The sequence below is a fragment of the Xylanibacter ruminicola Ga6B6 genome (assembly GCF_000687715.1).
Lineage (GTDB): Bacteria > Bacteroidota > Bacteroidia > Bacteroidales > Bacteroidaceae > Prevotella > Prevotella ruminicola_B.
Window position 1 is genome coordinate 1 of sequence record NZ_JHXD01000001.1, and the last position, 115,343, is coordinate 115,343.

92 protein-coding genes, 1 pseudogene and 2 riboswitches (1 of these 95 running past the window's edge) are annotated in these 115,343 nt (G+C 46.4%); of the genes and pseudogenes, 25 read left to right on the forward strand and 68 right to left on the reverse strand.

The genetic code is table 11. From position 1 onward, the window contains the following. The 6 genes from T500_RS0100005 to T500_RS0100030 form a co-directional block, all read right to left on the reverse strand. The coding region (locus T500_RS0100005) for a helix-turn-helix domain-containing protein (protein ID WP_028906399.1) at nt 1-235 on the reverse strand (235 nt) is incomplete at its 3' end. Between the two features lie 43 nt (nt 236-278). Continuing rightward, nucleotides 279-1,742 (reverse strand): PD-(D/E)XK nuclease family protein, encoded by a 1,464-nt coding sequence (locus tag T500_RS0100010; protein WP_155267371.1) that lies wholly within the window; start codon nt 1,740-1,742, stop codon nt 279-281. Continuing rightward, a complete protein-coding gene (locus T500_RS0100015; RefSeq protein ID WP_196243438.1) occupies nt 1,739-3,391 on the reverse strand; it encodes a transporter substrate-binding domain-containing protein in 1,653 nt (550 codons plus the stop codon). Before T500_RS0100015 ends, T500_RS0100010 begins: the two co-directional genes overlap by 4 nt. Before the next feature lie 35 nt (nt 3,392-3,426). Continuing rightward, nucleotides 3,427-3,582, reverse strand: a complete 156-nt coding sequence (gene rd, locus T500_RS0100020; RefSeq protein ID WP_028906402.1) for a rubredoxin — start codon at nt 3,580-3,582, stop codon at nt 3,427-3,429. Nucleotides 3,583-3,596: 14 nt separating this feature from the next. Further along, on the reverse strand, nt 3,597-4,649 hold the full coding sequence (locus T500_RS0100025; protein ID WP_013063497.1) for a glycosyltransferase family 9 protein: 1,053 nt from the start codon (nt 4,647-4,649) through the stop codon (nt 3,597-3,599). 12 nt (nt 4,650-4,661) lie between these two features. After that, nucleotides 4,662-5,267: a DUF4254 domain-containing protein gene (locus tag T500_RS0100030; RefSeq protein ID WP_013063500.1), complete on the reverse strand. Its 606-nt coding sequence runs from the start codon at nt 5,265-5,267 to the stop codon at nt 4,662-4,664. A gap of 281 nt (nt 5,268-5,548) precedes the next feature. On the opposite strand from T500_RS0100030, the gene T500_RS0100035 reads away from it, so the two are divergent. The 3 genes from T500_RS0100035 (at nt 5,549) to rnc (ending at nt 8,133) form a co-directional block, all read left to right on the forward strand. Then, nucleotides 5,549-5,785: an acyl carrier protein gene (locus T500_RS0100035; RefSeq protein ID WP_013065488.1), complete on the forward strand. Its 237-nt coding sequence runs from the start codon at nt 5,549-5,551 to the stop codon at nt 5,783-5,785. 67 nt (nt 5,786-5,852) lie between these two features. Beyond that, a complete protein-coding gene (gene fabF, locus T500_RS0100040) occupies nt 5,853-7,115 on the forward strand; it encodes a beta-ketoacyl-ACP synthase II (protein WP_028906403.1) in 1,263 nt (420 codons plus the stop codon). Next, nucleotides 7,105-8,133: a ribonuclease III gene (gene rnc / locus T500_RS0100045; RefSeq protein WP_028906404.1), complete on the forward strand. Its 1,029-nt coding sequence runs from the start codon at nt 7,105-7,107 to the stop codon at nt 8,131-8,133. Before fabF ends, rnc begins: the two co-directional genes overlap by 11 nt. Before the next feature lie 30 nt (nt 8,134-8,163). Here the strand turns inward: rnc and T500_RS14770 are convergent, their stop codons facing one another. Next, nucleotides 8,164-9,486, reverse strand: coding sequence for a serpin family protein (locus T500_RS14770; protein WP_196243439.1), 1,323 nt, complete (start codon nt 9,484-9,486; stop codon nt 8,164-8,166). A 148-nt stretch (nt 9,487-9,634) separates the two neighbouring features. On the opposite strand from T500_RS14770, the gene T500_RS0100055 reads away from it, so the two are divergent. From T500_RS0100055 to T500_RS0100075, 5 genes are all read left to right on the forward strand, one after another. Beyond that, the gene (locus T500_RS0100055) at nt 9,635-10,183 is read left to right on the forward strand and encodes an RNA polymerase sigma factor (protein ID WP_036908068.1); all 549 of its coding nucleotides are present in this window, start codon (nt 9,635-9,637) and stop codon (nt 10,181-10,183) included. A 20-nt stretch (nt 10,184-10,203) separates the two neighbouring features. Further along, nucleotides 10,204-11,466 (forward strand): PorT family protein, encoded by a 1,263-nt coding sequence (locus T500_RS0100060; RefSeq protein WP_028906406.1) that lies wholly within the window; start codon nt 10,204-10,206, stop codon nt 11,464-11,466. 73 nt (nt 11,467-11,539) lie between these two features. After that, a complete protein-coding gene (locus T500_RS0100065) occupies nt 11,540-13,048 on the forward strand; it encodes a GH3 auxin-responsive promoter family protein (protein ID WP_028906407.1) in 1,509 nt (502 codons plus the stop codon). Next, nucleotides 13,045-14,997: an Ig-like domain-containing domain gene (locus T500_RS14775; RefSeq protein WP_036908072.1), complete on the forward strand. Its 1,953-nt coding sequence runs from the start codon at nt 13,045-13,047 to the stop codon at nt 14,995-14,997. The genes T500_RS0100065 and T500_RS14775 overlap by 4 nt, the downstream gene beginning before the upstream one ends. Further along, the gene (locus T500_RS0100075; RefSeq protein WP_028906408.1) at nt 14,994-15,803 is read left to right on the forward strand and encodes a DUF3108 domain-containing protein; all 810 of its coding nucleotides are present in this window, start codon (nt 14,994-14,996) and stop codon (nt 15,801-15,803) included. The genes T500_RS14775 and T500_RS0100075 overlap by 4 nt, the downstream gene beginning before the upstream one ends. 2 nt (nt 15,804-15,805) lie before the next feature. On the opposite strand, the gene T500_RS0100080 is transcribed toward T500_RS0100075, so the two are convergent. The 5 genes from T500_RS0100080 to T500_RS0100100 form a co-directional block, all read right to left on the reverse strand. After that, a complete protein-coding gene (locus T500_RS0100080) occupies nt 15,806-16,588 on the reverse strand; it encodes a uroporphyrinogen-III synthase (RefSeq protein WP_028906409.1) in 783 nt (260 codons plus the stop codon). Further along, nucleotides 16,582-17,811, reverse strand: coding sequence for an MFS transporter (locus T500_RS0100085; protein WP_028906410.1), 1,230 nt, complete (start codon nt 17,809-17,811; stop codon nt 16,582-16,584). The genes T500_RS0100080 and T500_RS0100085 overlap by 7 nt, the downstream gene beginning before the upstream one ends. A 15-nt stretch (nt 17,812-17,826) precedes the next feature. Continuing rightward, entirely contained in the window at nt 17,827-19,926 is a 2,100-nt protein-coding gene (locus T500_RS0100090) for a TonB-dependent receptor (RefSeq protein WP_028906411.1), read from the reverse strand. A gap of 22 nt (nt 19,927-19,948) precedes the next feature. Next, the gene (gene hemE, locus T500_RS0100095) at nt 19,949-20,974 is read right to left on the reverse strand and encodes a uroporphyrinogen decarboxylase (RefSeq protein ID WP_028906412.1); all 1,026 of its coding nucleotides are present in this window, start codon (nt 20,972-20,974) and stop codon (nt 19,949-19,951) included. Between the two features lie 107 nt (nt 20,975-21,081). Next, the gene (locus T500_RS0100100; RefSeq protein WP_028906413.1) at nt 21,082-22,419 is read right to left on the reverse strand and encodes a histidine-type phosphatase; all 1,338 of its coding nucleotides are present in this window, start codon (nt 22,417-22,419) and stop codon (nt 21,082-21,084) included. Between the two features lie 123 nt (nt 22,420-22,542). Here T500_RS0100100 and T500_RS0100105 point away from each other — a divergent pair, with 123 nt between their 5' ends. The 8 genes from T500_RS0100105 to T500_RS0100140 are packed head-to-tail and all read left to right on the forward strand — an operon-like array spanning nt 22,543 to nt 30,422. Next, nucleotides 22,543-23,418: a YicC/YloC family endoribonuclease gene (locus T500_RS0100105; RefSeq protein ID WP_028906414.1), complete on the forward strand. Its 876-nt coding sequence runs from the start codon at nt 22,543-22,545 to the stop codon at nt 23,416-23,418. 3 nt (nt 23,419-23,421) lie between these two features. Next, on the forward strand, nt 23,422-24,000 hold the full coding sequence (gene gmk, locus T500_RS0100110; protein ID WP_028906415.1) for a guanylate kinase: 579 nt from the start codon (nt 23,422-23,424) through the stop codon (nt 23,998-24,000). Continuing rightward, complete coding sequence (gene nadD / locus T500_RS0100115) at nt 23,997-24,545, forward strand: nicotinate (nicotinamide) nucleotide adenylyltransferase (RefSeq protein ID WP_028906416.1); 549 nt, start codon at nt 23,997-23,999, stop codon at nt 24,543-24,545. The genes gmk and nadD overlap by 4 nt, the downstream gene beginning before the upstream one ends. Then, nucleotides 24,538-26,376, forward strand: a complete 1,839-nt coding sequence (locus tag T500_RS0100120; protein ID WP_028906417.1) for a phosphoethanolamine transferase — start codon at nt 24,538-24,540, stop codon at nt 26,374-26,376. The genes nadD and T500_RS0100120 overlap by 8 nt, the downstream gene beginning before the upstream one ends. Further along, a complete protein-coding gene (locus tag T500_RS0100125; protein ID WP_036908074.1) occupies nt 26,373-27,461 on the forward strand; it encodes an acyltransferase family protein in 1,089 nt (362 codons plus the stop codon). The genes T500_RS0100120 and T500_RS0100125 overlap by 4 nt, the downstream gene beginning before the upstream one ends. Continuing rightward, nucleotides 27,458-28,441 carry an acyltransferase family protein gene (locus T500_RS0100130; RefSeq protein ID WP_028906419.1) on the forward strand — a complete coding sequence of 328 codons (984 nt, stop codon included), beginning with the start codon at nt 27,458-27,460 and terminating at the stop codon, nt 28,439-28,441. Before T500_RS0100125 ends, T500_RS0100130 begins: the two co-directional genes overlap by 4 nt. After that, complete coding sequence (locus T500_RS0100135; protein ID WP_028906420.1) at nt 28,438-29,022, forward strand: HAD family hydrolase; 585 nt, start codon at nt 28,438-28,440, stop codon at nt 29,020-29,022. Before T500_RS0100130 ends, T500_RS0100135 begins: the two co-directional genes overlap by 4 nt. Then, complete coding sequence (locus tag T500_RS0100140) at nt 29,019-30,422, forward strand: DUF6080 domain-containing protein (protein WP_028906421.1); 1,404 nt, start codon at nt 29,019-29,021, stop codon at nt 30,420-30,422. Before T500_RS0100135 ends, T500_RS0100140 begins: the two co-directional genes overlap by 4 nt. 21 nt (nt 30,423-30,443) lie before the next feature. Here the strand turns inward: T500_RS0100140 and T500_RS0100145 are convergent, their stop codons facing one another. From T500_RS0100145 to T500_RS0100190, 10 genes are all read right to left on the reverse strand, one after another. Next, complete coding sequence (locus tag T500_RS0100145; protein WP_028906422.1) at nt 30,444-31,469, reverse strand: hypothetical protein; 1,026 nt, start codon at nt 31,467-31,469, stop codon at nt 30,444-30,446. Continuing rightward, the gene (locus T500_RS0100150) at nt 31,466-32,272 is read right to left on the reverse strand and encodes a phosphorylcholine transferase LicD (RefSeq protein WP_028906423.1); all 807 of its coding nucleotides are present in this window, start codon (nt 32,270-32,272) and stop codon (nt 31,466-31,468) included. The genes T500_RS0100145 and T500_RS0100150 overlap by 4 nt, the downstream gene beginning before the upstream one ends. After that, nucleotides 32,269-33,321 (reverse strand): NAD-dependent epimerase/dehydratase family protein, encoded by a 1,053-nt coding sequence (locus T500_RS0100155; protein ID WP_028906424.1) that lies wholly within the window; start codon nt 33,319-33,321, stop codon nt 32,269-32,271. Before T500_RS0100155 ends, T500_RS0100150 begins: the two co-directional genes overlap by 4 nt. Further along, on the reverse strand, nt 33,309-34,031 hold the full coding sequence (locus T500_RS0100160) for a 2-C-methyl-D-erythritol 4-phosphate cytidylyltransferase (RefSeq protein WP_028906425.1): 723 nt from the start codon (nt 34,029-34,031) through the stop codon (nt 33,309-33,311). The genes T500_RS0100155 and T500_RS0100160 overlap by 13 nt, the downstream gene beginning before the upstream one ends. A gap of 3 nt (nt 34,032-34,034) precedes the next feature. Then, a complete protein-coding gene (locus T500_RS0100165; RefSeq protein ID WP_028906426.1) occupies nt 34,035-35,477 on the reverse strand; it encodes a lipopolysaccharide biosynthesis protein in 1,443 nt (480 codons plus the stop codon). Nucleotides 35,478-35,491: 14 nt separating this feature from the next. After that, a complete protein-coding gene (gene metG / locus T500_RS0100170; protein WP_028906427.1) occupies nt 35,492-37,558 on the reverse strand; it encodes a methionine--tRNA ligase in 2,067 nt (688 codons plus the stop codon). Nucleotides 37,559-37,660: 102 nt separating this feature from the next. Beyond that, nucleotides 37,661-38,545, reverse strand: a complete 885-nt coding sequence (locus tag T500_RS0100175) for a hypothetical protein (protein ID WP_028906428.1) — start codon at nt 38,543-38,545, stop codon at nt 37,661-37,663. A gap of 12 nt (nt 38,546-38,557) precedes the next feature. After that, nucleotides 38,558-39,004: a DUF6108 family protein gene (locus T500_RS14780; RefSeq protein ID WP_155267372.1), complete on the reverse strand. Its 447-nt coding sequence runs from the start codon at nt 39,002-39,004 to the stop codon at nt 38,558-38,560. 5 nt (nt 39,005-39,009) lie between these two features. Further along, nucleotides 39,010-39,687 (reverse strand): RNA polymerase sigma factor, encoded by a 678-nt coding sequence (locus T500_RS14785; RefSeq protein WP_051611791.1) that lies wholly within the window; start codon nt 39,685-39,687, stop codon nt 39,010-39,012. A gap of 74 nt (nt 39,688-39,761) precedes the next feature. Beyond that, nucleotides 39,762-40,292, reverse strand: coding sequence for an RNA methyltransferase (locus T500_RS0100190; RefSeq protein ID WP_028906429.1), 531 nt, complete (start codon nt 40,290-40,292; stop codon nt 39,762-39,764). Between the two features lie 411 nt (nt 40,293-40,703). On the opposite strand from T500_RS0100190, the gene nadA reads away from it, so the two are divergent. After that, nucleotides 40,704-41,651 carry a quinolinate synthase NadA gene (gene nadA, locus T500_RS0100195; RefSeq protein ID WP_028906430.1) on the forward strand — a complete coding sequence of 316 codons (948 nt, stop codon included), beginning with the start codon at nt 40,704-40,706 and terminating at the stop codon, nt 41,649-41,651. An 18-nt stretch (nt 41,652-41,669) separates the two neighbouring features. Here nadA and T500_RS0100200 read toward each other — a convergent pair whose 3' ends face one another. From T500_RS0100200 to T500_RS0100215, 4 genes are all read right to left on the reverse strand, one after another. Beyond that, nucleotides 41,670-43,574, reverse strand: a complete 1,905-nt coding sequence (locus tag T500_RS0100200) for a two-component regulator propeller domain-containing protein (RefSeq protein WP_028906431.1) — start codon at nt 43,572-43,574, stop codon at nt 41,670-41,672. Between the two features lie 3 nt (nt 43,575-43,577). Next, a complete protein-coding gene (locus tag T500_RS17380; protein WP_080694729.1) occupies nt 43,578-45,095 on the reverse strand; it encodes a non-canonical purine NTP diphosphatase in 1,518 nt (505 codons plus the stop codon). Continuing rightward, entirely contained in the window at nt 45,095-47,917 is a 2,823-nt protein-coding gene (gene leuS / locus T500_RS0100210) for a leucine--tRNA ligase (RefSeq protein ID WP_028906432.1), read from the reverse strand. The genes T500_RS17380 and leuS overlap by 1 nt, the downstream gene beginning before the upstream one ends. Before the next feature lie 100 nt (nt 47,918-48,017). After that, the gene (locus tag T500_RS0100215) at nt 48,018-48,998 is read right to left on the reverse strand and encodes a DUF3667 domain-containing protein (protein WP_028906433.1); all 981 of its coding nucleotides are present in this window, start codon (nt 48,996-48,998) and stop codon (nt 48,018-48,020) included. A 165-nt stretch (nt 48,999-49,163) separates the two neighbouring features. Between T500_RS0100215 and T500_RS0100220 the strand changes: the two genes are divergently transcribed. Next, complete coding sequence (locus T500_RS0100220) at nt 49,164-50,660, forward strand: L-fucose/L-arabinose isomerase family protein (RefSeq protein WP_028906434.1); 1,497 nt, start codon at nt 49,164-49,166, stop codon at nt 50,658-50,660. Between the two features lie 574 nt (nt 50,661-51,234). On the opposite strand, the gene T500_RS14795 is transcribed toward T500_RS0100220, so the two are convergent. The 6 genes from T500_RS14795 to T500_RS0100250 all read right to left on the reverse strand — a co-directional run bounded on the left by T500_RS14795 (nt 51,235) and on the right by T500_RS0100250 (nt 63,959). After that, nucleotides 51,235-52,599, reverse strand: coding sequence for a hypothetical protein (locus T500_RS14795; RefSeq protein WP_155267373.1), 1,365 nt, complete (start codon nt 52,597-52,599; stop codon nt 51,235-51,237). 24 nt (nt 52,600-52,623) lie between these two features. After that, complete coding sequence (locus tag T500_RS0100230) at nt 52,624-54,366, reverse strand: SusD/RagB family nutrient-binding outer membrane lipoprotein (RefSeq protein ID WP_028906435.1); 1,743 nt, start codon at nt 54,364-54,366, stop codon at nt 52,624-52,626. Nucleotides 54,367-54,381: 15 nt separating this feature from the next. Then, nucleotides 54,382-57,561, reverse strand: coding sequence for a SusC/RagA family TonB-linked outer membrane protein (locus T500_RS0100235; protein ID WP_196243440.1), 3,180 nt, complete (start codon nt 57,559-57,561; stop codon nt 54,382-54,384). 36 nt (nt 57,562-57,597) lie between these two features. Continuing rightward, nucleotides 57,598-58,731 (reverse strand): glycoside hydrolase family 5 protein, encoded by a 1,134-nt coding sequence (locus tag T500_RS0100240; RefSeq protein ID WP_196243447.1) that lies wholly within the window; start codon nt 58,729-58,731, stop codon nt 57,598-57,600. Nucleotides 58,732-58,912: 181 nt separating this feature from the next. Further along, the gene (locus tag T500_RS14800) at nt 58,913-61,612 is read right to left on the reverse strand and encodes a helix-turn-helix domain-containing protein (RefSeq protein WP_196243441.1); all 2,700 of its coding nucleotides are present in this window, start codon (nt 61,610-61,612) and stop codon (nt 58,913-58,915) included. A gap of 163 nt (nt 61,613-61,775) precedes the next feature. Beyond that, entirely contained in the window at nt 61,776-63,959 is a 2,184-nt protein-coding gene (locus T500_RS0100250) for an alpha-galactosidase (RefSeq protein WP_028906438.1), read from the reverse strand. 118 nt (nt 63,960-64,077) lie between these two features. Between T500_RS0100250 and T500_RS0100255 the strand changes: the two genes are divergently transcribed. The 3 genes and pseudogenes from T500_RS0100255 to T500_RS0100265 all read left to right on the forward strand — a co-directional run bounded on the left by T500_RS0100255 (nt 64,078) and on the right by T500_RS0100265 (nt 66,573). Next, nucleotides 64,078-64,653 carry a manganese efflux pump MntP family protein gene (locus tag T500_RS0100255; protein WP_028906439.1) on the forward strand — a complete coding sequence of 192 codons (576 nt, stop codon included), beginning with the start codon at nt 64,078-64,080 and terminating at the stop codon, nt 64,651-64,653. Between the two features lie 72 nt (nt 64,654-64,725). After that, nucleotides 64,726-65,517: pseudogene (locus T500_RS0100260) on the forward strand (ABC transporter ATP-binding protein); the annotation flags it as partial. 21 nt (nt 65,518-65,538) lie between these two features. Continuing rightward, nucleotides 65,539-66,573, forward strand: coding sequence for a pyridoxal phosphate-dependent aminotransferase (locus T500_RS0100265; protein WP_028906441.1), 1,035 nt, complete (start codon nt 65,539-65,541; stop codon nt 66,571-66,573). Here the strand turns inward: T500_RS0100265 and T500_RS0100270 are convergent. The 6 genes from T500_RS0100270 to T500_RS14810 form a co-directional block, all read right to left on the reverse strand. After that, a complete protein-coding gene (locus T500_RS0100270) occupies nt 66,563-67,687 on the reverse strand; it encodes an ABC transporter substrate-binding protein (protein ID WP_028906442.1) in 1,125 nt (374 codons plus the stop codon). The two genes, T500_RS0100265 and T500_RS0100270, sit on opposite strands and share 11 nt — an antisense overlap. After that, nucleotides 67,687-68,430, reverse strand: a complete 744-nt coding sequence (locus T500_RS14805; protein WP_028906443.1) for a DUF4465 domain-containing protein — start codon at nt 68,428-68,430, stop codon at nt 67,687-67,689. The genes T500_RS0100270 and T500_RS14805 overlap by 1 nt, the downstream gene beginning before the upstream one ends. Nucleotides 68,431-68,461: 31 nt before the next feature. Further along, nucleotides 68,462-69,580 (reverse strand): hypothetical protein, encoded by a 1,119-nt coding sequence (locus tag T500_RS0100280; protein ID WP_028906444.1) that lies wholly within the window; start codon nt 69,578-69,580, stop codon nt 68,462-68,464. Beyond that, nucleotides 69,577-70,743, reverse strand: coding sequence for a YncE family protein (locus T500_RS0100285; protein WP_028906445.1), 1,167 nt, complete (start codon nt 70,741-70,743; stop codon nt 69,577-69,579). The genes T500_RS0100280 and T500_RS0100285 overlap by 4 nt, the downstream gene beginning before the upstream one ends. Further along, entirely contained in the window at nt 70,740-72,752 is a 2,013-nt protein-coding gene (locus T500_RS0100290; protein ID WP_036908157.1) for a TonB-dependent receptor plug domain-containing protein, read from the reverse strand. Before T500_RS0100290 ends, T500_RS0100285 begins: the two co-directional genes overlap by 4 nt. 44 nt (nt 72,753-72,796) lie before the next feature. Beyond that, a riboswitch (cobalamin riboswitch) is annotated at nt 72,797-73,015 on the reverse strand. A 167-nt stretch (nt 73,016-73,182) separates the two neighbouring features. Continuing rightward, complete coding sequence (locus T500_RS14810; RefSeq protein WP_196243442.1) at nt 73,183-74,130, reverse strand: LD-carboxypeptidase; 948 nt, start codon at nt 74,128-74,130, stop codon at nt 73,183-73,185. Between the two features lie 112 nt (nt 74,131-74,242). On the opposite strand from T500_RS14810, the gene mutS reads away from it, so the two are divergent. Further along, nucleotides 74,243-76,867, forward strand: coding sequence for a DNA mismatch repair protein MutS (gene mutS / locus T500_RS0100300; RefSeq protein WP_028906447.1), 2,625 nt, complete (start codon nt 74,243-74,245; stop codon nt 76,865-76,867). A gap of 13 nt (nt 76,868-76,880) precedes the next feature. Here mutS and lgt read toward each other — a convergent pair whose 3' ends face one another. The 9 genes from lgt to T500_RS0100345 all read right to left on the reverse strand — a co-directional run bounded on the left by lgt (nt 76,881) and on the right by T500_RS0100345 (nt 86,419). Continuing rightward, nucleotides 76,881-77,714, reverse strand: a complete 834-nt coding sequence (gene lgt / locus T500_RS0100305; protein ID WP_028906448.1) for a prolipoprotein diacylglyceryl transferase — start codon at nt 77,712-77,714, stop codon at nt 76,881-76,883. Beyond that, entirely contained in the window at nt 77,711-78,811 is a 1,101-nt protein-coding gene (ychF, locus tag T500_RS0100310) for a redox-regulated ATPase YchF (RefSeq protein WP_013064510.1), read from the reverse strand. The genes lgt and ychF overlap by 4 nt, the downstream gene beginning before the upstream one ends. Before the next feature lie 73 nt (nt 78,812-78,884). Then, the gene (locus tag T500_RS0100315) at nt 78,885-80,291 is read right to left on the reverse strand and encodes an aldo/keto reductase (RefSeq protein WP_028906449.1); all 1,407 of its coding nucleotides are present in this window, start codon (nt 80,289-80,291) and stop codon (nt 78,885-78,887) included. 12 nt (nt 80,292-80,303) lie between these two features. Then, nucleotides 80,304-81,788: a 4Fe-4S binding protein gene (locus T500_RS0100320; protein WP_028906450.1), complete on the reverse strand. Its 1,485-nt coding sequence runs from the start codon at nt 81,786-81,788 to the stop codon at nt 80,304-80,306. A gap of 25 nt (nt 81,789-81,813) precedes the next feature. Beyond that, nucleotides 81,814-82,542 (reverse strand): twin-arginine translocase subunit TatC, encoded by a 729-nt coding sequence (gene tatC / locus T500_RS0100325; protein ID WP_230580806.1) that lies wholly within the window; start codon nt 82,540-82,542, stop codon nt 81,814-81,816. A gap of 10 nt (nt 82,543-82,552) precedes the next feature. Next, a complete protein-coding gene (locus T500_RS0100330; RefSeq protein ID WP_028906452.1) occupies nt 82,553-82,738 on the reverse strand; it encodes a twin-arginine translocase TatA/TatE family subunit in 186 nt (61 codons plus the stop codon). Nucleotides 82,739-82,820: 82 nt separating this feature from the next. Further along, nucleotides 82,821-83,705, reverse strand: a complete 885-nt coding sequence (locus T500_RS0100335; protein WP_028906453.1) for a ComEA family DNA-binding protein — start codon at nt 83,703-83,705, stop codon at nt 82,821-82,823. Next, nucleotides 83,702-85,054 carry a sodium-dependent transporter gene (locus tag T500_RS0100340; protein ID WP_028906454.1) on the reverse strand — a complete coding sequence of 451 codons (1,353 nt, stop codon included), beginning with the start codon at nt 85,052-85,054 and terminating at the stop codon, nt 83,702-83,704. The genes T500_RS0100335 and T500_RS0100340 overlap by 4 nt, the downstream gene beginning before the upstream one ends. Then, nucleotides 85,055-86,419: a sodium-dependent transporter gene (locus T500_RS0100345; RefSeq protein ID WP_028906455.1), complete on the reverse strand. Its 1,365-nt coding sequence runs from the start codon at nt 86,417-86,419 to the stop codon at nt 85,055-85,057. It lies immediately after the preceding gene. 130 nt (nt 86,420-86,549) lie between these two features. Between T500_RS0100345 and T500_RS0100350 the strand changes: the two genes are divergently transcribed. Continuing rightward, nucleotides 86,550-86,888 carry a VanZ family protein gene (locus T500_RS0100350; protein WP_230580807.1) on the forward strand — a complete coding sequence of 113 codons (339 nt, stop codon included), beginning with the start codon at nt 86,550-86,552 and terminating at the stop codon, nt 86,886-86,888. On the opposite strand, the gene T500_RS0100355 is transcribed toward T500_RS0100350, so the two are convergent. The 7 genes from T500_RS0100355 to T500_RS0100390 all read right to left on the reverse strand — a co-directional run bounded on the left by T500_RS0100355 (nt 86,860) and on the right by T500_RS0100390 (nt 95,520). Beyond that, nucleotides 86,860-87,348, reverse strand: coding sequence for a CYTH domain-containing protein (locus T500_RS0100355; protein ID WP_028906457.1), 489 nt, complete (start codon nt 87,346-87,348; stop codon nt 86,860-86,862). The genes T500_RS0100350 and T500_RS0100355 overlap by 29 nt on opposite strands. Continuing rightward, nucleotides 87,349-87,507, reverse strand: coding sequence for a hypothetical protein (locus T500_RS17110; RefSeq protein WP_013064297.1), 159 nt, complete (start codon nt 87,505-87,507; stop codon nt 87,349-87,351). Between the two features lie 28 nt (nt 87,508-87,535). Beyond that, on the reverse strand, nt 87,536-88,660 hold the full coding sequence (prfB, locus tag T500_RS0100365) for a peptide chain release factor 2 (protein ID WP_013063646.1): 1,125 nt from the start codon (nt 88,658-88,660) through the stop codon (nt 87,536-87,538). 5 nt (nt 88,661-88,665) lie between these two features. Continuing rightward, nucleotides 88,666-90,474: an AMP-dependent synthetase/ligase gene (locus T500_RS0100370; RefSeq protein ID WP_028906459.1), complete on the reverse strand. Its 1,809-nt coding sequence runs from the start codon at nt 90,472-90,474 to the stop codon at nt 88,666-88,668. Between the two features lie 79 nt (nt 90,475-90,553). Continuing rightward, nucleotides 90,554-91,138, reverse strand: a complete 585-nt coding sequence (gene pnuC, locus T500_RS0100375) for a nicotinamide riboside transporter PnuC (RefSeq protein WP_028906460.1) — start codon at nt 91,136-91,138, stop codon at nt 90,554-90,556. Beyond that, nucleotides 91,138-93,489 (reverse strand): TonB-dependent receptor, encoded by a 2,352-nt coding sequence (locus T500_RS0100380; RefSeq protein WP_028906461.1) that lies wholly within the window; start codon nt 93,487-93,489, stop codon nt 91,138-91,140. The genes pnuC and T500_RS0100380 overlap by 1 nt, the downstream gene beginning before the upstream one ends. Before the next feature lie 38 nt (nt 93,490-93,527). After that, nucleotides 93,528-93,623, reverse strand: a riboswitch (TPP riboswitch). A gap of 160 nt (nt 93,624-93,783) precedes the next feature. Next, on the reverse strand, nt 93,784-95,520 hold the full coding sequence (locus tag T500_RS0100390; protein ID WP_028906463.1) for a Na/Pi cotransporter family protein: 1,737 nt from the start codon (nt 95,518-95,520) through the stop codon (nt 93,784-93,786). A 124-nt stretch (nt 95,521-95,644) separates the two neighbouring features. Between T500_RS0100390 and T500_RS0100395 the strand changes: the two genes are divergently transcribed. Further along, nucleotides 95,645-97,306 (forward strand): nucleoside kinase, encoded by a 1,662-nt coding sequence (locus tag T500_RS0100395; RefSeq protein ID WP_028906464.1) that lies wholly within the window; start codon nt 95,645-95,647, stop codon nt 97,304-97,306. Here the strand turns inward: T500_RS0100395 and polA are convergent, their stop codons facing one another. Beyond that, nucleotides 97,307-100,072: a DNA polymerase I gene (polA, locus tag T500_RS0100400; protein WP_028906465.1), complete on the reverse strand. Its 2,766-nt coding sequence runs from the start codon at nt 100,070-100,072 to the stop codon at nt 97,307-97,309. It lies immediately after the preceding gene. Between the two features lie 87 nt (nt 100,073-100,159). Between polA and T500_RS0100405 the strand changes: the two genes are divergently transcribed. Beyond that, entirely contained in the window at nt 100,160-101,134 is a 975-nt protein-coding gene (locus T500_RS0100405; protein ID WP_028906466.1) for a polyprenyl synthetase family protein, read from the forward strand. A gap of 114 nt (nt 101,135-101,248) precedes the next feature. Here T500_RS0100405 and deoC read toward each other — a convergent pair whose 3' ends face one another. The 13 genes from deoC to T500_RS0100470 form a co-directional block, all read right to left on the reverse strand. Next, entirely contained in the window at nt 101,249-102,184 is a 936-nt protein-coding gene (gene deoC / locus T500_RS0100410; protein ID WP_028906467.1) for a deoxyribose-phosphate aldolase, read from the reverse strand. 29 nt (nt 102,185-102,213) lie between these two features. Beyond that, nucleotides 102,214-102,540 (reverse strand): nucleotide pyrophosphohydrolase, encoded by a 327-nt coding sequence (locus T500_RS0100415; RefSeq protein ID WP_028906468.1) that lies wholly within the window; start codon nt 102,538-102,540, stop codon nt 102,214-102,216. Continuing rightward, on the reverse strand, nt 102,537-102,785 hold the full coding sequence (locus tag T500_RS0100420; protein ID WP_028906469.1) for a DUF4181 domain-containing protein: 249 nt from the start codon (nt 102,783-102,785) through the stop codon (nt 102,537-102,539). Before T500_RS0100420 ends, T500_RS0100415 begins: the two co-directional genes overlap by 4 nt. A 3-nt stretch (nt 102,786-102,788) precedes the next feature. Continuing rightward, nucleotides 102,789-103,241: a D-aminoacyl-tRNA deacylase gene (dtd, locus tag T500_RS0100425; protein ID WP_028906470.1), complete on the reverse strand. Its 453-nt coding sequence runs from the start codon at nt 103,239-103,241 to the stop codon at nt 102,789-102,791. Nucleotides 103,242-103,567: 326 nt separating this feature from the next. After that, nucleotides 103,568-105,403: an excinuclease ABC subunit UvrC gene (gene uvrC / locus T500_RS0100430; RefSeq protein WP_028906471.1), complete on the reverse strand. Its 1,836-nt coding sequence runs from the start codon at nt 105,401-105,403 to the stop codon at nt 103,568-103,570. 105 nt (nt 105,404-105,508) lie between these two features. After that, a complete protein-coding gene (locus T500_RS0100435; protein WP_013063527.1) occupies nt 105,509-106,036 on the reverse strand; it encodes an adenine phosphoribosyltransferase in 528 nt (175 codons plus the stop codon). Between the two features lie 50 nt (nt 106,037-106,086). After that, nucleotides 106,087-108,000 (reverse strand): tRNA uridine-5-carboxymethylaminomethyl(34) synthesis enzyme MnmG, encoded by a 1,914-nt coding sequence (gene mnmG, locus T500_RS0100440; RefSeq protein WP_028906472.1) that lies wholly within the window; start codon nt 107,998-108,000, stop codon nt 106,087-106,089. A gap of 4 nt (nt 108,001-108,004) precedes the next feature. Beyond that, nucleotides 108,005-108,406, reverse strand: coding sequence for a rhodanese-like domain-containing protein (locus T500_RS0100445; protein ID WP_028906473.1), 402 nt, complete (start codon nt 108,404-108,406; stop codon nt 108,005-108,007). A 20-nt stretch (nt 108,407-108,426) separates the two neighbouring features. Further along, nucleotides 108,427-110,007, reverse strand: a complete 1,581-nt coding sequence (locus tag T500_RS0100450; protein WP_051611795.1) for a S41 family peptidase — start codon at nt 110,005-110,007, stop codon at nt 108,427-108,429. Next, the gene (locus T500_RS0100455; RefSeq protein WP_028906475.1) at nt 110,000-111,949 is read right to left on the reverse strand and encodes a DNA topoisomerase IV subunit B; all 1,950 of its coding nucleotides are present in this window, start codon (nt 111,947-111,949) and stop codon (nt 110,000-110,002) included. Before T500_RS0100455 ends, T500_RS0100450 begins: the two co-directional genes overlap by 8 nt. Continuing rightward, the gene (locus tag T500_RS0100460; protein ID WP_028906476.1) at nt 111,946-113,100 is read right to left on the reverse strand and encodes a hypothetical protein; all 1,155 of its coding nucleotides are present in this window, start codon (nt 113,098-113,100) and stop codon (nt 111,946-111,948) included. The genes T500_RS0100455 and T500_RS0100460 overlap by 4 nt, the downstream gene beginning before the upstream one ends. 70 nt (nt 113,101-113,170) lie before the next feature. Further along, complete coding sequence (locus T500_RS0100465; protein WP_028906477.1) at nt 113,171-114,331, reverse strand: class I SAM-dependent methyltransferase; 1,161 nt, start codon at nt 114,329-114,331, stop codon at nt 113,171-113,173. Between the two features lie 3 nt (nt 114,332-114,334). After that, nucleotides 114,335-115,343, reverse strand: partial view of a hypothetical protein gene (locus T500_RS0100470; protein ID WP_028906478.1) — the 3' portion only. Its footprint extends 143 nt past the window's final position; 1,009 of the gene's 1,152 nt are visible here — the last part of the coding sequence; its start codon lies off the right edge, out of view; it ends in the stop codon at nt 114,335-114,337.

Below are 115,343 nucleotides of genomic sequence, written 5' to 3' on the forward strand. Positions count from 1 at the left end.
CCTCAGGAGATTTCTCCTCTTTCTTTTTACGTGCCATATCTTCAAGCGGTTTGGTATCCGCCTGCAAAGATACAACATTTTTTGATTTTCTGTACCGGCTTACCCAACATCTTATCGTACTTGGTTCAACATTGTAGTACTTTCCCAACTCTTCATAACTGTTGGTACCATTCAAATAAGCAGAAATAATCTCCGCTTTCTTCTCTTCTGGAATCCTTGGATTTAAAATTCTCATAAGTCTAACACATTTATTAAGTTTCTAAATGTGTCAACCTATATCAGTATAAGACATACAGCAATCTGTGGCCTAAATCGTGCTGCTGACAAATGGTGACGATTTGCTGGATGAGCTGGTCCATCTTGGGTACTTGGGCTACATAGTAGGTGGGATAATCGGGACAGAGCACCACCAAGTTCATTGCCTTTACCTTAATGCCGTAATGGCGCTCTAACATATAACGATACAGATTCTGCTGAATGCAATAATGGTAGAACGAGGTATCGGGCAGACTGATGCCGTTATGGCTCATCTTGCCACGAAAACCCTCGACGATGGGTTGGCCTTGGGCGTTTACAACCTTCGACGAACGCTTCCAATCATAGATGGTAAACTCACCATCATCATCCTTACAGATCAAGTCGATGGTGCCGGCAATGTTCAAATCCTTATCGTAAACGGGCCACTCCTGGCGATAGGGCTCGATATCGTAGTCGCGGATAAAACGCAGAAAGTGCAGTTTTTCCTGCTCTACGCTCACCACTTCAGTGTCGTTACCAAACTGCAGCTGGCACTCGGTCTCGAAGAAACCGCGCTGAAAATAGTTCTCTGTCTGCAGATGTACAAAGGTACCCACCTCGCTGGCTGTACGACCAGCGCGCTCCCACTTATCCAAGCTCTCCTCTACGGGTATGCCTTTAAACCGCATCTGGTTTTCGGCCTGTGACAGAGCCTGGAATTCATCAAAGAAATAGGCAATGAGCGAACTGACAGGCAGCATACGCTTTATACCTTTATATATATATATATGTTCGCAGGGCTCGAAATCGATATCAGCATCCTGCTCGTAATGGCCTGCATCGCGAAAGGTGGCCATTTTTTCGCGCATATCATCGGTTTTGTCGAAGGGCTTAACCTGCTGCTTACAATCCAACTCGGCGGCATCGAGGGCATATCTATCGGTTATCCATTGCTTATCTTCGCCAACCACATTCTGCCAGTAGGCCATTTTTAACGCATCGTTACGACTCCAAGGCTCAACAGGTGTGGGCACCGATGCAAATTGGTGCTGCTGGATGGATGCACTATCAGCCATCATACAAGTAACCAACTCTACCAAATAATCGGCACAGATACCAGGCTCCTGGGCGATTTGCTGAGCGGCCAAACGCACTACTACCCATCCATGACGATTGAGCAGATGATCACGAAACACATCGCCACACGACTGGTAGTGGATGGGCTCGCGGGTAGCCTTACGGTAAGGCTCATCTATCTCTACATCGATACGGATGCCGGGGGTTCCAGCTACCACCAGCGCCAAATCGGGATAATATGGCGGCTGCTTGTCGGTAGTGATGATACAGGCGTTTAACAGGCACTCAACACCAGCGGGCAACTTAGCCAAAAGCTCGCGGGCAAGCTTCTGCTCAAGCATGCCTGGGGTTACAAGTGGATGACGACGAAAGGGATACAAAATGGTTCCCCTTTCAGGGAACCTTATGATGGGATATGTTTGTTTCATGCTGTTTCTTCTTGCTTGCTTTGTAGGGTCATCACGAATCGTGCGCCTCCAGTATAGGTGGTGTCGAGAACGATGTCACCACCCAGTCGGCGCGCCAAGCTACGCGCTATCGAGAGTCCGATGCCTGTTCCATCGCTGTACTCGTCTAACTGCACAAACTCGTCGAATATACGCTCGGCCTGATATACGGGTATGGATGTGCCTGTATCTTCGACCACAAAGTACGCCTGCCCCTCGTGATTACTTATTTGTAATGTTACTTGTCCTTGTTCCGTAAATTTCTTGGCATTATCGAGCAACTGCTGCAAAGCCAGAACAGCCGATCGCAGATGGGTATCGAATATCTGCTCAGCCCCAACCAACTTTACAAGCTTGAATTGGACATGCGATGCCTTGTTGATGCCTGCCGCCTTGATGGCCTCCTGAGCAATGACAGCAGCCGACGTATGATCTTCGCGCTCCAGTACAACGCTACTGTTAATTTCGGCAAGTGCCAGCATCTTGTTGACCAAGCCTGTGATACGTTCGGCATTATCGATAATCTGCACCGACATATCGCGTTTCTCCGCCTTATCCAATTCGGCATCTGTAGTTGTCAACACCTGTGTAAAACCACATATAATATTTAATGGTGTACGGATTTCGTGCGAGATCTGCTTGATGAAGTTGCTCTTCATACGTGTACTCTCCTCGGCTCTGGCTGTAGCTAACTGCAGGGCTTTATTGTTTTGCTGCAACTGTGCGTTGGCACTCTGCAAACGGCGATTGTAGCGGTTCTTGTTAACCACATAAACCACCATAAACAAAAATACCAAGCCAGTAAGCAACCACCAAACCCACATGGGAATCTTGATATCGCCAAAGCGTTCGACCACTTCCTGACCATATATCTCGTCGACGATGCCCTCGGCCTCCATCTTCTTTAGTTCGGCATTGATGGCATCAATCAAGCGTTTATCGTGACTGGCATAACAATATTCGCGAGGCTCTAACGACAAATCATCTGCCTGCAACTGATCTGACAAGTGCAGGAGTCCGATATTATATTTTGCCTGGAAACGATAGCAGATTACACCATCGTACTTTCCGTTTGCAAGGTCAACAATAGCCTCATTCAGATCGGTTATCGGATAGCCATCGGCCCCTTCGTCCTTCAGCATCAAGCCTATAGGGCGCGATTTCATATAGGCAATACGCTTGCCTTTAAGATGACGGAAATCAAACTCTGCAAAGTCTTTTTTTCTGTAAACCACCTGATAATACATGCGGAATACAGCATCGGAATAGTTGGTTGTATCTTTACGATACGCCGAATAAACCAACATACCCATATCGTACTTTCCACCAATAATACCTGGCGACATTTTGTCCCAATGGTTTGGCGAGAAAGTGTAAGGAATGCCCATACGCGTCAACAGCTTCTTGGTGAACTCCACGTCGTAACCTGTGGGCAAACCCTGACTGTTTACATATTGCAAAGGGGCATAACTGGTATTCATACCCATTACCAACGGACGGTCCTTGCTAAAACCAAGCTCCGTAGCCAATGGGCTTAAGTTAGGTTCATCATCAAACGCCTGCATGAATTCGCTAACATCGTTTTTACACGAAAACAGCACTACAGCCAACAAAATGGCTATAACCCACACACGTTTGATAATGAACCCTATAGTTTGCATGAAATTTATTCTGGCTTGAAATTCTCCTTGCCTACACCACAAACTGGGCATACCCAATCATCGGGGATATCCTCAAAAGCTGTTCCTGGAGCGATGCCACCATCGGGATCGCCTTCTGCGGGGTCGTAAACGTAACCGCACACTTCACAAATGTACTTCATAAGCGTTCTAGTTTTTAGTTATTAATAAGGGTTACTATTCTGTCAACAATCCGCTCGGGCGGAATGTTTTGCAGACATGCATAATCGCCACGCTGACAAGGCTTATTGCCATAAATACTGCAGGGGCGGCACTCCAGATCGATCTGGATAGCATTTTCGGGGTCCTGATTATAACCCAGGAAACCTGCCATGGGGTGTGTTGCGCCCCAAACGCTTACCACAGGTACGCCTGTGAGCGATGCCAGGTGCATATTGGCCGAATCCATCGAGAGCATCACGTTGAGATGGCTCATCAGGATGAGCTCCTGATACATACCCTCGCAATGCTTGGCTACCGAAGTACATTGGCGATACTGTGCACACCACAGCTGGAAGAACTTCTCCTCTTCCTCGCCACGACCAAACAGGAATATACGACCATTAGGATACTGCTGAATAAGACGGAAGATTATCTGCTCCATCAGGCGTGGTGGATACACCTTGCCCTCGTGGGCGGCAAATGGTGCAATACCAATCCACTGTTCGAAACTCTTCTTGGGTCCGAAGATGGCGGGCAACAGGTTCAGATTTCCACCCTCGGCAGGGAAGATGGAACGGAAATTCTTGATATCAACCGGATAGCCCAGACGCTCGAACACAGCGGCATAATTCTCGAACGATGATGGCAATGGCACGCGCTTATCGTGCTTGCCCGAAACCAGTTTACGACGCTGACTGCGGTTCTTGATCAGGTGCTCTACACGATATCGGCCCAGATTGAATCGTAGGCGCAGATACTCTGAGCGCAGAACATTATGCAAATCGGCCACCTTGGTAAACTGCTTGGCAACCAATCGGCGATAAAGTGCGTTAAGTCCGCGCACACCATGATACTCCTTGGTGAGATCGGCCTCCATGAAATTAACATTGGGCGCCAAATCATCGAACAAGGGGCGGGCAAACTTACGGCTAAGCACCGTGATGCGTATATCAGGATACTGCTGAGCCAGCGACCAGACTACAGGCACCATCATGGCCACATCGCCAAGAGCTGAGAATCTGATGACCAGTATATGCTCTTTTCTCATCAGCCTTTGTTTTTACTTCTGATTATATAAGATAGGATTAGTTGCGGGATCGTTATACATCTTCATCTGGCGATACACCTTCATGTACTTGCGGCCAGCCTCGATGTCCTCGAGTAACTGATCGATAGCCAGAGAAAGGTCAACCTGCTGTTCGAGCAGCACATCGAGCTTTGCCTTGCACTTGGCAATGTGCTCTGGCTCGGCATCAGTACGGTTAACCTGCTCCTGCATGTGATAAATCTTAAGTGCCAGAATGCTTAAACGGTCGATAGCCCAAGCTGGGCTCTCGGTATTAAGGCGTGCATCGGCCTGTGGAACAACCTGACTGTAATGCTGGCGGAACCAAGAGTCGATTTCCTCAACCAAATCGGTACGGTCCTGATTACTGCGGTCGATACGACGCTTCAGGGCAAGTGCCTCAACCGGATCGATATGAGGATCGCGGATAATATCTTCATAATGCCACTGAACAGTATCAATCCAACATTTCTTATATAGACTATACTGGATACTGTCTTTCTGATATGGATTTTTCAAGGGCGTGTCGACATCGTCGAAAACATGATAATCATTTATTGCCCTTTCAAAAATTTGATTAGCTTCTTTTGTAAATGTCATATTTGTATTCGTTTTATTTTGCAAAACTACAGAAAGTTTTTCAAATATCCAACTAAAATTGAATAAAATCGCCATATTTTGTATTATTATAGTATTAGTCATACCTAAAAAGGGCATATTTTTGCACAAATGCCCCTATAATGTGCAAACGAAAGTAAGTTTTTCTTAAAAAAATTTGCGTAAGTGAAAGAAATTGTGTTACTTTGCACCCGATTTCGGCGTAATGCCGTCAAAAATTTCAAGATAGCAACATCATTATTAACAATTAAATTATTACAATTATGTCAGAAATTGAAAGCAAAGTAAAGGCAATTATCGTAGACAAACTCGGTGTAGATGAGGCTGAAGTAAAGGCTGAGGCTAGCTTCACAAACGACCTGGGTGCAGACTCACTGGATACCGTAGAGCTGATCATGGAGTTCGAGAAGGAGTTTGGTATCTCAATTCCCGATGATAAGGCTGAGAAGATCGGTACCGTTGGCGACGCCATCGCTTACATCGAGGAGAACGCAAAATAAATTTGTTCACAACATAATGGTTGCTTTCTAACACTTAGAAGCAACCATTATGCTTTAATTTAAGCTTATGGAATTAAAAAGAGTAGTTGTAACAGGTCTTGGCGCAGTTACGCCAGTGGGCAACACTCCTGAAGAGATGTGGAATAACCTGCTCAACGGAGTTAGCGGCGCAGCACCTATTACAAGTTTCGATACAACAAATTTTAAGACTAAGTTCGCTTGTGAGGTGAAGAACCTCAACGTGAACGATTTCCTGGACCGCAAAGAGGCACGTAAGATGGACCGCTACACTCAGCTGGCCCTGATTGCTGCTAAGCAGGCTGTTGAAGACAGCGGCATGGATCTGGAGACAGAAGACAAGAACCGTATCGGCGTGGTTTACGGCGTAGGTATCGGTGGAATTAAGACCTTCGAGGACGAGGTAAAGTACTATGGTGTTCACGAGGCCGATGGTCCTAAGTTCAACCCCTTCTTCATCCCCAAGATGATTGCTGATATCGCAGCAGGTCAGATTTCTATTATGTATGGCTTCCATGGCCCCAACTATATTACAGCTTCAGCTTGTGCATCTTCATCAAACGCACTGGCCGACGCCTTCAACCTGATTCGCTTGGGTAAGGCTAACGCCATCGTAGCTGGTGGTGCCGAGGCTGCTATCTGCGCTACTGGTGTAGGTGGTTTCAATGCCATGCACGCACTTTCAACCCGTAACGACGAGCCCGAGAAGGCCAGCCGCCCATTCAGCGCAAGCCGCGATGGATTTATCATGGCCGAGGGTTCTGGTTGCTTGATTCTCGAGGAACTGGAGCATGCTAAGGCTCGTGGTGCTAAGATCTACGCAGAGATGGTAGGTGCTGGTATGAGCGCCGATGCTCACCACATCACCGCTTCTCACCCCGAGGGTCTGGGCGCTAAGCTCGTTATGCAGAATGCTCTTGAGGACGCAGGTTTGAATCCTGAGGACATCGATTATATCAACGTTCACGGCACATCAACTCACGTTGGTGATATCTCTGAGGCCAAGGCCATCAAGGAGGTATTCGGCGATGCAGCCTTCAAGCTCAACATTTCTTCTACCAAGTCGATGACTGGTCACCTGCTGGGTGCCGCTGGCGCTGTAGAGGCAATGGTAACTGTCCTGGCTGTGAAGAACGATATCGTTCCTCCAACAATTAACCACGAGGAGGGCGACGAGGATCCTGAGATTGATTACAACCTGAACTTCACATTCAACAAGGCTCAGAAGCGCGAGGTACGTGCTGGACTCAGCAACACCTTCGGCTTTGGTGGTCACAACGCATGTGTAGTATTCAAGAAGTATGAGGCTTAATAACATCATAGATAGAATAAAGCTCCCTTTCCGTCAGGAGAAGGAGCTTTTTTCTTCTCTTTATGAGATATTGGGATTCTACCCCCACAATATCGAGTATTACAAGATGGCGCTGATGCACAAAAGCATCCGCAAGCGCAACGACAAGGGCAAGCCGCTGAACAACGAGCGACTGGAGTTCCTGGGTGATGCTATACTCGACGCTGCTGTGGGTTTCATTGTTTACCGCCATTACGAAGGTAAGCGCGAAGGATTCCTCACCAATACACGATCGAAACTCGTAAGCCGCGAAACGCTTGGAAAGCTTGCTACCGAGATGCGATTGAGCAATCTGCTGATATCAGCAGGTCATTCAACCTCGCACAACAGCTATGTTGAGGGCAATGCTTTCGAGGCGTTGGTAGGTGCCATTTATCTGGATCGTGGCTACGAGGCTTGCCTGTGGTTCTTCGAGCATCAGGTACTGGGCAAGTTTATTGATATTGACAAAGTTGCATTCAAGGAAGTAAACTTCAAGTCGAAACTCCTTGAGTGGAGCCAGAAGAATCGTGTACGTTTGGAGTACAAACTCACAAAGCAGAAAAAAGATGAGAACGGCAGTCCTGTATTTACCTATATGGTAATTATTGAGGGCGTTAACGGCGAGAGCGGTTCGGGCTACTCAAAGAAAGAGGCCCAGCAGAAGGCATCGAAAGACACCCTGCAGCGCCTGAAGCGCGAACCACAGTTTGTTGATGCCGTTTTTGCCGCCAAGACTGCCCGCACACAGATGGAAGAAGAGCCAGCAATGGCTGTACCCGATCCTGAAAAGGAGCAACAGAGCTTTATCATCGAGCAGCCAGCAGAAACAGAACAGGTTGAAGAGCAGTTGGTAAAACAACCAGCCCCACAACCTTCGAAGAAGCCAGCAATAGATTTTTCAGATAAGGAATTCGACCTCTCGGACATCTCTCATAAAGAGAAATCGCGCGAAGATATCATTGCCGAAGCTGAAGCTGCAGCATTCGCAGACGATTAAATAAAAAAGAGGTTTTTCCAACCTCTTTTTTTATTTTCCTGTAAACTTTCCTACAAAGAGAATCACTCCTGATGACTGTTCGCGAATCACGTAAACAAAAGGTTTGTTTGCGTGGAAAGTAGCCTTAGGATAAACTGGCGGCTCTGACGGATAAGTAGTAGTAAATTTTTCACCAACGATGGTTACAGCAGCGGCCTCCGATCCTTCTTCGCTCACCTTAATCTTTGCCTTCTGGCGCATCATACTTATATATAGGTTGCCATTCTCGCACATATTGGGGATTTGGGAGAAATCACGGTCGAAAGCCAGATGGATGCCCAGGTTCTGCATCAACGGGATGAGTCCGCCAACCTCCTTACTATCTGTATCCGATTCCGTTTCGTAGCGAGGCAGCTTCAGATCAACCTCGTAGGGCTCAAACACGCCGCCCATCGTTCCGCAGAAACTCTCCACATCGGCAAAACCCACTTTCGACAGATGCTCGATGACGTCATCAATGGTTTTGCCTTCCTCGGGCAGCATCACCGTCATGTTCCAATAGCCATTGCCGTAAGGCATCTTGATGGCTGAGTAGAGCCCGTTGTTCACATACGATATCAGCACGTTCTGGTGCATCATGGGCACCTTGCCTTTGCCGTCGAACAACTCATCCTTGGTGTTCTTCGCATCAAACTTCGAAGCCCAGTCGGCCTTGAAGTAGATAGCGTTCAGCAGATAGGATACTGCCGTAGGTTCTGTCTCGTCGATGATGCCTTTTATCATACCGTTGGTCTTGTCGTTGCACCAATTGTTGATAACGTCGGCCGATTTCTTTGTCTCTGCAAAGTTCAGCGCCTCGGCCTTAGCATCGTAATAGTCGGCGACATCCTTCTCGAATTGCTTTTTCAGCTTATATTTCTCGTTCAGAAAAATGGCGTTAGCGATGTTAAGCGTTACCTTGTCATCAACCTTTGGCAGATTATCGATAAGATTCTTGCAGTAGTCGTTCACGGCCTTGATGCCTCCCTGGTGGAAACCTAAGGTTTGCTCCAGCTCTTCTTCCGTCTTTCCGATAGCTGCATCGTTCACCATTCCTAAGGCGTAGGTGATGCTGAGTGGCGAGTAAATAAAGCTCTTACTGCTACGATCCGTTTCGTTAACGGTTTTCAGGAAGTTCAGCGTAAACTGGTTGTTGTCGTTTACAAACACACTCTGCTCCTGAGTTAGCTGTATAGGCTTTGATTCACCCAGCATGTTTACAATTTGCTTGGGTTCGAGCTGCTCAATCTCTTCTGACGAGCTGCATGAAAGGAGGCTCGAAAGGATGACTCCACTCAGCATAATTGCTGATAATAAAAAGAACTTTTTCTTCATATTCATACTATTTTTAGGTTCATTTCGCTATAATAATGCAGTATTTAAGCGATTCTTGTATAGAAAAATGTTAAAGAATTAAAAAACTTGCCGTTCTCATACAAGATTTAAGTACTTTTGAATTCTAATAATAGAACGCGAGCAAAAAATGGTCAAACAAATCGTTGAACGCATACGGAATAAAGACCAGCGGGCGATGAGTGAGCTCTACCAAATGTATATTGGTGAGCTTTCATCGGTCTGCTACCGATATATTCCCAATGCCGACGATGCAAAGGACGTGCTGCAGAACAGTTTTGTGAAGATTTTCACGGCTATCCCAATGATGGAGTATCGTAGCGATGAAGCGTTTAAAGGTTGGCTGATGAGGGTTGTAGCAAACGAGGCGCTGATGTTCCTAAGGACCAAGAAGAAACTGCTGTTTGTAGAGCAGGACGAGATAAAACAGAAGCAAGCGGATATAGCAGACGACACCCCTGCAACAGAGCAGATTTCGGCCGACCAGTTGCACCAGCTGATAAGCGAACTGCCTGATGGATACAGAACGGTACTGAATCTGTATGTATTTGAAGACTACTCGCATCGGCAGATAGCCGAACTACTAGGTATCAAGGAGAGCACATCGGCCTCTCAACTCTATTACGCCAAGCAATGGCTGGCGCGCAGAATAAAGGAATTAATAATCGACAAGGGATGAAAGAGGATTGGACGAAACAAATGAAACAAAAACTGGAGGGGCACCAGATGACCCCACCAGCCGGACTTTGGGAGAGCATCAGTAACGAGATGCAGCTCCAGACAGAGTCTGCCCCTGTTTCAGCCCCTACCAAGACTGTTAACATGCGCCGCTGGTATTGGGTGGCTGCAGCAGCTATCCTGGTAGTTGCAGGTTTCTTTGCCGTTTATCAGTTTGATACCAAAGAGCCCCAATTAACGGCGAAAAGTGAGAAAGTGATGGCACCAAAAGCCTCGGCAGATAAGCCATCGATGCTAACAGAAGAACCAATACTTCTGGCCCAGGCAACAAATGAAAATAAGGTAGAAAAGGCTGCAGAAATTGAGCGTCACCCCAAAGCCCAGGTTTACGAACAGCAAGTTCCCACAGGCGACAACCTGCAGGAGGTAGCAGACAATAACTTACAAGAGACCTCAAACGACAACAAGCCAGATACTACAGACGATCATCAGCAGGTATCAGAAGATACCAAAATTATTGCATCTCAGGAAAAGAAACAAACCTATCTGCCTGATGTTATCAATCCAAGTGAAACCCATTCTAAATCTAGCGATACAGATAAATGGACCATCGGCCTGAATGGTTCGAACGGTTTGTTAATGGCTAGTAATAATTTAGGAAACACTATGGGTGGACAATTCTTGAATAGCGATGCGAATTACGCAGTTAACAGCGATGTTGATTTGGGCAAAAACGGCGGTACTATTGTTACCGACTACATCAAGTTCGGCGAAACTTCTTCGTTTACCAATATGTACACTCTGCCCGATGTAGTTTCGAAGCACAAACTGCCTGTAAGATTCGGACTCTCGTTACAGTACCAACTTAGCAACCGTATCGCTTTGTATAGTGGTATCAGCTATACCTATCTCGAGTCGGAGTTTATCACACCTATTACCAACAGTAATAATTACATCCAGAAACTCAGATACTTAGGTATTCCCGTAGGCGCATCGTGGAACATATGGAGCACTGGTAATCTTAATGTTTATCTAGCGGGTAACGCCTTGCTTGAGAAATGTATCGATGCCCAAGTATCCGATGGCGATATCGACCAACGCCCTTGGCAGTTCTCACTTAATGCCGCTGCTGGTGCCGAATATAATATCACACGCCAGTTCGGACTTTACCTTGAGCCTGCGCTGGGTTATTACTTTAACGACGGAACCTCTTTGCAGCATTATTACAAAGAGCATCCGCTGGCACCATCTATCCAGTTTGGATTAAGATTACATCTTAAATGATAAAAAAACGAAAAATATTCCCCCTTTACAACGGAATTGCGTAATTTTGCAGGCAGATTGCGCAATTATTAACATGAGTATAACAAAGATTGTAAGAAAAGTATTCGAGCCTAGACAAAAGGAACTCGAGAAACACTTCAACCAAGGCAAAGCACTCCAGGAAGCTGTGCTGGGCCGGCTGGTGGCTGAAGCTAAAGATACGGAATACGGACGAAATCATGCCTTTTCATCAGTAAAAGGTTACGATGATTTTGCCAAACACATCCCCGTAAATACCTACGAAGAACTCAAAGAATCGATAGATCGCATGCGTCATGGCGAAACAGATGTGCTGTGGCCAGGCCGCGTAAAATGGTATGCCAAATCATCGGGCACTACCAACGATAAGTCGAAATTCATCCCTGTAAGCAAAGAGGGACTGAAACACATACATTATCGTGGCGGATTTGATGCTGTAGCCATGTATCTGCAAAACAATCCCAAGTCGCGCATGTTCGATGGTAAGGGACTGATTCTTGGTGGTAGTCATGCGCCGAATTATAATCTGAAAGACTCTCTGGTTGGTGATTTGAGCGCCATCCTTATCGAGAATATCAACCCGTTGGCCAATCTGGTTCGTGTGCCGAAGAAACAGACAGCTCTGCTTTCTGACTTCGAGATAAAGCGCGACCGTATTGCCCGTGAGGCTATGAACAAAAACGTAACCAATCTCTCAGGTGTGCCCTCGTGGATGCTCTCTGTGCTTACACGCATGATGGAGATAACAGGAAAAACACATCTTGAAGAGGTTTGGCCTAACATAGAAGTGTTCTTCCATGGTGGTGTAGCCTTTACGCCTTATCGCAAACAGTACGAACAGCTCATTACCTCGCCCAACATGCACTATATGGAAACATATAATGCCAGCGAGGGATTCTTCGGCCTGCAGAACGACCCATCGGATAAGTCGATGCTGCTGATGCTCGACTACGATGTGTTCTACGAGTTCATCCCTATGGACGAAATAGGTAAGGAGAATCCAACCATCGTACCATTGTGGGGTGTAGAAACAGGTAAGAACTACGCTATGGTCATCTCAACCAGCTGTGGTTTGTGGCGTTATGAAATCGGCGACACCATCCAGTTTACATCTACCAATCCGTACAAGTTTATCATCTCTGGTCGCACCAAGCATTTTATTAATGCCTTTGGCGAGGAGCTGATAGTAGATAATGCCGAAAAGGGACTGGCCTATGCATGCGAACAGACAGGTGCTGAGGTTTCGGAATATACCGCTGCCCCTGTGTTTATGGACCAGAACGCCAAGTGCCGCCATCAGTGGCTCATCGAGTTCAAGAAGCGCCCTGCCGATCTGCAGCAGTTCAGCGACCTGCTTGATAAGCATCTGCAGGAAATCAACAGCGATTACGAAGCTAAACGTTATAAGGATATTACGCTGCAGCACCTTGAGATTATTGAAGCACGCGAGAATCTGTTTAACGACTGGCTGAAACTGAAAGGCAAGTTAGGCGGACAGCACAAGGTGCCTCGCCTTAGCAACTCTCGCGAACATATCGAACAATTATTGAAGTTGAACGCATGAAGAAACTCCTCTATATCTGCTGCATAGCCTTAGCTATGATTGGTTGCGCCCGCATGGGACAGCCCGATGGCGGTTGGTATGATGACGACCCACCAAAGGTTCTGAGCGCCACGCCTGCCGATCAGGCCACCAACGTAAACACCAAGAAGATTACCATCCTGTTTGATGAATTTATCAAACTTACCGATGCAACCAACAAGGTGATTGTGTCGCCTCCACAGCTGGAAGTACCTGACATCAAGGCTGCGGGCAAAAAGATTGTGGTAGAACTGCAGGACTCGCTGATGGCGAATACCACCTATACCATCGACTTTAGCGATGCCATTAGCGACAACAACGAAGGTAACCCTATGGGCAGCTATACTTATAGTTTCTCAACAGGCGAAAAGATTGATACCTTCGAGGTATCGGGCTATGTGCTCGATGCCAGTAATCTCGAACCCATCAAGGGCATTATGGTAGGTTTGTATAACGATCTGGCCGATTCTGCCTTCCAAGCCAAGCCCATGCTGCGTGTGTCGCGTACCGACAGTCGCGGACACTTTGTAGTAAAAGGAGTGGCTCCTGGCACTTATCGCGCTTATGCCCTACAGGATGCCGATGGCGACTTCCGCTTTACACAGAAGAGCGAGATGATTGCCTTTAACCAACAGACATTCGAACCAGGTTCAAAGCCTGATGTACGTACCGACACCGTTTGGCGCGACTCGCTACATATCGATGCGCTGATAAAAGTGCCTTACACACACTTCCTCCCCGATGATATCACGTTGTTGGCATTCACCCACGTGCTTACCGATCGTTTCCTTATCAAGACAGAACGTGTAGAGGCCAATAAGTTCTCTATGTACTTCAGCTATGGTCATCCTGAACTGCCTGTTATAAACGGTCTGAACTTCGACAGTAACGATGCTTTTGTAATCGAGACGAACGAGAAACAAGATACTATCCATTACTGGTTGCGCGATACAACTCTAATTAATCAGGATACCTTACGTATGGAAATCAACTATCAGATTTCCGACTCTACAGGTATGCTCATTAACCAAACGGATACCATCGAATCGCTTGCCAAAACTCCGTATGCCAAGCGACAGAAGGAAAAGGCCAAGGAGATTGACCAATGGATGAAGGAACAGGAAAAGAAAAAGAAACGCGATATGCCTTACGATTCTGTATGGCACGAGAAACCTTTGGAGCCCAAGTTCGATGTTCCATCTCAGATGGATCCAGATAAGGTAGTTAAGGTTGATATGCCTACACCTCTGCAACATTGCGACACAGCAGCGGTTCATCTCTATTCGATGATCGACTCTGTATGGTACGAGTCAGATTGCCGCATGGAACCTATCCCTCATCAGATCAGAAGTTACCAGATTCTGGCCGATTGGCGCCCAGGCATAGAGTATAGTCTTGAGATAGATTCTGCAGCCTTCGTGGATATCTACGGCAAAGTATCTAACGCCTATAAACAAGGCATCAAGGTTAAGGGCGAAGACGAATACGGTACGCTGAAACTGAACATCTCTGGTATAGAAGATTCTGCCATGGTGGTTCAGTTGCTTAATGGTTCGGATAAAGTCGTAAAACTGGCCCGTGTAAATAACCATGTGGCCAAGTTTGAATACCTTAAACCCGAGAAGTATTACGTAAGTGCCTTTATCGATAGTAATGGTAACGGCATCTGGGATACAGGAGACTATGCCGAAGGCCGACAGGCAGAGGCCGTTTACTACTATCCCAAAGAGATAGAAGGCAAAGCCAAATGGGATTTGAATCTTAACTGGAATGTAACGGCTGTACCCGTGTACAAACAAAAGCCAGAGAAGATTACCAAACAGAAACCAGAGGCTGCCAAGAAACTAAAGAACAGAAATGTAGAACGCGCCCGCCAAATGGGTATAGAATACCTGAAGGATAAGGGCATAAATGTAGATAGCAAGAAATGAAGAAGATAATTCTTTCGCTGATGATTATGCTTGGCACAGGCCTCTCGGCCCATGCCCAGTGTGGAATTGCCAACACCGCCTTTAAGAGCGGCGAGAGCCTGGAGTACGACCTTTACTTTAACTGGCAGTTTATTTGGGTAAAGGTTGGATCGGCCCAGATGGATACTAAGATGACCAAGTTTGAGGGCAAGGATGCGTGGAAATCGTACCTGATTACACGTGGAAACTCTAAGCTCGACAAGTACTTCACCATGCGTGATACTTTGCTGTCGTACTGCAATCCCGATCTTTCGCCAATGTATTTCCGCAAAGGCGCCCGTGAAGGTAGCAGATACTATGTAGATGAGATATGGTACACCTATCCTAACGGCAACTGCCAGCTGAAAAAGCACCGTATTGATGCCGACGGCGAACAGCATTGGAAAACCAGCACCTATCGTAACTGTATTTACGATATGATGTCTATTTTCCTGCGTGCCCGTAACTTCGATGCCACCAAACTGAAAAAGGGCCAGGTCATCCCCACCCCTATCAGCGATGCACGTAACTTGTCTAACTCGTGGTTGGAATTCCGTGGTCGCGAAACCTTCAAGATGAATGGTTCAAAGGAGAAGTTCCGTTGTTTGGTAATGTCGTTCTATGAGCGCGAAGACGGAAAAAGCCATGAGCTTATCCGTTTCTATATCACCGACGATCAGAATCATATACCAGTACGCCTCGACATGTTCCTTTCGTTCGGAAGTGCCAAGGCATACCTGAATAATTATAAAGGTGTTCGCAGCGCGATGACCTCGAAAATCAAATAGGGTTATATCTCTGTTTCGAGATAATCAATAAAGTCAGAAAAGCTATATTGATTGGGAGAGGTGCCTGTTACGTTTAAGCCTGCCTCCTCAGCGCATCGTGTGGTGTAGGGACCAAACGAGTAGATAGGCACGTTAACAGGCTGGCCCTGTGTTTCGGCAAATTTCATAATTCTTGATAATACGTAGGCCTCGCCACCACTGGTGAGGGCTACAGCGCTTATATTACCGCTGCGTAGGGCATCGGCTGTTTCGGCATAGTACTCATCGCTCATAGCTGTGGTGCGATAGCAATATACATATGATACGTCGGCACCTGTTGCGCTTAGGGCATTCTGGAAATTGGTGATCGTTGGCGGAACAGGCAGTCCGCTATATTTAGGCCACAGCACAGCAATACGCTTCGACTGTAGTGACTGTTCGCTTTCCAAAGCCTCGATAATCCCCATCAAACTGGGTTTGGCATGTGGTAATGCCACTGTAACACCCAGAAGCTCCTGCACGACTTTCTGATCTTTACCTATGGCTACTACCTTACCATCAATAAGCGATCTGTCGACACCAGCAGAGGAAAGTGCCCTGACGGCCATGATGCTTGTACTGATAATATAATCGTACGATGCCAACTGATTACAGAACGGCAGGAAAGTGCCACCAGGGGGCAGTAAGGTACTGCTGATAAAAGGCACAAACATGGGATGGAAGCTGCATGTGGGGCGTTTGCCAAAAGCCTCGTGCAAACTTACATGATAGGTGTCGGGAGCTGTAAATAAAATACGTTTTACCATTTGGCCAGCATCTGATTAGGTTTAAACACACAAATTACATAAATCAGGCTTACGAGCGCAATGCCTAACTCGATGAGATAGAGGCCACGATAGTCGAGCCACTCACCAACGCCACCTGATATAATCGAGATGAGCGACGAACTGAGATGAACCACTACCACCTGAATGGTAAAATCGGTTCCCTCGCGCCCCTCACGCACACAGTCCATCGCTGTGGTATAAACCACAATCGACGCAAAGGCGTGACACGTTTTTACCAACAGTAAGCCACCTACCAGCATGGACAGTGTGGGCGTCGGCAAAAAGGTGAGCAGCAGGAAATATAGCGGAGCTGTAACAATCATAAAGGCCACCATCAAGCGGGCTCGATACATGCCGATACGACGGATAAACACATGGGCCACCCAAGCCATCACAAACGATGTAGCTGTACCCACCATACCAAACCACACACCAATCTCCTTCATGTTATAGCCCAAGTCAACCATATAAGGGCGCACATTGGCAATAATACCGATGATGCCCATAAAGTAGAGCAACAGGAAGATCACGTGGGGGATAATTGCCTTACGCGAGAAGAACCACATAAAATCCATCAGCTTGGCACGCTGTTTTGGCGAACGTGGCTCGATATGTATCTTCTTATTAAACTGCAAAGGCACCACCATGAACCAGGCCACCAATCCCAACAGCGGGAAAACAACACTCCAACCAAAATGGTCGAGCATCACAATAAAGATACCACTACCCAAGAAAGCACCAGCGTAACGTCCCATCGACTGCATGCTGTTCACAGCGCTATGATCGCCCTTGCCAAAAGCCCTCACCGCCAAACCATCGGTAGCAATATCCTGTGTGGCCGATGCAAACATCGATATAAACACCAACACAAAGATGAAGTAGATATCGGCAGAGATATCCAAGAATCCGATACACATGATTGACAGGGCATAAACCGACTCCATAAGCAGGATGAAACGACGGTAGCTGGCCAGATGCGAACACTGGCGATCTACCATAGGGGCCCAAAGAAACTTAACGAGCCAGGGGATATGCACTAAGTGTAGCAGGCCAATAGTGGCCAGACCGTAATTGGCCTGGCGCATACTTACCTGCATGGCAGTGGTGATAAACGTTGAGGGGATGAACTGCGCTATGTAGAGACAGAAAAACGTGGCGAGATTCAGTCTCCTTACATTATCTACGCTGGTGGTTGTTGCCATGAAACTATTGTTGATTTAGAAATTTAACTCGATAGTGGTACCAAACATAAAAGGCTTACCTGCCTGGGCATAGTTTCCTGTTGACGACTTAAAGCCGTAAGCCATATAGTTGGTATCTGTCAGGTTCTTGCCCCATACCTCCCAGGTAACAATACCCTTGGTAAGAGCGACCTTAGCGTTGAGTGTGGTATAGAAATCCTGACTTACCAGATTATCCTCGGCCCAGTAGATACGACCCAAGCCGCGCAAACCTACGTTGAACATCACGCGATCTAACCAACCTGTAGGGTTGATGGTGTAGTTGGCATCAAGACTCAGCGTATGGTTAGGCACCATGGGCAGGCGATTATTAGTATAATCTACCGTTGCACTCTTTACATAAGAGAGGAAACGGGCATAAGTATATCCATAGTTAGCTGTGAACTGCAGGCCCTCAACAGGACGCACGATTACATTCAGCTCAGCTCCCTTACTATCTGTATGACCAGCATTGGTGGTAATATTACCCACACCTGTAATGGTTGAGGTAATCTGCATGTGGCGCCAATCGATATAGAACAGGTCGGCACTCAGGGTAAGCAGGTTGTTCAGCAGGTTAACACTGGCACCCACCTCGTAGTTCCAACTGTATTCAGGCTCGTACGAACGCTCATCAAATGTAGAGAACGACTTATTGAAACCGCCTGGCTTGTAGCCACGGGTAACAGATACATAATAGAGGTTGTCCTCAGTAGTAAGATACTGGAGCGTGAACTTTGGTGTTACCTGCGTAAAGTCCTTACTACTTTCGAAAGATTCACCTGTGGCCGATGGCATCTGACTGGGATCTACTAAAGTAAAACCACCATCAGACAATGGCGAGGCTTTTACTTTTAGATTATCATAGTTAGTCTTAGCATGCTCATAATCGAAACGAATACCTGCTGTAGCCGAAAGCCCCTGCCAGATGTTGTAGGTACTCTGGTGATACAGGGCCAACGAACTGGTTGGAACACAATAGTTGGTATGACTGAGCGAGCCTGCTGATGGTGAGAAGTTATCAACTGTACGATCCACATGCTCCATCATGCCAAAGGCACCAACCACCCACTGGTAACGGCTATCGTTATTCGACTTGAGAGTAAACTCCTGCGACACCATATTCTGGTGGCGGGCATTCTCTACAAACGACTTGTCGTTAACAGTAAAGTCCTGATCGATAGCCTGCTTTGAGTTGATATACTGGAACGATGTCTGGCTATTAAAGCTAACCACAGGACCATTATAGGTAATACCCAGACCATTGGTGCTGATAAGGCGACGGAATGAGCTATAACGGTTGTAGTTGACATCCTGCAACGTATTGGTTTCAACATTCACTGGGGCATAGGGATAACCTCCCTGATCGCTGTAAGTAAAATGGCTGGTAAGGCGTATCAACCAATTATCAGATGGCTTATAATACAATCCTATACGCTCCTCGGTCTCGTTCATCTTATCTACCTTTTCGTTCAGATAGCTATTACGGAAGGCGCCATCGTTATGATGATAGAGTGCACCAAAGGTAAAACCGAACTTATCCGATACCTTGGTGTAATTAGATATCTGCGTGCGCAAATCGTTATATTTACCATAGCCCAGACGAACACGGGTGTTCTGATACTCCAATGGGTTACGGGTACTGATGTTTACAATACCACCGATGGCATTTCTACCATACAATGTACCCTGCGGACCACGTAGCACCTCAACCGAGGCCACATCGCCCAGATCGCAATCAAACGAGAGGGGCTCGTAGAAAGGCATACCATCTACATAAAAACCGATACCTGTTCCATCCGACTTATTACCCACACCGCGTACAAACACGGGGCAACTGGCTCTCGAACCATAGTCGGGCATATAGAAATTGGGAATAACGGCAGTTAACTCCTTAAGGCCGGTTATCTGCTGATTACTGAGCTGGCGAGCCGACAAAGCCGAACGCGATGCAGGCACCAACTCATATTTGTTTGTTTTAAACGCACTAACCACCACTTCGTCGAGCTTGTACGAGCGGGCTGTGGTTGTGTCGGCGGGTGTAACCTCTGGTCCTTCAACCACCAACATAGTTGATAATAGTAATCCTAAAAACATACCTTTTGTTAATTTATAATGATTATTTTTGTGTTTGTCTGAACCATTCGGTTACGAACTGTACATTCTCCAATGGCGTATCCTTGTGAACGCCATGTCCCAAATTAAAGATATAATTGGGATGCTCTCGGAAGAAAGCCAGATACTGCTGCAAATGCTGCTCGATAACAGCCTGAGGGGCAAACAGTATACGTGGATCCATATTGCCATGAAGACCTATGGCCGGATTAACCAGATGGCGAGCCACTAACAAGGGGGTCTGCCAATCGATACTTACAAAATCGCAATCCTCAGGGGTTAGCATTTGCAGACCTGCCCCAAATCCCTTGGGAAAGTAGATTACAGGCAAGCCATGCTGCCTTACAGCAGCTGTGATACGACGCACAAACGGCATAATCATATCCTGATAAAGCTCGGCTGATATCACACCAGCAAACGACTCGAATATCTGGAAGGTATCGATACCATGAGCTGCTTGCAGATGCACATAAGTCTCGCTGGCACAGGTGATGGCATCGAGCAACTGGAGCGACTCCTCGCGATGGCTATAGAGATAGCGCACCACATCGGTAAACTGCATGGTTTTATCGCGACCTCCCAGCATGTAACACAGGCATGTAAGCGGTCCGCCACAAAAACCTATCACAGGTATATCGGCGTTCTTCTGGTGCGTAATCTCATCCAGCGTATCAGCCACATGATTAAGATGCGAGGGGTTAAAACTTAATCCTGCTGCAGGATGCTCTACATCCATCAGCGGATGGGGGAAAGCAGGCCCTTCGCTGGTCCATTCTACCTCTACACCCAATGCCTCTGGAATTACTAAAATGTCGCTAAACAATATGGCGGCATCCATACCCATATCATCAATTGGCATCAGGCTAACCTCGGCAGCCAGATTGGCATACGACATGATGGTACGGAAAGACAGCATCTTGGTAAGCTGGCGATAACGGGGTAATACGCGACCAGCCTGTCGCATCATCCATACAGGAGGGCGACAGGCTGGTTGGTGATTGATAACCGCAAAGAAGGGATTGCTATGCATATATTATTATTTTTTGTGTTCCTAAACACCTTTAACTTATTTCGGGTGCAAAGGTACGACAAATCAAAAAGCTGTGCAATCCCTATAAATATGGATTTTAACAGATGTTACTTGTTTTCTGCTTCAAAGGCGGCAATCTTGTTTTTATAATATGTGCGTAGTTCCTGCCAGTTGTAGTAGGGCCACTGGTAGGTCTTGATAGGCAGATAGGCCTCACGCTCGTTCAGCAGGGCTTTTACAAGAATATCGCCAGTCTTTCCCTTTTTGGGACGATAGAATATCAGCTGGATATTACAGCCCATGGGGAAGATACGATAGTTACGCCAATACTTATCGAGTTCGTCGAGATTGTTCACAACCATACCGCAGTTGTCCAATTCCAACAAACAAGCCAGCGGCATTACACAAACCTCGTGTCCAAATCGCAAAGTGGCCTGTGTCTGGGTAACGGTGTCGGCTGTAGCTATGATATTCTTCAGCAGGTTAAGCTGACTGAAAGGCATCTTACCACCCGAAACTGGTGATGCACCATAGTCGAGATACCAACCTACATTCTTCTGGCGCCACTGGTCGTAAACCTCCTCATCGGTAAACAGCGAGAAGAGTTCCAGATCGGTATCGTGACTCTGCATATTGCAAGCCACATGGAACAGCTGGCGCATCAGCGAGCCTGCATTCACATTATTATATACGTAAGCCTCGTCGTTGAACAACGCTTTCATCAAGCGCTCCGGGTGAGTGTACTTATAGGCATATTCGCGCTCTTCCTTGTCGCCAGTGGTGCGTCCAAGTTTTGCTACCAGTCCGTCCCAAGGCTGGTTGAGATAGTACTGCAGACTCTCGCTTACATCGTTATGTATCTGAGCAGTAGGATTTGCAGCAGCCAGCTCCTCGCACTCAGCAATCATCGACAGAATACAACGGTTCACCGTGGTGCTACGGGCATCTATCTTCAGATTCTTGGTTTTGAAAATCTCAGGAAAATGCTGCACCATACGCTTTCCGATACCATGATGCTGACGTTCGCCAACGGTGGTCAAGTCGCCCAAACGTTTGTGAGCTGTGGCATAGATGGCTTCAATAGTTGCGAGTGTTTTCTCGCCTAATGGCGTAAGTTTTCCTTGCTCCTTGGCAGCCTTCAGCGTTGCAAGGGGTTTTGAGTAATTGCCATCGCTGATGAGCCAACGCGAACCATGACGACCATAATGACTCATATAGTAAGGTTCGTAATTCTTAGGAGCGGGCGTCAGCGCCTTGTCAGTAAGCTGACGATCGTAATCCAAATAGTTACTACCTGCCAAAAAACGATTTGTTGCAATCTCATCTTTAGCCGAAGTCTCAAAAACAGGTGCATTCATCCCTGAGCCTTGCTCGCCTACCCGTAGCCCTTGCGCCTGCAAAGTCATCGAAAAACCGATGGCCAGAATTAATAGTTTTCGTTTCATAATCCTTTATTGTTTGATATTGATGTGCAAAGATAATCAAATATTCGGAAAAAAGCGTTTTTATTTGGTTTTTTACGCAGTTATTTGTAATTTTGCAGCCAAATATTATTAAATAGGTATAGCATGATACAATCGATGACAGGCTACGGCAAGGCGGTCGTGGCATTTAAGGAGAAGAAAATTCACGTAGAAATCAAGTCGCTGAACTCAAAGCAGCTCGACTTGAACACACGTATCGCACCTCTCTATCGTGAGAAAGAGATGGAGATGCGCCAGATGGTGGCAGAGGCTCTGATTCGCGGAAAAGTGGACATGAGCGTTTGGGTTGAGAAGGATACATCGGTAGATCCAACCCCTATCAACGCACAGCTGGTTGAGAACTACTACCAGCAGATTAAGGCCATCGCCGACAAGACTGGTATTCCAACTCCTGAGGATTGGTTCTATACCCTGCTCCGCATGCCAGACGTAATGACTAAGACTGATGTTGAAGAGCTGGACGACGAGGAGTGGAAGGTAGTGAAAGGCGGCGTAGCCGAGGCCCTGAAGAACCTGGTTGACTTCCGTACTCAGGAGGGTGCTGCCTTGCAGAAGAAGTTTACTGAGAAGATTGACAATATTGCAAAGCTGATGGGCGAGATTGAGCCATTCGAGAAGAGTCGCGTTGAGAAGATCAGAGCGCGTATCGTAGATGGCTTGCAGCAGATTCCAACAGCCGACTATGATAAGAACCGCTTGGAGCAGGAGCTGATTTACTATATTGAGAAGCTGGACATCAGCGAGGAGAAGCAGCGACTGACCAACCACCTGAAGTACTTCCGCGATACCATGAACGAGCCTGCCGGACAGGGAAAGAAGCTGGGCTTTATCGCTCAGGAGATGGGTCGTGAGATTAACACAACCGGTTCGAAGAGTAATCAGGCCGAAATGCAGAACATCGTGGTTAAGATGAAGGACGAACTGGAGCAGATTAAGGAACAGGTTCTTAACGCACTTTAAACGATGGCAAAAGGTAAATTAATTATCATATCGGCTCCATCGGGCACAGGCAAGAGTACTATCATCTCGTGGCTGATGAGAGAGCATAAGGAACTGAATCTGGCCTACTCTATCTCGTGCACATCGCGAGCTCCTCGCGGTACAGAGCAGAACGGAGTAGACTATTTCTTCCTGACACCAGAGGAATTCCGCCAGCGTATTGAGAACGACGAATTCCTAGAGTACGAGGAGGTATATACCGACCGCTTTTACGGCACGCTGAAATCGCAGGTTGAGAACCAGTTGGAAGCTGGACAGAACGTGGTGTTCGACGTTGACGTTAAAGGTGGCGTAAACATCAAGAAATTCTACGGCGACAAGGCACTTAGCCTGTTTATCCAGCCCCCATCTATCAACGAATTGCGTAAACGACTCGAAGGTCGTGCTACTGATGCCCCCGAGGTTATCGATCAGCGTATTGCCCGTGCCGAGTTCGAACTCTCGTTTGCCGATAAGTTCGATAAGATTGTTATCAACGACATGTTGGAATATGCCGAGGCTGATGCTTTGGAAATAATCAAGGATTTTTTAGATATCGAATGATAAGAACGGGGATTTTTGGCGGATCGTTCAATCCCATTCATAACGGTCACATTTCGTTGGCTCGTCAGCTTCGTGAAAAAGCTGGGCTCGACGAAGTGTGGCTGATGGTTTCACCACAGAATCCCCTGAAAGCCCAAGCCGATTTGCTGGACGACCAGATACGCATGGAGATGGCCCGATTGGCTGTTGAAGGCGAAACAGGCATCATTGCCAGCGACTACGAGATGAATTTGCCCAAACCTTCGTACACCTGGAACACACTCGAGGCCCTGAAGCGTGATTATCCCGACCGCGAGTTTGTGTTGATGATTGGTGGCGACAACTGGGCGCTGTTTGATAAGTGGTATCGTGCCGATGATATCCGAAATCAGTACCAGATTATCGTTTATCCACGTAGAGGTTGCGAAGGTGGTATTGACGGACTCGACCTCATCGACATTTCGAGCACCGAAATACGCGATTGTATCAAGGCAGGCAAGACCATCGATCATCTGGTACCAAAGGCTGTGGCTGAATACATAAAGGAACACGAACTCTATGCTTAAAGGACTGAAAATAAACCCATTAAAATGGATTGGGGCCCTATTTATGCCCATCCAGAAAAACAGCGCATTCTTTGTGTTCATGTTTGCGCTGGGAATGATTTGTACACAACTGGAACTGATGCCTGTCTACCTGATAGGCAAAGGTGCCGAACCATACCAGTTATCCGAACCCGAGTTGTTTCTGGATATCTACGTCGTATGCGTAGTGCTTACGTTGATACCCCGAAAGGTTCGTTATTGGGTGCGAGCGCTGCTCTACATCCTGCTCTACACCACAGCCATTGTGGATATGTACTGCTATGTACGCTTTGAATCAACTCTTACCCCCACCATGCTCATGCTAGCTAACGAAACCACAGGTCAGGAGGCCAGCGAGTTTCTGCGTGGCTACATTACATGGGATGTAGTCACATCAAAGGTAGGATGGGTATTGCTTCTGGCGCTGATACACATCGCTTGGACGGTTATTCGCCGAACAACCAGACATATCAGCAACAGATTGATTCTGCCCAAGATGAACCCCATTGTTATCGAGGGTTACAACGCCATTGTAGGTGTAATCGTAGCTTGGGCACTCTGCTCTTGTATAACACTTGTTTGGCCTAACAAAGAGGCTATGCACCGCATGTTTACCCACACCACCGTGGGCCAAATGGAGCACGAGCTTACGCGTAAGGATAAGGCCGAATTCTATGTACCTATCTACCGATTGGTATTCAGCATGTACGCCAACCACCTGGCCGACAACCAGTTGGTACAGCTCGAAGCTGCCAGCGAGAAGGTGCAGATAGATAGCTGTAGTTATCGTGTGCCCAACATCGTTCTGATTATCGGCGAGAGCTATAACAAGCACCACTCGCAACTATATGGCTATAACATGCCAACCACACCTAAGCAGAAGGCTTTGGCACAGGAAGGCACGCTGGTACCATTTACCGATGTGGTAGCACCTTGGAATCTTACCAGTTTTGTTTTCAAGAACATCCTGTCGCTGCAGGCCATCGGCGAAAAGGAAGAATGGTGCGATAAGCCACTCTTCCCAGAAGTATTCCGTAAGGCAGGCTATCACGTTACATTTATCACCAACCAGTTCCAGTCGAAGGCTAACGAGGCTGTTTACGACTTCAGCGGAGGTTTCTTCCTGAACAATCCTGATCTGAGCAAAAAGCTGTTTGATACACGTAACACCCGCCTTTATCCCTACGACGAGGGCGTACTGCAGGAGTACGACCGCTTGAAGAAGGAAGATAAGGAGCATAATCTGATTATTCTGCATCTGATGGGTTCGCACCTGATGTACAAGTCGCGTTATCCTCAGAATGCTACCCATAAGTATCTGAAAGAGGATATGTACAATCGTCCTGAACTCACCAAGAAACAGCGTATGATTCTGGCCGATTACGACAACTCTGTACGTTATAACGACTCGATTGTGTGGGCTGTTACACAGCGCTTTGCCGATAAGGATGCTGTAGTAATCTACATGCCCGACCATGCCGAGGAGATATTTGATGGCGAACCATATATGTACGGACGTATGCATGGTGCCAACATCGATTACCGCCTGGCCCGTAACGAGATGGAGATTCCGTTCTGGATATGGGGTTCGCCCAAGTATCGCGAAAACCACCCATACGGCTGGGCTGCTATCCAGGAGGCCAGAAACCGTCCGATGATGACAGATGTGCTGCCACACCTGCTGATGTACTTTGGCGGTATTGCCTCGCCACTCTACCACGAGCAGTATAACATCGTGAGTCCGGCTTACGACACCAAACGCCCACGTATCCTGAAAGGCGTAACAGATTATAACCAGTTAAAGAAACAATGAAAGAACTGTTATCAAGAAAAGAGTGTTCTGCCATGCGTGGTGTTGCCATCCTGGCCATCATGCTGCACAACTATTGCCACTGGCTCAGGGGCATTGTGAGAGAGAACGAATACACCTGGCAACAATTCAAGTTCGATGAGCTGTGGCGCCTCACTCTTAATCCCGATGAACAGTTACCCATGCATCTGGTGTCGTTCTTTGGACACTATGGTGTGCCCGTATTCCTCTTTCTGAGTGGCTACGGACTGGTTAAGAAATACGAACAGGGCAAGTTACCTGAGATAGGTTTGTGGCGATTTGTACGCTACAACTATCTTAAGTTGTTCCGCATTTTTATCGTAGGCTTTGTGGCCTTTATCCTGCTCGATGCCATCACCCCAGGCATGCACCGCTATGCTTGGACTGAGGTAGTAGGTATGCTGGGCATGTTTGCCAACCTGTTCGAGGATCCCTCGCATGTGGTTTGGCCTGGTCCTTACTGGTACTTCAGCATTACCTTGCAGCTTTACATTTTCTATCGATTAGTGCTTTATCGCTGGCGCCATTGGGGTGTAGTTGCAGGTATGATAGTTCTGTGCTGGTTGTGGCAACTCTCCTGCCAGGACGATGCTGTTTTGCTGGAGCGATTACGATATAATCTGATTGGCGGCGTGCTGCCCTTTGGCTTAGGCTTGCTGGCAGCTAGAATACCAACAATTATTCCCACGTTGGGAACAAAACATTCCCACGTTGGGAACAAAATATTCCCTAACTGGGAATATATTATAGCCTTATTACTCGCTGTTGCCCTCATCGTAGCTTTGAGTTCAAACTTCCAAGGCTGGCTATGGGTGCCTGCATTTATCGTTGTTGGCACCATTGCGCTTGTAAAAGTAATGCCCGAGTGGATGCTGTCGTACAGCGTTTGGCTGGGCGGTATCTCGTCAGCCATCTTTGTGGCCCATCCGCTGATTCGAAAAATCATTGTGCGACCTTATATTTATGATGATATGTATGCAGGGTTGCTGCTCTACGTGGTTGCAACGCTGTTCCTCTCGTGGTTATTCAAGAAGCTGATAGACCAACTGCCAAGTCCCAAACTGTGAAGATAAAGGATATAGAACTGGCCAACATTAGCCGTTATCGCGCTGAATTGATGGGAGCAGCTATGCTGTTCATCATCCTGTTCCACGTGCCGCTGGCTCGTAGTAACGAGTTCTTCGGCCTGAGGCGATGCGGTAATGTGGGTGTAGATATGTTCCTGTTCCTGAGCGGTATCGGTCTTTGGTTCTCGTGGGTAAAGAATCCTGCTTTGTGGCAGTTCTACAAGCGCCGCCTGCTGCGTATTTATCCTGCCTGGCTGGTGATGGCATCGCTCTTCTATCTGCCACGATTCGACTGGACAAATGGCGATTATATCGACCTGATTGGCGACATCGCCATTAACTGGGACTTCTGGTTGCACGACGAACTCACCTTCTGGTATATCCCAGCCATTATGATGCTCTACCTCTGGGCCCCACCCTACATGCGATTGATTCAGCACCATACCGTTTACCGATGGATGCCTGTAGTTATGATTCTATGGTGCATCTGGGTGCAATGGATAGCCCCTTTGCATCAGGCTGTAGGACATATCGAGATATTCTGGAGCCGCGTGCCCATCTTCTTTATCGGCATAAACTGCGGCGAACTGGTACGTAAACAAACCAAGATAGATGGAGCCGGCATATGGATGATACTTACTATCTTTCTGACCACCTTCAGTTCGTGTGTGTATCTGGAGCAGATTTCGCACGGACGATTTCCCCTGTTTGTAGAGCGTATGATATACATTCCATTTACCATCACGCTGATTATGATGCTGAACCGTGTGTTCCGTCGCACACCGCGATGGTTCAACAGCTTCTGCGCTTTCTTTGGCGCCCTCAGTCTGGAGGCCTATCTGATACACGATCACTTTGTGATGACCTACCTCATCCCCTACCATCTGGGATACTGGCTTACGGCCTTACTCACCATCGTGATTACCATCCCTTTGGCATGGGCACTACAAAAGATACTGAAACTCATCGTTAGAGTATGAAGAAGATATACGCTTTCGATTTCGACGGAACGCTGACAACCAAGGATACGTTGATAGAGTTTATCCGTTATGCCAAGGGCACAATGGCCTTTGGATGGGGCTTTGCACGCTATGCCCATCTGCTGGTGCTGATGAAACTGGGGCTCTATCCTAACTGGAAAGCCAAACAAAAGGTGTTTACTTATTTCTTCAAGGATATGAAGCTCGAGGATTTTAACGCCCTCTGCCAAGCCTTTGCAGCCTCATCCAGGCATCTACTGCGCCCTGCAGGCATCAAGGCCATACAGCAGGCCCAGAACAAAGGCTCGGAGGTGCTGATAGTAAGTGCGTCTATCGATAACTGGGTGCAGCCTTTCTTTGCTGATGTAAAAGTGCTGGGCACACAGATTGAAGTGATTGATGGTAAGCTGACAGGACGCTTTCTTACCAAGAACTGCTATGGTCAGGAGAAGGTGAACCGTATCCTGACCCTCTTTCCCGACAGAAAGGATTATCACCTGACTGCCTTTGGCGATAGTCGTGGCGATAAAGAAATGCTGGCATTTGCCGATGAATCATATTTTAAACCATTCAGACAATGAGAAATCCACTTAAGATATTCAAGATTAAACCTGAAGAGCGCTGGCAGTCAGCAATTGCTCTCATGGTTATCATAGCCCTCAACGCTATGTTTATCTTCCGCATGCACGAATTGTTTATGCAGCCAGGTTTCGGCCCCTATTGGAAGGCTTTCGAACACGAGCTGCATCTGTCGGGCTACGACCCGCTTACCTATCTTGGCGTAACCAACTGGGATGTGGTATATCAGGTGTACCGCCATCCGTTGCTTTCGTTTATGATATGGCCGCTGTGGGTTATTAACGAGGGACTCACTTGGCTGTTTGGCGTTAACTGCGTGCAGTATCTGGTAGCAGCATTCCTTATTTTCTGCACCTATTATTCGTATATCTTCCTGTATCGCATTCATCGCGAGGTGATAGAGTTAGAGCGCAAGGATGCTACATTGCTCACGGCTTACTTCTTCTCGATGGCTTATATCCTGATGGCTGCCATCGTACCCGATCACTTTACCATATCGATGTTTCTGTTGCTCATCACCCTATATATCTCAGGTGTGTGTATTAAGAAACGTCGCGAGTTTAAGTGGTGGCAATCGGCCATTCTGTTCTACATCACAGCAGGTGTTACTCTGAGCAATGGCGTGAAGGTTTTCCTATCAGGATTCTTTGTGAATCTGCGCGATTTCTTCCGTCCTAAATATCTGTTGTTGGCTGTTATCCTGCCAGCTGCCTTGCTGTGGGGGACAGCACAATGGGAGTATCGCACGTATGTGCTGCCCAAAGAAAAGGCACGCGCAGAACAGAAAGCAAAGAAAGCAGAACAGCAAAAGGCACGTGTGGCCCAGATGACTGCTGAACAGAAAGAGCAGTACGAGGCCAAGAAAGCCCGTCGCGATAAGGTATTGCAGCGCCAGGCAGCCAAGACTGGTAAGCCTATGGAGAATTACGGCTTCCTGAAGTGGACAGACATCTCTACATCGCGCTGGCAATCTACCTACGAGAACCTGTTTGGCGAGTCGCTGCAGTTCCATCAGGATTATTTCTTAGAAGATGTGCTGGTTCATCGTCCTGTATTTGTACGTTACAACTGGGCATTCAGCTATATCATCGAAGCACTTATACTGCTGTTCTTTGTGATAGGCGTGTGGATGGGGCGTAAAAGCCGTTTCCTTTGGCTCTGCCTGTCTGGTTTTGCCTTCGACATGCTGATACACATCGGCTTAGGTTTCGGCCTTAACGAGATATATATCATGACGCCACACTGGGCATTTGTACTGCCCATTGCTACAGCCTATCTGTTTAAAACTGTACAAACAAGCTGGCTAAGATGGATAGTGGCAGCTATGACTATATACCTATTAATATATAATGGCTACCTGCTGACCAATTTCCTGTTATCGCCTATCAAAGCTATCATATAACGAAAAAAGTATGCCTCAATATCAGGCATGCTTTTCTGTTCCTAACCACTTTCGGATGCGGCGTGTAAAAGCTTTCGAGATATTGCCAAACTGGCCGTATCGGATATTAAGCCACAACTCCTCTAACGAATAGCTGATTTTGGTTAAAGGATGGCGCCATGCAAGAATCTTGTACAGCCTATCCTTATAACCTACATTCTCAATCACATATCTGGGGTGTTTAAGCGGAAACTCCAACTCATAACGCTTCATGGTAAAGATTTTAAGGAAGCGCTTGGGTGTGGTCTTGGCCGAAGCGGTGAAATGCGTAGAATCGGCCATCAAACCCAGATTATTTATCTGGTTCTTTGAAGGCAGAATAGCCAGACCAGAATTAAACAGCATGGATGCCCAGAAAATACTCTCGTAGTACTCCTTGCCAGTAGCACGATGATTGGTGAACATCTTAATCATATCCTTTCTGTATTTGCGCTGCTCGGCCAAAGCCTTTAGCTGTGCCATATTATACGCATCGTCGAGGAATGAATACTGACCGTCCCATTGATCGATAACGCGTCGCCACGATGCCCAGCCCCAAATGCCAAACGTTGAGGTAAAGAAGTAATCGTAAGGACAATCCTCAGTAACCTCATCGATATTAAAGCCCGAAATCATACTGATACGCTCATCGTTCTCGTACTTATCAAGCATCTCCTTACAGAAAGGGAAAAACGACTGTGAAGGCACATCATCGTCCTCAAGCACCATGCACTTATCTACGATAGAGAAAGCCCATTTCTGCGAGATATACTCAGAAGGATCGCAGCCATAGTTTTTTTCCTGATACATACGATGCACCTCGCATTCCCAGTCGATGTTCTCATCGCTCACAATCGCACGACAAGCCTCTATGCCAGCCATATCACGCTCGCCACGAGAACCATCCTGATAGAGAAACAGCTTTGAGGGGCGAGCCTCCTTAACCGCCTCGAAAACCTGGCGGAAAGTATCTGCACGATTAAAGAACAGCAGCAGAACAGCAATATCAGTCTTAGCGGGTTGTTTCATATTAGTTCGGGCATAATGAATACAGAATGAATCTTTTGCTTCTCTTTGGGCGGAATCTCCATGTAGTTACGATAAAGATCGCTCAGGTAAGCATCAGAATTGCATGGCGCACTAAATGATTTCCCCTCGAAGTTAATAGTACCCAATGGGAAAACAGAATCCTGGCGATGCATAATGCCATAACCATTATTAATCAGGATATTCGACAGATACACGTTCTTAGGACGAACGGCGCAAAGCAAACTCCAAAGGCACTTATTAACGGCATATTTGGCACCAAACCAGAAGAACTCAGCAAATGCATTAAATGAATAATAATGCGACTTGTGCAGGATAGAATAACTCTTTGAAATACCCAATGTAATACGCTTAACCCACTTTTTGGGCAGCGTAGGATAATCTACCATTGGGAATATATCAACATAAAGACCTTTCTGATAGTCGGCCGCAAAGTTGTCTGAACCTTCAACATAGAATGAATTCAGATCGCGAACCTTTACGATAGGCTCTTTAGATTGCGGTTCAATCTGTGGTGTCTGCAGGAATAAACCTTCACGAAGTTCGGATGGTGCCACACTCACAAAACGGTCCAGATCCTCCTGACGCATGGCAATATCGATATCGTCATCCCAGGGAATAAAGCCCCCATGGCGAACAGCACCTAATAGTGTACCACCATCAAGCCAATAGCCAATCTGATGCTTCTTACAGATACGGTCGATCTCTTCGAGAATAGACAACTGCTTCAGCTGGCAGGCACGCAGTTGCTGTTCCTTGAACTTCTGCAGATAAGGATTATTCATGACTTTAATATTGATAATGTACGACACACAGCATCCTTCATCGCATACTGAGGATGCCAATTCAATCCTTTCAGGCGGCTGTTATCAAGTACGGCACGCATTGCAATCGAAAAGCCCTTCTGTTCTGTTTCTGAAGGCAACTCGAATACCACCTGCTTATCGGCCCACTCAGCACATAGCTGAGCAAAGTCCTTTAAACGCACATTGCAGGCCTCGTTAGCAATATTATAAGCTACACCCTCCTCGCCATGCAGCAACACATGCAGCATAGCTCCTACAGCATCAGCCACATAGGTGTAAGAGAATAGCTGTTCGCCTTTACTCTTCAGTACGATATTCTCGCCAGCCAAAGCCTTCTGGATAAACTGCGACGAGGCTTTACTATCGCTCATCAGCATGGTAGGACCAAACACACGGCTCAGTCTTACAATCTTAACCTGAGCACCACGTTCAGCAATATACGACTGACAGAGAGCTTCACTCAGTCGCTTTGACTCTGTGTAGCAGGCACGCGAAGTAGCTAAGTTCAGCATTCCAGTGTAATCCTCAGTAAAATCATCATCACCACGAGCATTACCATACACCTCGACTGTTGATGGATAGAGCACCATCGCATTACAAGCCAAAGCTTTCTCGAGCGCCTGTTCAGCACCTTTCACATTAATATTGATAGTCTCGATGGGATACTTTGAATAAGCTAATGGATGGGTGTTAGATGCCAAAGGAATAATTACATCAACCTTGGGCAACTCTAAAAGCGACTCTGAGGCTTCGCGCTCCACAAAGTGGAAATTGTTATCCTCAAAATATTCACCAAGCCGCAAGGCCGCTTTTTCGCGACTACGCCCCAAGGCATAAATAGTAATGTTAGCGCCTTTCTTATTCAGATGCATCAAAGCATCTATCAAGCAAACGCCTATCAAACCTGTAGCACCAGAAATCATAAACGATTTGCCATAGAGACGGTTGATATCACCCAACTGAGTGATACGTTCCAAATCCTCCTGATAAAGAGGATGCTGCTTATACATTGATGTTACTTCAGCCATGTGTCCTTATCCATTTTCATATAACCCTTGAACATTTCCAGATCATCCTTGGTGGTAAGTTTGATGTTCTTATCCGAACCTGCAGCAAAATGCAGCGTCTCACCCAATTCTACCATCATGGTATTTGTATAAGACGAGCCATGAATACCTATGCCTTTTTCGAAAGCCTCGTGATAGGCAGCATCAAGCTTCTTGAACTGATAGGCCTGAGGTGTAGATACACGTCGCAAGGTTTCGCGAGGAATATACTGCTTAGTGGTTGTTTGATCGTTAGGATTTACAATGAATATCTGTTCATTATAAGGCAACGATGTTACACCATTACCATACTGCATAGCCTTCTGGATAACATCAGTAAGTACGGTATCATCCACCAGGGGCCGGATACCATCGTGGATAATGATGATGTCATCGTCAGAAGCCTTGCTCTCTAAGTCGTACACACCATTACGAATGCTCTCCTGAGCACTGTTTCCACCAGCTACAACAGCCTGAAGCTTGGTAATATTAAACTGGCGAGCATAGGCCCAAAGCACCTCATGCCAGCCATCAAGACAAACTACTTCGATAGCATCTACCATAGGATGACGCTGAAAACTCTCCAATGTATAGATGAGTACAGGCTTATCGTAAACGTTGATAAACTGCTTGGGAATATCCTGTCCCATTCTGTTTCCAGAGCCGCCGGCAATAATCAAAGCATAGTTCATATCTTATTGTTTTTTAATTTTGTTCATCATAAAATCTGTAGTCTCCTTCAGTATCTGCGCACCAGCCAGGCGCATCACAGCATAATAGAGTACAGCTGCCAATATACATCTGCTGATGAGTAGTAGCACCAAGTTTCCAATATACGAGGTGATATAACCAGTAGCAAACATCACACCTGCAGCAGCCAACGCAAAAGGCATGATATCCTTCAGCATCAGCAACAAAGTATAGCTGGTGTTCCTACAGGCAAAGAAAAACCACACAAACAGCCAAGCCAAATTAAGTACTACGTAAGTCTTAACCATCGTGGCAATACCATAGGGGTAAAGCGTTAGCATGGCTACAATCTGAAGCAAACCCAACGCTAACGTACAGCCCATAAACGTACCTGACTTACCTCTACTTATCAGGAAATCTGCCATTAAAGTACTGATAGGTAGCACAGCACCACACACACATATCCACTGCAGATATTGTGCTGATATGAGCCACTTCTCGCCAATGGCCAGCACAATAAACTCTTTAGCTACCAAGCCGAATCCCAACAACAAAGGGAACGAGATAAATGCAGCAAAACGTACCATCTTGCGCAGTACAGCCAGTTGGCGCTCGCGATCATCCCTTACGCTTACCAGCACCGTCTGATCTACCTGCTTTACCATACCTTGGATAAGCGATGTACACTTGTTGTTCCACTGATAGGCCTGGTTATAGTTGCCAGTATCATGTGCGCTAAAGTAACGACCCAGCAACATGTTCATCACGTTGTTATTAACTTGTGTCAGTACATCGCTAATCAGAATCTTTACGCTGAACGGAAATGCCTTACGGATAAACGAAAAATCAACCTTCAGCGTAGGGCGCCAATCGCTATAATGCCAGCGCAGCAGGGTAGATATCAAAATAAAGAGGTTAGTTTGAGTGGCCAAGCTCCAATAAGAAAAACCTTGCCAAGCCATCACAGCAGCCACACTACTGGATAGGATGGTAGCCGTAATGCTGGCCTTGGCCAGTTGTTGGGCTCTGAGATTCTTATAAAGATAAGCTGCCTGCGCTACACCACTACAACTGAATAACAGCCCAATAAAGGCATAACGACATAAAGCAACCAATCTGGGCTCATCATAGTAATCAGCTATTAATGGTGCTGAGAAGAAAAGCGTTAAGTAGATAACGCCACCCATAAAAATATTGAACCAAAAGACAGCATTATAGTCACTGTCTTTTGGTTCTTTTTCGTTAACCAGCGCTGTAGAGAAACCACTATTCTGCAAAGCGGTTGCTATCAGCGAAAAGATGGTAATCATAGCTATAAGACCATAGTCGGAAGGATTAAGCAAACGACCCAGAATGATACCAAAGATGAGGCCGAGCAATTGCTGAACGCCATTGTTCATTCCACCCCAAAACAGGCCCTTAGCTGTTTTTTCCTTCAATGATTCCATCCATTGAACAGATATTATCCTACCTGGCTTCCTGGCTTTACATCCTTAGTGGTTGTAACCACACTCAGACTCTCGTCGGCATCAACGGCACTCAGAATCATACCCTGACTCTCGATACCCATCATGTTACGTGGAGCAAAGTTGGCCACAAAGAGGATACGCTTACCAATTAATTCCTCAGGATTCTCGTAGAAGGCAGCAATACCCGAGCAGATGGTACGATCGGTACCAGAACCATCGTCGATGGTGAACTGCAGGAGTTTCTTGCTCTTCTTAACCTTCTGACAATCCTTAACCAGACCTACACGGATGTCGAGCTTCTCAAACTCCTCGAAGCTAACGGTATCCTTGACTGGAGCAGCCTTGTAGGCGGCAGCCTCGTTGGCTTTCTTGGTAGCCTCCAGCTTATCCAGCTGCTTCTGGATTACCTCGTCCTCAATCTTCTCGAACAGCAGAGCAGGCTCGCCCAGCTGATGACCAGCCTCCAGGAGATCGGTAGAACCCAGCTGCTCCCACTCGAAGTTGCTGATGTTCAGCATCTCGCGAAGCTTCTTACTGCTGAATGGCAGGAATGGCTCAAAAGCGATAGCGAGGTTAGCAGTCAACTGCAAGCAGATGTTCAGGATAGTCTCGCAACGCTTTGGATCAGTCTTCCAAACCTTCCAAGGCTCGCACTCTGTGATATAGCGGTTACCAATACGAGCCAGGTTCATAGCCTCGAACTGAGCATCGCGGAACTTGAACTGTTCCAGCAGAGCCTCAACCTTAGCCTTAACATCCTTGAACTCCTCAAGGGCCTGCTTATCTACATCCTGCAACTCGCCACAAGCAGGAACCACACCGTTCCAGTACTTCTTGGTGAGCTGGAGGGCACGGTTTACGAAGTTACCGTAAACAGCTACGAGTTCGTTGTTATTGCGATCCTGGAAATCCTTCCAAGTGAAGTTATTATCCTTTGTCTCAGGTGCATTGGCTGTCAGTACATAGCGCAATACATCCTGCTTACCAGGCATATCAACCAGATACTCGTGGAGCCATACAGCCCAGTTACGAGAGGTTGAAATCTTATCGTTCTCAAGGTTCAGGAACTCGTTGGCAGGTACGTTATCAGGCATGATATACTTACCGTGAGCCTTCATCATTACAGGGAAGATGATACAGTGGAACACGATGTTGTCCTTACCGATGAAGTGAACCAGACGAGTATCCTCATCCTGCCACCACTTCTCCCAGTTGCCCCACTTCTCGGGCTCCTTCTCACAAAGCTCCTTGGTGTTTGATACATAGCCGATAGGTGCATCGAACCAAACATAGAGTACTTTTCCTTCTGCATCCTTTACAGGTACGGGGATACCCCAATCCAAGTCGCGAGTCATAGCACGTGGCTGCAAGTCCATATCGAGCCAACTCTTACACTGACCATATACGTTGGGACGCCACTCTTTGTGCTCCTCCAGAATCCACTGCTTCAACCAATCCTGATACTCGTTCAAAGGCAGATACCAGTTCTTGGTCTTCTTCAGTACAGGAGTAGAACCAGAGATTGTTGACTTTGGATTAATCAGCTCTGTTGGCGAAAGGTCGCGTCCGCACTTCTCACACTGGTCACCATAGGCACCCTCGTTGTGGCAATGAGGACATTCACCAGTTACATAGCGGTCGGCCAGGAACTGCTTAGCCTCCTCGTCGTACAGCTGCTCAGTAGTCTCCTCAGTCAGCTTGCCCTCGTCGTAGAGTTTCTTAAACCACTCGGCAGCAAACTTATGATGAGTCTCACTGGTAGTACGGCTATAGATATCGAACGAGATACCAAACTCCTCGAACGAATCCTTAATCATCTTATGATAGCGGTCAACTACATCCTGAGGAGTGATACCCTCTTTACGGGCACGAACGGTAATGGGCACACCATGCTCATCACTTCCGCCGATGAACAATACCTCGCGCTTCTTCAGACGAAGATAACGCACATAGATATCAGCAGGTACATATACACCAGCCAGGTGTCCGATATGTACGCCGCCATTAGCGTATGGTAGCGCCGACGTTACAGTCGTACGCTTGTAAGTCTTGTTTTCCATTTCCTTAAATACGTATTTATTATTTTGGCTGCAAAATTACGAAAAATCCCACAGAAAACAAAACTTCTGTGGGATTTCTTTGTTATTATTACCTAAACAGCATCAGAAATATACGCCAAACGATACGGGGTGGAAATTAATACCATCGCCATAGGTAGAATTCAAAATTGTCATTGGTGAGTATTTGGCATAGATGCTAATCCAGTTATGGATACTTACCTCGCCCATGATATCCACTGTGATAGGACGCTGGTGAATCTGCTTATATACATCCTTGTGTTTATTGCCATCAGCATCGCGATATTTATTCTTAATGCTGGCATAGGTATTGAAATTGATGACAGGACCTAAGCCAAAAGTTGTTTTCTTGGTACGATACTTCCACATCACAGGAATCTGCAGACTGAACACCTTTATACGCGAGAAATCGGCCTCATAGCCTGCAGGATAGTTCTGCTCTGACAGCATACCATCATTGGCTTTGTAAAAATACTGACGACCATCGATACGAAAATTACGCCAATCAACACCAAAGCCTATTGAGAATCCATTGTGCTGTCCGTACTTAAATTTCTCCCACTCCATAATGGTCCACATGATTTCCCATGAGCTGCCTACCGACTGTGAACTGTTGTATTTTGCATTTGCACCATAAGTAAGACCAACAGCTAAACGCATACTGGCATTATTAGTTTTTAATGGATAACCTGTACCTCTGCTATGTTTCTTTACAAAATCAAAGTTCCAGGTATCTTTATTAATACTGGTCTCGCTCACATAGTTAGAGTCAACCAACAGAATTTTACTTTCGTAGGTGTACTTACCATCATTCTCACGTCCGTAAACTTTTACTTTCTGGATTGAATCACCAGTGATGATACGTACCTTCTGAGGTTTAAGAATGGTCAGGGTGTCGTTATCTGCAACTGTAGTTGCATTTACTGTGGCCGAAACAGCCAAGAGGAAAAGAATAAATAGCTTTTTCATATCGTTATATCTTTATTTAATTAATTCTCGTAATGTATCCAGCGAATTAAGCGTACCTTCCATATAGATAACCGTAACCTCCTCGTTATTTCGTTTATAGCATAGAAAACGGTTGTGGTTGCCCTCTTTGGACAGTTGTAGCATCAAGGTTTCCTTTGAACGACTCTTGGTACTTGAGTAGTTATCAGAATAGATATTGCTAGGATACTTTTTCTTATCCAGTTCTATCAGATCGTGCACACGAGCTATCTCCTGCTTAGTGTTGGCATTGAAACGCACACTACGGAAGAGAGTGAGCTGATATTTGGAGAGCATCTTTCCTTTTACCCTCGTTTCTACCATTCGCTGCTGGGGGATGATTTTCCCCTCGAAGAGTGGTGCTATGTGCAGTCCACTCTGCGCCTCGACGGAGATCAGCATCGAAAAACACGCTGTGATAATCATCAATACTCGTTTCATATCTCTTAATTGCTAAATAAATCGTTCAACTGTTGTTCTATCTCATTCTGAGTATTATCCTCAGTCATTTCGCCCATCGTTCTCTTCATCTCAGCCAAAACAGTCTGCTGGTCGGTATATTTCTTACCATATACATAAGCCACACATTCATCGCTGCTTTCTACTTTCAGCACATGAACTGTTACCATCGATATGCCTATCAGTAACGATGCGGCTGCGAATATAGCTATCAAGCGTTTACGTACCATCGATCTGGCTCTACTCAGCGTTTTACGCACAGCCACCTCGGTTGAGCCAAGCACGATAGCAATCTCCTTGGTTTTCATACCTTGTAGATGATGCATACGCAGAATGGTTCGCTGTGTAGAAGGAAGTGTGTCGATAACGCGTAGCATCTGTTCTATCTGCTCGCCATCATCGCTCAGATCATCTTCGCAAGATAATTGGGTGATATCTACTGTGGGATGCTTTCTGCGCAGACAATCGATACATAGGTTGCGAGTAACCATGCAGGCAAAAGCTGAAATAGGCGATTTCAATTGTTCGCGCATCAGCCAGAGCTTCACCATCGTATCCTGTACGATGTCCTCAGCCTCATCAGTAGTGCCCAGATATTTCTGAGCCACACTGATTAATTGAAGCCTAAGCCCTTCTGCCTGTTGTTTAAACTCGTCAGTTGTCATTCTTTTTCTTTGTTGCTTTTATCATTAATACGCAGAAAGTTTAGAAATGTGACATCAAAGCAACAACTTTTTTACTAAAGAATGATATTTTTTGCAAAATGCCAGATGATGATGCCACCTGTTACTGATACATTCATGGAGTGTTTGGTACCAAACTGAGGTATTTCTAAACAACCATCCGAAGCATCGATGACTTCCTGATGAACACCTTTTACCTCGTTGCCTAACACCACAGCATACTTCTTATTATTAATAGGTGTAAAGTTCTGAAGCATGGTTGAACCATGAGCTTGTTCAACAGAATAAACTTCATAGCCTTCAGCCTTTAATGTCTCAACTGCCTCAAGTGCCGTATCGAAGTATTTCCATGTTACACTATCCTCGGCGCCAAGAGCTGTTTTATGAATCTCGGCCATAGGTGGTGTACTGGTAATACCACAAAGATAAACGGCCTCGATACGGAAAGCATCACCCGTACGGAAAACACTACCCACATTATGCATTGATCGCACATCATCTAACACCACAATGAGTGGCAACTTGTCTGCCTGCTTAAACTCGTCAACAGTCAGACGCTCCATTTCTATTGTACGTAATTTCTTCATTCTGCCTGCAAAGTTACTACATAGAAAACAAACTACCAAATAATTGTGGAAAAACCTGTTGATAAGTGTGTGGATAACCATGTTAATAACTTGTTAATTATACCCTCCACCCTTACATTTGAGGATATCCACAGGTTTATTACGTATATTTTCGCAAGTTTTCCACACTTTTATGCCGAAATAAATAATAAACTTATTAATTTTGCACCGAAATTGGAAATTGTGGATAAGTATGCTTAGTGGTTCATTATCAGACAGAAAGAATTAACAGTAATGGTTAATAAGTGATTTTTTGTAGTTAATAGTCAATTATACAATAAAAACGCTAAAAAGTTATCAAGATATTCACGGCATATCATACTACTTATTCTATTTTTAAGAAATAAATAAAAAAAGAAATATAAAAATAATATGGTGTTGACAACAAAGGAGCTGAAAGCTGAGATTCGTAAGATGTGTGAGGAGAAGGATGCCATTATCCTGGCTCACTATTATACGATTGGTGATATTCAGGATATCGCCGATTTTGTAGGTGACTCGTTGGCTTTGGCGCGTAAGGCAGCAGAGACTGATGCGAAAGTAATGGTTATGTGTGGTGTGCACTTTATGGCCGAAACCTGTAAGCTGCTATCGCCCGATAAGATTGTGCTTTGTCCTGATCTGGCAGCTGGATGTTCGCTGGCCGACAGTTGTAAGGCCGAAGACCTGAAGAAGTTTAAGGATGAGCATCCTGGTTATCAGGTTATAAGTTATGTAAATACCACAGCAGCTGTTAAAGCATTAACTGATGTGGTAGTAACCAGTGGAAATGCTAAGAAGGTAGTTGATCAGTTACCAAAGGATGCTAAGCTGATATTTGGTCCAGACTATAATCTTGGAAACTATATCAATGAGGTAACAGGTCGACAGATGTTGCTTTGGAATGGTGGTTGCCATGTGCACGAGCGTTTCTCAGTATCTAAGATTCTGGAACTTAAGAAGCAATATCCCGATGCAGTAGTGATGGCACACTTGGAGTGCAAGGCACCTGTATTGGCTGTGGCCGAAGTAAAGGGAAGTACAGCTACGATGCTGAACTATGCCCAGCAGAGCGATAAAAAGCAGTTTATTGTGGCTACAGAGGCTGGTATTCTGCACGAGATGCAACGTACTTGTCCTGATAAGGAATTTATCCCTGTGCCTCCAGAAATAAGCGAGAGTGGCTTAGAATGCAGTTGTAATGAGTGTAATTACATGAAATTGAATACACTCGAAAAGGTTTATAACTGTTTAAAGACTATGAGCCCTCAGATTGAGGTTGATCCTGAGATAGCTAAAGAAGCTGTTAAGCCAATTAATAGAATGCTGGAGTTGAGTTAATTAACTCCAGTATTTTTTTTAATTGATAACGGCTATTTTACAAACGGTACCTTTCTTACCATCCGATGTAGCTGTTATCACCATATAAACACCGCTTGCTACGCGTTTTCCTTGCTTGTTACAGCAGTCCCAGTTAAACATACCGCCATTACTACGTCCTTCGGCTACAATGGCGCCTGTAGCTGTTGTAATCTTCACATCAGCATCGTAGCTTAAACCTGTGATAGTAACCAAGCCTGTAAAATCGGGTGTAACAGGGTTTGGATAAACTATCACGTTATCTTTAGTCATCTGCTCGTTTGGTTCTACTGCATTACTCTGGTACGAACATAAGCCGTTATCCGATAAGAAGAATACTTCACCAGATTGGTGGTTGATAGCGATAGATGAGATGTTGTTATACAGCAGCTTTGAATTATTGGTAGTAAAGCTCTGTTCCTGCATCAAATTATCTGACGAAATTAGAAAAACACCAGCGCTTTCGGTACCAAACCATTTACGATTTCCACCATCTATAGCTATACTGCTGATGCTAATACCATTCAATAAATAGTCAGCAAAATTCGTACCGTCGTTACGTGGAACTTTAACCTGATAGAAGGTTACTGATGACTGTCCAATCTCTGACTTCTGAATCATAAACGGGCCAACATCTGTACCTATCCATATATTACCTTCTTTATCTTCGGTAATGCAGTTGGTATGGTAGATAGTGTATTTGGTATCGTCTTGGTTCACAATCTGGTCGTATTTCAGCATCACATCCTGATTGGTATCGTAGCAGAATACTGATGGATTCTCCCAAAAATTATTTGTAAACCAAAGCAGTCCACGACTATCAAACATCATATTTGATAGTCCTGATACTGTTATGCCATTCTCATCGGTAAGTTCTTTATGGTGATGATTTATCCATTGATGATCTGATGTAAGTTCCAGTAAGCTTACTCCGTTAGCTAAACTGTTAAGCACCCAAAGATGGCCTTGGGCATCGAACTTAATACCTAATATTAACAGGTAATCGTTATCAAGCTGATTACCTCTGTCTAAGGCTGCCATCAAAGGACTATTATCCTTATTATAATAGGTAATAAGCTTGCCGTTCTTAAATTCGTAGAGTCCGCATCTACCTCCAGCAAACACATGTTCTGGGTCGTTAGGGTCGGCATCAATACAGCAGATATCCACATAAGCATAACCTGTTATCTCGTTTATCTGCTCCTGATACAGCTTCCAGTTGTTACCATCATACACCTGAATGGTGCCAGGAAGTTCATTATCGGGCATTGCAGGCAGGAAATAACCACCTGTGGTATATAGCTTGCCATTAATGAATTTCGACTGGTAGAAGCGGTTATAAGCCGGTCCTCCTGGGTTGAGGGTTGATACGGTAGCGATATACTTATCGTAATCATCCTGATAAGGTTGTAGATCGTGTGGATAATCGGGATGATTCTTGGTATAAGTATCCGATATCTCAGCCTTCAACATGTTTACTTTAATAATAGCGAAGCTGGTGGTGAGATAAGCATACACATCATCGATAGAGACAGCTGTTACTGTTTTATCCTCGGTTATCGATTTGGTATAGAGAGCTGAAATATTAATAATGTCGCCATCGGGTTCTATCAAGTCGATATTCGAGTTTTCGTAAACGGCTATCAATCGCTTGGCTTTTTGGTTCCAGGCTATATGAGTGATGCGGGTATCACTTAACCCGTTTACTTTATCGTAGGTAGTGATACTCGCATCATCAATATTATACAGGTAAAGATCGTTCGATGCCAGCACAAACAGCTCGTTGTTAGCCTTGCATATCTGCTGAACATCATGGTAGGCCAGATAGTTGCGCCATGTACCTATTTGCGCTGTTGCCAAGTAGCAATAGCATACTGTAAATACGATGGCAAGCAACCTCTTCATACACTACCTTTTTAATAGATAATCGGCCAGTTTCTGCACGGCTTTGGCGCGATGACTGATGTTATTCTTAATACCCGTACCCAGCTCGGCAAATGTTTTGTTATAACCTTCTGGCATAAAGATAGGATCGTATCCAAAACCTTCGCCACCTCGTTTGCCTTCGGTGATAACACCGTTTACAATACCATCAAAGGTGGTTACCTTTCCATCGATGATGAGGGCGATAACTGTGCGGAATCGGGCTTTACGATTATCGTTGTTCTCGAGTTCGGAGAGCAGCTTTTTCATATTTGCCTCAGAGTCGTGGCCTACGCCGCCGGCATATCTGGCGCTGTATACACCAGGTGCACCTCCAAGTGCATCAACCTCCAAGCCCGTATCGTCGGCAAAGCAGTTAACATGATACTTATCGTAAACCCACTGAGCTTTTATCAGGGCATTATCCTTCAGTGTCTGACCTTTTTCAGGGATGTCGTCGTGACAGCCTATCTCGCCAAGCGACAGTACTTCGAACTTGTTACCAAGAATCTTTCTAACCTCGCTGAGTTTATTCAGATTATTGGTGGCAAATACTATTTTCATCTTTTTCTTTTCTTCGATATTCTTGATTTTTACTTTCATCTCATCGAATCCCTCGCCATATACACCGATTACGCTCGACTGTGATACAAAGGCGTTGGGGTCTATCATCTTGATGAGTCGGAACATGTTTACACTCTCGTTCTTCTTGGCCAGGATGCAGAGCACTTTCATCTGTTTACCAGTGTACCATCCATGACCATCAAGAATAGTCACACCATGATTCATCTGGGTGCCGATAGCGTTGGCTATCTCTTGCCATTTGCGAGAGAATATAAAGAACTGTACCGACTGCCTGCGGGCATTCATGACATAGTCGAGTACGTAGTTCTCCATGGCCATCACACAGAAACCGAACATCACCTTATGAGCACGCTCCAGATAGGTGCCGAACTGTGGGAAGAACATACAAGAACCGATAATACAGAAGTCGGCTGCTATCAGTACAGAGCCCAAAGACACGTTGTGATACTTGTTGACTGATGCTGCGATGATATCCGTGCCACCAGTTGAACCGTTATGCAAGAATACGGTGGCCAGGGCGATACCTGTGATAACACAGCCGATGATCATCGACATGAAATCCTGTCCTTCACCCATGAGCTTGAATGGCAAGCCATTATCCTGCTTTGGGATGATGTCTTGCGCAAATCGCAGCATGAAGTAAAGCGTAAAAATGGCAAAAATGGTCTTCATCAGGAACTTATAGCCTAATATCTTCAGGGCTACCAACAGCAGAATGCCGTTGATAATGATATAGGTATTCTCCAGATGGAAACCTGTAGCGTAGTAAATAATAGCTGATAAACCAGTTACACCTCCAGCAACAATCTGATAGGGCATCAGGAATACTGTGAAGGCGATGGTATAGAGAAAAAGGCCAAGGGCTATAAACATATAGTCCTTGACCTCATTCCAAATAATCTTATGATCGATAGTCATTATTTCTTTAAAACAATGTTCACCATACGCTTAGGGACGATGATAACCTTTGCTATCTGGAAACCTTCGATATACTTCTTGGCACGCTCATCGGCCAGTACAGCCTCCTCGATGGTCTTATTGTCGGCGTCAGCAGGGAATGTCATATCAAAGCGAGTCTTACCGTTAAAGGCAACACCAAGCTTGGCCTCGCTCTCAACCAGATATTTCTCTTCCCACTTTGGCCACTGTGAGTCGCATACACTACCCTGCTCACCCAGCATCTCCCAAAGCTCTTCGGCCATATGGGGTGCAAATGGAGCAATCAGTATAACAAGAGTCTTCAGCATCTCCTTGTTCTTACACTTCTGCTGGCCCAGCTCGTTCACGCAAATCATGAAGGCCGAGATAGATGTGTTATAGCTGAATGTCTCGATATCGGTAGATACTTTCTTGATAAGTTTGTGTACGCTCTTCAGGTTCTCGGGTGTAGCAGCGCCCTCGTCGAATCCATTCTGGAAGAGGTTCCAGAACTTCTTCAGGAAGCGGTGACAGCCATCGATACCGTTGGTATCCCAAGGCTTACTCTGCTCAACAGGACCCAGGAACATTTCGTAAAGACGCAGGGTGTCGGCACCATACTTCTCTACAATCATATCGGGATTAACCACATTGAACATCGACTTCGACATCTTCTCGATAGCCCAACCACAGATGTATTTGCCATCTTCGAGGATGAACTCAGCATTGTTATAATCTGGGCGCCAAGCCTTAAAGGCCTCAATGTCCAGAATATCAGCCGCTACGATGTTTACATCTACGTGGATAGGAGTGGTTTCCTTATAGTTACCTCTCAGGTTCAAGCTTACAAACTTACCCTTATCGGCACCCTCGTCCTCAATACGATATACGAAGTTAGAACGACCCTGAATCATACCCTGGTTAACCAGCTTCTTGAATGGCTCGTCCTCGCAGCTGTAACCTGAATCGAAGAGGAACTTGTTCCAGAAACGTGAGTAAATCAGGTGACCTGTAGCGTGCTCGGTACCACCTACGTACAGATCTACGTTACGCCAGTACTCATCGGCATCCTTGCTAACAAGCGCCTGCTCGTTCTTGGGGTCCATATAGCGCAGATAGTAGGCTGATGAACCTGCGAAACCAGGCATGGTGTTCAGCTCGAGTGGGAATACGGTCTTGTTGTCGATCTCGTCCTTTGATACCACCTTGTCGGTCTTAGTATCCCAAGCCCACATCTTAGCACGTCCCAATGGTGGCTCACCAGTCTCGGTTGGCTTGTACTCATCAATTTCAGGCAACTCGAGAGGCAGACATTCCTTGGGAATCATGTAAGGCATGTCGTCCTTATAGTAAACAGGGAATGGCTCACCCCAGTAGCGCTGACGTGAGAAGATGGCATCGCGCAAACGGTAGTTAACCTTTACACGACCCAAGCCCTGCTCGGTAACATATTTCTTGGTGGCAGCGATGGCCTCCTTAACAGTCAAGCCATTCAAGCTGAACTTAGCTGATGACGAGTTGCAAACAATACCCTCCTTGGCATCGTAGCTCTCCTCGCTTACGTCAGCACCCTCGATCAGTGGGATGATGGGCAGATTGAAGTGCTTGGCAAAGGCGTAGTCGCGACTATCGTGAGCAGGTACAGCCATGATGGCACCTGTACCATAGCCTGCCAGTACATATTCTGAAATCCAGATGGGGATCTTTTCGTCGGTAAATGGATTGATGGCGTAGCTACCCGAGAACACACCTGTTACCTTGTGGTCCATCTGGCGCTCACGCTCTGTGCGCTTCTTTACATAAGCCAGATACTCATCTACTGCAGCCTTCTGGTCGGCGGTTGTCAGCTCGGCTACGAGATCTGATTCAGGAGCCAGCACCATGAAGGTTACACCAAACATCGTATCGGCACGAGTGGTAAAGATGGTAAAGTGCTTGTCGCTGTCGGCAACGTTAAATTCAACCTCGGTACCCTCTGAACGTCCAATCCAGTTGCGCTGAGTTTCTTTCAGCGAGTCGGTCCAGTCGATAGTATCAAGTCCGTCAAGCAGTCGCTGTGCGTAAGCCGATACACGCAGACACCACTGGCGCATCTTCTTCTGCTCTACAGGATAACCACCACGTTCTGATACACCGTTAATCACCTCGTCGTTGGCCAATACGGTACCAAGTGCAGGACACCAGTTAACCATTGTCTCGGCCAGATAGGCTATACGGTAGTTCATCAGTACCTCCTGCTTTTTCTTCTCCGAGAAGGCGTTCCACTCGGCAGCAGTAAAGTGCAGCTCCTCTGTACCAAGGGCATTACAGTTCTCTGTACCCATCAGCTCAAAGTGCTCAATCAGCTTGATGGTTGGCTGTGCCTTGTGCGATGAAGTGCTGAAGTAGCTCTTGAACATGCGCTGGAAAGCCCACTGAGTCCACTTATAGTAGATAGGATCACAAGTACGAACCTCGCGCTCCCAGTCGAAACTGAAACCGATTTTATCCAGTTGCGAGCGGTAACGGTTAATGTTCTCGAAAGTGGTCTTCTCAGGGTGCTGACCGGTCTGGATAGCGTACTGCTCGGCGGGCAGTCCGTAAGCATCGTAACCCATGGGGTTCAGTACGTTATATCCCTGCTGACGCTTGTAGCGGGCATAGATATCACTGGCGATATAGCCAAGTGGGTGACCTACGTGCAAACCTGCTCCTGATGGGTAGGGGAACATGTTCAGTACATAGAATTTCTTCTTGTTCTTGTCTTCCACCACACGATAGGTTCCATTCTCAACCCATCGCTTCTGCCATTTCTGTTCGATGTCTCTGAAATTGTAATCCATTGTATCTTTTAATTTTAATTGTTTCCGTACATAATAAATACGGGTGCAAAGATACAAATTAGTAAGCAGAACACCAAATTTAAAAGCCAAAAATTATATACTACAATATATATAGAACGTATAGGAATGCCAAAGCAGCAAAAATACCTGCCAATAAGATAGCCATCAAAAACAATAGCACAAATGATAGTGCAACCTTAAAGAATGTCTTGATATAGCTGTAACCATATAGCTGTTTCAGGGGTACGATGCTCGCGGCGCCAGCTACTATACTCATTAAGACGTTTCCAGGAGAGAAAAAGTCTCCAACAATACTGATGAGTGTCATTAAATTTGTGATGTAAACCATCGAGACAAAGAACTCAGAGTAGTGTATGTCTGGAATTTTTTTATTGTGGCGGAAAAGAAGGTACATTGGGGCCGACAAAACGAGTAGTAAAAGGAACTGAGAAGCTGTCTGGTTGTCTGTGATCCAATGGAAAAACTTCTGGAGAGTTTCTGCGAATTTCAAACCGAAATATTTCCCATTCACTTTTATGGAATTGCCATCTTCGCCTTTCTCGATAGCTAATTTTTTTTCGTTAATTTGTATGGTGTCAGGTGGAGCGGCTTCGCTCATGTTGTCGGCCATTTTGTCAAGGTTGCTGGATGTTTCGTCAAGGTTTTGCGTAATTACTTCCTTGCTCTGACTGATGACATTCTCCATCCTGATATTCAGGCCCGACTGTACAAGTACCAATAAGGCTATGGACAGGAAGAACATCTTGAACGGAGGGAAATACGCCATCTGCATGCCACTCAGATAGTCGCGAATCATGTAACCTGGACGCAACAGCAAGTCGCGAATGGTTCGGAACATACCTCGGTTGCCTAATCCCCACACATCAAGAAACAGCAGAAAAGCCGACTTGAACGAGTAGCGACCGATGGCAGCTTTCTGTCCGCATCTGGGGCAGTAGTTGCCATGAAACTCTGTGCCGCAAGTGGCACAAACATGCTTCTCGGCCGATAGCTTCACCACCTCGTGAGGCTTTATCTGCCAAGCCTTAAAACTTTCGTATTTGTCTCTTAACTGTTCCATTGCGTTTGCAAAGATAACAAAAATATATTTTAAATGTATCATCCTTATATTATAAATGTATCATCGGCTGTTATTTTTTCTAAAATTCTTTGTGATTTCGGGATTAAGTTATAACTTTGTGGCTTGAAACGAAAATCATTACTTTATTAACAAACTCATTTTAATATGAACAACGTACCTAAAATTAAAGTTGGAATCGTCGCTGTATCTCGCGACTGTTTTCCTGAGTCATTAGCTGTTAACCGTCGTAAGGCTGTTATCGCTGCGTATGAGAAGAAATTCGGTAAGGATGGCATCTACGAGTGCCCTATCTGCATTGTTGAGAGCGAAATCCACATGCAGCAGGCCCTCGAGGATATCAATAAGGCAGGATGTAATGCACTCTGTGTATATCTTGGTAACTTCGGTCCTGAGATTTCTGAGACCATGCTGGCTAAGTATTTCAATGGCCCAGCTATGTTCTGTGCTGCTGCCGAGGAAACTCAGAACGACCTGATTGATGGTCGTGGTGATGCTTACTGTGGTATGCTGAATGCCAGCCACGCTCTGTCTCTGCGTAAGACTCGTGCTTATATCCCAGAGGAGCCAGTTGGTGATGCTGACCACTGCGCTGAGCTCATCCACGAGTTCCTGCCCATCGCTCGCGCTATCGTTGGTCTGCAGAACCTGAAGATTATCAGCTTCGGTCCTCGTCCAAACAACTTCCTGGCTTGTAACGCTCCTATCCGTGCCCTGTATGATCTCGACGTTGAAATCGAGGAGAACTCAGAGCTCGACCTGCTCGAGTCGTTCCAGAAGCATCAGGGCGATCCACGTATCGACGATGTAGTGAAGGATATGGCTAATGAGCTGGGTGCTGGCAACAAGATTCCTTCTGTTCTGCCTAAGCTCGCTCAGTATGAGCTCACTCTGACCGACTGGATCGAGGCTCACAAGGGCTGCCGCCAGTTCGTATCACTCACCACCAAGTGCTGGCCTGCATTCCAGACCATGTTTGGTTTCGTTCCTTGCTACGTAAACAGCCGTCTCACCAGCCGCGGTATCCCCGTTAGCTGCGAGGTTGATATCTACGGAACACTGTCTGAGTTCATCGGTACTTGCATCACAGAGGATGCCGTTACGCTGCTCGATATCAATAACACCGTTCCTAACGATATGTACGAAGAGAGCATCAAGGGCAAGAAGTTCCTGTGCGACGAGTACACAGACAAGGAGATCTTCATGGGCTTCCACTGTGGTAACACCGCTTCTTCTAAGGTTTGCAACTGCAGCATGTGCTTCCAGCGCATCATGGCACGCGCTCTGCCTGTAGAGGTAACAAACGGTACTCTCGAGGGCGACATCAAGCCAGGCAAAGCTACTATCTATCGTCTGCAGAGCACAGCCGACACCAAGCTCCGCGCTTACATCGCTCAGGGTGAGGTTATTCCTGTAGCTACACGCTCATTCGGTTCTATCGGTATCTTCGGTGTTAAGAACATGAGCCGCTTCTATCGTCACGTGCTCATCGAGAAGCACTACCCACACCACTGCGCTGTGATGTTCGATCACGCTGGTAAGTACCTGTGGGAGGTTCTCAAGTACATGGGCATCCCCGTTGAGGAGATCGACTACAACTTCCCCAAGGGCGATTTCTACCCAACAGAGAATCCATTCGCTTAAGTCGAATTCATTCCCTAAATACCAAGCCGCAGCCCATTTCCGGGTTGCGGCTTATTTTATATCGGCAAGAAAGTTCCAGTACTTCCTTTGGAGGACTCGAGTACTTTAGTAAGCGTACTGCAGTACTTCCTAAGGCGTACTGCAGTCTTCTCTAATAAGTACTCTTGCCAACATTAATGGTGGCATGATTTTTTTTGCAAAAACCTCTCAACCTCTCACTCAATACGCTTGAAGCCCTTATATACAAAGCATTTCAGCCACATGAGAGGTTGCTCCAACCTCTCACCTAACCTCTCACTCAACCTCCCCCTATAACCAATTCCTGCATACGTATATCTCTGATAAAAAAGTGAGAGGTATAGTGAGAGGTACAGTGAGGGGTTTGCTAAACCTCTCATCCTCCTCTATCCCCAGTATTTATGCATGTTTCAGAAGATTTGAGTGAGAGGTTGAGAGATTTCGCAATTATCACCTTAAAATAAGTTGTGATATAATGGTTATACAAAAATGAGGGCTGGTATCCGTGTGGAGGAATACCAGCCCTTGATGTTTCATGGTAGTATAGATGTTTTATTTACTTCGAAAATGTGACCTTGGTGAGCTTGTAACCGTAACCTACGAGGAGCATTCCGCCACGCTCATCTACAATAGCCTTGTTGGCTTTGGTGTAGGTAAAGTCGTATGGGTTAGCGGTGTCGGCTGTGACGTCGAACTGGGCTACAATCTGGTCCTCGGCATTATCGCCCCACCAAGGTGTGGTGATACGCATGGCGTGATAGCCCTCAGGCATATCGGCCATCTGGTAGTAAACATGCACGGTAGCGCCAACAGGCACAGCAGCCATATCGTCGGCCGAGATGTTTACGTTTGCATCGCCCCAGTTAATCTCTATGCCGCCTTCCCAAAGGGTGGTCTCGGCAGGAGCTACATTCTCTACAGCAATCACCTTGGTAAGCTTGTAACCATAACCTACGATGAGCATACCACCACGCTCGTCGACGATTGCCTTGTTGGCAGCGGTGTAGGTGAACTCGAATGGGTTTGGTGTGTCGGCTGTGAGGTCGAACTGAGCAACAATCTGATCCTCGGCATTATCGCCCCACCAAGGTGTGGTGATACGCAAAGCGTGATAGCCATCAGGCATATCGGCCATTTCGTAAACCAAACGGATGGTAGCGCCTACAGGCACATTAGCCATATCGGCAGTTGAGACAGTAACGTTTGCATCGCCCCAGTTAATCTCGGTGCTGCCCTCCCAGAGTACGGTCTCCTTTACGCCTGGATCAACATATTCTGTGTTGCTAACTGTGAACACACCGCAACCATAACGTGCGCCATCGGCCTCGATAACAACAGTGTACTCGCCCTCGGCCATGCTGGGAATAGTAAAGGTAAGTTTTCCGTTTGCAAACGATACGTTGCTAGCCTCCTGCTTGCCCACGAACACCTTGGTTACGTTAGCAGCATTGGTGCAATCGATAGTTTTGGTGCTACCGATAGTGAGCCAACGTGATTTGCCGTCGCCGGCCAGTGAGGGATCACCCTCGGCAGGCAGAACAACGAGCTTGCAGGTACGTGAGGTTTCAAGACCCTTAGTGGTAGCTGCTACGATCTTTACGATGTGCTCGCCAGCCAGTACAGGTGTGTCGATAGACAAACCTTCGGCCACCTGCTCATCGTCGATAAGCCAGGTAACGGTGGTGTACTTAACAGGAGTAACCATCACGTCGAACTGGAAGTTCTGGGTGCGCTCAATGGTCATGAGCACGCCAGGCTCGCCACCTTTACCTTCGGGGATATCCGTATTCAGAATACGGGGATAATCGTCCTCGCCAGCCGTGAAGAACGGATCCTCATCAGATGTGCAAGCTGTATTAGCAGACATGCCGCAAACCATGAAGAACATGGCGAGATATTTTGATATATTCTTAGTAATCATAATGCAATTATTTCTTTAAAATTATTACTCGACATTGATATCGCTTGTGTCCCACCAGAGACGCTTGTGCCAATCGTCCTTTCCACCCATGCGCTCGATGGCAGCCTTGTAGTTCTCGCTGTTGTACTGGTTCTCCAGGATGGGGTAACGCAGGCGATTAGGTGTTGACAGATTAGCATCGTCGTAAGTAAAGTCGGGACGGATAGCCAGCTTTGTACGATCGGCCAGTACAGGATAGTCAGAACGACGCAGGTTAGCCCAAGCTTCAGCAGGGTTCATCATGTGCAGGATGTAAGCCTGAGTGTTGATGGCCTCCTTAGCATTGGCAGTAAGCACGCCAGCGTTCATCAAACCATCGATGTAGGCATCGATATCGGCATCGGCAATCTTATCCTTGTTCTGCAGATAGTGGTTGTTCATCCAGGCCATCGAAGCCTTGATACCAGCCTTGAAGTGCTCCTCAACAGTACCGTTGACATTCCATCCCTTGAGCTGTGCCTCGGCCAGTAGGAACTCTACCTCGGCTGAGTTGATGAGTGTACCAGGACATTCGGGCATCTCAAAGTCGATAGAGAGGAATGGACGAATCATACGTGCATTGAAGTTGTTCTGATCGAAACCAGCCTCGGGATACATTTTTACATACTTCTCGAGTGTAGGAATCTCAGAGTTAGCAGGTGCATTTACCCAATCGCTCCACCAGGCAGCACCTGGTACACAAGCGGTATAGGTATCAACCTTGTCGAGATAAGCTCTAACCTCGTCAGTAACATCGATGTTCCACTCACGGTCGGGCTTAATCTCCGAACGGTTGGTGTTGATGTAGTGACGGCAAATGCGATAAAGACGTGGGTCGTTGTTATCCTTTAAGATATTGAAGAATGTGGAGCAGATAAATGTAGGCGAAGTAGGATCCTGACCATACAGAATCTCGCCAAGTGCGTTTACACGGAAATCAAGGTCGCGTGAGCCGTCGTAGAGAGTGAATGGGCTGTCAGTATAGATGATGTAAGCATCATCAGACTCAGAAGCGATATAACCACCATTGGCCGAGAGAGCTTTTTCGAACTCCTGCTGAGCCTTAGTTGGGTTAGCATCGCTAATGCGCATGGCAAAACGCAGGCGCAGGGCATTGGCATACTTACGCCAAGCTGCAGGATCGCCATACAGGCTGGTTACGTCGCCACCAATATTATCGGTGCCAGTACCAAGCTGATCTACACAAGCAGCCAACTCATCGAAGAAGAAGTTATAAATCTCCTCCTGAGTATCGTACTTAGGATTAGAAATACCTTTAACAAAGCCTAAACCAGCCTCGGTACAAGGAATATCGCCATAGGTATCGGTAAGAACCGACATGAGGTAAACACGGTGAATGCGCAGAGCGGCATTGGTGTTTGGCATATCCTCAGAATTTGCAATGGCATCTACAATATTCTTGATAGCCACAGCATAGTACTGGTCCCAAATCAGGCGCATCTGATCGTCCTGTGCATGTACGCTACCAGCATAGTTGCTAACGTTCCATCCACCTGCGAAGTGCTGTGTAAAACCAGTAATGTAGCTACGATAGGTGTCCATCAGTCCGAAGTCGCCATAGGTCTGCAGCAATGCTGTAGTGAGCTGGGCGCTTGGAGCAATCGATGACGCCTTGGTCTCGTCGGTATTGAGCTCCTCCATGTAACTATCGCTGCAAGATGCAGTAGCCAGGAAGGTACAGCCAACCATACCAGCGAAAAGGGTTTTCTTAATATATTTGGTAATCATAATAACTGATACTCATTAAAATTTAACATTAACATTGATACCATAACTGCGGCGTGAGGGCAGTGAACCATACTCTAATCCAAGTCCTGAGGTGTTGTAACCAGAGTCAGGATCGATGTTAGGAATGTTCTTCCATACGATGAATGGGTTACGAGCTACGAACGAAACGTTGAGGCCCTTCACGGTCTTACCCAGCCACTTCTCAGGGAATGTGTAGCCGAAGGTGATTTCGCGGCACTTTACATACGAGTTATCGTAGATAAACATTGAAGGTGCATTCTCGGTAGCAGTCTTCCAGTACGACTCTGGATTAACGGCAATGTCGTTCTGACGGTAGGTACCATCGCCATTGTCGATAACACCAGGAACAATAAGTCCCTCGCACTTGCCGGCAGCACGCCACTCGTCAAGTGTCATATTAGCCTGCTTACGGAGCTCCTCAGAGCGGTACCACTCCTCACGGCCCTCGAGTGTGCCACTGGCTTTACCTGTAGCATAAGCCGAACGCATTGACATTGAGAAGAGATCGGCACCAACCTTAACGTCGAAGCCTGCAGAGAGGCGGAAGTTCTTATAAGTAAAGGTAGAATAGAAACCACCAGTCCAATCCCATGAAGCGTTACCTAGAGTGTGAGTCTGATCATCAACCTCGGGCAGACCGCTCTCGGCATTGATAATTACCTGTCCGTCGGCTGTGCGCTTAAAGTCCTTACCAATAATCGAACCGTAGTTCTTACCAACCTCGGCACCTACGCTAACACCACACCAGGTAGCCTTCTCAAGCTCGAAGTAGTCCATACCATCGATGAGCGACTTAACCTTATTGGTATTCTTTGAGAAGTTTGCACCAGCATCCCATGCGAAATCCTTAATCTGTAGCACGCGACCGTTGAGTGCAATCTCGATACCTTTGTTCTGAATCTCACCAGCGTTGATGAGGCGATAGTTATAACCAGAAGTTGACGAAGAAGCCAGACCGATAATCTGATCCTTTGACAACTGGTTGTAGTAAGTTACATCCAGACCCAGACGGCCCTTGAAGAACTTCATCTCCAATCCCAGCTCAAAGCTGTTGGTGCGGGTTGGCTTCAGGTCCTTGTTAGGCTGGGTGTTATTGTTAATCATACCAATTACGTAACCGCCGTAAGAGTACTTACCTGTGGTGTAGTTCAGTGCCAGCTGATAAGGATCGGTATCGCTACCTACCTGTGCCCACGAAGCACGAATCTTACCATAGTTAATCAGGCTCTTGTTCTTGATGAACTCAGAGAACACTACGCTACCCGAGAACGAAGGATAGATATATACATTATTATTAATAGGCAGAGTAGATGACTTATCGCCACGTACGGTAGCCTCGAGATAGTAGGTGTGCTGATAACCTACGCTTGCCGAACCGAAGATAGAGTTAATCTGCTTCTTGTAAGTATTCTGCTGAATGCTCTGCTCGGCATAGTTCATGATAGCAATGATATCCTTCATCTGCTGGTCGGTACCAGTAAAGATATCAGTCTTATTGTTTACCTTGAAGATGTTACCACCAAGGGTAGCGTTTACATCGAAATCGCCAAACTGGTTGTTATAGAGAGCCAACAGCTCAGCATTCAAAGTGCGGTTTGTGAACTTTTGGTTCTGCAGCTGTCCAGCCTGCTTACCAGGAGTGGTGCGGCAGATGAAGTCCTGGAACGACATGAAGTTCATATCAGTACCGATGGTACCCTGCAACTTCAAGTGGTCAGTGATATTCCAGATGGCCTTACCGGTAAGACGGAAAACATCCTTACCAGTGGTGTTCTCGTTCTTGTACAGATCCCAATAAGGGTTCTTGTTATACTGGTCGTTACCATTCCAGTTGGCATAGTCGCCGTCCTCAGTCTGATAGTGCTTCAGCCAAGCCTGGTTGTAGGTACCAGCCAAAGTCATCAGGTTCTTACCAATATTGCTCTGAGAGTCACCCAGTGCAGGACGGTTCTTAACATCCTCGCGAGTGTAGTTGGCTGTGAAGTCGAGATCAACAGGACCAGCTGAAGTGTTTACACGCAGGTTGAAGTTATCACGACTCATGTGTGTATTAGGCAGAATGTCCTTGTTACGCATATCGGTAACGCTGAAACGAACACCTGTCTTACCTGAGTTAACAGACAGGATAGCTGTGTTCTGTGTAGTCATACCAGTACGGAAGAACTCGCTGGTATTGTTAGGATACATCAGGAATGGGCGCTTTACGTGATCGAAATACTCAATCTCCAGGTCGTCGGCCTTAGCACCCCAGCTTGAGTTGGTGCCCGAAGTAGCTGTGGGGCTGTAAGCACCACTGTAACCCATACCATAAACCTGCTGAATATCGTCCCACTTAGCCAGCTGCTGGTCGAAAGTGAGTGAACCGTTATACTCAACGCTAACCTTATCCTTATCGGCCTTCTTGGTAGTGATCAGAATCACACCATGCGATGCACGGCTACCATAAAGGGCTGAAGCGGCAGGACCTTTCAGTACGGTCATGTTCTCGATATCATCGGGGTTGATAGCTGAGATACCATCACCCAAATCGTATCCGCCCTCAGTGCCTGCGCTACCAAAGTTGGTATTGTCGAGGGGCACACCATCGATAACGTAGAGAGGCTGGTTGTTACCACTGATTTCGGTGTTACCACGCAGCAGTACGCGGGTAGAACCAGAAGCACCACCTGCGGTATTCTGAACTACCAGACCTGCAACCTTACCCGAAAGTGAGTTGATAACATTGGTTTCCTTGGCCTTTGTAAGCTCCTCGCCCTTTACCTCAGAGAGGGCGTAACCCAGAGCCTTACGATCGCGCTTGATACCCAGGGCGGTAACTACAACCTCGTCGAGCAGGGTCTTGTCTTCCTCCATCAGGATCTTCATGCCCTGCTTGGCCTTTACCTGCTTTGTAGCAAAGCCGATGTAGCTGATTTCGAGCATATCACCTGGCTTGCACTTAACCTTAAAGTTACCATCGATATCGGTAACAGTTCCTGCAGAACTACCAACCACCTTAACAGTGGCTCCAATCATTGGGCCATTGGCATCCTCTACGGTACCAGAAATTGTCTGGTCGTCGGGGGCTACAGAAGTAGCATGACCGTTAGTTGTAACGGCACCTGCTGTCAATGGCATCCACATCATGCCTGCAAAAAGCAGACTAAGAAGCGTTTTTGATTTCTTCATGTGCATTGTTTAATTAGTTAAATTATAATTGGAAATTATTTATTATTTCTTGCCATCCAAAATACCTTGAAGCACCCATGGCGCTTTAACCTTCATGCCTGCATTGCGATCGAAAATACCGAAATGCTCAGAACCACTGCCAAAGCTATTATTGTCCCAGATAAAGGTTGAGAAGCCGCGCTTCTTAGCCTCGCTAACCAGGAATTGGCAATAGTAGGTCATGTTTTCGTGAATCAAGTCGGTTTGTCCACTCTTCTGGCGATCGGTAACACCCCACTCGCCTATAACTACTCCTAAACCCTGATTACTCCAGGTGTTAACCACTTTATCGAAAAACTCGCTCATGGTCTTTTCGTCGTTAGGTGAGGCTTCGCCTTTGGTCTTATAAGGCTCACCCCAGAAATTATACTTGCACTCGCCAGCATAATCCCAGGGCGTATAGTAATGGAACTCAACACTCATATAATCGTTGCCATTACCCTCGATATCAGTAGGCACAATGAAATCGCCGTTATAAAGACCGAAGTCGGGGTTGCAAACATACGTTTGTACCAACAGATGACGTTTGGCATTATTGCCACCCGTAGCACGTACCACATCAACAAAAGTTTGATTGTAGGAGTTCTGTACAGCCAGATTCTCAGCTTCGGGCTTACCCCAGTTGTCCTTAATGTGTACTTCATTAGTTCCGGCAAAGGCTACGCGGTAGTCGTAATTGGCAAACTCGCTGGCAATATTCAGCCAAAGCAGAGCTAGCTTCTGGTTGTTCTCGTCTTTGTATTGGTTGGTGGGGCGCCCCTCAAGCCACTTATCGTGGTGTGCATTGATAATCACTTTCAAATCGTTGCTCAAGCACCAGTTTACCACCTCCTTTACACGAGCCAGCCAAGCCTTATCGATACTCATGGCTGTAGGATTAGTGATGTGACACTGCCAACGGATAGGAATACGTACGGCATTAAAACCTGCCTCTTTTACTGCCTTGATGGTTTTCTTGGTTACCACTGGATTACCCCAGGCGGTTTCGGCCTTGATACTGTTATCGGCCATACCGATGGCCATTGATTCACCATCTTGTCCTGGAGCCGAACACTCAAACTGGTTACCCAGGTTCCAACCAACTACATCTTTGTTCCACTCCTTTGCCGTAGGCTGTGCCTTAGCAGGCGCAGCCATTACACAGCAAAGAAAACTACTAACTAATAACTCAAAAATCATTTTTAATTATCTGATTGTTTTATTTGGTTTGCAAAGTTATGCAAACCTATTCTGATAGTGGTTTGATGCTACGCAAAAAAGGTTTCATTGCTATTTTCTGATAGCTTTGAAACCTTTTTAGACAGAATTCAAACCTTATTTACTGGTATTTTGAAGGCGATACACCGAAGTATTTCTTAAATACTGTACTGAAATACTTGGCATTCTCGAATCCTGCAAGTGTAGCTGCATCAGATACACTACGTCCGTTTCTCAGCATCTGGGCTGCACGCTCCAGACGAATGATACGGATAAAGTCCTGAGGCGACTTGCCAGTAAACGACTTCAGCTTTACGTAGAACAGCGTACGGCTCATAGCCATCTCTCGACAAAGACTGTCAATAGAATAATCTGTGTCGCTAAGATGTTCGGATATCAGTTGGGTAGCCTTATCTACAAAGTCGGATTCTGCCTCATCGCTATCTGTAATCTGCACCTCTTCAGGCTCGTCGGTAGCGGGTACTGATGTAGGTGTAGAAGCATTGATGGCTTTCAGATGGTCGATAGTCAGGCGCATATACTTTTCGTGCAGTTTATATACCTGCCAAGCGATATAGAATGCCAACAATACCAGAGCGATGTAAATGCACCGCATCCACCAAGAGTTCCACCAAGGCTGAGCAATTGTAATAATAAGCGTTTTGGAGTCGAGAACTGTACCCGTTGTACGACTGAGGCATTGTAGCGTTAGCTGATGCTCACCTGGCTCGAGATTAACAAAACGTATATACTGCTGGTCGGTAGGCTTACTCCACTCGCCACGTCCCATCTTATAACGGTAAACGATATCGAAGTGGTTGCGCATGTTCACACTTTCGAATTGGAGATCGAACGTGCGCTGACGATAAGAAAGACTCAACCTGCCTTGGTTAAGCAGATTAAACACCTTAATATTCTGCAGTTTATCCGAATCAACATCGCAGTTAACGCCAACGAAAGTGATGCTGGCCGTATAATTAAGGGACTGCACATTCTCAGGATGGATTATGATGGCACCCGTAGTTGAACCAAATATAATATCGCCATCGGGTAGCACCTGAGCCGCTCCACGCGAATACTCTCGGTTAAATCCATAACAGTAATTGGCATTAATAACTTTGTCGCCTTCCCCCGACTTTACAAAAGCCAGACCTTCGTCGGTAGCAATCCATATACGTCCATCACGGCTTTTAACCAAACTACGTACATAGTTAGATGGAAGGCCGTTGGCCGTAGTTATCTGTCGACTGATGTGTTTGCCAAGATGGTAAACATAAACACCACCACCATCGGTTCCTATCCACAACTCCATGCCCGAAGCCAACAGATGTGTAACAAAGGGGTTCACATCTGTAACACCAGCTGGTGTGTAGTCTAACTCCTTAACCTCAGCGCTACCAGGCGTAATCAGCTTAAGACCAAAGGCTGTACCAACCACAATCTGTCCAGAGGTGAGCTGTGTAATGGCTTGAACATCGTGTACTGGATAGTAGTGGCATTCTGACTTTTTATTACTGATTTGTGATACAGGACTATACACCAGATCGCCATTCAGCGAGCCTACCCACAAACCACCATCCTTATCATACAGGGTGGCATAAACGTGGTCGTCTTTCAGAAAACTTTTGTCTTTTGTATATATCTGACGAACATTGGCACGACAATCAATCTCGATAACGCCCTTACCATAGGTTGAAACCAATACACTACCATCGGCCTTTTTGCTGGCGTTAAGCACAACTGTACCCTGGCAACAATGCTGCCATTGCCCTGTAATAAGGCTCTTAATGCTGATACCATTATCAGTACCCATCAGCAACATGTCTGCCGAAAGTGGCATTACCATATTCACATTATCGTTGAGCAGACTCTGCTGGTTGTTAGCCAGATGCTGATAGATAGCTGTGGTTGTACTGATGGGACGGGCAATATCTATACCTCCAGAGTAGGTACCTATTACGATGTTCTTCCAACTATCTACCAGCATGGCATAAACGCCGTTGCCATGTAGTACGCTATGTTCCGACTCGTTGGCATCGAAGAGTAAAGAGCAACCGCCCCTACCATCACGACTAATCTGATAAACACCTTGTCCATCAATGCCGATCAGCATGGTATCATCGTCGTAAGGACAAATGCTACGGATAGGATTACGATACAGATTCTGATCAGATATACGCACAAACTCATCGGAAGTAATCTTGCCATTCTGACTAATGGTTACCATATGAAGACCATTCTCGTAACCTCCAATCCATAAGCGGCCCGACATTTCATCGTAGTAGCCGTACTCCGTGTTATAGGGTAACAGGCGCTGGCCTCGTTCATTGTATACACCATCGCGGGCACAGAACAGCAGATGGCCCATCATAGGTACAATCTGGTTTACATAAGTGTCCTTCAATACCTGTGTCAGCGTGGTATCTTTTAACACATACACACCATCGTGCAAAGCTAAGAACAGCTTGCTATCCTTTACATAGATATCGTTCAATCCTACCTCGTGGCCTAACTTCTTGGATATGCTGGCAACAGGTTTAAAACCATCAAGAACTGACTGGAAAAGATAGATGGAACCGCGATTATCGAAAGCATAAATCGCTTTATCGTTAGTGGCCATCTTAATAACACGTCCGCCAAGATGAGCAAATGGTGTACCATCGTCGAGCCGGTATATTCTTACTTTTGAGCCATTATAGCGACCTACGCCTTTCATAGACGACCACCAAATGGCACCAGATGTGGTTTGGCAAACAGAAAATATACGCTGATTATCCACACCATCAGCTATACCCAGATGTGAATAAGTAAAATGCTTCACATCTAAGGCGTGTAATTGCATGGCAAAAAGCATGAATAGCGTAATCAGCCAATGTTCTAATCTTCGTTGTAGTTCCATTCGGCTGCAAATATACGAAAAAAAGCGCAATATACATCCTATTTTAATGAAAAGAATGTATATTGCGCCTTTTTCTTAGCCTAAGTTACTGTGCCTCAAGCAACAACACACGACTGCTCCAATCATTTTTCTTGCTCCATTCGGGCTCGTTACGATAAGGCATTTCAAGGCCGTGATTCATCAGATAGGCACCACTGAACACCTTACCCTCGACATCCATCGGATGCAGGTCGATACGGTTTAACTCGTGAATCTTATAATTCTTCGAGGCATCGAGGCCTGCCATTTTTACACGTGGCAGATGCTCGTTCTGGAACGATTCGGTTTTCCACCAGAAGAATACTGACTTCGACTTCTGCTCATCTACATACATGAGTGATGCCAAGCCCTGCTTATCATAAGGCGAAACCAGACGATAAATGTCGCCAAACTGTACGATAGGACGAATCTGCTTGTACTCGGCAATGGCCTTGCGGCAGAGCTCTTTCTCATCGTCGGTCATATTCTTAGGCTGGATTTCCATACCCAAACGACCGCTCATAGCCACATCAACACGATATTTGAGTGCTGTAGTGCGGAAAACTGTGTGGTTAGGTGTGGCCGAGATGTGCGATGCCATAGCGATGGCAGGGAAGAAATAGCTTGTACCCCACTGCATATAGATACGCTGCAGAGCATCGGTATTATCGCTTACCCAGAACTCATCAAAATAAGGCAGCACGCCCCAGTTGGCACGACCGCCACCAGAAGCACAGGCCTGAATGGTAAGGTCGGGATACTTGGCACGAACACGCTGACAAACCTTCTCGAAACCACGATGATATTCAATATAGAGATGGCACTGATCGTTCATGGTAAGATACTGTGAGCCATGATTTATAATGGGCATGTTGGCATCCCATTTGATATAGTCGATTTCTGGATATTTTGTCATCAGATTATCAACAATAGAGAACACAAAGTCCTGTACCTTGGGGTTGGCCAGATCGAGTACCAGCTGCGTGCCGCCACGACCTTTCACTACCTCACGCTTGGGGGCTTTCACAACCCAGTCGGGGTGAGCATCATAGAGTTCGGATACTGAGTTGGTCATCTCTGGCTCAATCCAGATGCCGAACTTAATGCCATGCTTTTTGGCATCGCGAAGAAGACCTTCGATACCCTCGGGTAGCTTGTTTTTATCAACCTCCCAGTCGCCAAGAGCACAGTTATCGGTCTTACGAGGATATTTTACGCCAAACCAGCCATCGTCCATCACAAAGAGTTCACCACCCATCGAGGCAATATCGCCCATCATCTGGTCCATACCCTGCTGGTTGATGTCGAAGTAAACACCCTCCCAAGAGTTGAGCAGTATCTTACGCTCCTTATTGCCGTGAGCCAGCATATATTTGCGGCCCCACTTGTGGAAATTGCGCGATACACCTGAGAGACCACACTTTGAGAAGCTGAATGCCACCTTTGGCGTGGTGAATGTCTCACCTTTCTTAAGATGATAGGCCGAGTTATCGGGGTTGATGCCAGCAAAGAAGTAGTGGTACTCTGTGTCATCGGTCTCAACTTTCAGCTGATAGTTGCCTGAGTAGCAGAGGGCGGCACCAATCACATCGCCGCTGTTCTCCCGGCCTTTACCATCGAGCGAGAACATCACTTCGGCATGATCGGTATGTGCATTGCGTACACCATCCTTATTCTTAATCACCTTCTGTCCAAGCTGGATAGGCTCCTCAATCAAGCGAGCCTCGTTGCCCCACGAACCGCCAAAGTGCGAAAGCCATACGTTTCCGCGACGGATGGGCAGTGAACAAGAGGCAAATTGCGTAAGAGTGATGGGTTTGGCCTCGCCGTTTTTGATTTCTGTCCAGGTTTCAATCATATCTTCATCGAAACGTGCCTGATAGCACAGCACTACCTGAACAGGGTATTTGGGATCTTTTAACGTAATCTGAGTAACAGAGCCTTGTGTGGTTACATCTGTTGCAAAAAGCTCTGTCGACATATTGCCATCGGCATGGGTCATGGCTACAGCTGCTTCAGCAGTACAGTTCATGCCATAAGCAGGATAAGCATCCATACGTCCGTCACGAGGGGATTGCAGATTCTGCAAATCGTAGTCGCTTAGTTTTGCACCATAATACACATACTGTGGTTGTTTACCCGTTTCTACATCAAGCACCATCGTGGTGTTCTTGGTTTGGATAACAACCTGTTTTGCCCAAGCCGTAGAGGCCGAGACCATAAGGAACGCTAGAAAAAGAATCTTCTTCATTTTTTTGAATCGGTTATTAGTTAAAAAATCTGAGCGCAAAGGTAATAAAAAATTTGTTTATCTCAAAAAAAAGTTGTTATTTTGCAAGCTAAAGTATAAGAAAGAGCAAAATATTATCATGAACTCGCTGGATATATGGATGTTAGCCGTTGCATTGGCTATGGATTGCTTCACGGTTTCGATTGTGAGCGGTGTTATCGTTCGCCGTTGGTTGTGGGCGATGATTCTGCGTATGGCTTTTCTTTTCGGACTTTTCCAGGCCGTGATGCCACTGATAGGCTGGCTGACTACCAATCACTTTAGTGAGCAATTGGAAGCCATCGACCACTGGATAGCCTTTGGATTGCTGGCATTCTTAGGTGGAAAAATGATTCGCGAATCGTTCTCGGACGAGGAAGAACAGCAGTTTAATCCTAAGAACCTGCGTACCCAGCTGGTACTGGCTGTTGCTACAAGTATTGATGCACTGGCCATCGGTATATCGTTTGCTTGCACAGGCTATCGCGCCTTTGCGCAGATTGCCTATCCGCTGTTAATTATTGGACTGGTATCTTTCATGTTCAGTTTTGTAGGCTACAGGTTGGGCGTAAGGTTCGGCAAGTCGATAGCCCGCAAGCTAAAACCAGAACTGTTAGGTGGCATAATTCTGATAGTAATAGGTATAAAAATACTGATTACTCACTTGATGGCTTAAGATAAAACTCGCCAAAAGAAAAAAGTTTGCAAATTTTGATACTGTTTCCAAACTTTTTACTATCTTTGCACCATGAAGACGACGGGCGAAACTATAGAGCTGCGCAATCTAAGCATCGGCTACCAGACAAAACACGGTATTAAAACGGTGGCTACGGGTATCGATGGTACCATCAAAAGCGGTGAACTTACTTGTCTGCTGGGTGCTAATGGTGTAGGAAAATCAACGCTACTAAAAACCCTATCTTCATTCCAACCAAAAACAGGTGGCGAGATACTGTTAGAAGGTCGCGAACTCTCAGAGTACAGCGATAAACAGCTGAGCCGCCTGATAGGAGTGGTGCTGACCGAAAAGCCCGATGTGAGGAATATGACCGTTCGCGAGCTGGTATCGTTGGGGCGATCGCCCTACACAGGGTTTTGGGGCACTTATTCGAAAGACGACCTGCAGGTGGTTGACGAGGCTATTGCAATGGTGGGCATAGAGCCGCTAAAGAAGCGTATGGTGCACACGCTGAGCGATGGCGAACGCCAGAAGGTGATGATAGCCAAAGCACTGGCCCAACAAACACCTGTGATTTATCTTGACGAGCCAACGGCTTTTCTCGATTATCCCAGCAAAGTTGAGGTATTGCAGCTATTGTGTCGCATTAGTCGTGAGGCTGACAAAGTAATTTTTTTATCCACGCACGATGTGGAACTGGCCCTGCAGATGGCCGATACCATCTGGCTGATGACTCAAGGCGAGTCTGTAGCTATCGGATCGCCCAAAACGCTTGCTGAACAAGGGGCATTAGGCAGGTTTATAGAACGGGAGGGTATAGCCTTCGATCCCAAGACCATGACAATAAAAGTAACAAAACAGGTATAAATATCTATTAAGCTTATGATATACGGGCACGGTGACGATGTGTTTCGCTATGGCGACAAGGTGAAGATAAATTTCAGCTCGAATGTGTATAGTCAGGCCGACTACACAGAGTTGAAAGAACACCTGATGCAGCATTTTGATGTGGTGGGTCACTACCCAGAGCCCGATGCCCATACTTTAGAATGCCTGTTGGCCGAAAAACTGGGTGTAAAAGAGAACACCGTGATGGTTACCAGCGGCGCTAACGAGGCTATCTATCTGATAGCACAATTGTACAAGGGTTGGTCGTCTATCATTCCGCATCCCACTTTTAGCGAATACGAGGATGCTTGCCGCATGTTTAACCATATTATTTCGTACGACGTTAAGGACGAGTTTGATGTACTTCCCAAGGACCGTATTTATTGGATTTGTAACCCTAATAACCCTACAGGCAACGTGCTGGTAAAGGGTATGATAAACCATATCGTTCGCAATCATCCACGCTATCTGTATGTCATCGATCAGTCGTATGCAGATTATACCTTAGCGCCTATGCTGGAGCCCAAGGAGATGACAGATGTGTTCAACTTGATGCTGGTTCACTCGCTTTCCAAGACATTCTGCATACCAGGTCTGCGTTTGGGTTATATCGTGGCCTCACCTATTATTATAGGTAGACTGAAACAGATACGTCAGCCCTGGACGATTAACGCCCTGGCTATCGAGGCTGGTAAATATATGCTTGAGAACAATCTGCAGATGATTCCCGACCTGAAAGGCTATCTGCAGGAGACGATGCGACTGCACGCAAACTTATCGGCTATCGACGGACTGAAAGTGATGAAGACGGATACCAACTTTATGCTGGTATCCATAAATAATAGTACATCGATAGAGTTGAAACGATGGCTGATGGACAACTACGGTATATTGATTCGTGATGCCTCGAACATTCGCGGATTAGATAATAACTACTTCCGCATAACTACCCAACAGCCCGAGGAAAACGATCTGTTGGTAGAAGCTATCACGGCGTATGTAGGCCATCTGAACGAGGTTAGCGACTAACCTCTTTAAAATAGCGCATCGAGGCCATCGTATCCAGTTCGGGATGCAGAATATGGATAAAATCGCCCAATAGTCTTTCTGGATGGAAAGGTGATTCCTCGTAGAACAACGAACGCTCTACATCACAACCATAAGCTGTTTGGTTCTTAAAGGCCTTAAACTGATTATAGCCATGATGTTCGCTCAGCAGTTCATCATAGGTAATATCGTGATCGCCACTATATCTGAAGAGCCACACATCAGCATCGCCAGCACGTTCTAAAACCGTTTCGAAAGGCAATGAGATAGAACCGCTGTGTTCATCGTCAGCCCACGCATATTGAGCGTTAGCATCCCTAATCATCTGGCCAATGGTGCTTTTGCCACCAGGCACATACCACACGCTACCTGTTACCTTATCAACCACGACCGATGGCTTTGTTTTAGCCTTTGCTGCCAATGCCTTAAGTTGGTGGTAGCTGTTATCTACACTCTGAAACAGCATATCGGCACGCTCTTCGCAACCAAACAGCATGCCATAGAAACGTAGCCACTCGGCACGAGCCAAAGGCGAGGCTTCCATATAGTCGGCACATTCTATGATGGGGATGTTAATCTCTTCGAGTTTACCATAGCCACCGCTGTTTTCGAAAGGCGACAGGAATAGGGCATCAGGATGTTCGTCGATAATTTTCTCGATAACAGGACTCATACCATCGCCAACATCGCTTATCTTGCCTTTGGCCACCTGCTCCTGAATCCAAGGTATCTTAATGTACTTCAAGTCGGCCACACCCGATATGCAATTCTGTTTGCCAAACTCCATCAGCATAGCGCAATGCACGGTGGTAAACATCACGGCACGTTTTAATGGTGTGCGTACTACAGTACCGCTGGGAATATGGTTGGGTATTTCCTGGTCGGCAGGTATCAGCACATAACGGTGCAGCGTCATACCCTCCTTCCAGGGATTCTTGATGGTAGCCACCGTATAGCCATCAAACTTCTCGACGCTAATCTGTGTGGCATATTTGAATGTAACAGCATCGCCCTCAGCTTGCTGAAGTGCGTTTTTCTTCGCACCTCCGCAGGCTGTGAGCAATACTGCTATGATTAATAGTTGAATGTATCTCATTAATACTCAAACTCGATATCGTCGATACACATGTAAGTAGGAGTTGTTGGACCGTAGTCGTTCTTCTTAGTGCTATCGAATGCAAAGCTCAGTTTGGTAACTTTCTCTAAACTCTGGAAATCGCAGAACTGCCAATCCTTTACATACTCACCATCCTTAGCCAGGAAAACCTCAACATCCTTGGTTGAACCATCAGACAGTGTTGCAGTAACTGTGCACTTAAACCAGTCGTCCTTCTCAAACTTACCAGGAGACATTCCATCGCCATTCAGGATGGCATCAACAGCCCATGCCTCGTTGGTGAACCAGAAGCCCTTCAGGGTAACGGCACGACCGAAATCGATTTCCTCGCCATAGGTATATACTACACAGAAGTTGTTACCGCTCTTGGCAGCACCTACAGCACTATTGAACTGATCGGGATTCTGCTCCTTATAAGTAGTCTCTGTGCGATTTGAGATAGCAAAACCAGTCCAGCTGGCCCATGAGGGTGTGTAGTTTACTGGGAAGGTTACACCCTTTTCCTTATACTGGCAGGCGAAGGCCTCTGATCCCCAGTTATCAAACTTAGTACCAGTTTCATCACCACGCCAATAGCCATCAGCGCCAAGCTTCTTGTTCTCGAAAGAAACTGTAGCCTGTCTCTTACCACCAACAGGATTGTCATCATTAGTACATGATGTGAACGACAGTGCGAAACCGCACGCAAGGACTGCAAGTCCGAAAATTTTGTTTGTCTTCATAATTTTTTTGTTTTAAGTGAATAATAAGAGGTTATTTAATAACAACTTTTTTCTTGTTCTGAATATAAACGCCTTTCTTGGTTGGAGTAACCTTTCGACCCTGCAGGTCGTAGAAAGGACTTGATGAAGATGCTTCCTGCTGGATGGCATGAATGCCGCTTAAAGCATTCTCGATAGCTTGGAGCGAGGCATCGAGATGGATGTCCTCGGCACCAGCAAACTCTGTAGAGGTTTCGCCCCACCACTCGGGCTGGGGACATTTCTGATTCAAACCCGTATAAACACGCACAAAGTCGATGAAATCGAGATTTACAGGCTGACGGTTCTCATCCACAGCCCATGAGATATCAATACCGCAGCCCTCATAATTATAAGAGGTGGCATCGGCATTATCGCTAAAGTTGGGTAGATTGTCGGCATAGCCATAGAGGAAACCTACCAGCACGTAATAGTAGGGACTGAACGATTCCTCTACCTGATTAGACAGATTCAGCATATTATCGGGCAGTCGGGTGCCGTTGAAGGTGAGATTATCTGGCAACCACTGGGGGTAATACTCCTGGGTGTGGTAGTGATTACGATCGATGGTGCCGCTATTGCCTTGGTTATCTGTCCAGGGAATATCGCCCATAGGGTTCTGACGGTAGGTTATCTCGTAACCATAAATTACCTTTCCTGCGCTATCCACATCGCAACTGCCGCTGATTTCGTACCAAGGGTCGTCGGGCTTTCCGTTGCCGTTTACATCCTTAGATACCATCACTACGCCAGCCTCGTTCATACCACCAAACACCAGATTCTTCATTTCCTGATAGGCGTTTCCCCATACGGCAAAGTCGCGCTCGCCAGGCACGTTGGCGATAGAATGATCGAAGTGGAACGTAATATAACCGCCCCAGCCGCCCAGTGCCACCAAATGAGAGTCGATGGGGCCAAGCCCGGCCAGATTATTGTTACACTTCTTAATCATATCGGCCTCGGTATCGCCAGCTTCGTATTCAGGCACATCGTTTACATACTGTCCTGGGGCTGGGCGATATTCATCTACTGCCTGGATGTATTTGGAGTGCACAGTTACATCGTCCATGCGCTGAGCGTGGATATTACCGGTAGTAATTGCGGCTATTAATAGTAACAATATCTTCTTCATTTCTTTACTGTTTTAAATAAAAATGCTGCGTGGGCAGGTATATCGCCTGTGCTTACCTTCCAGTCGAAGGTGCCATCGGGCAGGAAGTGCAGCAACTCGCCACTCGATACATAGTTCTTGGCATCCATCAGATAAAAATCGCGATGGATGGGGTTTACAATGATGCCATAAGGCATGCGTATCTTGCTAATCTCGGGTGCACTCGACAGACTGGTGCTTACCACCTGATGCGTTTTTACGTTGATGATACCATAGGTGATGGTATTACTCATCGACACCTCGCTCCACTGAGAGCCGTAGAAATAGAGCGAATCGCCCACAATACAAAGGTCGCTTACAGGTTGATCGATGTATCCGCCAACCTTCATTTTGCCGCTTTCGTCAGGTGCCAACCACCAGATGCTCGATGCCTCAGTCATATAGTCGCCACGAGCTGTTACCCACAGCTGATTGTACTTATCGGCCTTCAGATGATGTAGGTTGGGGGCTACCTCTATCTTGCTGGTTTCTTGCATGGTAGCCATATCTATCACGCTGACTGTACTCTCATAACCTTGGCCTGTCATACCTTGATAGCCACCACTGTTGGCCACGTAAAGCTGGTTGCCGATAATGGCCATCTCCTCGGGCTGATAGCCTACACTACAAGAGTCGACCTTTTGCAAGGTGAGTGTATCTACCTTATACACACTACCTAGCGGACTGTTGCTCGAAGCATAAACCGTTCCCACATACGATGACACGTAAGCATATCGATCGTTAAACGTCACGTATCGGCAGTTAGGAATGTTTACCTTACCTATTCTGATAGCCGAATCGGCACGGGCCACCTCAACCTTGTTTGAGCAGTTGATAACCAGCCACAGACGTGAACCATATATCTGACAATCGTTACCCACATCGCCCAGCGACATTACAGTACTTGGGTTTCGCTGCGAGTAGATGTTGCGATAATAGTGGGCTGTAGAATCAGACAGGTCGAGATAGTCGAGCGACGACTTGTTTGATCCCATATTACCCTCATTCAGCAGATACATGCCAACGATATCGCCCTGCTGCGTTTTGCCGCCTGGATCGCTTTTCTCCATCGGCACTATCATCACATCCTGGCGACAGGCCGAAAGGAGCAACAGGGTTAATATGTAGTATGCTAGCTGCTTCATATCTCAACGCTTAATGTTAGTGCATAGTTGCGACCAGGCATGGGGTAATTTACGATTACCTCGTAATCCTGACCTAACAGATTGTTCACATCCAAGTGTGCTTTCATCAGCACACTATTTAGTTTCCACCAAACTCCCAGACTCAGGTCGCTGGTGTACCAAGGTTCCATGTGGTTATAGATAATGTTTTCCTGCTCGTCGTAGCGTTCGCCTGCATAGATAAACGAGTAGTTCAGGTTCCAGTTCTTATAGGTAAGACCTAGAATGGCCGAACCAGAGTGCCAGGGGATGTAGGGTATCTGATGCTTGTAATACGAGGTTTCGGCATCGGTAACATCGCGTGCATCCTGATAGGTGTACTGGGCACGAGTGGTAGCTATCAGATCCTTACCAATCTTGAAATCGGCCTCGGCCTCAACATCAATTCCCTTGATGTGAACCTTGCCTAAGTTCAGCATCGTCCAACGGAACTGCTGCCCCTTGGGGTAAGCCACAATTTTATCGTGTACTGTATTATAATAGGCATCGAAATGCATCTCGGCATGGCGAATGATACCATGCTCAAAGTGCTTGTTAAGCGCAAAGCCGGCATCGTACTGCAAGGCGCTCTCGGGCACCAGGTTGGCATTACCCATATCGGTATAATATAGGTCGTTGAAGGTCGGCATGCGGAAACTCTTTTTTACGTAGGCTCGCATAGAGAAAAAGGTGCCGCGGAAGGGATATACATTTACAAACAGCGCTGGCGTGAGTTTAGATAGCGAATGACTGCTGTTTAAGCCTGCGAACTCGCCTCTGCGGTGGCTTTTGTCGTGGATAAAGGTAGCCAGGATTGAGCCCTGCGCCTTCAGGTGTTTGTAGTCGATAGCTGTAGCTAAGCTTACCAGATTAGAAATGCGTGTGGGGTAAGCAAAGTTGTAGATATTGGCATTCAGTTTGTTCCATTTAAAGTCGTAGGCCAGCGATGCACTCCAATTGGGTAGCAGCTCCAGTACATTGGCTGTAGAAAGATAGAACTCCTGCTGCTTGTAACGATTGTCAACAGGTAGCTGGGTGGTATCCTTGTTTACGTAGTGGGTGTTGTAATAGGCATACTTGGCCAGCCATCGGGTGCTGAAACCATCGCCTATGTTCTTATTATAATCGGCTTGTACAAAGGTGTTCAAATCCTGCTGGCGCTCACCACGTCGCCACACGTTGTTTACGATGGCACCAGGAATGCCTCGTGCTGAGTTATACAGATAACCCTTAATCTGCCAACTGCCCTGCTCCAATCGGCCAAACAGGTTAGCTTCGATACGTTCGGCATGTATATCGCCATTCTGTCGCACAGCCGTTGTGTCCCAAGCCGTTTGTCCGTTAGGATACTTGCGCTCGTAATGGAACTTATACTTACCGCTGGCTGTTAAGAAACCGGCACTTACCGACGAGCTGATGGTTGATGACAGTTTCTGCTCCCAAAGGGTAGAAAAGCGGAACATATCGCTCGACCCGTACTGGGTTTTAAATCGCAGATGGGTATTCTCGCCTTTCTTGAAATCAGGCGCTTTGGTACGGATATAGATAGAACCGGCGTTTCCAAAATCGCTGGCGGGTTGGAAGATGGCACTCTTCTGGCCGTTATAAAGCGTGATATCCTCTACGTTATCAAGAGAGAACTGGCCCAAGTCAATCTGTCCGTTCTGCGCATTACCTAACTGTACACCATCGTAGCTGATGCCTAAGTGGTGCGTACCCATCGAGCGGATGTTTACTGTTTTAATGCCGCCCACGCCGCCATAATCCTTTAGTTGGATACCAGAGAAATAGCGTAACGCATCGGCCACAGAGTGCGTGTTCAGTTGTTCCAGCAGTTCGCCCTTCAGTTTCTGACTGGGCACCACCTCGCGCATGGCTGGCTTCGACACAACAATTATCTCCCGCACATGCTGCACGGAATCTAACTTGCTTTGTGCTGCCGTTGTCATCGCCAACACGCAAGCCATTGCCAATGTGAATGCTCGATTCATCATCTTTTTTTTCTGCCTTCGCCATCTAACCCCAGAGATAGGCAAGCGGCTCGAGTTTCATCGGCAGGTCTTCTGACTTATCGTCTGGCAGCAAACGTCTTCCCAAAAAACTCAGTGACATACATGTTTGCGCCTCATAAAGGACGACTTACAGCAGCGGGAAAGGCCACGGGTAGGTGCCTTTCGGCGGGATTCTGTTCAGGATTCTCACCCGATTCCCTATTAATCTCCACATCTGGAGAACCGATTACTGCTGCAAAGATACAATAATTATTCTCAAAATAAATAGTTTTACTCAGTTTTTTTGTTTTTATGCTCCCCCTTGCCATCTAAAGCACGATATTTTTTCCCAACTTGGGAATGTTTGATTCCCAGTTTGGGAACATTTCATTCCCAACGTGGGAACAAAATGTTCCACTAATGGGAATTATTAATATTGTAGCACTACCTCATCGGGGGTTACTTCTAATGTGGCTTTGGTGCCTGTTAGGAGGGGGAAGTTTTTTAGGTGGGCGTGACCTACTGGAAAGTTGTAGCATACGGGGATGTGCCAATGCTGTAGATACTCGTTGAGCAGGGCATACATGTCGTCGAAACCGTTTTCGGGGTGTTTGTATTTGTTGAACTGCCCAACAATAATGGCTCGGATGTGTTTCTGTAAGCCACGTATCTCGATGTTATGCAGCATGCGGTCTACTTTACTCATGCCCTCGCCTGTATCTTCAATAAAAAGCACGATTCCATCGATAAACAGCGGATCAAAATCAGAGCCTGCCAAGTCGTTGAAAACACTCATATTACCACCAACGACGATGCCTTCGGCCTTACCTGTAATGTTTAAGGGATGGGGAGCAATGTGATAGGTTGGCAAATGACCTGCAAGCATATGGCGTAATGCCTGACTCACGGTATCGCTGCCCTCGTAAGTATTCAGCGCATAACACATCGAACCATGAATACCCTTTACGCCTGCCCTAGCCTGAGCACACAGCAACGCCGTCACATCGCTGAATCCGATAATCATCTTTGGATACTGCTGGAGTGTATCTAATGAGATACGGGAAAGCAGATGGGCAGCCCCATCGCCGCCTCGCGAACACATGATGGCCTTGATGGATGGTGTGCGTAAAGCCCACAGCAAATCGCTAAGTCGCTCATCGATAGTGCCTGCAAAACCATGATAATTGGCCAGTGCATGGGGCGCCACGATGCATGGATAGCCCCACTTCTCTAAGGTTCGTATGCCGCCATTAATGGTGGCGGTATCGGTAGCACTCGAAGGCGAGATTATAGCGATGGTGTCGCCCGAATTTAGGAATTGGGCTGAAAGCGACAGCACCCAGCAAAGCATCAGCGATATGATAACGAGTTTCTTCATCTTGCTGGCAAAGATACAAATAAACGGGAACATAACAATTATTTAAGAAGAAAATTTTGCTGTTTGCGAAAAAAGGAGTAACTTTGCCGCTCAGATTTAAAATTAGGTAGTTATGGCAAAAACAGCGGGGAAAGAACTAACCCCTATGATGAAACAGTTCTTTGATTTGAAGGCGAAACACCCAGATGCAGTCATGTTATTCAGGTGTGGCGACTTTTATGAAACCTATTGCGAAGACGCTATTACTGCCTCAAAGATATTAGGTATTACCTTAACACATCGTAGTAACGGTGCTGGTGGAAAAGGCGATGAGATGGCTGGTTTTCCCCATCACGCCTTGGATACCTATCTGCCTAAGCTGATTCGTGCTGGCAAACGTGTGGCCATCTGCGACCAGCTGGAGGACCCCAAACTCACTAAAAAGCTTGTTAAGCGTGGCATTACAGAGTTGGTTACACCTGGTGTGGCCATGAGCGATAACGTGCTGAATTACAAGGAGAATAACTTTTTAGCGGCTATCCATTTTGGTAAGTCGAGCTTTGGTGTGGCTTTCCTTGATATCTCTACAGGTGAGTTTCTGACAGGTGAGGGAACTGCCGATTATGTAGAGAAACTGCTGGGCAACTTTTCGCCCAAAGAGGTGCTTTACGATCGTAATCGCAAACAGGATTTTGAACGCCACTTTGGTACTAAATATTTCACGTTCCAGCTGGATGATTGGGTTTTTACCGATCAGACAGGTAAGCAGAAGCTGTTGCAGCACTTTAACGTTAAGAACCTGAAAGGCTTTGGTGTAGATCATCTGCAGTCGGGTGTTATCGCTGCAGGTGCCATTCTGCAGTATCTCGAGCAAACACAGCACACCCAGATAGGTCATATCACCTCTATCTCTCGTATCGAAGAGGATAAGTACGTGCGACTGGATAAGTTTACCATCCGTAGCTTGGAGTTGGTTTACCCCATGCAAGAGGATGGAAAGTCGCTGCTGGATGTTATTGATAAGACGGTGAGCCCCATGGGTGGTCGATTACTGCGCCGCTGGTTAGTATTCCCTTTGAAGGATGAGAAGCCTATTAACGAGCGACTGGATGTGGTAGAGTATTACTATCGCGAACCAGAGTTCCGTGAATGTATCGACGATCAGATACATCGCATAGGCGACTTGGAGCGTATTATCTCGAAAGCAGCAGTTGGTAGAGTATCGCCTCGCGAGGTGGTGCAGCTTAAGACAGCCCTGCAGGCCATTCAGCCCATTAAAACGGCTTGTTTGTATGCCAAGAACCCAACGCTGAACCGTATTGGCGAGCAGTTGAACCTTTGCGAATCGCTGCGCGACCGCATAGAAAAGGAGATTCAGAACGATCCCCCACAGCTGGTGGCAAAGGGAGGCGTGATTCGCGATGGTGTGAATGCCGAACTCGATGAGTTGCGTAGCATTGCCTATAGCGGTAAGGATTATCTGCTGAAGATACAGGAGCGTGAGGCTCAGGAAACTGGTATTCAGAGCTTGAAGATAGGTTATAACAACGTGTTTGGCTACTATCTTGAGGTGCGTAATACCTATAAGGATCTTGTTCCCCCAGAGTGGGTCCGTAAGCAGACACTGGCCCAGGCCGAGCGCTATATTACCCAGGAACTAAAGGAGTACGAAGAGAAGATTTTGGGTGCTGAGGATAAGATTCTGTCGTTAGAGGGCAAGCTCTTCAACGATTTGATTATGAGCATGCAGGAGTTTATCCCACAGATTCAGATCAACGCTAATATCGTTGCCCGTTTGGATTGCTTGCTTAGCTTTGCCAAGGCGGCTGAGGAGAACAAGTATATCCGTCCCGTTATCGATTCATCGGAGGTGATTGATATCAAACAAGGTCGCCATCCTGTAATCGAACAGGAACTGCCCCTTGGCGAGTATTATGTGCCCAACGATATATTGTTGGACAACGAACGTCAGCAGATTATCATTATCACTGGTCCGAATATGGCTGGTAAATCGGCCCTGCTGCGCCAAACGGCATTGATTGTGCTGCTGGCCCAGATAGGTTGCTTTGTGCCCGCAGAGGCTGCCAGAATCGGTCTGGTAGATAAAATCTTTACCCGTGTAGGTGCCAGCGATAACATCTCGTTGGGTGAATCAACCTTTATGGTAGAGATGACGGAGGCTTCGAATATTCTGAATAATGTTTCTTCGCGTTCGCTGGTACTCTTCGACGAGTTAGGTCGAGGCACCAGTACTTACGATGGTATCTCAATAGCATGGGCGATAGTAGAATATCTGCACGAGAATGCCAAAGGTCATCCTCGCACCTTGTTTGCTACCCACTACCACGAGTTGAACGAGATGGAGAAGAATTTTTCGCGCATCAAGAACTATAACGTATCGGTAAAAGAGGTTGATGGCAAGGTGATATTCCTGCGTAAACTGGAGCGTGGTGGCTCTGAGCACTCGTTTGGTATCCATGTAGCCGAGATTGCTGGTATGCCTCGCTCAATCGTCAAGCGAGCCAATGTGATTCTGAAGCAGCTTGAATCGGATAATGCCCAGGTAGGCACCGCTGGTAAGCCTACTAAGGAGATTGCAGGTTCGCGTGAGGGTATGCAGTTGAGTTTCTTCCAACTTGATGACCCTGTGCTCTGTCAGGTTCGTGACGAAATCTTAGGCCTTGATGTGAATAATCTCACCCCGTTAGAGGCTCTCAATAAACTTAACGACATCAAAAAAATCGTCTCAGGAAAGTGAGACGATTTCTTTTTTATGCTATTTTCTTTGCTCTGATCATGCAATAAGCGCCTAGGATGATAAAGGGGATACTGAGTATCTGCCCCATATCGATAGGTAATGATGCTTCGAAAGCTTCCTGTATCTCCTTGGTGTATTCGATGAAGAATCGGAAGGTGAAGATATACGTAAGGCAGAAGCCGAAATACCAGCCTGTACCAATCTTCTCAGGCTTCTTTTTATGCAGAGTCCACATGATGACAAACAGGATGGCGTAGGCGATGGCCTCATACAGTTGTCCTGGATGGCGTGGAACGGCATCAACCTTCTCGAAGATGAATGCCCAGGGCACATCAGTTATCTTGCCGATAATCTCTGAATTCATCAGGTTCCCCAAGCGGATAAAACAGGCTGTGGAACCTGTGGCAATCGCTATATTATCGAGCACCGTCCAAATGCTCAGTTTGGTCTTGCGTACATACATCCAAAGGGCAATCATCAAGCCTAATGTTCCGCCATGTGAGGCCAAGCCTGCATAACCTATCACTTTCCAACCGCCTTCGGGCAGGAATCGGATAGGCAGAATCATCTCTATCAGTCCTTTGCTTGAGGTAAGGAAATAATCGGGCTCGTAGAATAAGCAATGGCCCAGACGAGCACCTATCAGGATACCGAAGAAGCAGTAGAATGCAAGCGGGTCGAAATATTCGTCCTTAATCTTCTGCTCCTTATAGAGGCGCTGAACCAAGAGGTAGGCCAGAACCAATCCGATGACCCACATCAGTCCGTACCAGCGAACTGAAATAGGGCCCAAGTGGAACGCTTCGATGTCGGGCTGCCAAACGATATAATTGAGAAGATTCATCATACGTTGAAACGGAAATGCATAATGTCGCCATCCTGTACTACGTACTCCTTACCCTCAACGGCCAGCTTACCAGCCTCGCGTACAGCTGCCTCAGAGCCATACTGGATATAGTCGTCGTACTTGATTACCTCGGCACGGATAAAGCCCTTCTCAAAGTCGGTGTGGATAACACCTGCACACTGTGGAGCCTTCCAGCCCTTCTTGTAGGTCCAGGCCTTCACCTCCATCTCACCAGCGGTGATAAAGGTTTCGAGGTTCAACAGCGCATAAGCCTTCTTAATCAGGCGGTTTACACCACTCTCTTCCAAGCCCAGCTCTTCCAAGAACATCTGCTTGTCCTCGTAGCTCTCCAGCTCAGCGATATCCTCTTCGGTCTTAGCGGCAATAACCATGGTTTCTGCGCCCTCTTCCTTAGCCAGCTCCTCTACCTTCTTGGTAAAGGCATTTCCTGATTTTGCATCAGTTTCGCCTACGTTACAAACGTAAAGCACAGGCTTTGAAGTGAGCAGGAACAGATTGCGAGCGCAATCCTGCTCGTCCTTACTCTCGAACTCTACGATACGGGCATTCTTACCCTGCTCCAGCACTTCTTTATAAGCGTGGAGTACGGTTGCCTCGATCTTAGCGTCCTTATTACCAGCAGCTGCAGCCTTCTCGGTTTTAGCCAAGCGGCTCTCGATTGTCTCAAGGTCCTTCAGCTGAAGCTCTGTATCGATAATCTCCTTATCGCGGATGGGGTCGATAGTGCCATCAACGTGAGTGATATTCTCGTCCTCGAAACAACGCAGCACGTGGATGATAGCATCGGTTTCGCGGATATTTCCAAGGAATTTATTGCCTAATCCTTCGCCCTTAGAGGCGCCTTTTACAAGGCCTGCAATATCAACGATTTCACAGGTAGCAGGAACGATACGTCCTGGGTGAACCAACTCAGCGAGTTTGGTCAGTCTTTCATCAGGTACAGTGATTACACCCACATTGGGTTCGATTGTACAAAAAGGGAAATTTGCTGCCTGAGCTTTGGCACTCGACAGACAATTAAACAAGGTAGACTTGCCCACATTTGGCAGTCCTACAATACCACATTTTAATGCCATTTTCTTTTATAAACGTTTATTTCGGGTGCAAAGGTACTGCAAATTAGGCAATTAACCAAATTTTCTACACTTTTTATACTTCTGGGCCCTCTGGGTTGCGCTTCAAGCTCTCAATCATTTCATCAATCTTTGCCAGTTCGCGTGGAATGCGAATGCTTTGTGGACAATGAGGCTCACACTGGCCGCACTGGATGCAATGATCGGGCTGACGATCGCGAGGAACTACCCTATCCAGCGAAATGAGATACTGGCGACGATGCTTGCGATACTCAGCATCGCCCACACCCATAGGCAGCGAACCTTCGTTCTTACACTTGTTGTAGTGTACAAAGATGGCTGGAATATCCACACCGTAAGGACAAGGCATGCAGTACTTACAATCGTTGCAAGGAATGTTTTCTAGACCTACAATCTTCTGGGCGATATCCTTGTCAAGGAATCGCATCTCCTCTTCGGTAAGCGGTTTCAGCGGACAGTACGAGAGCAGGTTATCCTTCAGGTGCTCCATATAAGTCATACCGCTTAATACGGTAAGTACCCCCTCGTTTGTACCTGCATAGCGGAAAGCCCATGATGCCACACTGCGTTCTGGGTCGCGACTCTTCAACTCTGTCATCAGATACTGTGGCAGGTTGGCCAATCGGCCTCCTAACAGCGGCTCCATAATAACTGCTGGAATGCCTTTCTTCTGCAGTTCGGTATAAAGGTAGCTGGCATCTACGTTGCTTTTACTAATCTCGTTGGCATAATCCCAATCCAGATAGTTCAGCTCAATCTGTACAAAGTCCCAATGGTACTTCTCGTCGAGAGCCAACACCTCGTCGAACACTTCCTGCTTACCGTGGAACGAGAATCCCAGGTTACGAATGCGGCCGGCCTCGCGTTCCTTCAGCAGATAGCCCATAATGCCATTATCCACATAGCGTCCGTTAAACTCCTCCATGCTGCCACCTACGGCATGCAGCAGGTAGTAGTCGATGTAATCAACTTGCAGCTCCTTCATAGAGTTGTGGTACATCTCCTTCGATTTCTCGAATGACCAGTAGTCGTGGTTGAAGTTAGAGAGTTTGGTGGCCACAAAGTACTCGCTACGTTTGTGGCGGCTCAGGGCGATACCTGTGCAGCGCTCCGACTTTCCCTGACAATATACAGGTGATGTATCGATGTAGTTCAGGCCATGTGCCAAGGCATAATCGATTTGCTTGTTAATCATGTCCTGATCAAACTCATCGCTGTTATCCACCTTAGATGGCAGGCGCATCATACCATAGCCCAGAATAGAAACCTTGTCCTTATTCTTTGGGTTAACGCGATAGGTCATCTGACCAACAGGTGGTTCAACCTGGTTTCTATATTCTTGTTTTGCCTGACTACCAGCCTTATTGCCACTTTTGCATCCTGCAAGACTAGCGGCTGTAGCTACTGATCCTGCTCCAAAGAGCTTAAGGAACGCACGGCGTGTTATATTCTTCTTTTCCATAAATTATCCTCCTTAAATCTTCTTGTGAACTTCGTGTCCCTCAACATAGATAGCTGAGAATGGACGAGCCGGACAAACATACTCGCAGGCACCGCAGCCAATACAAGCAGCCTCGTTGATTGCAGGAACCATTGGTGATTCCTCATCGTTCTCATCGAGTGGAACCATTTCGATAGCACCCGAAGGACAGTGGCGGGCACAGTTGCCACACTCTACCCCATCGGTAATGGGTACGCAGTTCTTCTTAATCCAAACGGCATGACCAATCTGAATGGCTGTTTTCTCCTCCTTATCAACCTTCTGGATGGCACCTGCAGGACAAACTTCAGAGCAACGCGTACACTCTGGGCGACAATAGCCGTGCTCGTACGACATGGTGGGCTGCATCAGGTGCATTAAATCGCTACTAGGACGCAACACCTGGTTAGGGCACTCTGAAACACAAAGCTGGCAGCCTGTGCATCGTGTGGCCAGATTCTGGAACGAAAGCGAACCTGGAGGTGTTAGCGGTGTCTGGCGCTCAGGAGCTACTTTATCTTCCAGTTCTGCCAGTCCGCCATCCATCAGCTTCTCTTTCTTTTTCTGAGCCAGAGCGGCTGTAGATACCAAGGCAGTAGCCAACAGGAACGAGCGCTTTGAGGTATCGATGGGGTTGGCATCGGTAGCTTTATTTGTCTTTTTTGACGGGCCGGCAGCTGTGTACTTCAGCGCACCAAACTTACAACTATCGATACAGTTACCACAAACCACGCAGCGGGTATAGTCGATACTATGTGTCTTAAAATCGATACAAGCTGCTTTACAGTTCTTTGAACAGAGTGAGCAGTTCTTGCACTTATCTTCGTCGAATCGGATTTTAAGCCATGAGAAACGGGCAAAGAACGACAGGATGGTACCTACTGGGCAGATAGTGTTACAATAGGTACGTCCGCCTCGCCAAGCCAAGATGAATATTACTACCAGGGTAACAGCAGCAATCACGAATACAGGCATTGAGCGCATCCATGTGTCAACGCTGTAGAAAGCGTAACTGTCGGCGCGCTCAGCCAGTTCGGCAAGGATGTTGTTGCTCATCTTCCAAACAGGCTGGAATATCATGTTGGCAATACGTCCGTAGCTGCTATAAGGAGCTAACAACTGGAATATAGAGCCGATGCCAGCTACACCTGCAATGATAAACACCACAAGTACTGGATAACGCAACCAGCGAACCTCTTTCGAATAGCTGTATTTATTCTTTTTCCTGTTCAGTCGGGCCAGTATGTCCTGAAATACGCCCATAGGACAGATGATGGAGCAGTAAGTGCGACCACAAATAAGTGTAATAAGCAAAAATGCTGCTACCACTACCACATTTAGCGCCATCACGGCAGGCAAGAACTGAATCTTTGCACACCATGAAAGCCAATGGTGTAATGTTCCTGTAAAGTCGAGGAACAGCAGGGTGATCAGTACAAACATCACCGCTGCAAGGATGGTTCTGATTTTACGAAGCATAAGTCTATTATATAAGTATTTGTTTTTATTCAGTTATTTTTACTATCACAATGCTCAGTTCGTAGAGCAGCCAGATGGGCAATGCTACTACCATGAGCGTAAAGGCATCAGTAGTTGGGGTGATTATCGCTGCTACAACCAGTATCGCTACTACTGCATGCCGGCGTATGCTTTGCATTATCGCTGCGTTGATCAGGCCCATCTTGCCTAACAGCCAACTTACAACAGGCAGCTCGAATACAATGCCCATTACCAGGTTCATCATTAGCAACGTATCCATGTACGACTGCAATGTGAGCATATTTGCCACATCGGGACTAACCTGATAAGTGCCAAGGAACTTGACGGTAAGTGGGAATATCAGCAGATAGTTGAGCGCTGTACCCAGCATAAACATCAGGTAGCCGCTTAAGCAGAGCAGAGTGGCATATTTCCTTTCGTTGTCATAGAGCGCTGGTGAAACAAAGCGGAAGAGTTGGTAGATGATATAAGGCGAAGCCACCAGAACGCCTGCATAGAAGGCTGTTTTAAGGTGAACCATGAATTGCTCTGTGAGGCCGATGTTCATCAGATGAACACAGAATGGTTCTACGCCCAATAGTTGGTAGGTGATGAAATCGCTGGAGCGTGGTGCCAGTACGATGGCAAAGAGTTCATCCTTTAAGCAGAAGGCAACTGAAGCTCCAATGACTGTTACCACCATCACTCTGACTATCACTCCACGCAGTTCGTCGAGATGATCCCAGAACGTCATTGTGGAGGTATCACGCATCCTTCTTCTCGTCCTTTTCTACCTCTTCTTTCAAGTCTGTAACCTCGTTCATTCCCTCCTTGAAGCTCTTTACGCCCTTACCCAAGCCACGCATCAGTTCGGGAATCTTCTTGCCGCCAAAGAGCAGCAATACTATCAGTGCAATAACCAGTATCTCCTGGAATCCTAATCCAAACATCTTTCAAAAGTTTTTTAGTTTATTTTGCAAATATACAACTTTTCCATGAATCAGCTATCATTCGCTATGATTTATTAACATATCAGTACGCAACATAGGGCGTAAGACGCTTAATAGCTTCAGGCGTAAAGTCTTTAATGAGTCGTAATTCGTTTAATGATTTGATGGTGCCATGCAGGCGTCGATAATCGGTGATGGCCTTAGCCATATAAAAGTTGATGTATGGATGGCGTCTTAGTTCGTTGAGCGATAGTTGGTTGATGTTCAGTTTCTTAGGTGTAGGATTGTTTATCACCAGATATTGTTTGGCTTCTGTCGGGAAATTGTCGATTTCATCGAGTTGTTCTACGCTTACGTAACCTCCTAGCCTATTGCCGTATTGTATAATGCGGCGAGCGTAGTAAGGGCCGATACCAGGAATGGTTGTCAGCGCTGTGCTATCAGCAGTATTCAGCACAATATGTTCTGTTGCTTTTATCTTCATGGGACGCTGATAGACAACTACTGTATCCTTGGTTGTTTTCGGACTATAGTTGGCCCTCTCCTTAACCAGCGTAGATGCTGGCAGGTAATCGCTGGAGATACGGATGTAAGGCTCCAGTTCGCGATATTGCTTAACGGTTAGCCCATAAAGCTTGGCAAAATCAATAGGCTGGCGATAAATGCCCCCAGCAGCGCGATATTTATAGATGTTACGTACCTGCCAAGGTTGCAAGCCCAAACGCAGCAGTTGGGTGCTATCAGCCGTATTAGGATCGAAAGTAAATCGCTCTACCTTCTTTGGGCTGCTGGCATAGTAATAGTTTTTGCGGGCTGCTGAACGGGGCGGATTCTTTTGTGTGGTGGCTGTCGATGTATCATTTCCACCAGTCAGACATATCATGGTGAATACTGATACGATGACAACCAATAGCGAAAGTATGACTTTACGGTCGGACTTTTGCAGATAAAAGAATTCGCGTATCATATGATGTTGAACTGATGCAGGAATATTAATAGGATACAGAGAGGTACAATGAACTTTACTGAGAACAGATAGGCGCTAAAGAAGGTGGCCTTTAGTGAGCCATTGTTAGTAAACTCATTGAGTACCAGTTTGCGCTCAACAAACCATCCGATAAGTATGCTGGTAAAGAAGGCGCCAGTGGGAAGCATGATTTGTGCTGTAAGTGAGTCGCAGAAGTCCATCAGCGACATACCAAATACCTGTATCTGACTATACGCACCTACAGATAGTGAGCAGAATATAGCTATCAAACCACAAACGGTAGTCAGTATCCATGCTGCCTTGTTTCTTGGCAGATGCAGCTCTTCGTGGAAGAATGCTGTTCCAATCTCGTGCATGGAGATGGTTGATGTCAAGGCAGCAAACACCAGCAAGGCATAGAACAGAATGGCGATTACGAATCCAACGATAGGCATGCCTATAAAAGCCTGACGGAACACATTGGGCAATGTGATGAAAATGAGCGATGGACCGCTATCTGGCTGTACACCAACCGAGAAGGCGGCAGGGAATATCATCAAGCCTGCTAAGATGGCTATCATCGAGTCGAGTAAGGCTATCTGAGTGGCAGATTTAACAAGGTTGGTATCTTTCTTAAAGTACGAAGCATAAGTACACAAGCAAGCTGTGCCCAAGCTTAACGAGAAGAAGGCCTGACCTAAAGCCTCGAGGAATACATTGCTGCTTACCTTCGAGAAATCAGGTTTCAGCAGGAATTCTATACCTTTCGAAGCGCCCGGAAGCAGGCACGACGCAATAACAATGATAACCAGCAGTATGAGCAAAAGCGGCATGAGCAGCTTAGATGCTCGTTCTATTCCTTCGTTGACGCCTTTTGCCACCACATAGTGAGTAATCAATATAAAGCCAACGCCCCACAAGCAAGGGCGGATAGGGTCGCTCGAGAAGTTTTTAAAGTATTCGATGATATAGCTGGTATCGCCAATCAGTTTACCAGTTATCGAGGCATACAGGTATTGCAAGCACCAGCCAGCCACAACGGCATAGAAGCCGAGAATGATGGTGGATGTAAGAATACCCAAATAGCCAATATACTTGGCGCGCCTGAATCCTACGTTGCCATAAGCTCTGGCAGCATTGGTTTGTGAATAGCGACCTACTACAAATTCACTAATCATACCTGGTATGCCTAATATCAGCACACATCCCAGATAAATAAGTATGAATGCGGCACCGCCATTCTGACCCGTCATGAATGGGAAGCGCCATATGTTTCCTAATCCTACGGCCGATCCTGCTGTAGTTAGGATAATGGCCAGTTTGCTGCCAAATGTACCTCTGTTTTCCATTTACAATAGTCCGAATTGGTGAAGGAATATAAACAGTATGCAGATAGGGCACACATACTTTACAAGGAAGATGTAGCTATGAAACAGATGCTCATTGCGCAAGGTGCCCATATTGGTAAACTCATCGCGTACTACCTTGTGTGGCACATACCAGCCGATAAAGATACAGGTAAGGAAGCCTACGATAGGCAGGAACAACTGTCCAGTTACAAAGTCGAATAGGTCGAAGATAGTCATGTCGAACAATTTAAAGTTCTGCCAAGGACCGAGCGACAGTGAGCAGACGGTACCAACTAGAATGCTGCCGATGGTTACGAACATAGCCGCACGTTTGCGGGTGGTACCAAGCTCTTCCTCAAGGAATGCTGTGCTTACCTCGTGCAGCGACATGAGCGATGTAAGTGCTGCCATCGAGAGTAAGGTATAAAACAGTACTGAAATAATGTATCCTAAGCTTGCAATATTGCCAAATGCCTGGTGGAATACGTTTGGTAGCGTGATAAATATGAGCGATGGACCACTATCGGGATTAACTCCAACAGAAAATGCTGCGGGGAAAATAATCAGTCCGGCCAACAAGGCTACCATGAAATCGATGACGCTGATGTTAACTGCCGAAGCTGTGAGATTGGTTTGCTTAGAATAGTAGCTGGCATAGGTGCAGATACATCCCATAGCAATGCTCAACGAATAGAACGATTGGCCTAAGGCTGCCAGGAACACATCGCTGTTTAGTTTCGAAATATCTGGCTTAAATAAGAACTCGATACCCTTTTCGGCATTTGGCAGCATGCATGATGCTACAACAATGATGAGCAGCAGGATGAACAATATGGGCATCATAAGTTTTGATGCCTTCTCGATACCGTTGCGTACGCCATTCTCAATAATAATATAGGTGGCCAACAGAATGATAAACGTCCAGAATACAGGCTTGATAGGATCCTGAGAGAACGTGACGAAGTACGATTGGATATAGTCGGGATTGCCTAACAGTTTACCTGAAAGCGAGGCCCATACGTACTCGAGGCACCATCCGGATACCACAGCATAATAGCCTGAGATAAGAAAACCTGTAAGCACTCCCATATAGCCAATGAGCGACCAGATGGTGTCGCCTGACATGATGCGGAATGCGCGAGCTGTGTTGGCCTGTCCATGTCGACCAATAATGAACTCGCTGATCATACAGGGAATGCCCAGTAACAGGATACAGAATACATAGATAATAATGAAAATGGCGCCACCATTCTGTCCTGTCATATACGGAAAGCGCCATATGTTGCCTAAGCCAACAGCAGAACCTGCTGTGGCCAGAATAACACCTAATTTACTACCAAAACTTGCCCTTTCAAGTTGTGACATATACACTTTTCTTTTAATTTGATTGCAAAAGTATAAATAATTTCTTAATTTTGCACCTAAATTGCAAGTAAATATGAGTTTTTTGTTTCATTTCTTAAGAAAGTACCCTTTTTCAATGGTCTGTATCGCAATGATATGGATTCTTTCATTGGTTCCCTTTTTTCCAGAGACGCCACTCGACAATGTGGAGTTTGCCGATAAATGGGTGCATATTCTGATGTATGGCTGTACATTTATCGTTGTATGGATAGAGTATACCTGCAAGCATAAGCAGGCAGATTACGAGAAGCTGTTCTTTTGGGCTTGGCTGGCTCCAATCGTTATGAGTGGTGTGTTGGAGCTGTTACAAGAATACTGTACGTTTGGGCATCGCAGTGGCGATTGGCTGGATTTGGCGGCTAATGCTACTGGCGTTAGTTCGGCAGTTGTAATTGGAGCATTTATTTGGTGTTTTCGTCCCAAGAAGTAAAGGGCTTTTTAAGCAGACAAGAATTGTAGTATCTGCGATCGCCTGTTACTTCTTCGCCGATGAAATCAGGCTTTTCAAAGGTTTCGTTTTCAGAACCAAGTTCTACCTCGGCCATCACTAAGCCTTCGTTCTCGCCATAGAACTCGTCTACCTCGAAGGTATGCTTACCGCAAGGCACAAGATAACGTGTCTTGTCTATCTTGCCAGGTTCGCAGATGTCCATTAGATGCTGGGCTTCGTCGAGCGAAATCTCCTTTTCGAATTCATAGCGTGCAAGACCATCGTTGTTCGAAGGACCTTTAATAGTTAAATATCCGCGGCTATCACGGATACGTACCCTGACGGTACGCCCGCGATCGCTGCAGATATAACCTTGACAAATGCGACTGCTACTGGTAGCCTGTCGCTTGTAGTCGTTGTTTTTTACAAGAAATTTGCGTTCTATTTCCAGTCCGCTCATTTACGATACAATGAAAATAGAGTAAACTACAAACAGTACTGCAAGAATAAGTAATGCGCCGAAGATGTACTCCAGCACTTTCTTGCCACCTTCTTCTTGTTTCTTCTGATAAGCCTCCTTCTTCTGGGTAGACTTTGATGATTTTGCAATTTGAGCCATAGTTTTAATGATTTTTATTTGTTATTCGTTATTGTTCGTCGTCATTAACGGGGAATTCCATCAGGTAGGCCTTGATGAAATCATCGATCTTTCCGTCCATCACACCATCCACATCGGTAGTCTGATAGTTGGTACGATGGTCTTTTACGCGGCGGTCGTCGAACACGTAGCTACGTATCTGACTACCCCACTCTATCTTCTTCTTGCCAGCCTCGATCTTAGCCTGAGCCTCCAAGCGCTTCTTCATGGCGCGATCGTAGAGTTGCGACTTAAGCAGCGTCATAGCGCGCTCCTTGTTCTTTGGCTGGTCGCGGGTTTCTGTATTTTCGATGAGGATTTCTTCTTCCTCGCCTGTATCAGGATCGGTATACCAATAGCGCAAGCGTACACCTGATTCTACCTTGTTTACGTTCTGACCACCAGCACCACTACTGCGGAAAGTATCCCAAGAGAGCTTGGCAGGATCGACATAGACCTCGATGGTATCATCAACCAGAGGTGATACGAATACAGATGCAAACGATGTCATACGTTTACCCTGAGCGTTGAATGGCGATACACGTACCAAGCGGTGAACGCCGTTCTCGCTCTTCAGATAGCCGTAAGCATAATCGCCACCTTCGAGCTGCATGGTAACACTCTTAATACCAGCTTCATCACCGTCAAGCAGGTTCGAGATGGTTACCTTATAACCGTGAGCCTCGGCCCAGCGCATATACATTCGCATCAACATCGAAGCCCAGTCCTGAGCCTCAGTACCACCAGCGCCGCTGTTAATCTTAAGCACAGCTTCCATGGGGTCTTCTTTCTGGCGGAGCATATTCTTAAGCTCCAGATCCTCGATGGCCTTTATGGCTTTTGCATAGGTATCTTCCACCTCCTCTTCAGTCACCATCTCGTCCTTGAAGAAGTCGAAGGCCAATTGCAGCTCATCGGCCAAGGTGCGAACCTCTTTATAGCCATCCAGCCATTTCTTAATGCCTTTCACCTTCTTCATCTGCTCTTCGGCACGCTTGCGGTCCTCCCAGAAGTCAGGAGCTTGCGTACGAAGATCTTCCTCCTCGTATTCTATCTTTTTCTTGTCTATTTCCAGATAGCGATGCAGCGCATCGGCTCTCTCTAAAACGTCTTTCAGCTGATCCTGAGTAATCATATATCTTATTCTGCGTACATCGCGTCTATCTCCTTCTTGTAGTTCTCGTTCAGTACGCGACGCTTGATTTTTAATGTATTTGTGAGTTCGCCCTTCTCCATGGTGAAATGGTTAGGCAGCATTGTGAATCGCTTAATCTGCTCGTAGTGAGCCAGCGACTGCTGCAGCGTATCAATACGCTCCTTCATCATCTGGTTAATCTGTGGGTCCTTGCAAAGTTGCTCTCTGTTCTCGAATGGAATCTTATGCTCGCGGGCATATTCCTCCAACAGGGCATATACAGGGATAATCAGAGCCGAAACAAACTTACGCTGGTCGGCAATGATAGCAATCTGATCGATATACTTATCAACCAACAGCTTAGATTCAATCATCTGTGGGGCAATATACTTTCCGTTCGAAGTCTTGAAGAGGTCCTTAATACGCTCTTTCAGGAACAGCTCGCCATCCTTCAGATAACCTGAGTCGCCTGTCTTAAAGTAACCATCCTCGGTAAAGGCGGTCTTGGTAAGATCCTCGCGGTTGTAATAGCCTCGGGTGATAGTTGGGCCTTTCAGCAGTACCTCGCCCTCTTCGCTGATCTTGATATCGATACCCTCGATGGGGATACCAACACCACCAACGGTGTAAGGCTTGCCAAGGTGATTGCAGCTAACGGTGGCCAGACTCTCAGTCAAACCGTAGCCTACAATCATGTTAATGCCGATAGAGTGAACAAACTCCTCTACCTTAGGATTGACGGTAGCGCCTGCTGTTGGGAAGAAATGGGCATTCTCTAAGCCCAGCTCCTTACGTACCAGCGAGAATACGGTTTTATTCAGGAACTCGTACTCCATATGCAGGAGCAATGGTGGACGCTTGCCTTTAGAAACGTAGTCGATGTTGTGTTTCTTGCCTACAGCTTCAGCGTGGCGGAACAGTTTGCGCTTGGCCATACCCGATTTCTCAATCTGCTCCTGAACACCCATATATACCTTCTCCCAGAAACGTGGAACGGAACTCATACAGGTGGGGTGTGTCTCCTTCATCGACTGCTGAACCTCTTGTGGATAAGTGTTTACAATGAGTGTAGCGCCCTCGGTAAGGCACAGAATCTTCCAACCCTTCTCAAAGATATGGGTGAATGGCAGGAAGTTAAGTACTCTGTCGTTCTCGCCTACGGGTACACACTTGTCATTGGCAATCATAGCGGCATTATACTGACCGCAGGTAAGGATAACACCCTTAGAATCGCCAGTTGTTCCGCTGGTATAAAGGATGTTGGCAATATCGTCCATCGAAGCCTGAGCCTGAAGCGACTCAACTTCGGTCTGACGGGGATAGTTCTCGCCCAACTTCAGGAAATCATCGAAATACATCGAGCTGAGGTCGAGTGACGAGATATGTACGTTCTTATCGAATACAATGATACGCTCGAGTGTAGGACAGGTGGCGAAAATCCGACGTGCTTTGTCGTACTGCTCCTGTTCGCCTACAAAGAGGAATCTGATTTTAGCATCGCTAATCATGAACTGGATTTGCTGCTCTGAGCTGGTGGCATAGAATGGGATAGTTACGGCACGAACTCCCCATGCACCAAAGTCGCAGAACAGATACTGTACAGAGTTCTGAGAGAATATTCCCAGATTTTCCTGTACCTTTACACCCAGATTGAGTAAGGCATTAGATACTTTCTTGACCATATCCGAGAACTGATTCCACGAATATGATTTCCACTCTGACCCGCCAAAGTCCTTGTAGATCAAAACCTCACGGTCGCCATACTTCTTGGCCTGGTCATGAATTAATCGCGATAAATGACTTTTCGTCTGCATAAGCATTTGAATATGTTATAATTCGCTGCAAAAGTACGAAAAACGTGGCAGATAGCCAAATTATATTGCAAAAAACCGCTCAAATAGGGCGATTATCTGTCATTCGTTTCCATTTTTTGTAGCCAAAAATGGCAATAACCACATAAAGTGCATAAAGACAAGCCTTGAAAGGAATGTCCTTATAGAAGTAAAGAACACAGGTTACAACATCGACAGCAATCCAGATAAACCACTGTTCCAGGTATTTATGAGCCAAGGCCCAGATACCTACAATGCTGAGGGCTGTTGTAAAGCTGTCGGCGGCTGGTACGTTACTGTTGGTAAAGGTAATTAGCAGCCAATAAATAATGCCCCAGATGGCCAAAATTACAGCCAGCCAGGGAATAATCAGTCGGCGTGGGAATCGCGTGATAGGCAGCACTTTCTTCTCGGCCGAACCGTGCACCCATTTCCAATAGCCGTAAACGGTCATCGAAAGATAATAGAACTCCATGCCGCAATCGGCATAGAGTCCTTTTTGATAGTATAGCACAATGCCTAAGGCCTGCATCAGGAATCCTACAAACCAAAGCCATACGCTGGCGCGATACTCGAACAGGATATAGAGCAGTCCGAGTAATGTGGTAGTGATGTCGAGCCAGTGTGCTGAAATAAATTCTGTCATTAGAATCGGAGTGTTACGTTACCCATCATCGTAAAGCCTGCCATAGGAATGAATCCAATCTGATAGTAGCGGTTCTCGTTGGGATGACCGTATTCCTCAACAATGCTTGAGTATACCCAGCCATTGGCGGCATAGCGACGATTGAAGATGTTGTTGAAGTTCAATCCGAAGATGCACTCCTTGATGCCTTTATTGGGCTTCCAGGTGTAGCTGATGTTAGCGTCAGAGGCAGAATAACAAGGCAGCGAACGATCAGCATTCTCTGTGTTGTCAAGATATTGACGACTGACGAAGTTTGTGTGCCAAACAGCCTGCAAACCATTCCAATGCAGGTTTACAAAACCATTCAGGATGGTTGAGGGCGAGTAAGCAAGTGTAGAGTTGTCGTAGTGGATAGTGCGGAACGACTCTTCCCAGTTTACGCTGGCCACCTCGTCGAAGTCTTTGATTTTATTTTGGCTGAGTGAAGCATTACCCTCAATGCTGAGCCAAGAGGTAACATCTACCCCACCCTGGATTTCTACGCCCATACGGTATGAGTCTTTGATGTTTGTGGTAAGATCCTCGCCAATATCACTCTTCTCGCCAGTCTGTACAAACTGGTTGGTGTAGTCCATGTAATAAAGGTTTACACCAAAGCGGAAGATGTCGTTGTTAAAGGTGTAACCCAACTCGTAATCTAACAGGCTTTCGGCCTTAGGGAATGGCTTTGCACCATTATCTGTAAAGTTATTTCGTTCTGGTTCGCGGTGGCTAAGTGCTACCGATCCGTAAACGCGGTGATTGTTCAGATTCCAAGAGAAACCGGCCTTGGGATTCAGGAAACGATACTTCTGATCGATATCGAGGCGCTGGTTGTAATAGCTGCTACCCTCTTCGTAGAACTTATCGTTAATACCGTTACTTTCGTACTGTACGTAGCGATACTGCAGGTCGCCGAAGATATCCCATTGCTCGTTGATGTGGTAAGCAGCCTTTACAAAGGCACTACCGTCAAACTTGGTGGCATCAGAATCGTAGTATTTGTAGTCGCCATTAGACATGTACTTCTTTCGTACATCATCGTTGGCAATATAGGTAACATAACCAAAGTGATTGCCGTCGAACTCCTGAAGCGACATGCCGCCGATAACGTCCCACGAATCATTCTTATAGTTGGCGTTCCAGATAAAGCCATAAGTGTTCTGGCTCAGTCCTTTCTGACGCACAAAGTCGGTCTTTTTCACGCCACTATAGGTCATGCCAAACTTCTTCAGCTTGTTCTGAGGACGGAACTCGTTATAATAGCCGTAGCCGTAAGTATAGTGCAGCGAACCTGAAATACTCCAGTTGTCGTTGATGTCGTAAGCGGCTGAAAGGATGTTGTGGTTCTGCCAGAAGTTATCGGTGGTTTTGTTCCAATAGCTACCGTCGTTCAGCTGATAGCGCGCTGTGGGATAGTTGCCGTTGGCATCTTTTTCGTAGCCAGTCAGGTATTCGTACAGCGAGTTGTACTTGCCGAGACCGGCGTTCCACATGTCCTTATAGGTCTTGATGCCAGAATTGATACCGTAGGTGCCATCCATCAGGCTCATATCGTTGTCGCCTGCTGTTACGCCGTTCCAAGCCTGACCGGTTTTTTCAAAGTTACCGATGTTCTTATAGCGAATCTGGAACTTGTTGCCAATCCAGGTTAGTCCACCATAGTAAGAACCGCTGCGTCCGCTGGTTCCGTGAATAAATCCGTCAGTATTGGTTTCGTGGTAAGCACCATCAAAAATCAGATGGTTCCACAGCAAACCTGTTGAGAACTTTCCACCTACATTGAAGGTGTTAAACGAGCCATATGATACCGACACCTCTCCCCCAGCCTTCTGGTTTGGAATGGCTGAAGCGAGTGCTACAGTTCCGCCAAAGGCGCCATCGCCGTTGGTTGATGTGCCTACGCCGCGCTGAATCTGTACACTACCTAACAGTGAACCGTATGAGTTCATGTTGGCCCAGAAAACACACTGATCTTCAGGCGAATTCAAGGGAACGCCATCCAGCGTTACGTTGATGCGCGAATCACCAGCACCGCGAATGCGCATATAAGTAGTACCTGTGCCCAGTCCGTTCTCGCTCCAAGCCAGTACACCTGGGGTCTGCGAAAAGAGGAAAGGCAATTCTTTACCTGTGTTCGAGAAAGCGTTAAGTTCCTTTTTCTTGATGTTTGCTACTGCAAATGGTGCATTTTTCTGTGTCCTGACACCTTTTACTACAATTTCGTTCAGCGCTTCTACCTGTGTAGAATCGTAGAGGGCTGCTTTACGCTGTGCGTTTGCGCCTGCTGCACACACTAATGCAGCCATTCCTAAAACAAATCTTTTCATACTACAATAGTATCAATATTAATAATGTTAAGGGGGTGTTTGTTGTCTACTATCCATCCCTACGCTGGCATCATCCAGATCAGGTTAGAGGGTATCATCTCAGCCTACACTCGTAGGCACCCCTTGATAATTGACTGCAAAGGTAATGATATTTTCTATAATAGCCATACTTTTATGGCATATTTTTATGTTTTGCCAGTTGGAAAGGATGGTTTTCTTATAAAGAAACTGCCAGTTCCCGCCTGAGGAACTGACAGTTTCTGCCTTTGAAACCAATCGTTGTCGGATTGTTGCCTATCTAAGGCCCATTCTAGCCTCAACTACGTTAACTACATAGTCGCCAAGCTTCTCACACTCGTTAATCAGGTCCATATAAATGGTACCAACGGCGTAAGTGTACTCGCGGTTGTTAACATCGTTGATGTTCTGCGACTTGAGCTGGTCGCGGAAGTTATTGATTTCGTGCTCGATATTGAAAGTACGGTTTACATCGAACGACTCCTTGCGGCCCATCATCAGTCGATTCATCTGCGAGAGCGACTGATCGGTGAGTTCCATCATCTGATGGATGTGGTCGTACTGTTTCTCGTTAAAGTGATCCTGTTTGCCATTGTACTTTCTCGAAATGGTACGAGCCATATTGAAACAGGCATCGCCGATACTCTCTAACTCGCTGATTTCGCGCAACATAGCACGAATCTTAGCCTTTGAGTCGTCTGAAAGGTGAGCGTCACTCACGGAGTTAAGATAGTTGGCAATCTCAATCTCCATGTTATCGCTGATGCCTTCGTATTTCTCGATGCGGGTGTATAGTTTGTTAAACTCAGAGTCGCGATTATCCTTCTTATTGCTTGAGCTTGATGAGAGGGTGAGCAGTTCGCGAACCATATTGAACATACGCTGCATACGATCGGAGAATGATTGGATTTCCTTCTGTGCCTCAAGTACCGAAAGCTCTGGGGTTTTCATGAAGCCGGCAGTAATAAAGTGCAGGCGGAAATCCTCTTCCTCGTCAACCTTCTTAGGCTTGATAACCCAGCATACAAAGCGCTCGATCTGTGGGATAAACCAAATAAGAATAAAGGTGTTAGCCACGTTAAAGCAGGTATGAAAGGCTGCCAGCACAAAGCTCAGTTTGGCGGCGTTAGCTAAGAATACGCTTGTTGTAACGGCATCTTTAGTCATGTTTACATCGTAGCCCACCATGCCGCAAACGGCATCGATGAACGGACGGAATACAAACAGAATCCAAACCACACCGAACACGTTGAAGAACATGTGGGCGAGGGCAGCTCTACGGGCCTGAGTATTGGCCGATAGGGCAGCAAGGTTTGAGGTAATGGTGGTTCCGATATTCTCACCCATAACCAATGCGATACCCTGATAGATAGGCAGAGCGCCACTAGAACAGAGAATCATGGTGATGGCCATAACGGCTGCCGACGATTGTACGCAGAAGGTAAGTACGCCGCCTAAGAACAGGAATATCAGGGTAGTGAAGAACGAATCGGGATCGAACGACGCAAAGAAGTCGAGTAGAGCTTGGTTTTCGCCCAGATGCATCTCTGTGCCCGTGATTCTCAGCGTGCCCAGACCCATCAGCAGGAACGATAGTCCGAACAGGAAATCGCCGATATAGCGGTATCTCTTCTGATAAATCAGTATAATGCCCAGGAAGAATGCCGGATAAACAGCGCTGGTAATATCAAACGACATACCGGCCGACATAATCCAGGCGGTAAGGGTGGTTCCGATGTTGGCACCCATGATAACCGAAATTGCTTGTGCTAAGGTTAACAAGCCCGCGTTAACAAACGAAACAGTCATCACAGTGGTGGCTGTTGATGACTGTACTGAAGCTGTAACAAGCATACCTGTAAGCATGCCGGTAAAGCGATTGGTTGTCATCGCACCTAACACATGGCGTAATTGTGGACCCGCCATCTTCTGCAATGCCTCACTCATCGACTTCATACCGAACATCAACAGCGCAAGCGATCCCAGAAGTTTGAAAATAATCCAGATTGACATAAAAATCGTATCTATATTTAGTAATTCGGGGACAAAGATAAAAAAAAACTCTGAAATGTATGTTAAGATTTAAGAAAAATGTTATCTTTGCAGACAAAATAATTAAAAACTCAATTTAAGGCTTATGGAGAAGTTAGTAAAAATACATATTGTAAATAACGATAAAGATGTAGAGGTTCCTGTAGGATCTACTATCGAGGATGTATATGCTTTGTCGGGTGTAGAGATTGAGCACGGCCCCATCTCGGCACATGTGAATAATAAGGTAGAGGGTATGCACTACCGCTTGTACAAGCAGAAACAGGTAGAGTTTCTGGATATCTGCTCGTCGAGTGGTTCGCGTGCTTATACTCGCAGTTTGTTCTTTGTGCTTTGCAAGGCTGTGCACGATTTGTTTACGCCCTGTAAGGTGGCTATTGATATACCAGTTAGCAATGGTTACTTTGTAAATCTGAATATTGGTCGTCCGATAACGCTTGATGACGTTGGTGCTATCCGTCGTCGTATGCAGGAGATTATCGATGCAGGTTATCCTATCCATCGCCATGAGACATCTACCAAGGAGGCTATCGAACTATTTGATAATTTGCACAATCGTTCGAAAGTGAAATTGTTGAAGAGTACTGGACGATTATACACAACCTATTATGACATAGATGGTTACGTGGATTACTACTATGGTGCTTTGCTCACGAACACTAAACAACTTTACTTGTTCGGACTTGAGAAATATTTTGATGGTTTGCTGTTGCGTTTGCCATCGCGCGAGCATCCTAACGAGTTAGGAGAGATGTTGCATCAGGATAAGATGTTCGGCATCTTTAAGGAGCACCATCAGTGGCAGGATATCTTGGGCTTGCGCACTATCGGCGATCTGAACGAGACCATTATGAACGGTCATTCGTCGGAACTTATACAGATTAGCGAGGCGCTCCAGGAAAAGAAGATTGCAAATATTGCCGATGAGATTGCTCAGCGTAAGGGCGTAAAACTGGTGCTGATAGCTGGTCCTTCGTCGTCGGGTAAAACCACTACTTGTAAGCGTCTTAGCGTGCAGCTGGCCGTAAATGGTATCCATCCCGTTGGTATCTCGCTGGATGATTATTTCCTCGACCGCGAGCAAACGCCAAAAGATGATAAGGGCGATTACGATTTTGAGCACCTGCATGCCTTGAATCTGCCGTTGCTTAACGAGCAGCTTTCGGCATTGTTCAGAGGCGAGGAGGTAGAGTTGCCTCGCTATAACTTTCAGAAAGGAAAGAGCGAGTGGAGTGGTAAGAAACTGCAGTTGAAGGGTAACGAAGTGCTGGTGGTTGAGGGTATACACGCCTTGAATCCAGAGCTGACTTCGGAGATTCCTGGCGATCAGATTTTCCGCGTTTATGCTTCGGCGCTTACTACCATTCTGCTTGATAATCACAACTATATCCCAACTACCGATAACCGTTTGCTGCGTCGTATTATTCGCGACTATAAGTATCGTGGTGTGAGTGCTCAGGAGAGCATTCGCAGATGGCCAAGTGTTAGGGCAGGGGAGAACAAGTGGATTTTCCCGTTCCAGGAGAATGCCGATGCGATGTTTAACACAGCTATGCTGTTCGAGTTGGCTGTGATTAAGAGTCAGGCTGAGCCACTGTTAGAGCAGGTTCCAGAAAATTCGAAGGAACATGCAGAGGCTTATCGCCTGCTGAAGTTCCTTCGCTATATCCGTCCCATTCCTGAGACTCAGATTCCACCAACATCGCTGCTGCGCGAGTTCCTTGGCGGATCATCGTTTAATTACTAATTAGTGCGCCTCGAGCCAGTTTTTGCCAAAGCCAGAATCGGCTACGAGAGGAACACTCAGGTTGAGAGCATTCTGCATTTCTTCTAGCACGATGCTCTCAACTTTTTCTTTCTCTTCTGGGAATACAGAGAAGTTTAATTCGTCGTGTACCTGCAGAATCATTTTAGAGCGTATTCCTTCGGCTTTAAAACGGTTGTAGATGCGAATCATGGCCACCTTGATAATATCGGCAGCAGTGCCCTGAATCGGGGCGTTAATGGCGTTTCGCTCAGCAAAACCACGAACGGTAGCGTTGTGGCTGTTGATGTCTGGCAGATAGCGGCGGCGACCGAATAGGGTGGTGACGTAACCTTTCTCACGAGCCACTTCTTTAGATTTTTCCATATAATTGTGCACCTGTGGGAAGGTGTCAAAGTAGCCGTCTATCAGCATCTTAGCCTCGTCGCGTGGGATGTCTAGTCGCTCTGCCAATCCAAACACTGTGATACCATATATGATACCAAAGTTGGCGCGTTTTGATTTCGTTCGTTCGTCGCGCGTTACCTCTTCTATAGGCTTCTTATAGATGTTGGCAGCTGTGGCTGCATGCAAATCCTTACCCTCGCTGAACACTTTTATCATTTCTGTATCCTGCGAGAGATGAGCCATTACACGCAGTTCAATCTGGCTGTAGTCGGCTGAAAAGAACAGACAACCTGGCTCTGGAATGAATGCCTTGCGGATTTCCTTGCCATCCTCGCCACGAATGGGAATATTCTGCAGGTTGGGATCGGACGACGATAAACGGCCGGTAGCTGTAATCGTTTGGTTAAACGAGGTGTGGATATGACCAGTTTTTGGATTAATCAGCTTGGGTAGGGCATCAATATAGGTGCCTATCAGCTTCTTTAATCCTCTGTGTTCCAATATGTCAGCTACTATCTCGTGCTTGTTTCGGAGCTGCTGCAAGACCTCTTCGGATGTAACGTATTGTCCTGTCTTGGTTTTCTTGGCCTTCTCTACAATCTTAAGCTTGTCGAAGAGTATTTCGCCAACTTGTTTGGGTGATGCAATGTTAAAACGTTCACCTGCCAACTCGTAGATACGGGCTTCGATTTCGTTCATGCGGTTGGTGAATTGTTTTGACGTTTCGGCCAACGATGCTGTGTCCAGGCAAACACCATTCATCTCCATTTCTGCCAGTACAGGCATCAGTGGCATCTCTATATTATAGAACAGGTCTTCGCATTCGGCCTTCTTCAGTTCTGGTTCCAATTTATTCTTTAGTCGCAATGTGATATCGGCATCCTCAGCGGCATACTCGTATACTTGCGAGGGTAGGAGAGAGCGCATCGATTTCTGATTCTTACCTTTCGGTCCGATGAGTTCTTCAATATGGATGGTCTGATAGTTCAGGTAGATCTCAGCCATGTAATCCATATTGTGATGCAGTTCGGGTTGGATAAGATAGTGGGCAATCATGGTGTCCCACTTTTTTCCTTTCAGTTCGATGCCGTAGTTGCGAAGCACCTCAAGATCGTACTTCAAATTCTGGCCGACTTTTAAGATTTCTGGGTTCTCGTAGACGGGTTTAAAGATATTAACAATTTGCAACGCTTCTTCACGATTGGCTGGAACGGGCACGTAAAACGCCTCGAATTCCTTCACGGCGAAGCTCAAACCAACCAATTCTGCTTCGATTGCAGAGGTTGAAGTGGTCTCCGTGTCTAGACTGAGAATTTTGTTTGTCAAGAAATAGTCACAAAGTTTTTTCAAATCTTCCTGATTATCAACGAGTTTGTAGTTGTGAGATGTTGTTTTTAACGTCTCAAAACTCGTGTTTTCGTTCACAGCTTGCCCGTCGGCCGCAAATTCTGCAAAGAGATCGAGTTGCTGATTTATGACTTTTTGCGGTTTTTTATCTTTTTTAAGAACTCTGTCTGCGAAGCTTTTCATCTCCAGTTCGAGCAGCAATTTGCCGAGTTCGTCCTCGTTTGGTTCCACGAGTTTTAAATTCTCCATATCGAGCTCGATGGGTACATCGGTTTTGATGGTTGCCAGGAAGTAACTCATCTTGATGTCCTCAACATGCGCTTCTACTTTTTCACGAAGCTTACCTTTTATTTCTGATGAACGTGCCAGCAGCTGTTCAATACTTCCGAATTCATCGATAAGTTTAGCGGCAGTTTTTTCTCCCACACCAGGACAGCCTGGGAAATTATCTGCCGAATCGCCCATCAGTGCCAACAGGTCGATCACCGCCATAGGCGAGGGGATGTTATATTTCTCGCAAACCTCCTTTGGTCCCATCGTCTCGTATCCGCCTCCATGACGTGGACGATAGATGAAAACATTGTCGCGTACCAGCTGTCCGTAGTCCTTATCTGGGGTTAGCATATAGGTTTCAACACCGATGGAACCGGCTTTTTCGGCCAAAGTGCCAATCACGTCGTCGGCCTCGAAACCATCAACCTGCAGGATGGGTATGCGATATGCTTTAAGCAGATCTTTAATGATAGGAACTGCCTTTCGGATGTCTTCGGGAGTTTCCTCGCGTTGGGCTTTATAGGCAGGGAAAGCCTCGCTGCGGAACGTAGGACCATGAGGGTCGAATGCCACGCCGATATGGGTTGGTTTCTCTTTGGTGAGCACCTCGTTCAGCGTGTTCAGGAATCCCATAATGGCACTCGTATTCAAGCCCTTCGAGTTGATTCGCGGGTTTTTAATAAACGCATAATAGCTGCGATAAATGAGCGCGTAAGCGTCTAAAAGGAACAATTTCTGCATAACTTTCTTAATTTTCGCCTCAAAATTACCAAATTATTTTTTAATAACGGAATTATTTGTTATTTTTGTGCCAAAATTCTGATAATGATGGATTATTTATCGACTATTAGAAAGCCAATCGATGGCGATATGGACAACTTTGTTGAGTTGTTCAAGCAAAGTTTGACTCATGGAGATGGTATGCTTGAGCATATCTTGAAGCATATCCGCGAAAGGGGAGGGAAGCGTATGCGCCCCATGTTGGTTTTCTTGATGGCAAGAAACCTTGGCGAGGTATCGGATGTTACACAGAACGCAGCACTTGGATTGGAGTTGCTGCATACTGCCAGTTTGGTTCACGACGATGTGGTGGATGAGAGTTCAGAGCGTCGTGGTCAGCCTTCGGTAAACGCTGCTTATAATAATAAGGTGGCTGTGTTGGTAGGCGATTATATCCTGTCGACAGCCTTGTTACGTGTAGCTCTTTCTGATAATCATAGAATCGTACAACATCTGGCAGAACTCGGACGTAAGTTGGCTGCGGGCGAGGTGCTTCAGCTGTCGAATATTTCGAATCAGGAAATCTCGGAAGATGTTTATTATCAGGTAATTGACCAGAAAACAGCTGTACTTTTCGAGTCGTGCTGTATCCTTGGCGCCATCTCTGTAGGCGCATCTGAAGAGATGATTGAGAAGGCTGCAAAATTCGGACATAATGTGGGTATGATATTCCAGATTCGCGACGATATTTTTGATTATTACGATTCTGCCGAAATTGGTAAGCCAACGGGTAACGATATGCTCGAGGGAAAGCTTACTCTGCCTATCATCTATTCGCTTACACACTATTCTTCTTCTGCGATGTTAACGCTGGCTAAGAAGGTGAAGGAAGGTTCGATTAATAAGGACGAGATTGCTGTACTTATCGAGTTTGCCAAGCAGTATGGCGGTATTAAATATGCCGAAAGAAAGATGGAAGAGTTTGCCCGCGAGGCTCGTAGTTTTATCGATGAGTGCGTGAAACCTGAGCTTCAGGATTCGTTCAAGGCTTATCTCGACTACGTTATTCAGCGAAATAAGTAGGGTAGTACGCTCTTAATCCTTATACGAAAGTACTCCAGTCCTTACCTTAAAGGACTGGAGTACTTTGGTTAAAGGACTGCAGTCCTCCCGTAGAAGGACTGAGTCTATCCCTAATTAGAAAAATTTTACTTCCTCGCCGATAACCTCGCTCAACAGCAGGTTTGCCAGGCGTGATGTACCCATGCGGAACATCTGGTTGGTAAGCCATTTCTCGCCCAGAACCTCTTTTACGATGGTGTAGTATATCAGTGCGTCCATCACGCTGTTAAGGCCTCCAGCGGGCTTAAAACCAATCATAATGCCTGTCTGATCGTAGTACTCCTTGATAGCCTGACACATAACGTATGCAGCCTCGGGTGTAGCGGCGGGCTCAAGCTTACCTGTTGAGGTCTTAATATAGTCGGCGCCGGCATACATAGCCAGGATCGATGCGGTCTTGATGTTTGCTGCGGTCTTCAGGCAGCCGGTTTCCAGGATTACCTTCAGTTTCTTGTCGCCGCAAGCCTCTTTTATCTGCTGAATCTCGTCGATACAGGTCTCGTAATCGCCTGAAAGGAATGCACCTACGCTCAGTACCATGTCAATCTCGGTAGCGCCATCCTTTACGGCCAAACCAGTCTCGATTGTCTTTACTTCGATAAGTGCCTGTGATGAGGGGAATGATCCAGATACGCAAGCTACCTCGACGCCCTCGATCTCAAGTGTCTCAGAAACTACTTTTGCAAAGCGTGGATATACGCAGATGGTAGCTACGTGGGGTAGGTGAGGGTACTGTTCCTCGAACTGGTTTACGCGCTCGGTAAAGGCCAGTACGCTCTCGTCGCTATCGGTGGTTTTCAGAGTGGTAAGCTCAACGCTACCCATCAGGAATTTCTTCACTTCGAGGGTGTCGTTCTCGGCTACTTTCTCGGCAATGATTGTCTTCACTGCTTCCTTCACTTCCTCGTCGGTAATGTCAAGGTTGTACTTACTCAGAGCCTCTTCCATGCGGCTCTTCTGAGGCATCTCAAAGTGGTGATGATGCTCGTGCTCGTGATTGTGTTCTGCCATAATTGCTTGTTGTTATATTGTTAAAACTGTTATGCTTTTAATTTCTCGTTGTGTATGTGGCGAAGCGAGTCGCGCTGCGTTTTCTTTTCGAGCGATTTCTCGAGTTCAGCTGTGAGGTCAACGCCTGTTTGATTGGCCAGACAGAGCAGTACCCAAAGGATATCTGCCATCTCTTCGCCCAGATTGTCTTTCTCGCCTGGCTTAAAACTCTGATCGCCGTATTTGCGGGCCATCACACGGGCCAGTTCGCCTACTTCTTCGGTCAGAACAGCCATATTCGTCAGTTCTGAAAAGTAGCGTACGCCATATTCCTTTATCCAGCGGTCAACCGCCTCTTGTGCTTCTTTTATCGTCATTTTGCCATTACCATTTGAATGATTAGTAAGAAGATGCAGATAAGCAATATTACGATGTACTGCTTGTTTTCGCGCTCGTATTCCTTCCAATGAAAGGCTTTATAAAGAAATACTGCTAGGAACATCAGTAACCCCATGCCGCAAGGCCAGGCTCCGATGGTGTAGCTTTTTACCATCCCCAGCACTACGCCGATAATCAGTAGTAGGGCACTCGCCAGTTCTATTTCTTTTAGATATCTCTTCATCTGTTATTCCTTGTTCTTCGTGTCCATGCAGATGGTTACGGGACCATCGTTCAGCAGTTCTACTTTCATGTCGGCACCGAATTCGCCTGTGGCTACTTGCTTGCCAATGGCCTCAGATAGTTGTGCGATGAAGGACTGGTAGAGTGGGATAGAGTGCTCGTGAGAGCCGGCTCGGAACCATGATGGGCGATTGCCCTTTTTGTAGCTTGCGTACAGTGTGAACTGACTGACTACTAAGCAGTTACCATTAACATCGAGTATCGAACGGTTCATTACGTCGTTCTCGTCTCCAAACACACGCAGGTTGGCTATCTTTTTTACCAGCCAATCCACATCTTCCATTGAGTCTTCATCGCAAATGCCCAACAGAATCAGGTAGCCCTGGTCTATCTGTCCATTTACTTTTCCATCTATGGTAACGCTGGCGTGGGTAACGCGTTGTATTACTGCTCTCATTTCTTTTCTTTATTTTGCCGCAAAGATACGATAATATTTTTAAACTACCAAATTCAAAGGCTTATAAACGCTTGTTTTTTTTACTTCTTATTAAATTGTGACAATGACGGATGACAACATGACATTAAGGTAGTTGGAGAAGTTTTTTGTTACAATTGAATGTTAAAATTATATAATATTATATTATTATATTATTATTACTTTGGTATAATCTTTGTTTATTCTGGTTAATGTCATTTTGTCATTTGTCATCGTCACTTTTCCGTAATACGTGCCGGATTTTGCTACTATTAATACTTTTAATTGCTACTATTAATACTTGCAGATCAGTCTTTATTTTCAGGGTGGAAATGCTTGTATATAATCTGCGCTTTGGCGGGGCCGATAATATCGGATAGGGTAGGTAGTTCAGCCTCGCGTATCTTTTTAACCGATTTGAGGGCATTTAGAAGCTCGTCACGCGTTTTTGGGCCGATGCCCTTGATATCATCCAGCTCAGAGTGTAAAGCACGCTTAGAACGCTTGTCTCGATGGAAAGTGATAGCAAAGCGATGCACCTCGTCCTGTATCTGCGTGAGTACATGAAATAGTTCTGATTCTACTTTCAAGGCAATCTTCATGGGAGGGAATCCGTATAGGAGTTCGTTGGTGCGATGGCGATCATCCTTGGCAAGTCCTGCGATGGGAATATCCAGGTTCAGTTCGTCCTGTATAACCTCTCTGATTACCTCCATCTGCCCTTTACCACCATCGGCGATTATCAGGTCGGGTAGGGGCTGTTCTTCTTCAATCAATCGCGAATATCTACGATGTACTACCTCCTTCATCGATGCATAGTCATCAGGACCCACTACGGTTTTTATGTTATAACGTTTATAATCGCTCTTCGAGGGCTTCATTTTCTTGAAAACAATGCATGCTGCAACAGCATCTGTACCTGATATGTTCGAGTTGTCGAAGCATTCAATCTGGTAAGGTAGAGAAGGAAGATGCAGCTTGTCCTGCAGTTCTTTCATCAGTCGCGTTTGTTTCTGTTCAGGATTTAGTTTTTCGGCCTGCTTTAAACGGTCGAATTTATACTCCTTACAGTTCATAATCGATAGATCGAGCAGCGTTTTTTTATCGCCTAATTTTGGTACGGTAAACTTCACGCCTTCGAGTTCTACATCCACCTCTTTCTGAACGATGATTTCCTTTGAATCGCTTTTGAAACGTTCTCTGATTTCTACGATACCTAATTGCAGCAGTTCTTCGTCGGTTTCGTTCAGCTTCTTTTTATATTCGATAGTAAAGCTCTGGTTAATGCTACCGTTCGAAACGTGAATGTAGTTGATGAATGCCATCTTTTCGTCGGATGTAATCGAGAAAACGTCCACTTTATCGATGGTTTGACTAACCACCTGACTCTTGCTAACAAAGCCATCAAGAGCCAGATATTTGCGTTTTACTTCTTCGGCTTCTTCAAATCTTAGCTCTTCCGAGAGTCGGAGCATTTCGTCTTTTAAATCCCTCAATACTTCGCGTGTATTTCCTTTCAGGATTTCTCGAGCTTGAGCGATGTTCTTTTGGTAATCCTCGTAGGTTTGTTTGCCCACGCAAGGACCCTTACATTTCTTGATATGATAGTCTAAACAAACGCGATATCTTCCGCTTTCAACACCCTCTTTAGTGATTGGCTGGCGACATGTGCGTGGCTGATACAGTTCTTTTATCAGGTTCAGCACATCGTACATAGCATTTACTTTTGCGTAAGGTCCGTAATATGACCCCCAATGTTTGTTGATGGTACGTGTTTTAAATATGCGAGGGAAGAATTCGTTTGTGATGACGATAGAAGGGTAGGTTTTGCCGTCCTTCAGCAGAACGTTGTAGCGTGGATTGTATTTTTTGATGAGCGAATTCTCCAAGAGTAGGGCATCCTCTTCGGTATTAACAACGGTGTAGCTGATATCGAATATCTTGCTGACGAGCACCTTCGTTTTGAATCTATCTACTTCGGTGTGAAAGTAGCTGGAAACTCTGTTCTTTAAACTTTTCGCCTTTCCTACGTAGATGATGGTATGTTCCTCGTCGTAAAATTGGTAGCTGCCAGGTTTGTCTGGCAACCTACGTACGATACCCTTCAAATATTCAAGTCGCTTTTCGTTTTCTTCCTTCGTCATCTTTGTTTGCGCGTTTTGTTTTGTGTACCATTTTAATTTAGCAGTCCCGCGAATCCTTTGTGTTTAAAGGTGTTTCGCGGGACTGTGTTTCACGTGGAACAATTATTAGATGGTGAGTAACGTTGTCAGGTCAATGCCTTTGAACTCGTCTCTTCCATGTAAACCTTCGTCTGTAATTTCAATTATAAAATTGATGAATACCTTCTTGGGGTGGAAGTGTTGTACAAGTTTGTAAGCAGCCTTAGCAGTTCCGCCTGTTGCTAACAAGTCGTCGTGAATCAGAACTACATCGTCTGGCTCGATAGAATCGATGTGCATCTCGATAGTATCTACACCGTATTCCTTCGAGAACGATTCTTTAATAACAGTAGCGGGCAGTTTTCCGGGCTTTCTTGCCATTACGAATCCGCAACCTAATCTGGCGGCAAGGGCAGCGCCTAGGATGAAACCGCGACTTTCGATACCAACGATCTTGGTGATGCCCTTATCTTTGTAAAGCTCCACCAATTCATCCATCATGATCTTCATGCACTCGGCATTCTTGTAGAGTGTAGTAACATCTCTGAAGTTGATGCCCTTCTTGGGGAAATCTGGTATGCAACGCAGATTGTCAATCAATGTTTTGTTGTTCATAATCAGTGAGTTATGCTTGTTTGTTCTATTCTTTTGTTTCACGTGGAACATTATCTGCCCATCAGCACCAACAGTACATTAATGTCGCTGGGAGATACACCTGGGATGCGACTGGCTTGTGCTAACGTATCGGGCTGAATTTTCTGCAGCTTCTGTCGGCATTCGGTAGAAAGCCCATGCAATTCTTCGTAGTTAAAGCGTCCTTTTATTCGGATGTTCTCCAAACGGTGCATCTTGTCGGCTACCAGTCGTTCGCGCTCGATATAACCTTTATATTTCATACGAATCTCTGCAGCTTCGGCTATCTCTTCTTTACGATTAGATGGGCGATCAAGTGCTTCTTTCAGCGATGGAATCACTTCTGAGAGGTTCTTGAGGTTCAGCTGCGGACGGTTTACCAAATCTGAGAGCTTGCAGCCAAACTGGAGTGGGGTAGTACCAAGAGCTTCGAGTGATGAGTTAATCAGTCGAGGTTTGATGGCAAAGTTCTGACAGAAAGCTTCGATTTCTTCGATAGCTTGCTTTTTCTGTAGCCACCAGTCGTAGCGGTCCTTCTTTACAATACCTAATTCGTAGGCCTTTTCTGTGAGTCGTGCATCGGCATCATCCTGTCGCAACAGAATACGATATTCGGCTCTTGAGGTAAACATGCGGTAAGGCTCATCTACGCCTTTGGTTACTAAATCGTCGATTAATACGCCAATATATGCTTCGTCGCGATGCAGCACAAACTGCTTGTTGGCTGTATCACTACCAGCACAGCCTGCTTTAAGTGCTGCGTTAATGCCCGCTAAGGTGCCTTGTCCGCCAGCTTCCTCGTAACCGGTAGTTCCGTTTACCTGTCCGGCCATGAATAATCCATCTATAATCTTCGATTCCAACGAATGATTCAGTTGGGTAGGATCGAAGAAATCATATTCGATGGCGTAGCCAGGACGATATACCTTTACGTCTCTGAATGCTGGCATTTTCTTCAGTGCCTCTATCTGTACATCCATCGGCAGCGACGATGAGAAACCATTCAGATACATTTCGTTGGTATCCTCGCCCTCCGGCTCCAGGAATAACGGATGCTTATCGCGGTCGGGGAAGGTCACAAGCTTTGTCTCGATCGAAGGACAATAACGCGGTCCTATCGATTGAATCTGACCGTTATATAGCGGTGAATCTGCCAATCCGCTCTTCAGAATCTCATGTACTTCAGCGTTGGTGTTTACTGTCCAGCAAGGCAGCTGCTTTAATGCACCACCTTTATTCATATAGCTGAACTGATAGGGGCGTGTTTCACCTGGCTGGACTTCCAGATCTTCGAAATGAACCGAACGCTTATCAATACGTACAGGTGTGCCCGTCTTCATACGAGCAGCTGTTATGCCGTGACGGGTGATACTCTCGGTGAAATGGGGAACGGCAGGTTCGGCTATACGACCGCCTGGTACCATCTTTCTTCCGATATGCATCAAACCGTTCAGAAACGTTCCTGCGGTGATTACAATGCTCTTGGCGTAGATTTCTGTGCCCCAGATGGTACGTACTCCAACGGCACGGATATCGCCGCTCTCAGAGCCAGAAATGGGCTCTGTAAGTAATTCGTCGGCCTGATCCTGCCACACATCCAGATTATCGGTTTCATCGATTGTCTTGCGCCACTCCCAGATAAACTTGCCGCGATCGCATTGAGCACGAGGACTCCAAACAGCGGGCCCCTTACCTACGTTCAGCATGCGGAACTGGATGGAAGTAGCATCGGTTACCAATCCCATCTGACCTCCTAAGGCATCTATCTCTCTGACTATCTGTCCTTTAGCAATGCCGCCTATAGCTGGATTGCACGACATTTGTGCAATCTTGTTCATATCCATCGTTACCAGACAGGTCTTCGCGCCCATGTTGGCCGAAGCACAAGCGGCCTCGCATCCTGCGTGACCGCCTCCGATAACAATTACATCGTATTTTAATATCATATTCTTATTTTACCGTCTCCTTCTCGGCCTCTTTCCAAGCCGTTATGCCGCCTTTAAGGTTCAGTACCTTGTAACCTTTGGTTGCCAATTTTCCTGCTGCCATGCTGCTACGATGACCAGTACGGCAATAAACCATGATGGTCTTTTCCTTAGGCAGCACGTCTGTAGCATTCTTCATGAAATTCAGACTATCTTTCACATCGATGTTGATAGCGCCTTTCAGGTGTTCTGCATTATATTCCTCCGGAGTGCGTACATCTACCAGCACGCAGTCGTTGGCGCAGTTCTCGAGTGTTTTTTGGAATTCATCTACGTCAATTGATTTAAACGCATTGTTGTTGGCATTCTGTGCCCATCCCAGTACTCCTGCGGCCATGAGCATCATCGATAAAAACAGTTTTTTCATGATCAGTCCTTTCCTTTATGTTAGTTATTATTAGCAATGACTTCAAGTGCGCGCTTTACCATTGCGTTTTCCTCGTTGAAAACAGAGAAATACTCACTCATATCCCAAATATCACGAGCTATGAGAGCCTTCAATTGTAGACGCAGATAGGGCAGTGTTTTTTCGAGTTCTGCCTGATCCTTGGGCTTGATATTCTGTTTCTCACCATTCTTTAGAATGGTGTCTATCAAATCCTGTGGTACCTCATACTTTTCTTTGAACTCAGCGAACGATGGCCAGGCTTTCTTCAGCTGCTTGCGATGATTATCTACATAGCGCAGATTCTGCTGCAGAATGATGCTTTTGGCAGCCAGTTCGCGATGGAACTTGGTATAGATGGTAGTATCCAGCGGACAGTATTCGTCGGGCATGATGCCTCCACCGCCGTAAACTGTACGATGCTCGCGTAATGTCTGATATTTCAGCGAGTCGGCAAAGTGGATACTGTCTGCATTTGTCAGCTCGCCGCTTTTCAGTCGGTTAATTACATCCATTGCATAGTCGCGGTTCTCGCCTTTGGTGTAGGGCTTCTGAATACAACGACCTGATGGAGTGTAGTAATGTGCGATGGTGAGACGAATCATAGAGCCATCGGGCAGATCGAGTGGACGCTGAACAAGACCTTTACCGAATGTACGGCGTCCTACCACAATACCGCGGTCCTGATCCTGTATCGCTCCGGTTACAATTTCGGCCGCTGAAGCCGTATAACTGTCTACGAGTACAATTACCTTACCCTGACGGAAAACGCCGCTTCCATCGGCTTTATATTCGGTCCTGGGCACCTTTCTGCCCTCGGTGTACACAATCAAATCGTTTTTCTGCAGAAATTCGTTGGCAATATCCACCGCTGCCTTCAGATAGCCGCCGCCATTCTCCTGTAAATCCAGAATGAGGTGTTGCATACCCTGGTCGCGTAGCATTTTCAATCCCTCCAAGAACTCCTGATGGGTTGTAGCGCCGAAATTACCAATGCGGATATAGCCTATCTGTGGTCGAATCATATAAATGGCATCTACCGATTTTACGGGGATTTTATCACGTGTAACGGTAAATGTCAGACGGTCTTTGATGCCTTGGCGGATAACACCAAGTTTTACTTTTGTGCCCTTTGGACCGCGCAGACGTTTCATAATCTCCTCTTTCGACATTTTTACGCCAGCGATAGCCGAATCGTTTACCGATATGATTCTATCGCCAGCGATGATGCCTACCTTTTCTGAAGGACCATTTGTGACGGGCTGAATAACCAGCAGCGTGTCCTCGATAAGGTTAAACTGTACGCCGATACCCTCAAAATTGCCTGCAAGCGGCTCGTTGGCATCTTTCACCTCCTTGGGTGTGAGATACGAAGAGTGGGGGTCCAGCTTATCTAGCATGCCTCTGATACCGTCTTCAACCAGTTTTTTCTCGTCTACACTATCTACATAGAGGTTGCTGATGGCTATCTCGGCAAACTGCAGCTTGCGTAGAGGTGAGTCATCGCTGTTGTTGATACGGAACTGCGCGTGGGCATTCATCGATGCCATACACAGCAGCAAAGAGGCAAATGTCTTATTCATAAATGTCTTCTTCAGGGCGGTCTTCCTCAACCACCAGATTATCAATAATAAAGTTCTGGCGTTCCATGGTGTTCTTACCCATGTAGTATTCCAGCAACTTGGCTACTTGGTCGGTTTTGTGCAGTGTTACCTGCTCCAGACGCATGTCGGGACCGATAAAACCAGCGAATTCATCGGGCGAAATCTCGCCAAGACCTTTGAATCGGGTAATCTCAGGATCGGGCCCTAACTCCTCAATGGCCTTCTGTCGCTCTTCGTCGCTATAGCAGTAACGTGTGATGAAATCGCTCTTTTTGTCTGATTTAGCGTCCGCTTCGGCGATGGTCTTCTTGTTCTTAATCTTTGTGCGACGGTTACGAACGCGAAACAACGGTGTTTGCAGCACGTAAACGTGGCCTTTCTTGATGAGTTCGGGGAAGAACTGCAGGAAGAATGTGATGATGAGCAGGCGGATATGCATACCGTCCACATCGGCATCGGTGGCTACAATGACCTTGTTATATCTCAGTGTGTCCAGGCTCTCTTCGATGTCGAGAGCTGCCTGTAACAGATTGAATTCTTCGTTCTCGTAAACCACTTTTTTGGTTAATCCAAAGCAGTTCAGGGGCTTTCCACGCAATGAGAATACAGCCTGCGTGTTTACATCGCGGCTTTTGGTGATGCTTCCGCTGGCTGAGTCACCCTCGGTGATAAAGATGCACGACTCCTCCTTGCGGTCGTTCTTAACGTCGCTGAAGTGGATACGGCAATCGCGCAGTTTGCGGTTGTGCAGATTAGCTTTCTTGGCACGTTCGCGGGCCAGTTTTGTTACACCAGCCATTGCCTTGCGGTCGCGCTCGCTCTCTTTAATCTTATTCTCAAGTACCTCTGCCACATCCTGATGGATATGCAGGTAGTTGTCAACCTCAGTCTTGATAAAGTCGCCTACGTATTTGTTGATGCTCACACCGCCATCGGGCGACATAGTGAGCGAACCCAGCTTAATCTTGGTCTGGCTCTCGAACAGCGGCTCCTCTACGTTGATGGCGATGGCAGCTACGATACCTGTGCGGATATCGCCGTATTCGTATTTTCCGTAGAACTCCTTGATTGTACGGGCAATATGCTCCTTAAAGGCGCTCTGATGTGTTCCGCCCTGGGTGGTATGCTGTCCGTTTACAAATGAGTAATACTCCTCACCATACTGGTTAGCATGGGTAAAAGCTATCTCGATATCCTCGCCCTGCAGGTGAACAATCGGATAGAGTGCATCGCTGGTCATGCGGTCTTTCAGCAGATCCTCAAGTCCGTGACGTGACAGAATGCGGCGACCATTGTACATAATGGTCAGTCCGATGTTCAGATACGTATAGTTGCGAAGCATGTTTTCTACGATTTCATCGTGGAACTGGTAGTTGATGAACTTCGTAGCATCGGGCTCAAAGTAGATATATGTACCGTTCTCGTCCTGCGAAGGTTCGGTTACGTCGCTAATCAGTTTACCGCATTCAAAAACGGCCTTACGCACCTTACCATCGCGGTAGCTGTGCACCTCAAAATGACTGCTCAACGCATTTACGGCTTTCACACCCACACCATTCAGTCCGATTGACTTCTTAAAGGCCTTAGAATCGAACTTACCACTGGTGTTCAGAATGCTTACCGATTCAATCAGTTTTCCTTGTGGAATGCCTCGACCGTAGTCGCGTACCGAAATACGCAGGTTATCCTCTACGTTTACTTCGATTCTATCGCCGGCTTTCATCTTGAATTCGTCGATAGAGTTATCAAACACTTCCTTCAGCAGTACATAGATACCGTCTTCTGCTGATGTTCCGTCGCCCAATCGGCCGATATACATACCTGGGCGCAAACGGATATGCTCCAAACCTGTAAGGGTCTGGATATTACCTTCGTCGTAATTGACGGTTTCGGGATTAATCAGGTTGTTATCTTCGTTCATAGATTCTTTTTGAAACATCTTCTGCGTTTATGTTGAGTGTGCTCCAGATACTGCCACTGGCTCTGCACTTTCTCGTTTGTCTCCATTTCAACGTTGGTTTCACCCCACTTGAAGCCGTATTTCTGGTAGCGTGGGATGAGGTCGTAGAACAACAGTGCGTTAGCGCCCTTCTGCTGATATTCGGGCAGGATGCCTACCAGCATCAGGTCTACACACTCGGCCTTGTGGAACTTGAGTGCTCTCAAGCAATGCCACCATCCGAATGGCCACAAACGACCGCGACGACACTTCTGCAGCGCGCGGGTCATGGAGGTGATTGAGATGCCCACACCAACGATGTCGTGGTTAGGTGTGTTCCAGTCTTCAATCAAGCAAATCAAGTTCATATCCAGCATGGGGAAGTACATCTTCAGATACTCATCTATCTGAGCCTCAGTCATTTGTGAGTAACCGTAAAGATGTCCGAAGGTTTTGTTTACCACGTCGAGTACCTTGCGACCAATCTGTTCCTTACCAAACACCTGACTACGTTTGGGGTGTGCTGGGTGCAGGTTATAGCGCTTCATCACCAGCTCGGCAATCTTCTTGAACTTCTCGGGGATACCTTCTTTTGGCACGATGAGCTTGAACTCAACGTAGTCGTTATCTTTCTCCCAGCCGCCTAACTGCTCCAGATGCTTGGGGTAGTAGGGGTAGTTGTAGATAGTGGCCATGGTACCCATCTGGTCGTAGCCTTCAATCAGCATGCCCTCTGGGTCCATATCCGTAAAGCCTAACGGACCAATAATCTCTGTCATGCCTTTCTCGCGGCCCCATTGCTCTGCGGCATCAAATAATGCCTTGCTCACCTCTAAATCGTCGATGAAATCTATCCAACCAAAGCGCAAGCTCTTGCGGTTCCATGCGTCGTTGGCACGATGATTAATGATGGCGGCTATACGTCCAGCAACTTTACCATCCTTGTAAGCCAGGAAATACTCGGCCTCGCAAAACTCGAAGGCGGCATTCTTGTCTTTACTCAGGGTGTGCAAATCGTCGCTGAACAAATTGGGCGCATCGTACTGATTGCCCTTGTACAAGTCGTAATGGAAGTCGATAAAAGCCTCAAGACTTTTTTTATCTGTGACTTTTCTAATTTCTACTGCTGACATATTCTCTCTTTGTTCGTTAAGCTTAAAAACGATGCAAAGATAACAAAAAAGTGGCAAATAACAAAAAATATTATGATATTTTTCGGCAAACCAGCAGCAGATGGCCCTTCTCGGCACTTGTTGTGGCGAAAATATATACCTCGCCGCCGTCTTTCAGCTTCAGTCGCTTTCTCAGGTTGGCTACTGATAACGGGAAATTCCTTACGGCGATATTTGCTTGGGTAATGCCTGCCAAGCCTGTTTTCAGCTCTCGTTTGTTCATTGTGCATGTGCGTTCGATCACAAATCCGCGTCCAGGAAAATCGGGTATGATCTGCTCCGAGAGAAACAAATGACTGTTCTTATCGGGCTGACTGATGCCGAAACGTTGTGCTATGAGTTGGAAGCATCCGGCCTTCATCACCGATGCGTTGGGTTCGTACAGATATTGGGGATTTGATGGCTGCTGATAAAAATTGCGGATTTCATCGTTCGATGTGTAGCTGAATACCTGCCCGTCGTTTGCGCAGAACACCTTTAGATGATGGGTTTCTCGGTCGACGACCAAGAGCAGTTCTTTACACTCGTTGGCTACCGAAACGATATGAACTTCGCTTACATTTCCGATGTCCGAAACAGCCTTCTGCCAATCGAGCATGGGCGATAGTTTTATCATTACACGATCGGCTTTTTCAAGCATTTCATCGATAAGTTCCAGCACGTTTGGTGTGCAATCGGCAATGCCGTAGGTACGCCCGCCATGCTCATTGCGTCGGGCTGGGTCGATGAATATCAGATCGGCATGCTCCATCTGGTGCAGATAGGCCACACCATCGTTGCAAACTACGTTGATATGCTGTAAGCCTAAACTCACATAGTTAGCCGATGAAATGGCGCATAATGCTGCCTGCTGCTCTACGTGTACCGCTTCGGCAAAGTTGGTCGACATAAATGCCATATCAACGCCAAAACCAGCGGTTAAATCTACTATTCTCAGTCCTTTGCCGGCTATTTGGGCTTTATAGCGGGCTGTGGCCTCGCTCGAGCATTGCTCCATCGACAGGTGAGGCGGATACACAATGCCGTCGTTAGCCGCCCATGATGGTATTTTTACGCGCGCTTTTTGCCGGCCTGCTATCTGGTCGAGTGCGTACGTCATATCTACCTCAGGGTTCTTCTTGCCTTGAAGTGCCAGTTGCCGTACGTCGTCGTTAGCGTGACTACGGATGAATGCGAGCGTGGCCTCGTTCATTGTTTATAATGATGCGATAAAATCTTCGAACAGCTTGCGGTTCTTTCCAGGTGTGATAATGTGATGATTACCAATGGGGTGGGTCAGGAAGTATGAAGTCTGCTCATTATCAGTCAGTTGTATTACCTGTTGCGTGCGACAGAGGTCAGGTTTGGCCTGATTTCTAACCAACTCACCCTCGGCTACGAAACTGCGCTTCAGATCGCCTGAAACCTTGAATACTGTAACAGCTCCTTCCTTCATAAAACCTCTGATTCCAACGCCAATTCCTGACTCAAAATGTGTATCCAGCTCGTAGCGCTCAACCATATTTAATGGTATGGTGCAATGTGCAAACAACATCTCACCTGTTTCGGGGTTAATCTGCGATGGATTGGCTTGGAAACCTGATACACCCAACAAGGCATTGGTGATAGCCATCGATAACATGGCTGGTACATCGCCTTCGCAGCCGGCTACGATACCTTCGGCATTCAGCTTAGCCAAAGCCCAGCAACCAGTATTATGAACAGCCGTCAGCAAGTCGAAGCAACGCAGCGTAAAGCCCTGCAGATTATGCTTGGTAACAATGGCTTTCAGAGCCTGGTAGATACGATCGGGCATCTCGCCTTCGGTTACCTTGTCGATACCTTCTAAAAGCTCCGAAATGGGAACTTCTACCAACTCGATACCTAACTTGGTTTTTACGGCTTTGGGATCGGCTGCGCTTGAAATCAGCCAGTCGGAAGGTTCGCCGATAATGCCCAAGCGTGCACCATTCAGCTTGCGTTTGGCCTCCTGAACCTTCTGCAATGTCTGCAGTCGGCGTGCGATGTAATCGGCACTTCCGTGAATTATCTCGCCCTGCATGTAGTTCTGCTGCAGATACGAAAGAATCTCCATCGATGCCGCCAGCGAGTTGCTTTTACCTGATGTGAGCAGATAGAAAGGTGCTTGTGACTGCTGACGCAGCTGGGGCAGCAAACGCTTGAAAATGCCCTCGGTACCACCTGTGCGCACATAGATAACCGAC

Coding starts and splice junctions, on each gene's coding strand:
- T500_RS14805 (WP_028906443.1), bottom strand. CDS start 68,430: ATGAAGACAAACAAAATTTTCGGACTTGCAGTCCTTGCGTGCGGTTTC.
- T500_RS14785 (WP_051611791.1), bottom strand. CDS start 39,687: ATGACAACTGACGAGTTTAAACAACAGGCAGAAGGGCTTAGGCTTCAA.
- T500_RS0100370 (WP_028906459.1), bottom strand. CDS start 90,474: ATGCAGACGAAAAGTCATTTATCGCGATTAATTCATGACCAGGCCAAG.
- T500_RS14775 (WP_036908072.1), top strand. CDS start 13,045: ATGAAGAAACTCCTCTATATCTGCTGCATAGCCTTAGCTATGATTGGT.
- T500_RS0100420 (WP_028906469.1), bottom strand. CDS start 102,785: ATGAAGAGATATCTAAAAGAAATAGAACTGGCGAGTGCCCTACTACTG.
- T500_RS0100320 (WP_028906450.1), bottom strand. CDS start 81,788: ATGCTTCGTAAAATCAGAACCATCCTTGCAGCGGTGATGTTTGTACTG.
- hemE (WP_028906412.1), bottom strand. CDS start 20,974: ATGCATAGCAATCCCTTCTTTGCGGTTATCAATCACCAACCAGCCTGT.
- T500_RS0100105 (WP_028906414.1), top strand. CDS start 22,543: ATGATACAATCGATGACAGGCTACGGCAAGGCGGTCGTGGCATTTAAG.
- T500_RS0100025 (WP_013063497.1), bottom strand. CDS start 4,649: ATGAGAAAAGAGCATATACTGGTCATCAGATTCTCAGCTCTTGGCGAT.
- T500_RS0100265 (WP_028906441.1), top strand. CDS start 65,539: ATGATATACGGGCACGGTGACGATGTGTTTCGCTATGGCGACAAGGTG.
- T500_RS0100165 (WP_028906426.1), bottom strand. CDS start 35,477: ATGGAATCATTGAAGGAAAAAACAGCTAAGGGCCTGTTTTGGGGTGGA.
- T500_RS0100155 (WP_028906424.1), bottom strand. CDS start 33,321: ATGGCTGAAGTAACATCAATGTATAAGCAGCATCCTCTTTATCAGGAG.
- T500_RS0100270 (WP_028906442.1), bottom strand. CDS start 67,687: ATGAGATACATTCAACTATTAATCATAGCAGTATTGCTCACAGCCTGC.
- T500_RS0100340 (WP_028906454.1), bottom strand. CDS start 85,054: ATGGAAAACAGAGGTACATTTGGCAGCAAACTGGCCATTATCCTAACT.
- T500_RS0100075 (WP_028906408.1), top strand. CDS start 14,994: ATGAAGAAGATAATTCTTTCGCTGATGATTATGCTTGGCACAGGCCTC.
- T500_RS14780 (WP_155267372.1), bottom strand. CDS start 39,004: ATGAAACGAGTATTGATGATTATCACAGCGTGTTTTTCGATGCTGATC.
- T500_RS0100380 (WP_028906461.1), bottom strand. CDS start 93,489: ATGAAAAGATTTGTTTTAGGAATGGCTGCATTAGTGTGTGCAGCAGGC.
- T500_RS0100160 (WP_028906425.1), bottom strand. CDS start 34,031: ATGAACTATGCTTTGATTATTGCCGGCGGCTCTGGAAACAGAATGGGA.
- rnc (WP_028906404.1), top strand. CDS start 7,105: ATGAGGCTTAATAACATCATAGATAGAATAAAGCTCCCTTTCCGTCAG.
- T500_RS0100465 (WP_028906477.1), bottom strand. CDS start 114,331: ATGAACGAGGCCACGCTCGCATTCATCCGTAGTCACGCTAACGACGAC.
- leuS (WP_028906432.1), bottom strand. CDS start 47,917: ATGGATTACAATTTCAGAGACATCGAACAGAAATGGCAGAAGCGATGG.
- T500_RS0100200 (WP_028906431.1), bottom strand. CDS start 43,574: ATGAAGAGGTTGCTTGCCATCGTATTTACAGTATGCTATTGCTACTTG.
- T500_RS0100250 (WP_028906438.1), bottom strand. CDS start 63,959: ATGAAGAAGATTCTTTTTCTAGCGTTCCTTATGGTCTCGGCCTCTACG.
- T500_RS0100065 (WP_028906407.1), top strand. CDS start 11,540: ATGAGTATAACAAAGATTGTAAGAAAAGTATTCGAGCCTAGACAAAAG.
- T500_RS0100285 (WP_028906445.1), bottom strand. CDS start 70,743: ATGAAGCAGCTAGCATACTACATATTAACCCTGTTGCTCCTTTCGGCC.
- T500_RS0100190 (WP_028906429.1), bottom strand. CDS start 40,292: ATGAAGAAATTACGTACAATAGAAATGGAGCGTCTGACTGTTGACGAG.
- T500_RS0100215 (WP_028906433.1), bottom strand. CDS start 48,998: ATGGAACAGTTAAGAGACAAATACGAAAGTTTTAAGGCTTGGCAGATA.
- lgt (WP_028906448.1), bottom strand. CDS start 77,714: ATGATGAATCTTCTCAATTATATCGTTTGGCAGCCCGACATCGAAGCG.
- T500_RS0100125 (WP_036908074.1), top strand. CDS start 26,373: ATGAAAGAACTGTTATCAAGAAAAGAGTGTTCTGCCATGCGTGGTGTT.
- T500_RS0100405 (WP_028906466.1), top strand. CDS start 100,160: ATGGATTATTTATCGACTATTAGAAAGCCAATCGATGGCGATATGGAC.
- deoC (WP_028906467.1), bottom strand. CDS start 102,184: ATGGCAGAACACAATCACGAGCACGAGCATCATCACCACTTTGAGATG.
- prfB (WP_013063646.1), bottom strand. CDS start 88,660: ATGATTACTCAGGATCAGCTGAAAGACGTTTTAGAGAGAGCCGATGCG.
- T500_RS0100145 (WP_028906422.1), bottom strand. CDS start 31,469: ATGAAACAACCCGCTAAGACTGATATTGCTGTTCTGCTGCTGTTCTTT.
- nadD (WP_028906416.1), top strand. CDS start 23,997: ATGATAAGAACGGGGATTTTTGGCGGATCGTTCAATCCCATTCATAAC.
- T500_RS0100230 (WP_028906435.1), bottom strand. CDS start 54,366: ATGATTACCAAATATATTAAGAAAACCCTTTTCGCTGGTATGGTTGGC.
- T500_RS0100390 (WP_028906463.1), bottom strand. CDS start 95,520: ATGTCAATCTGGATTATTTTCAAACTTCTGGGATCGCTTGCGCTGTTG.
- T500_RS0100315 (WP_028906449.1), bottom strand. CDS start 80,291: ATGGAAAAGAAGAATATAACACGCCGTGCGTTCCTTAAGCTCTTTGGA.
- T500_RS0100330 (WP_028906452.1), bottom strand. CDS start 82,738: ATGTTTGGATTAGGATTCCAGGAGATACTGGTTATTGCACTGATAGTA.
- T500_RS14795 (WP_155267373.1), bottom strand. CDS start 52,599: ATGATTACTAAGAATATATCAAAATATCTCGCCATGTTCTTCATGGTT.
- T500_RS0100290 (WP_036908157.1), bottom strand. CDS start 72,752: ATGAATCGAGCATTCACATTGGCAATGGCTTGCGTGTTGGCGATGACA.
- T500_RS0100415 (WP_028906468.1), bottom strand. CDS start 102,540: ATGACGATAAAAGAAGCACAAGAGGCGGTTGACCGCTGGATAAAGGAA.
- T500_RS0100030 (WP_013063500.1), bottom strand. CDS start 5,267: ATGACATTTACAAAAGAAGCTAATCAAATTTTTGAAAGGGCAATAAAT.
- mutS (WP_028906447.1), top strand. CDS start 74,243: ATGGCAAAAACAGCGGGGAAAGAACTAACCCCTATGATGAAACAGTTC.
- T500_RS0100350 (WP_230580807.1), top strand. CDS start 86,550: ATGATATGGATTCTTTCATTGGTTCCCTTTTTTCCAGAGACGCCACTC.
- T500_RS0100255 (WP_028906439.1), top strand. CDS start 64,078: ATGAACTCGCTGGATATATGGATGTTAGCCGTTGCATTGGCTATGGAT.
- T500_RS0100150 (WP_028906423.1), bottom strand. CDS start 32,272: ATGAATAATCCTTATCTGCAGAAGTTCAAGGAACAGCAACTGCGTGCC.
- T500_RS0100435 (WP_013063527.1), bottom strand. CDS start 106,036: ATGAACAACAAAACATTGATTGACAATCTGCGTTGCATACCAGATTTC.
- T500_RS0100060 (WP_028906406.1), top strand. CDS start 10,204: ATGAAACAAAAACTGGAGGGGCACCAGATGACCCCACCAGCCGGACTT.
- T500_RS0100395 (WP_028906464.1), top strand. CDS start 95,645: ATGGAGAAGTTAGTAAAAATACATATTGTAAATAACGATAAAGATGTA.
- mnmG (WP_028906472.1), bottom strand. CDS start 108,000: ATGATATTAAAATACGATGTAATTGTTATCGGAGGCGGTCACGCAGGA.
- T500_RS0100100 (WP_028906413.1), bottom strand. CDS start 22,419: ATGAAACGAAAACTATTAATTCTGGCCATCGGTTTTTCGATGACTTTG.
- T500_RS0100455 (WP_028906475.1), bottom strand. CDS start 111,949: ATGAACGAAGATAACAACCTGATTAATCCCGAAACCGTCAATTACGAC.
- T500_RS0100345 (WP_028906455.1), bottom strand. CDS start 86,419: ATGTCACAACTTGAAAGGGCAAGTTTTGGTAGTAAATTAGGTGTTATT.
- T500_RS14810 (WP_196243442.1), bottom strand. CDS start 74,130: ATGAAGAAACTCGTTATCATATCGCTGATGCTTTGCTGGGTGCTGTCG.
- T500_RS0100120 (WP_028906417.1), top strand. CDS start 24,538: ATGCTTAAAGGACTGAAAATAAACCCATTAAAATGGATTGGGGCCCTA.
- T500_RS0100035 (WP_013065488.1), top strand. CDS start 5,549: ATGTCAGAAATTGAAAGCAAAGTAAAGGCAATTATCGTAGACAAACTC.
- dtd (WP_028906470.1), bottom strand. CDS start 103,241: ATGAGAGCAGTAATACAACGCGTTACCCACGCCAGCGTTACCATAGAT.
- T500_RS0100090 (WP_028906411.1), bottom strand. CDS start 19,926: ATGTTTTTAGGATTACTATTATCAACTATGTTGGTGGTTGAAGGACCA.
- T500_RS0100135 (WP_028906420.1), top strand. CDS start 28,438: ATGAAGAAGATATACGCTTTCGATTTCGACGGAACGCTGACAACCAAG.
- T500_RS0100080 (WP_028906409.1), bottom strand. CDS start 16,588: ATGGTAAAACGTATTTTATTTACAGCTCCCGACACCTATCATGTAAGT.
- T500_RS0100085 (WP_028906410.1), bottom strand. CDS start 17,811: ATGGCAACAACCACCAGCGTAGATAATGTAAGGAGACTGAATCTCGCC.
- T500_RS0100235 (WP_196243440.1), bottom strand. CDS start 57,561: ATGCACATGAAGAAATCAAAAACGCTTCTTAGTCTGCTTTTTGCAGGC.
- T500_RS14770 (WP_196243439.1), bottom strand. CDS start 9,486: ATGAAGAAAAAGTTCTTTTTATTATCAGCAATTATGCTGAGTGGAGTC.
- T500_RS0100140 (WP_028906421.1), top strand. CDS start 29,019: ATGAGAAATCCACTTAAGATATTCAAGATTAAACCTGAAGAGCGCTGG.
- T500_RS0100055 (WP_036908068.1), top strand. CDS start 9,635: ATGGTCAAACAAATCGTTGAACGCATACGGAATAAAGACCAGCGGGCG.
- nadA (WP_028906430.1), top strand. CDS start 40,704: ATGGTGTTGACAACAAAGGAGCTGAAAGCTGAGATTCGTAAGATGTGT.
- T500_RS0100010 (WP_155267371.1), bottom strand. CDS start 1,742: ATGAAACAAACATATCCCATCATAAGGTTCCCTGAAAGGGGAACCATT.
- tatC (WP_230580806.1), bottom strand. CDS start 82,542: ATGACGTTCTGGGATCATCTCGACGAACTGCGTGGAGTGATAGTCAGA.
- T500_RS0100280 (WP_028906444.1), bottom strand. CDS start 69,580: ATGAAGAAGATATTGTTACTATTAATAGCCGCAATTACTACCGGTAAT.
- fabF (WP_028906403.1), top strand. CDS start 5,853: ATGGAATTAAAAAGAGTAGTTGTAACAGGTCTTGGCGCAGTTACGCCA.
- gmk (WP_028906415.1), top strand. CDS start 23,422: ATGGCAAAAGGTAAATTAATTATCATATCGGCTCCATCGGGCACAGGC.
- T500_RS0100175 (WP_028906428.1), bottom strand. CDS start 38,545: ATGAAAAAGCTATTTATTCTTTTCCTCTTGGCTGTTTCGGCCACAGTA.
- T500_RS0100460 (WP_028906476.1), bottom strand. CDS start 113,100: ATGTCAGCAGTAGAAATTAGAAAAGTCACAGATAAAAAAAGTCTTGAG.
- T500_RS0100445 (WP_028906473.1), bottom strand. CDS start 108,406: ATGAAAAAACTGTTTTTATCGATGATGCTCATGGCCGCAGGAGTACTG.
- T500_RS0100220 (WP_028906434.1), top strand. CDS start 49,164: ATGAACAACGTACCTAAAATTAAAGTTGGAATCGTCGCTGTATCTCGC.
- T500_RS0100450 (WP_051611795.1), bottom strand. CDS start 110,007: ATGAATAAGACATTTGCCTCTTTGCTGCTGTGTATGGCATCGATGAAT.
- polA (WP_028906465.1), bottom strand. CDS start 100,072: ATGCAGAAATTGTTCCTTTTAGACGCTTACGCGCTCATTTATCGCAGC.
- T500_RS0100240 (WP_196243447.1), bottom strand. CDS start 58,731: ATGGCTGCGCCTGCTAAGGCACAGCCTACGGCAAAGGAGTGGAACAAA.
- pnuC (WP_028906460.1), bottom strand. CDS start 91,138: ATGACAGAATTTATTTCAGCACACTGGCTCGACATCACTACCACATTA.
- rd (WP_028906402.1), bottom strand. CDS start 3,582: ATGAAGTACATTTGTGAAGTGTGCGGTTACGTTTACGACCCCGCAGAA.
- T500_RS0100335 (WP_028906453.1), bottom strand. CDS start 83,705: ATGATACGCGAATTCTTTTATCTGCAAAAGTCCGACCGTAAAGTCATA.
- ychF (WP_013064510.1), bottom strand. CDS start 78,811: ATGGCATTAAAATGTGGTATTGTAGGACTGCCAAATGTGGGCAAGTCT.
- T500_RS0100355 (WP_028906457.1), bottom strand. CDS start 87,348: ATGAGCGGACTGGAAATAGAACGCAAATTTCTTGTAAAAAACAACGAC.
- uvrC (WP_028906471.1), bottom strand. CDS start 105,403: ATGACGAAGGAAGAAAACGAAAAGCGACTTGAATATTTGAAGGGTATC.
- T500_RS17380 (WP_080694729.1), bottom strand. CDS start 45,095: ATGACTATCGATCATAAGATTATTTGGAATGAGGTCAAGGACTATATG.
- T500_RS17110 (WP_013064297.1), bottom strand. CDS start 87,507: ATGGCTCAAATTGCAAAATCATCAAAGTCTACCCAGAAGAAGGAGGCT.
- metG (WP_028906427.1), bottom strand. CDS start 37,558: ATGGAAAACAAGACTTACAAGCGTACGACTGTAACGTCGGCGCTACCA.